Annotated in this window: 115 protein-coding genes, 1 tRNA gene and 1 pseudogene (2 of these 117 cut by a window edge); 48 read left to right on the top strand and 69 right to left on the bottom strand. The window is 70.5% G+C overall.

What is annotated here, in order from left to right; all coding sequences use genetic code 11:
• On the top strand, nt 1–158 hold the 3' portion of the coding sequence (locus tag AL2_RS02080; RefSeq protein WP_067628551.1) for a DUF6939 family protein. The gene continues 370 nt to the left of window position 1, outside the view; 158 of the gene's 528 nt are visible here — the last part of the coding sequence; its start codon lies beyond the left edge, outside the window; its stop codon occupies nt 156–158.
• 92 nt (nt 159–250) lie between these two features.
• On the opposite strand, the gene AL2_RS02075 is transcribed toward AL2_RS02080, so the two are convergent.
• The 3 genes from AL2_RS02075 to AL2_RS02065 all read right to left on the bottom strand — a co-directional run bounded on the left by AL2_RS02075 (nt 251) and on the right by AL2_RS02065 (nt 2,215).
• Nucleotides 251–811, bottom strand: a complete 561-nt coding sequence (locus AL2_RS02075) for a hypothetical protein (RefSeq protein ID WP_067628549.1) — start codon at nt 809–811, stop codon at nt 251–253.
• Between the two features lie 118 nt (nt 812–929).
• Nucleotides 930–1,202 (bottom strand): hypothetical protein, encoded by a 273-nt coding sequence (locus AL2_RS02070; RefSeq protein WP_157437966.1) that lies wholly within the window; start codon nt 1,200–1,202, stop codon nt 930–932.
• Entirely contained in the window at nt 1,199–2,215 is a 1,017-nt protein-coding gene (locus AL2_RS02065; protein ID WP_157437965.1) for a protein kinase domain-containing protein, read from the bottom strand. Before AL2_RS02065 ends, AL2_RS02070 begins: the two co-directional genes overlap by 4 nt.
• Nucleotides 2,216–2,411: 196 nt before the next feature.
• Between AL2_RS02065 and sepF the strand changes: the two genes are divergently transcribed.
• The 3 genes from sepF (at nt 2,412) to AL2_RS02055 (ending at nt 4,143) form a co-directional block, all read left to right on the top strand.
• Nucleotides 2,412–2,675 carry a cell division protein SepF gene (gene sepF, locus AL2_RS02060; protein WP_067628543.1) on the top strand — a complete coding sequence of 88 codons (264 nt, stop codon included), beginning with the start codon at nt 2,412–2,414 and terminating at the stop codon, nt 2,673–2,675.
• 141 nt (nt 2,676–2,816) lie between these two features.
• Complete coding sequence (locus AL2_RS37155) at nt 2,817–2,984, top strand: hypothetical protein (protein ID WP_157437963.1); 168 nt, start codon at nt 2,817–2,819, stop codon at nt 2,982–2,984.
• Nucleotides 2,985–3,066: 82 nt separating this feature from the next.
• Nucleotides 3,067–4,143, top strand: a complete 1,077-nt coding sequence (locus AL2_RS02055; protein WP_067628541.1) for a TauD/TfdA family dioxygenase — start codon at nt 3,067–3,069, stop codon at nt 4,141–4,143.
• A gap of 66 nt (nt 4,144–4,209) precedes the next feature.
• Here AL2_RS02055 and AL2_RS02050 read toward each other — a convergent pair whose 3' ends face one another.
• A complete protein-coding gene (locus tag AL2_RS02050; RefSeq protein WP_067628539.1) occupies nt 4,210–4,611 on the bottom strand; it encodes an ATP-binding protein in 402 nt (133 codons plus the stop codon).
• Between the two features lie 136 nt (nt 4,612–4,747).
• Here AL2_RS02050 and AL2_RS02045 point away from each other — a divergent pair, with 136 nt between their 5' ends.
• Together AL2_RS02045 and AL2_RS02040 are read left to right on the top strand one after the other, a co-directional pair.
• A complete protein-coding gene (locus AL2_RS02045; RefSeq protein WP_067628538.1) occupies nt 4,748–5,548 on the top strand; it encodes a helix-turn-helix domain-containing protein in 801 nt (266 codons plus the stop codon).
• Nucleotides 5,539–5,727 (top strand): DUF397 domain-containing protein, encoded by a 189-nt coding sequence (locus AL2_RS02040; protein WP_067628536.1) that lies wholly within the window; start codon nt 5,539–5,541, stop codon nt 5,725–5,727. Before AL2_RS02045 ends, AL2_RS02040 begins: the two co-directional genes overlap by 10 nt.
• A 46-nt stretch (nt 5,728–5,773) precedes the next feature.
• Here the strand turns inward: AL2_RS02040 and AL2_RS02035 are convergent, their stop codons facing one another.
• The 4 genes from AL2_RS02035 to AL2_RS02020 are packed head-to-tail and all read right to left on the bottom strand — an operon-like array spanning nt 5,774 to nt 10,038.
• Nucleotides 5,774–7,012: a M20/M25/M40 family metallo-hydrolase gene (locus AL2_RS02035; protein ID WP_067628534.1), complete on the bottom strand. Its 1,239-nt coding sequence runs from the start codon at nt 7,010–7,012 to the stop codon at nt 5,774–5,776.
• Nucleotides 6,976–8,154 carry a Dabb family protein gene (locus AL2_RS02030; RefSeq protein ID WP_067628532.1) on the bottom strand — a complete coding sequence of 393 codons (1,179 nt, stop codon included), beginning with the start codon at nt 8,152–8,154 and terminating at the stop codon, nt 6,976–6,978. The genes AL2_RS02035 and AL2_RS02030 overlap by 37 nt, the downstream gene beginning before the upstream one ends.
• A gap of 10 nt (nt 8,155–8,164) precedes the next feature.
• Nucleotides 8,165–8,683 carry an aromatic-ring-hydroxylating dioxygenase subunit beta gene (locus tag AL2_RS02025; RefSeq protein ID WP_067628531.1) on the bottom strand — a complete coding sequence of 173 codons (519 nt, stop codon included), beginning with the start codon at nt 8,681–8,683 and terminating at the stop codon, nt 8,165–8,167.
• Entirely contained in the window at nt 8,680–10,038 is a 1,359-nt protein-coding gene (locus AL2_RS02020; RefSeq protein ID WP_067628529.1) for an aromatic ring-hydroxylating oxygenase subunit alpha, read from the bottom strand. The genes AL2_RS02025 and AL2_RS02020 overlap by 4 nt, the downstream gene beginning before the upstream one ends.
• 368 nt (nt 10,039–10,406) lie before the next feature.
• Here AL2_RS02020 and AL2_RS02015 point away from each other — a divergent pair, with 368 nt between their 5' ends.
• A complete protein-coding gene (locus AL2_RS02015; protein ID WP_067628527.1) occupies nt 10,407–11,186 on the top strand; it encodes an IclR family transcriptional regulator in 780 nt (259 codons plus the stop codon).
• A 74-nt stretch (nt 11,187–11,260) separates the two neighbouring features.
• Here AL2_RS02015 and AL2_RS02010 read toward each other — a convergent pair whose 3' ends face one another.
• The 13 genes from AL2_RS02010 to AL2_RS01950 form a co-directional block, all read right to left on the bottom strand.
• Nucleotides 11,261–11,650 carry a cupin domain-containing protein gene (locus tag AL2_RS02010; RefSeq protein WP_067628525.1) on the bottom strand — a complete coding sequence of 130 codons (390 nt, stop codon included), beginning with the start codon at nt 11,648–11,650 and terminating at the stop codon, nt 11,261–11,263.
• Nucleotides 11,647–12,432: an HpcH/HpaI aldolase family protein gene (locus AL2_RS02005; RefSeq protein ID WP_157437962.1), complete on the bottom strand. Its 786-nt coding sequence runs from the start codon at nt 12,430–12,432 to the stop codon at nt 11,647–11,649. Before AL2_RS02005 ends, AL2_RS02010 begins: the two co-directional genes overlap by 4 nt.
• Nucleotides 12,429–13,583: an amidohydrolase family protein gene (locus AL2_RS02000; protein ID WP_067628521.1), complete on the bottom strand. Its 1,155-nt coding sequence runs from the start codon at nt 13,581–13,583 to the stop codon at nt 12,429–12,431. Before AL2_RS02000 ends, AL2_RS02005 begins: the two co-directional genes overlap by 4 nt.
• A gap of 40 nt (nt 13,584–13,623) precedes the next feature.
• The gene (locus AL2_RS01995; protein ID WP_157437961.1) at nt 13,624–14,445 is read right to left on the bottom strand and encodes a fumarylacetoacetate hydrolase family protein; all 822 of its coding nucleotides are present in this window, start codon (nt 14,443–14,445) and stop codon (nt 13,624–13,626) included.
• A 131-nt stretch (nt 14,446–14,576) separates the two neighbouring features.
• Entirely contained in the window at nt 14,577–15,044 is a 468-nt protein-coding gene (locus AL2_RS01990; RefSeq protein WP_245666257.1) for a nuclear transport factor 2 family protein, read from the bottom strand.
• Complete coding sequence (locus AL2_RS01985) at nt 15,026–15,478, bottom strand: VOC family protein (protein ID WP_218003625.1); 453 nt, start codon at nt 15,476–15,478, stop codon at nt 15,026–15,028. The genes AL2_RS01990 and AL2_RS01985 overlap by 19 nt, the downstream gene beginning before the upstream one ends.
• 58 nt (nt 15,479–15,536) lie before the next feature.
• Complete coding sequence (locus AL2_RS01980) at nt 15,537–16,451, bottom strand: ABC transporter permease (protein ID WP_067628516.1); 915 nt, start codon at nt 16,449–16,451, stop codon at nt 15,537–15,539.
• The gene (locus tag AL2_RS01975; RefSeq protein WP_210747745.1) at nt 16,448–17,614 is read right to left on the bottom strand and encodes an ABC transporter permease; all 1,167 of its coding nucleotides are present in this window, start codon (nt 17,612–17,614) and stop codon (nt 16,448–16,450) included. The genes AL2_RS01980 and AL2_RS01975 overlap by 4 nt, the downstream gene beginning before the upstream one ends.
• Nucleotides 17,611–19,176: an ABC transporter ATP-binding protein gene (locus AL2_RS01970; RefSeq protein WP_067628514.1), complete on the bottom strand. Its 1,566-nt coding sequence runs from the start codon at nt 19,174–19,176 to the stop codon at nt 17,611–17,613. Before AL2_RS01970 ends, AL2_RS01975 begins: the two co-directional genes overlap by 4 nt.
• Before the next feature lies 1 nt (nt 19,177).
• Nucleotides 19,178–20,260 (bottom strand): BMP family ABC transporter substrate-binding protein, encoded by a 1,083-nt coding sequence (locus tag AL2_RS01965; RefSeq protein ID WP_067628513.1) that lies wholly within the window; start codon nt 20,258–20,260, stop codon nt 19,178–19,180.
• Entirely contained in the window at nt 20,247–21,731 is a 1,485-nt protein-coding gene (locus AL2_RS01960; protein ID WP_067628512.1) for an amidohydrolase family protein, read from the bottom strand. Before AL2_RS01960 ends, AL2_RS01965 begins: the two co-directional genes overlap by 14 nt.
• Nucleotides 21,728–22,756 (bottom strand): zinc-binding dehydrogenase, encoded by a 1,029-nt coding sequence (locus AL2_RS01955; RefSeq protein ID WP_067628510.1) that lies wholly within the window; start codon nt 22,754–22,756, stop codon nt 21,728–21,730. The genes AL2_RS01960 and AL2_RS01955 overlap by 4 nt, the downstream gene beginning before the upstream one ends.
• Nucleotides 22,757–22,875: 119 nt before the next feature.
• Nucleotides 22,876–24,333, bottom strand: a complete 1,458-nt coding sequence (locus tag AL2_RS01950; protein WP_067628508.1) for an aldehyde dehydrogenase family protein — start codon at nt 24,331–24,333, stop codon at nt 22,876–22,878.
• A 76-nt stretch (nt 24,334–24,409) separates the two neighbouring features.
• On the opposite strand from AL2_RS01950, the gene AL2_RS01945 reads away from it, so the two are divergent.
• Complete coding sequence (locus tag AL2_RS01945; RefSeq protein WP_067628506.1) at nt 24,410–25,486, top strand: NAD(P)-dependent alcohol dehydrogenase; 1,077 nt, start codon at nt 24,410–24,412, stop codon at nt 25,484–25,486.
• A gap of 61 nt (nt 25,487–25,547) precedes the next feature.
• Complete coding sequence (locus tag AL2_RS01940; RefSeq protein WP_067628504.1) at nt 25,548–27,737, top strand: cytochrome P450/oxidoreductase; 2,190 nt, start codon at nt 25,548–25,550, stop codon at nt 27,735–27,737.
• A 28-nt stretch (nt 27,738–27,765) separates the two neighbouring features.
• On the opposite strand, the gene AL2_RS01935 is transcribed toward AL2_RS01940, so the two are convergent.
• The 3 genes from AL2_RS01935 to AL2_RS01925 all read right to left on the bottom strand — a co-directional run bounded on the left by AL2_RS01935 (nt 27,766) and on the right by AL2_RS01925 (nt 29,801).
• Nucleotides 27,766–28,005, bottom strand: coding sequence for a DUF8836 family protein (locus tag AL2_RS01935; RefSeq protein ID WP_067628502.1), 240 nt, complete (start codon nt 28,003–28,005; stop codon nt 27,766–27,768).
• Between the two features lie 143 nt (nt 28,006–28,148).
• Nucleotides 28,149–28,928 (bottom strand): sulfite exporter TauE/SafE family protein, encoded by a 780-nt coding sequence (locus AL2_RS01930; protein ID WP_067628500.1) that lies wholly within the window; start codon nt 28,926–28,928, stop codon nt 28,149–28,151.
• A gap of 84 nt (nt 28,929–29,012) precedes the next feature.
• A complete protein-coding gene (locus tag AL2_RS01925; protein ID WP_067628497.1) occupies nt 29,013–29,801 on the bottom strand; it encodes an ABC transporter ATP-binding protein in 789 nt (262 codons plus the stop codon).
• A 222-nt stretch (nt 29,802–30,023) separates the two neighbouring features.
• On the opposite strand from AL2_RS01925, the gene AL2_RS01920 reads away from it, so the two are divergent.
• Nucleotides 30,024–30,791: an Rv1486c family protein gene (locus AL2_RS01920; RefSeq protein ID WP_067628496.1), complete on the top strand. Its 768-nt coding sequence runs from the start codon at nt 30,024–30,026 to the stop codon at nt 30,789–30,791.
• A gap of 53 nt (nt 30,792–30,844) precedes the next feature.
• On the opposite strand, the gene AL2_RS01915 is transcribed toward AL2_RS01920, so the two are convergent.
• From AL2_RS01915 to AL2_RS01895, 5 genes are all read right to left on the bottom strand, one after another.
• Nucleotides 30,845–31,540 carry an RDD family protein gene (locus tag AL2_RS01915; protein WP_067628494.1) on the bottom strand — a complete coding sequence of 232 codons (696 nt, stop codon included), beginning with the start codon at nt 31,538–31,540 and terminating at the stop codon, nt 30,845–30,847.
• Between the two features lie 88 nt (nt 31,541–31,628).
• Nucleotides 31,629–32,033, bottom strand: coding sequence for a DUF2752 domain-containing protein (locus AL2_RS01910; protein ID WP_245666254.1), 405 nt, complete (start codon nt 32,031–32,033; stop codon nt 31,629–31,631).
• A 318-nt stretch (nt 32,034–32,351) separates the two neighbouring features.
• Nucleotides 32,352–33,137: a PP2C family protein-serine/threonine phosphatase gene (locus AL2_RS01905; protein ID WP_083945841.1), complete on the bottom strand. Its 786-nt coding sequence runs from the start codon at nt 33,135–33,137 to the stop codon at nt 32,352–32,354.
• Between the two features lie 36 nt (nt 33,138–33,173).
• Nucleotides 33,174–33,869, bottom strand: coding sequence for a response regulator (locus tag AL2_RS01900; protein WP_067628490.1), 696 nt, complete (start codon nt 33,867–33,869; stop codon nt 33,174–33,176).
• Complete coding sequence (locus AL2_RS01895; protein ID WP_067628488.1) at nt 33,866–35,005, bottom strand: GAF domain-containing sensor histidine kinase; 1,140 nt, start codon at nt 35,003–35,005, stop codon at nt 33,866–33,868. The genes AL2_RS01900 and AL2_RS01895 overlap by 4 nt, the downstream gene beginning before the upstream one ends.
• A gap of 201 nt (nt 35,006–35,206) precedes the next feature.
• Between AL2_RS01895 and AL2_RS01890 the strand changes: the two genes are divergently transcribed.
• From AL2_RS01890 to AL2_RS01870, 5 genes are all read left to right on the top strand, one after another.
• Nucleotides 35,207–35,875, top strand: coding sequence for an SDR family NAD(P)-dependent oxidoreductase (locus AL2_RS01890; RefSeq protein WP_067628486.1), 669 nt, complete (start codon nt 35,207–35,209; stop codon nt 35,873–35,875).
• Entirely contained in the window at nt 35,872–37,233 is a 1,362-nt protein-coding gene (locus AL2_RS01885) for an MFS transporter (RefSeq protein WP_067628484.1), read from the top strand. The genes AL2_RS01890 and AL2_RS01885 overlap by 4 nt, the downstream gene beginning before the upstream one ends.
• Nucleotides 37,230–38,267, top strand: coding sequence for an S-adenosylmethionine:tRNA ribosyltransferase-isomerase (locus AL2_RS01880; RefSeq protein WP_067628482.1), 1,038 nt, complete (start codon nt 37,230–37,232; stop codon nt 38,265–38,267). Before AL2_RS01885 ends, AL2_RS01880 begins: the two co-directional genes overlap by 4 nt.
• A gap of 64 nt (nt 38,268–38,331) precedes the next feature.
• Entirely contained in the window at nt 38,332–39,543 is a 1,212-nt protein-coding gene (serB, locus tag AL2_RS01875; RefSeq protein ID WP_067628480.1) for a phosphoserine phosphatase SerB, read from the top strand.
• A 118-nt stretch (nt 39,544–39,661) separates the two neighbouring features.
• Nucleotides 39,662–41,911 carry an FUSC family protein gene (locus AL2_RS01870; protein WP_067628478.1) on the top strand — a complete coding sequence of 750 codons (2,250 nt, stop codon included), beginning with the start codon at nt 39,662–39,664 and terminating at the stop codon, nt 41,909–41,911.
• Between the two features lie 7 nt (nt 41,912–41,918).
• Here AL2_RS01870 and AL2_RS01865 read toward each other — a convergent pair whose 3' ends face one another.
• The 4 genes from AL2_RS01865 to AL2_RS01850 form a co-directional block, all read right to left on the bottom strand.
• A complete protein-coding gene (locus tag AL2_RS01865) occupies nt 41,919–42,386 on the bottom strand; it encodes a SixA phosphatase family protein (RefSeq protein WP_067628476.1) in 468 nt (155 codons plus the stop codon).
• 365 nt (nt 42,387–42,751) lie between these two features.
• A complete protein-coding gene (locus AL2_RS01860; protein WP_067628474.1) occupies nt 42,752–45,190 on the bottom strand; it encodes a sodium-translocating pyrophosphatase in 2,439 nt (812 codons plus the stop codon).
• Nucleotides 45,191–45,777: 587 nt separating this feature from the next.
• Entirely contained in the window at nt 45,778–46,218 is a 441-nt protein-coding gene (locus AL2_RS01855) for an ATP-binding protein (RefSeq protein ID WP_067628472.1), read from the bottom strand.
• A 16-nt stretch (nt 46,219–46,234) separates the two neighbouring features.
• Complete coding sequence (locus AL2_RS01850; protein WP_067628471.1) at nt 46,235–46,588, bottom strand: STAS domain-containing protein; 354 nt, start codon at nt 46,586–46,588, stop codon at nt 46,235–46,237.
• Between the two features lie 247 nt (nt 46,589–46,835).
• Here AL2_RS01850 and AL2_RS01845 point away from each other — a divergent pair, with 247 nt between their 5' ends.
• A complete protein-coding gene (locus tag AL2_RS01845) occupies nt 46,836–49,145 on the top strand; it encodes a DEAD/DEAH box helicase (protein ID WP_067628467.1) in 2,310 nt (769 codons plus the stop codon).
• Nucleotides 49,146–49,424: 279 nt separating this feature from the next.
• On the opposite strand, the gene AL2_RS01840 is transcribed toward AL2_RS01845, so the two are convergent.
• A complete protein-coding gene (locus AL2_RS01840) occupies nt 49,425–50,003 on the bottom strand; it encodes a TetR/AcrR family transcriptional regulator (RefSeq protein WP_067628466.1) in 579 nt (192 codons plus the stop codon).
• 88 nt (nt 50,004–50,091) lie between these two features.
• On the opposite strand from AL2_RS01840, the gene AL2_RS01835 reads away from it, so the two are divergent.
• Nucleotides 50,092–50,538: an anthrone oxygenase family protein gene (locus AL2_RS01835; protein WP_067628464.1), complete on the top strand. Its 447-nt coding sequence runs from the start codon at nt 50,092–50,094 to the stop codon at nt 50,536–50,538.
• Between the two features lie 116 nt (nt 50,539–50,654).
• On the opposite strand, the gene AL2_RS01830 is transcribed toward AL2_RS01835, so the two are convergent.
• The 11 genes from AL2_RS01830 to AL2_RS01780 all read right to left on the bottom strand — a co-directional run bounded on the left by AL2_RS01830 (nt 50,655) and on the right by AL2_RS01780 (nt 60,264).
• Complete coding sequence (locus tag AL2_RS01830; RefSeq protein WP_067628463.1) at nt 50,655–51,026, bottom strand: hypothetical protein; 372 nt, start codon at nt 51,024–51,026, stop codon at nt 50,655–50,657.
• A gap of 334 nt (nt 51,027–51,360) precedes the next feature.
• Nucleotides 51,361–52,587, bottom strand: coding sequence for a hypothetical protein (locus tag AL2_RS01825; RefSeq protein WP_067628461.1), 1,227 nt, complete (start codon nt 52,585–52,587; stop codon nt 51,361–51,363).
• A 208-nt stretch (nt 52,588–52,795) separates the two neighbouring features.
• Entirely contained in the window at nt 52,796–53,197 is a 402-nt protein-coding gene (locus AL2_RS01820; RefSeq protein WP_281181558.1) for an Rv3654c family TadE-like protein, read from the bottom strand.
• 174 nt (nt 53,198–53,371) lie between these two features.
• Nucleotides 53,372–53,734 carry a TadE family type IV pilus minor pilin gene (locus tag AL2_RS01815; protein ID WP_067628458.1) on the bottom strand — a complete coding sequence of 121 codons (363 nt, stop codon included), beginning with the start codon at nt 53,732–53,734 and terminating at the stop codon, nt 53,372–53,374.
• Between the two features lie 11 nt (nt 53,735–53,745).
• Entirely contained in the window at nt 53,746–53,883 is a 138-nt protein-coding gene (locus AL2_RS01810; protein WP_312032854.1) for a DUF4244 domain-containing protein, read from the bottom strand.
• Nucleotides 53,884–54,028: 145 nt separating this feature from the next.
• Entirely contained in the window at nt 54,029–54,532 is a 504-nt protein-coding gene (locus tag AL2_RS38945; RefSeq protein ID WP_245666250.1) for a type II secretion system F family protein, read from the bottom strand.
• A 382-nt stretch (nt 54,533–54,914) separates the two neighbouring features.
• Complete coding sequence (locus AL2_RS01800) at nt 54,915–55,610, bottom strand: type II secretion system F family protein (protein WP_083945839.1); 696 nt, start codon at nt 55,608–55,610, stop codon at nt 54,915–54,917.
• A complete protein-coding gene (locus AL2_RS01795; protein ID WP_067628456.1) occupies nt 55,607–56,758 on the bottom strand; it encodes a TadA family conjugal transfer-associated ATPase in 1,152 nt (383 codons plus the stop codon). Before AL2_RS01795 ends, AL2_RS01800 begins: the two co-directional genes overlap by 4 nt.
• An 89-nt stretch (nt 56,759–56,847) precedes the next feature.
• Complete coding sequence (gene ssd, locus AL2_RS01790; RefSeq protein ID WP_067628454.1) at nt 56,848–57,921, bottom strand: septum site-determining protein Ssd; 1,074 nt, start codon at nt 57,919–57,921, stop codon at nt 56,848–56,850.
• Between the two features lie 902 nt (nt 57,922–58,823).
• A complete protein-coding gene (locus AL2_RS01785) occupies nt 58,824–59,441 on the bottom strand; it encodes a pentapeptide repeat-containing protein (protein ID WP_067628452.1) in 618 nt (205 codons plus the stop codon).
• Nucleotides 59,442–59,472: 31 nt separating this feature from the next.
• The gene (locus AL2_RS01780; RefSeq protein WP_067628450.1) at nt 59,473–60,264 is read right to left on the bottom strand and encodes a Fic family protein; all 792 of its coding nucleotides are present in this window, start codon (nt 60,262–60,264) and stop codon (nt 59,473–59,475) included.
• A gap of 283 nt (nt 60,265–60,547) precedes the next feature.
• Between AL2_RS01780 and acs the strand changes: the two genes are divergently transcribed.
• The 5 genes from acs to AL2_RS01760 all read left to right on the top strand — a co-directional run bounded on the left by acs (nt 60,548) and on the right by AL2_RS01760 (nt 64,679).
• Nucleotides 60,548–62,515 carry an acetate--CoA ligase gene (gene acs, locus AL2_RS01775; protein ID WP_067628449.1) on the top strand — a complete coding sequence of 656 codons (1,968 nt, stop codon included), beginning with the start codon at nt 60,548–60,550 and terminating at the stop codon, nt 62,513–62,515.
• A gap of 131 nt (nt 62,516–62,646) precedes the next feature.
• The gene (locus tag AL2_RS38940; protein ID WP_312032852.1) at nt 62,647–62,961 is read left to right on the top strand and encodes a Na+/H+ antiporter NhaA; all 315 of its coding nucleotides are present in this window, start codon (nt 62,647–62,649) and stop codon (nt 62,959–62,961) included.
• The gene (locus AL2_RS01770) at nt 62,865–63,275 is read left to right on the top strand and encodes a phage holin family protein (RefSeq protein WP_245666249.1); all 411 of its coding nucleotides are present in this window, start codon (nt 62,865–62,867) and stop codon (nt 63,273–63,275) included. Before AL2_RS38940 ends, AL2_RS01770 begins: the two co-directional genes overlap by 97 nt.
• A gap of 8 nt (nt 63,276–63,283) precedes the next feature.
• Nucleotides 63,284–64,207 (top strand): alpha/beta fold hydrolase, encoded by a 924-nt coding sequence (locus AL2_RS01765; RefSeq protein ID WP_067628445.1) that lies wholly within the window; start codon nt 63,284–63,286, stop codon nt 64,205–64,207.
• Between the two features lie 118 nt (nt 64,208–64,325).
• Nucleotides 64,326–64,679 (top strand): DUF309 domain-containing protein, encoded by a 354-nt coding sequence (locus AL2_RS01760; protein WP_245666248.1) that lies wholly within the window; start codon nt 64,326–64,328, stop codon nt 64,677–64,679.
• Between the two features lie 85 nt (nt 64,680–64,764).
• Here the strand turns inward: AL2_RS01760 and AL2_RS01755 are convergent, their stop codons facing one another.
• From AL2_RS01755 to nth, 3 genes are all read right to left on the bottom strand, one after another.
• Nucleotides 64,765–65,961: a MarP family serine protease gene (locus AL2_RS01755; RefSeq protein WP_174550802.1), complete on the bottom strand. Its 1,197-nt coding sequence runs from the start codon at nt 65,959–65,961 to the stop codon at nt 64,765–64,767.
• Between the two features lie 189 nt (nt 65,962–66,150).
• Nucleotides 66,151–66,801 (bottom strand): NUDIX hydrolase, encoded by a 651-nt coding sequence (locus tag AL2_RS01750; RefSeq protein WP_245666247.1) that lies wholly within the window; start codon nt 66,799–66,801, stop codon nt 66,151–66,153.
• Between the two features lie 67 nt (nt 66,802–66,868).
• A complete protein-coding gene (gene nth, locus AL2_RS01745) occupies nt 66,869–67,606 on the bottom strand; it encodes an endonuclease III (protein ID WP_083945838.1) in 738 nt (245 codons plus the stop codon).
• A 61-nt stretch (nt 67,607–67,667) separates the two neighbouring features.
• Here nth and AL2_RS01740 point away from each other — a divergent pair, with 61 nt between their 5' ends.
• The 3 genes from AL2_RS01740 to AL2_RS01730 all read left to right on the top strand — a co-directional run bounded on the left by AL2_RS01740 (nt 67,668) and on the right by AL2_RS01730 (nt 70,591).
• Nucleotides 67,668–68,549: an SDR family NAD(P)-dependent oxidoreductase gene (locus tag AL2_RS01740; protein ID WP_067628441.1), complete on the top strand. Its 882-nt coding sequence runs from the start codon at nt 67,668–67,670 to the stop codon at nt 68,547–68,549.
• Nucleotides 68,546–69,106, top strand: coding sequence for a carboxymuconolactone decarboxylase family protein (locus tag AL2_RS01735; protein WP_067628439.1), 561 nt, complete (start codon nt 68,546–68,548; stop codon nt 69,104–69,106). The genes AL2_RS01740 and AL2_RS01735 overlap by 4 nt, the downstream gene beginning before the upstream one ends.
• 117 nt (nt 69,107–69,223) lie before the next feature.
• Nucleotides 69,224–70,591, top strand: a complete 1,368-nt coding sequence (locus tag AL2_RS01730) for an alpha/beta hydrolase (RefSeq protein ID WP_067628437.1) — start codon at nt 69,224–69,226, stop codon at nt 70,589–70,591.
• Here the strand turns inward: AL2_RS01730 and AL2_RS01725 are convergent.
• On the bottom strand, nt 70,588–71,226 hold the full coding sequence (locus tag AL2_RS01725; protein WP_067628435.1) for a TetR/AcrR family transcriptional regulator: 639 nt from the start codon (nt 71,224–71,226) through the stop codon (nt 70,588–70,590). The genes AL2_RS01730 and AL2_RS01725 overlap by 4 nt on opposite strands.
• A 225-nt stretch (nt 71,227–71,451) precedes the next feature.
• On the opposite strand from AL2_RS01725, the gene AL2_RS01720 reads away from it, so the two are divergent.
• Nucleotides 71,452–72,138 (top strand): Crp/Fnr family transcriptional regulator, encoded by a 687-nt coding sequence (locus AL2_RS01720; protein ID WP_067628434.1) that lies wholly within the window; start codon nt 71,452–71,454, stop codon nt 72,136–72,138.
• Here AL2_RS01720 and AL2_RS01715 read toward each other — a convergent pair whose 3' ends face one another.
• The 5 genes from AL2_RS01715 to AL2_RS01700 form a co-directional block, all read right to left on the bottom strand.
• The gene (locus AL2_RS01715) at nt 72,139–73,071 is read right to left on the bottom strand and encodes an MBL fold metallo-hydrolase (protein WP_083945837.1); all 933 of its coding nucleotides are present in this window, start codon (nt 73,069–73,071) and stop codon (nt 72,139–72,141) included.
• Entirely contained in the window at nt 73,068–73,922 is an 855-nt protein-coding gene (locus AL2_RS01710) for an NUDIX hydrolase (protein WP_067630045.1), read from the bottom strand. The genes AL2_RS01715 and AL2_RS01710 overlap by 4 nt, the downstream gene beginning before the upstream one ends.
• 47 nt (nt 73,923–73,969) lie before the next feature.
• Nucleotides 73,970–74,431 carry a RidA family protein gene (locus tag AL2_RS01705; RefSeq protein ID WP_067628430.1) on the bottom strand — a complete coding sequence of 154 codons (462 nt, stop codon included), beginning with the start codon at nt 74,429–74,431 and terminating at the stop codon, nt 73,970–73,972.
• Entirely contained in the window at nt 74,428–74,586 is a 159-nt protein-coding gene (sp36, locus tag AL2_RS37150) for a Sp36 family protein (RefSeq protein WP_157437959.1), read from the bottom strand. Before sp36 ends, AL2_RS01705 begins: the two co-directional genes overlap by 4 nt.
• Nucleotides 74,587–74,658: 72 nt before the next feature.
• Nucleotides 74,659–74,847, bottom strand: coding sequence for a hypothetical protein (locus AL2_RS01700; protein WP_067628429.1), 189 nt, complete (start codon nt 74,845–74,847; stop codon nt 74,659–74,661).
• 26 nt (nt 74,848–74,873) lie between these two features.
• Between AL2_RS01700 and AL2_RS40000 the strand changes: the two genes are divergently transcribed.
• Nucleotides 74,874–75,014 carry a zinc-binding dehydrogenase gene (locus tag AL2_RS40000; RefSeq protein WP_083945836.1) on the top strand — a complete coding sequence of 47 codons (141 nt, stop codon included), beginning with the start codon at nt 74,874–74,876 and terminating at the stop codon, nt 75,012–75,014.
• A gap of 41 nt (nt 75,015–75,055) precedes the next feature.
• On the opposite strand, the gene AL2_RS01695 is transcribed toward AL2_RS40000, so the two are convergent.
• The gene (locus tag AL2_RS01695) at nt 75,056–76,087 is read right to left on the bottom strand and encodes a slipin family protein (protein ID WP_067628427.1); all 1,032 of its coding nucleotides are present in this window, start codon (nt 76,085–76,087) and stop codon (nt 75,056–75,058) included.
• A gap of 244 nt (nt 76,088–76,331) precedes the next feature.
• On the opposite strand from AL2_RS01695, the gene bagA reads away from it, so the two are divergent.
• Together bagA and bagB are read left to right on the top strand one after the other, a co-directional pair.
• On the top strand, nt 76,332–77,327 hold the full coding sequence (gene bagA / locus AL2_RS01690) for an ATPase BagA (RefSeq protein WP_083945981.1): 996 nt from the start codon (nt 76,332–76,334) through the stop codon (nt 77,325–77,327).
• A gap of 226 nt (nt 77,328–77,553) precedes the next feature.
• A complete protein-coding gene (gene bagB, locus AL2_RS01685) occupies nt 77,554–78,711 on the top strand; it encodes an ATPase BagB (protein WP_067628423.1) in 1,158 nt (385 codons plus the stop codon).
• A gap of 197 nt (nt 78,712–78,908) precedes the next feature.
• On the opposite strand, the gene AL2_RS01680 is transcribed toward bagB, so the two are convergent.
• The gene (locus AL2_RS01680) at nt 78,909–79,223 is read right to left on the bottom strand and encodes a WhiB family transcriptional regulator (RefSeq protein ID WP_067628422.1); all 315 of its coding nucleotides are present in this window, start codon (nt 79,221–79,223) and stop codon (nt 78,909–78,911) included.
• Nucleotides 79,224–79,561: 338 nt separating this feature from the next.
• Between AL2_RS01680 and AL2_RS01675 the strand changes: the two genes are divergently transcribed.
• A complete protein-coding gene (locus tag AL2_RS01675) occupies nt 79,562–80,398 on the top strand; it encodes a transglycosylase domain-containing protein (protein ID WP_157437958.1) in 837 nt (278 codons plus the stop codon).
• A complete protein-coding gene (locus tag AL2_RS01670) occupies nt 80,332–81,894 on the top strand; it encodes a transglycosylase domain-containing protein (protein ID WP_067628419.1) in 1,563 nt (520 codons plus the stop codon). The genes AL2_RS01675 and AL2_RS01670 overlap by 67 nt, the downstream gene beginning before the upstream one ends.
• 34 nt (nt 81,895–81,928) lie before the next feature.
• Here the strand turns inward: AL2_RS01670 and AL2_RS01665 are convergent, their stop codons facing one another.
• Complete coding sequence (locus AL2_RS01665) at nt 81,929–82,381, bottom strand: GatB/YqeY domain-containing protein (protein WP_067630042.1); 453 nt, start codon at nt 82,379–82,381, stop codon at nt 81,929–81,931.
• Between the two features lie 94 nt (nt 82,382–82,475).
• Here AL2_RS01665 and AL2_RS37145 point away from each other — a divergent pair, with 94 nt between their 5' ends.
• The 5 genes from AL2_RS37145 to AL2_RS35965 all read left to right on the top strand — a co-directional run bounded on the left by AL2_RS37145 (nt 82,476) and on the right by AL2_RS35965 (nt 87,339).
• Nucleotides 82,476–83,372 (top strand): metallophosphoesterase, encoded by an 897-nt coding sequence (locus tag AL2_RS37145; protein WP_067628417.1) that lies wholly within the window; start codon nt 82,476–82,478, stop codon nt 83,370–83,372.
• Nucleotides 83,369–83,953, top strand: coding sequence for a class I SAM-dependent methyltransferase (locus AL2_RS01655; protein WP_067628414.1), 585 nt, complete (start codon nt 83,369–83,371; stop codon nt 83,951–83,953). The genes AL2_RS37145 and AL2_RS01655 overlap by 4 nt, the downstream gene beginning before the upstream one ends.
• Nucleotides 83,954–84,029: 76 nt before the next feature.
• Nucleotides 84,030–84,103, top strand: a tRNA-Pro gene (locus tag AL2_RS01650).
• Nucleotides 84,104–84,915: 812 nt separating this feature from the next.
• Nucleotides 84,916–86,259, top strand: a complete 1,344-nt coding sequence (locus AL2_RS35970) for a DNA cytosine methyltransferase (protein ID WP_245666246.1) — start codon at nt 84,916–84,918, stop codon at nt 86,257–86,259.
• A 69-nt stretch (nt 86,260–86,328) separates the two neighbouring features.
• Complete coding sequence (locus AL2_RS35965) at nt 86,329–87,339, top strand: DUF4928 family protein (protein WP_083945832.1); 1,011 nt, start codon at nt 86,329–86,331, stop codon at nt 87,337–87,339.
• A gap of 507 nt (nt 87,340–87,846) precedes the next feature.
• On the opposite strand, the gene AL2_RS01645 is transcribed toward AL2_RS35965, so the two are convergent.
• Nucleotides 87,847–88,233 carry a very short patch repair endonuclease gene (locus AL2_RS01645; RefSeq protein ID WP_067628412.1) on the bottom strand — a complete coding sequence of 129 codons (387 nt, stop codon included), beginning with the start codon at nt 88,231–88,233 and terminating at the stop codon, nt 87,847–87,849.
• Here AL2_RS01645 and AL2_RS39995 point away from each other — a divergent pair.
• On the top strand, nt 88,136–88,819 hold the full coding sequence (locus AL2_RS39995; RefSeq protein WP_312032851.1) for a DNA cytosine methyltransferase: 684 nt from the start codon (nt 88,136–88,138) through the stop codon (nt 88,817–88,819). The genes AL2_RS01645 and AL2_RS39995 overlap by 98 nt on opposite strands.
• Before the next feature lie 105 nt (nt 88,820–88,924).
• On the opposite strand, the gene AL2_RS01640 is transcribed toward AL2_RS39995, so the two are convergent.
• From AL2_RS01640 to AL2_RS01625, 4 genes are all read right to left on the bottom strand, one after another.
• A complete protein-coding gene (locus tag AL2_RS01640; RefSeq protein ID WP_067628410.1) occupies nt 88,925–89,863 on the bottom strand; it encodes a protein NO VEIN domain-containing protein in 939 nt (312 codons plus the stop codon).
• A gap of 10 nt (nt 89,864–89,873) precedes the next feature.
• Nucleotides 89,874–91,757 carry a DEAD/DEAH box helicase gene (locus tag AL2_RS01635; protein ID WP_067628409.1) on the bottom strand — a complete coding sequence of 628 codons (1,884 nt, stop codon included), beginning with the start codon at nt 91,755–91,757 and terminating at the stop codon, nt 89,874–89,876.
• On the bottom strand, nt 91,754–92,971 hold the full coding sequence (locus tag AL2_RS01630; protein ID WP_168444547.1) for a ParB N-terminal domain-containing protein: 1,218 nt from the start codon (nt 92,969–92,971) through the stop codon (nt 91,754–91,756). Before AL2_RS01630 ends, AL2_RS01635 begins: the two co-directional genes overlap by 4 nt.
• 123 nt (nt 92,972–93,094) lie before the next feature.
• On the bottom strand, nt 93,095–93,940 hold the full coding sequence (locus AL2_RS01625; protein WP_157437956.1) for a hypothetical protein: 846 nt from the start codon (nt 93,938–93,940) through the stop codon (nt 93,095–93,097).
• An 815-nt stretch (nt 93,941–94,755) separates the two neighbouring features.
• Here AL2_RS01625 and AL2_RS01620 point away from each other — a divergent pair.
• The 4 genes from AL2_RS01620 (at nt 94,756) to AL2_RS01605 (ending at nt 98,178) form a co-directional block, all read left to right on the top strand.
• Nucleotides 94,756–95,070, top strand: coding sequence for a transposase (locus AL2_RS01620; protein WP_067628403.1), 315 nt, complete (start codon nt 94,756–94,758; stop codon nt 95,068–95,070).
• Nucleotides 95,067–95,549, top strand: coding sequence for an IS3 family transposase (locus tag AL2_RS01615; protein WP_067628401.1), 483 nt, complete (start codon nt 95,067–95,069; stop codon nt 95,547–95,549). The genes AL2_RS01620 and AL2_RS01615 overlap by 4 nt, the downstream gene beginning before the upstream one ends.
• A gap of 406 nt (nt 95,550–95,955) precedes the next feature.
• Nucleotides 95,956–97,569 (top strand): group II intron reverse transcriptase/maturase, encoded by a 1,614-nt coding sequence (gene ltrA, locus AL2_RS01610; protein WP_218003624.1) that lies wholly within the window; start codon nt 95,956–95,958, stop codon nt 97,567–97,569.
• Nucleotides 97,570–97,599: 30 nt separating this feature from the next.
• Nucleotides 97,600–98,178 (top strand): DDE-type integrase/transposase/recombinase, encoded by a 579-nt coding sequence (locus AL2_RS01605; RefSeq protein ID WP_083945830.1) that lies wholly within the window; start codon nt 97,600–97,602, stop codon nt 98,176–98,178.
• Between the two features lie 275 nt (nt 98,179–98,453).
• Here AL2_RS01605 and AL2_RS01595 read toward each other — a convergent pair whose 3' ends face one another.
• From AL2_RS01595 to AL2_RS35955, 5 genes are all read right to left on the bottom strand, one after another.
• Nucleotides 98,454–99,026 (bottom strand): hypothetical protein, encoded by a 573-nt coding sequence (locus tag AL2_RS01595; protein ID WP_067628397.1) that lies wholly within the window; start codon nt 99,024–99,026, stop codon nt 98,454–98,456.
• A gap of 227 nt (nt 99,027–99,253) precedes the next feature.
• Nucleotides 99,254–100,798 (bottom strand): relaxase/mobilization nuclease domain-containing protein, encoded by a 1,545-nt coding sequence (locus AL2_RS37135; RefSeq protein WP_157437955.1) that lies wholly within the window; start codon nt 100,796–100,798, stop codon nt 99,254–99,256.
• Nucleotides 100,795–101,208: a plasmid mobilization protein gene (locus AL2_RS35960; RefSeq protein ID WP_168444546.1), complete on the bottom strand. Its 414-nt coding sequence runs from the start codon at nt 101,206–101,208 to the stop codon at nt 100,795–100,797. Before AL2_RS35960 ends, AL2_RS37135 begins: the two co-directional genes overlap by 4 nt.
• Before the next feature lie 479 nt (nt 101,209–101,687).
• A complete protein-coding gene (locus tag AL2_RS37130) occupies nt 101,688–102,164 on the bottom strand; it encodes a hypothetical protein (protein ID WP_157437954.1) in 477 nt (158 codons plus the stop codon).
• Between the two features lie 174 nt (nt 102,165–102,338).
• Nucleotides 102,339–102,809 carry an ATP-binding protein gene (locus AL2_RS35955; RefSeq protein WP_168444545.1) on the bottom strand — a complete coding sequence of 157 codons (471 nt, stop codon included), beginning with the start codon at nt 102,807–102,809 and terminating at the stop codon, nt 102,339–102,341.
• 332 nt (nt 102,810–103,141) lie between these two features.
• Between AL2_RS35955 and AL2_RS01580 the strand changes: the two genes are divergently transcribed.
• Both AL2_RS01580 and AL2_RS35950 read left to right on the top strand, forming a co-directional pair.
• Complete coding sequence (locus tag AL2_RS01580; protein ID WP_157437953.1) at nt 103,142–103,999, top strand: helix-turn-helix domain-containing protein; 858 nt, start codon at nt 103,142–103,144, stop codon at nt 103,997–103,999.
• Between the two features lie 10 nt (nt 104,000–104,009).
• A complete protein-coding gene (locus AL2_RS35950; protein ID WP_083945827.1) occupies nt 104,010–104,216 on the top strand; it encodes a DUF397 domain-containing protein in 207 nt (68 codons plus the stop codon).
• Nucleotides 104,217–104,297: 81 nt separating this feature from the next.
• On the opposite strand, the gene AL2_RS01575 is transcribed toward AL2_RS35950, so the two are convergent.
• Nucleotides 104,298–104,507 (bottom strand): hypothetical protein, encoded by a 210-nt coding sequence (locus AL2_RS01575; RefSeq protein ID WP_157437952.1) that lies wholly within the window; start codon nt 104,505–104,507, stop codon nt 104,298–104,300.
• 75 nt (nt 104,508–104,582) lie between these two features.
• Here AL2_RS01575 and AL2_RS01570 point away from each other — a divergent pair, with 75 nt between their 5' ends.
• Both AL2_RS01570 and AL2_RS01565 read left to right on the top strand, forming a co-directional pair.
• Nucleotides 104,583–105,788 (top strand): hypothetical protein, encoded by a 1,206-nt coding sequence (locus tag AL2_RS01570; RefSeq protein ID WP_067628388.1) that lies wholly within the window; start codon nt 104,583–104,585, stop codon nt 105,786–105,788.
• The gene (locus AL2_RS01565) at nt 105,760–108,081 is read left to right on the top strand and encodes an aminoglycoside phosphotransferase family protein (RefSeq protein ID WP_157437951.1); all 2,322 of its coding nucleotides are present in this window, start codon (nt 105,760–105,762) and stop codon (nt 108,079–108,081) included. The genes AL2_RS01570 and AL2_RS01565 overlap by 29 nt, the downstream gene beginning before the upstream one ends.
• Here the strand turns inward: AL2_RS01565 and AL2_RS01560 are convergent.
• A complete protein-coding gene (locus AL2_RS01560; protein ID WP_067628385.1) occupies nt 108,078–108,836 on the bottom strand; it encodes an FkbM family methyltransferase in 759 nt (252 codons plus the stop codon). The genes AL2_RS01565 and AL2_RS01560 overlap by 4 nt on opposite strands.
• A 183-nt stretch (nt 108,837–109,019) precedes the next feature.
• Between AL2_RS01560 and AL2_RS01555 the strand changes: the two are divergent.
• The 3 genes and pseudogenes from AL2_RS01555 to AL2_RS01545 all read left to right on the top strand — a co-directional run.
• Nucleotides 109,020–110,416, top strand: a pseudogene (locus AL2_RS01555) (IS1380 family transposase).
• 443 nt (nt 110,417–110,859) lie between these two features.
• Nucleotides 110,860–111,249, top strand: a complete 390-nt coding sequence (locus AL2_RS01550) for a hypothetical protein (protein WP_157437950.1) — start codon at nt 110,860–110,862, stop codon at nt 111,247–111,249.
• A gap of 102 nt (nt 111,250–111,351) precedes the next feature.
• A protein-coding gene (locus AL2_RS01545) for an IS1380 family transposase (protein ID WP_067628383.1) crosses the window boundary here: on the top strand, nt 111,352–112,202 show its 5' portion. Its footprint extends 550 nt past the window's final position; only the first 851 of its 1,401 coding nucleotides appear in the window; it begins with the start codon at nt 111,352–111,354; the stop codon falls past the right edge of the window.

The following is a 112,202-nucleotide window of genomic DNA, read 5'->3' as shown; positions in this document are numbered from 1 at the left end:
TCGACCACCGAGCCCCCGCTCTCGTCGCCGAACTCCGGGAACTCAGCACGAAGCACACGGTCGTGCTGCTCGACTACACCGTCAACGGAGATGTGGCGGACCTCTCGAAGCCGCTGTCGCACGCCGCGCTCGTCGTCCAACACGTCCAAGACCTCTGAGGTCGGACGCGTCTACGGCCAAGCGTTCGGCCCTTGCCAATGTGAGGCCGTGTGGACCGCCGGGGTCTGGTCGGCGGTCCACACGGTCTCGACTAGATGGACGATCTGGTCAGCCGCTTGCGGGAGCCGCCGCTTTCCAAGATCTCCTCGCGAGCGTCGATGTCACCGCTGAACTGCGGGAGGTAGGGCGCGGTGCCGCGGTCGGCGATCTGCGCCGAGGTGATGGTCAGGTCGTAGTGGGCCCACGCCATGGCGGCGTCGGCCAGCCGGCGAGCCGTGGCGCGGATGAGATGGACGTCGGGTGAACCGGTGACGATCAGCAGGACGGGCTCCCCGCGGTCCAGGTCGATCGCGGTGGGGCTGTCCGGCCATATCGCCACGCGCAGGCAGCGATCCTCGATGACGCGCAGCTCCCCCGCGTCCGGGACGCAGGCCCAGGGCCTGCCGTCCGCGGCACACGTGATCATGACGACGGGACGCTCCCGCGCCTGGGAACTCCTGATCACGTCGAAGGAGGTCGAAAGGACGTCGGGCGAGGCGGTCAGCGGCACGGCCGCCTCGCGCCGGGGGTTCGGTCGGCCCGGATCGCCCTCCAAGCCGATCAGTGAATAGATCCGTTCGGGTGAGAACCAGCCGTGAACCGACTTGAACATATGTTCGATTCTATCGCACGCAGATGACCTTGACCCCACGCGCGCCCGTTAACATCTCGACCGGCTGGTGGTGCCCGGACGCGCCCGCCGACGTGAAGCGGCGCGGGGTCCGGCGGAGTCAGCCCAGCATGAAGAGCAGCATGAAGAACAGGAGCCCGGCCACCGCCGACGCCGCCGCCTGGCGGGACCGGAAGGACGCCGCGAACAGCAGCACCGCAACGGCCAGGACGCAGACGGCGGTGACGAGCACGGCGAGACGGGCGGGCGGCATGCCGAAGGCGATGAAGGGCATGCTGACGATGGCCAGGGGAGCCAGCAGGCCCAGGGTGAACCGGACGGGGCTCATGGTCAGGCCACCGCCGACCGCGATCACGCCCCCGGTCACGCTCACGGCCAGGCCGCACAGGAATGACAAGGCCAGCCGTACCCCGATGCCGTCGTCGAGCGCCTCCCCCAGCAGCATGTACACCCATCCGGGTGTCGTCCCGAAAACGGCCGCCGCCGCGGGGAGGCGGGTCCGCCGGCTGAGGGTGGCGGCGGCGCATCCCACCATCGCCAGGTAGAAGAGGTTCTCGACCGGCGGGCCAAGGCCGCGGGAAGGCCCATCGACACCGTCCCCGCCGAGGACGAGACGGTGCGGGGCGGCCCGTCGTCCGCCGCGACTCGCTGCGCGGGGATCATGGCCCGCTGGGGGACCCCGCCCCAGGCTGCGCCCGCCTGTCCCAGTGCGTCCAGCAGGGCGGCGCGCATGTCGGCCGCGCTGGTGTAGCGCTCCTGCGGGTCTTTGGCCAACGCCTTCAGGACCACCTGGTCCCATGAGACCGGCAGGCCGGGACGTAGCGCGGACGGCGCCTCGGGTGTCCGCAGGAGATGTCCCATGAGCACCCCGGAGGGGGTTCCGCCGGTGAACGGCGGCCGTCCGGTCAGCAGCTCGAACAGGACGCAGCCGAGCGAGTACAGGTCCGACGCCGGCCCGACGGGCTTGCCGTCGGCCTGTTCGGGCGACAGGTAGGCGGGGGTGCCGATCAGCATGCCCGTGGCGGTCAGCCGGGTGGCCTCTTCGGACATGAGCCGGGCGATCCCGAAGTCCATCACCTTCACCACGGGACGCGACCCGGACTCGTCCAGCATGATGTTGGCGGGCTTGATGTCGCGGTGCACGACGCCTTTGGCGTGGCAGTGTTCCAGTGCGCGCTGGAAGCGGGCCAGGAACCCGGGCTGGCGCGCCAGTTGCTCCGGCAGCACCTTGACGGCCACCGGACGGTCCAGATCGCGGTCCACGGACCGGTAGACCGCGCCCATGCCGCCCGATCCGAGTTCCCGCCCCAGCTCGTACCGACCGGCCAGAACCCGCACCCACGCCTCCACGCACCAGGACGCCGCGACCGGGCGGGCAGCACTCACCCCTGGCCCCTGCGCCACACCGCCGACAGACAGACAATCTCGTACCTTAGAGACCCGCGCTCCCGTCCACCACCGCCCACTACGTTGACCTGCGGCGTGTTGTTGTCATGGAGGGCCGGATAACAACAACTCGCCGCAGGTCAACGATCCGCACCGGGGGGCTTGCGCTGTGAGGGGGTGTGGGCAGACTTGGGTTGTGATTAGAACGCTGCGCCCCAAGGACTACAACGAGGTGCTCCACGTCGGGCACTTCTTCCGTAAGGGTGACCCCGTGCTCATGGACCTCACCGAACTGTCCGACGGGGCCGCCAGGCAGCTGGTGGACTTCTGCGCCGGGCTGATCTGCGGGCGAGGCGGGCAGATGGAGCGGCTGGACAAGAAGCTCTTTCTCCTCCAGCCGCCGGCCAGTCCGCGGATCGCCGCCGCGCACATCCCCGACTTGGCCCACGTCGTCGACTGATTCGCACCCGGGCGGGTGGGCAGGCCGCCAAGCGCGGGAGGCGCGGCGGCGTTTCGTTAATGCGAGATGGCGTCTCGGTTGACGAGATCGGGGAGGGTGGCCTACGGTTTGCGGACGATCCCTCACCGCTGGGAGCACACCATGATCCGAGCCGCCTCACCAGGGCTTGGACCGGTGCTGCGCGCCGAGCGGCTACAGGCGAAGCGGCTGGTCTCGCCGCCGCCGTACTCGGAGACGTCGCGGGTCCGCCCGCCGCGTGAGGGCATGCGCCCCGGCACGGCCGCGGGCATCCCGCAGACGCCCTTCTAGGACCTGACGACCGCAGCCCTTTCCCTGGCCGCGGCCCGTCCGCGTCCGCGGCCGTCTTCTCCTCCCGAAGTTGCGAGGCACCATGAGCACCACCGTCGACCTGTCCCCGATCTCCGGCCCGTCCGCCTGGCGCGGCGACGAGCTGGCCGGTTCCACCGAGTGGATCTACCACCTGTCCGACGCCGAGCGGGACGAGCTGGAGGCCGCCGGCCGCCGGTTCGCCGCCGAGGACCCCGACCTGCGCACCGTCACGTCCGCCGACTACCCCCTCGACGCCTGCGCCGGGCTCATGGAGGAGTGCGCACGGCAGATGGACGCCGGGCGCGGCTTCATCCTCGTCCGCGGGCTCCGCACCGAGGATTACGGGGACGCGGTCGCGGGCGCGATCTTCTACCTGATGGGCCTGCATCTCGGCACGCCGATGTCGCAGAACCAGTTCGGGGACGTCCTCGACCACGTCATCGCCACCTCGAACAAGACCCTGGACGATCCGACCGCGCTGCCGTCCCGGGTCCGCGACCGGCTGCCGTTCCACTCCGACAGCTCCGACGTCGTCGCCCTGATGTGCCTGCGCGGCGCCCGCGCCGGCGGAGCCAGCAGCCTGGTCAGCGGCACCACGATCTACAACGAGATCCTGCACCGCCGCCCGGACCTCGCGCCGCTGCTGTTCGAGCCGTGGCACTGGGACTGGCGCAAGCAGGACCCCGACGCCCCGGCCGACACCTACGAGTCCCCGATCTGCGGCTATGTCGACGGGATCTTCAGCACCTACGCGGGCAGCTCGATGATCTTCTCGGCGCAGGACTACCCGGAGGTGCCCCGGCTGACGGAGGCGCAGATCGAGGTCCTGAACCTGTTCGACGAGATCGCGCAGGAGCCCGGCCTCCCCCTGGACATGGACTTCCAGCCCGGCGACGTCCAATGGCTGCTGAACTACGCCGCCCTGCACTCGCGCACCGGCTACGTCGACCACCCGGAGCCGGAGCGCCGCCGCCACCTGCTGCGGCTGTGGCTGCGCCGGGATGTCGGACGACCGCTGGTGCCCGGCTTCGGCAAGAGCGTCATCAAGGCGCGCGGCGACGAGGAGGTCGAGCCCATGCCCGGCGGCCGCTTCCAGATCACCGACGCCGTCGTCCCCAACGAGACCTGGGGACTGTAGGCCCTGAGCTCGGCCGTCCGCGCCTCACCGGGGAGGGCGCGGACGGCCGTTTCGTCCGCTTGGTCTTCATGTGCGGTCGATGACCGCGAAGACGACCTTGCCGACGTTGTCTGCCATCGCGCGGACGCCCCAGCAGCGGGCGTACTGGTCGACGATGAACAGGCCCCGTCCCGTCTCGCTGGACGTGTCGGCCGCCAGCATGTGCGGCAGGCCGCAGGCGGCGTCCTGGACCTCCATCCACAGCGCGTCGTCCTCGGTACGGCTCAACCGCAAGATCACGTCATCGTCGCCCGTCTCGGACGTCGCGTGCTGGAGGGCGTTGGTGACCAGCTCGCTGGCCACCAGGCACGGCACGAAATCGTCCATCCCGAACTCGCCGGTGACCAGCCGCACGAACGCCCGCACCTCCGCGACCACCTTCAGGTCCCGCTTCACCACCATCTCGTTCTGCGTCGCCGCCCCGCCCATGACCTCTCCTCACTGTGTGTGGCATCTCCACCACATTCAGCCACCTCTGTGGCTAGCATGGGCTTGCAGTCCTTAGGTGGATCGCATCAGCAAGGGAAGAGACGTGTGTGCAAGTTGCCGAGAGAGGTAAGTCGCCATGGCCGCACGGCGCCAGCGTCCCGACAGCTCCCCCGCCCTTGTGGCCTTCGGTCGCCAGATGCGGCGGCTGCGGGAGGCCAAAGACATCAAACAGGAGACGATCGCTCACCTGACCAAAGTCAGCCCCGCACAGGTGAGCCGGATCGAGAGCGGCAAGAAGCGCGCCTCGCGCACCTTCGTTGAACTGGTGGACGACTACCTGGAGGCGGGCGGCTCGCTCATCAGCCTCTGGGAGGACCTCAACAAGGACGGCCACCCCGTCCCGATCTGGTTCGACTGGCCCCAGCAAGAGTCCGAAGCCGTAGAGCTGGTCACCTGGGAACACACCATCGTCCCCGGTCTGCTGCAGACTCCGGCCTACGCCCGCGCGTTCCTCAGCTCGGACGAAGCCGTGGAGGCCCGCATGGCGCGCCAGTCCATCCTCACCCGGACGGACGCGTCCCCCACGATGCTGACCGCGCTCCTGAGCGAAGGAGTACTCAACCATCTGGTGGGGTCGCCTGAGGTGATACGGGAGCAGATCGAGCACCTTATAGCCCTCAGCGAACTGCCCAATGTCACCATCCAGATCGTCCGCAACAATGGGCGTCCGGCGGGCACAGGAGGCGCCTTCGTGGTGGCTACCATGGATGACCGGAGCGAGGTCGCCTACATGGAGACGACGGTACGAGGCATCACGACCGACGACCCCTCGGACCTCGCCAGACTCTCCGAAACGCTCCGGGAGTTGCGAGCGAGGGCCCTCCCCGAAGACATGTCCCGGGACATGATGAGAGAGGCACTGGAGAAATGGACCTGAGCAACGCCACCTGGCGCAAGGCAAGCCGCAGCGGCGAGAACGGCGGCAACTGCGTCGAACTGGCGGACATGGCCGGTTCGATCGTGGCGGTGCGGGACAGCAAGGACCCGCACGGCCCCGTCCTCCTGCTGACCCGCGCGACCCTGCGCTCGGCCGTCCAGTCCACCCTGATTCGCTGAGTCGCGGCGAGGCGCCCCGTCCCCCCTGACCCCCACCCCGGCTGTGTTAGGCGAGGCGAGCGTAGAGGCGGGAGTAGGCCGCCAGGGAGGCTAGGTCAAGTGCGTCCCGGCGCGGGTCGGCCGGGGACATGGTGGAGGCCGGGCCCAGGCGGACGGTGTCTATGCCATGGGCGCGTAGGACGACGCCGTCTGTGGAGCCCGTCCAGCCGGTGATCGGCGGCGGGTCGGCGCCGAACTCCTCGCGCCACGCGCTGCGGGCCGTGCGGACGATCGGCGCGTCGGGCGGGGTCGCGGCGGCTGGGTGGACCTCGTCCACGTCGACCTCGATCGCACAACCGGCGAGGGGGCCGTCCGTGCAGGCGGCCTCGACCTCCTGCCGCAGCGCGGCGGCGATGGCGTGCGGGGCCGCGCCCGGCACGGTCACCACGTAGATTCCGGCCTCCAGCAAGCCAGGGAGAAGGTCGGGTTTGTCGGGACGGCCGGCGGTGAGCGAGCCGATGCCGGCGGCGGGGCCGACTTGGGTTCCGGGTGCCGTGGTGGAGCCGACGTAGGCCGCGCGCCAGCGTTCGACGGCTTCGACGACCTGGCCCGCGTGGGCGATGACCCCGCCGGGCGGCGTGGCCGATTCGCGGGCCAGGACGGCGCCGTGACGCCCCCGGACGCGTACCCGCAGGTAGAGGGCGCCGGGCTCCTCCCACAGCAGCGTGGGCGGGCCGCACTTGGCGACGACGGCGGCGGACGGCGGGGGCGCGTCCTCCAGGTAATGGTCCAGGCCGGTGGAGCGGGCCCCCCGGACGGAGCCGTCCAGGGTGCTGCGGTGCGTTCCGGAACCGGCTAGCAGGAGACCGGCGGGTGCTCCGCGGGACGCGGCGGAGACGAAGGCGATCAGGGCCGCGGCCGCGGGGGCCCGTGCCACGCCCAGGCCGAAGCCCTCGACCTGGGAGGACGTGACCGTCAGCGGGGCCGGGGCGTCGGCGCGGCCGGTGATGGCGCGGTCCTCGTCGGGGTCGCCGCTGAGCGACGTGTCGAGGTGCGAGTACAGCAGGACGCCCGCCGGGTCGCCCGCGCACAGGTTGGCGCCGTTCGGGCCGTACCGCTGGACCGTCCACTCGATCCACGGCCACCGCGCCGTGCACCAGGAGGCGAGGTACACGGCGGCGGCGGACTCGTGCCCGTACGGCGCGGGGACGCCGTCCAGGAACCGCAGGACGCGGACGATCTCCTCGCCCGCGTCGGCGGACGGCGCGCTCAGAAGCGTCCCCAGTCGTCGGCCGCCGGGCGCCACACGTCGATGTTGCGCGGGTCCGGCGGCATCCGGCGGGGGCGGTGGGTCTCGTGCTCCTCCGGCGTGAAGACGCGGTGCCGGTCGCACAGCTCGAACCGGGGGCCGTAGGCCGGGTCGTGCATGTAGAACGCGATGGACGTCGACGCCGAGTGGTTGACCAGGTCGGACGCGATCGGCTCGCCCTTGTAGAGGGCGCGGGCGCGGGCCCGCATGACGTGGTCGAAGCTCTTCATCGCGAAGCACAGGTGCGCGACGTAGTGCTCCTTGTTGTTCTGCAGGGCGAGGCTGTGGTGGTAGCGGTCCTCGCAGCGCATGAACGTGGTGGAGCCGACGATCTCGTCCGACGACAGGAAGCCCAGCACGTTCGTGTAGAAGTCGAGCGACTCCTCGTACTTCGGCGTCGCGATGAACGGGTGGACGAGGTCGACCGGGCGCAGCTCGGCCAGCGGCGGCTCGGCGTACTCCAGGAAGCCGGTGAACAGCTCCACGACGAGGCCGTTGGGGTCGCGGACCCCGAAGCCGTCCGAGCAGAGGCCCTGCTGCCGGTCCTGGAGCTCCAGGATCTCGTGCCCGGCGTCGGCGACGCGCTTGCGCAGGTCGGCGAGGACCTCGTCGCTCTCCACGCTGTAGCCGACGGCGGAGGTGTGCCCGGCCGTCCGGTCCGGCGCGCTGATCAGCTCGATCGAGTGGTGCTCGATGTCGGCGCGCAGGTAGGCGTACTCGTCGGTGCGCTGTTCGAGCTGGAGGCCCACGTGGTACTGGAGGAACTCGATCGTGCGCGCCATGTCGGGCACCTCGATGCGGGCGTACTCCATCCCGTACGGGCCGCGGGGCCGTCCCGCCCTGCCGCCGGTCTCGTAGCTGACGATGTGGTGCTGCTCGACGACCGGCCGCCAGCGCTCGCGGACGAACCGCTCGTGCGAGTCGCTCTGCAGGTACGCGTGCAGGTCGGCGGCGGTCTCGAAGCGCACCGAGAAGGCGTGCGTGAACGTGCTGTCGCGGGTGCTGACGTTGGGGCCGAGCGCGAAGTCCCGCATCTGCGGGTAGCGGCCGGGGAAGGCGCGCAGCTCCGCCAGGACGGCCTCGACCGCCTCGGCCGGCGCGTCCGGGCGGAACCGGAACACCACGGTGTGATTGATCATCGGGATTCCCTCAGAGGATGAAGCTCAGCCGGCTGCCCGCGGGCAGGTGCTCGTGGCCCAGGATCGCGCGGCGCCGCCGGAAGCGCAGGGCGTCGCCGCCGGTCACCAGCAGGTGGTCGTAGCGCCCGACGTAGGCGTCGAACTCGCCGTCCCGGGCCCGGTGGACGATGAACGCGGCCGTCACCCGCAGCAGACCGGGCTCGTCGTGCTCGTGCAGCCGGACGTTGGAGATCATCCGGTGCGTGCGGGACGGCGGGTTCTCCGCGTGCGCCTTGCGCGACTTGAGCCGCTTGACGCGCGCGCGCAGCAGGTCCCAGTCGTCGGTGACGAACGACCCGGACGCGTGCAGCGAGGTGCCGGTCCAGTCGGTGGCCGGGACCTCGAACCGGGCGCCCGGCTCGAACAGGGCGAGCCAGTCGTCGTACTTCCAGGCGTCCAGGATGTCGGCCTCGGCGTAGAGGAAGTCCTCCACGTCGGCGCGGGTGATCTCGCGCCCGCCGACGAGCCCGGTGGTGGCCGGGGCGGTCATCGGACGTTCCTCCCCTCAAGGAAGCGTTCGGGGCGCGGCCCGCTGACGTCCAGGCCGCCGTCGACGCCCAGCGCGTCCACCCAGTGCCGCCAGAAGCCGCGCATCGCGCCCTCGTCGATGGACCGGCCCTGGACGCCCTTGACCTCGTCGATCATGCCGCGCGACATGTCGCTGAAGTCGTACTCGGGGCGGGCCTCGGCGGCGGTCGCCTCGATGCCGCGCTGCACCGCCTCGTACGCCTCGATGTCGTCGGGGGTGGCGAGGCCGCCCGGCCCGACGAAGCTGACCATGGTCTTCATCCGCAGCGCGCGGGTGTCGGCGTCCTCGCCGCGCGGCGCGAACTGCCAGGCGCGCACGTCGGTCCGGTCGGCCGCGACCGGTTCGAGTTGCCGGATCGACAGCCCTTCGAGGTCGAAGAGCAGGAGGTTCGGCCAGACGAACAGGATGTGGCTCTCGTCGGCGACGTAGCGGGCCCGGTCGGGGCCGAGCCGGCGGTCCATCTCGGCGCGGTGCTCGGCGGTGCGGACCTTCTCGTCCGCGCCGAAGCGCGGCTCCCACAGCATGCTGATCCGGCCGCCGTGCCCGGTGAGGACGAGGAGGCCGTGCCCGTTGCCGAGGTTGTAGGCGTACTGGTCGTCGTCGGTGACGGCGAAGCCCGTCTCCCGCAGGTAGCCGACGAACGTGTTGTGCGTGGGCGAGAAGTGGTAGCCGTCCATGGCGTTCTCGACGCCGAGCTTCCAGTTGCCGCGCACGCCGTAGTACTGGGTGCCGGGCAGCACTTCCATGCCGCCGGAGTGCTGCTCGGAGATCATCGTCATGTAGTCGGCGGCGTCGCCGAGGAAGTCGAGGAGCGGCGGGACGCCGGGGTCGAACGCGACGAACACGAACCCCTCGTGGATCTCCAGCCGGGGGACGGCGCGGAGCCGCATCGAGTCGAGGAAGCCCTCGCCGGCGGCCTCGTAGGCCTCCTTGCCGGGGATGGCCGCGACGTCGCCGTTATTGCGGAACGTCCAGGCGTGGTAGAAGCACTGGAAGAGCTTGCTGGAGCCCTCGCGCTCCCGGCACAGGATCGTGCCGCGGTGCGGGCAGGCGTTGAGGAACGCGTGCACCGTGCCGCCGGAGTCGCGGCAGAAGATGAGCGGCCGGCCGCCGAGCGTCCGGGTCTTGAAGGCGTTGGGCTCCGCGACCTCGGTCTCGTGGCCGAGGTAGAGCCAGCTCCGCGCCCAGATCCGGTCGCGTTCCGCCTGGAAGACCTCCGCCGAGCGGTAGGCCGTCCGGTTGACGCGGAAAGTCAGCGCGTCCCAGTCCTCGACGACCAGCCGCCCCGGAAGCCCCCCGCCGTTCGGCTCTGGCATCGGGCGCCACCCCCTCCACGCAGGTTCATTCGAATATACGAGATGCTGTCTCGCATCGTGAGTACAACGTTGGCTCAGTCCGGAGCACCGTGTCAAGGGTCACGAGACCGGAATCCGCTCGGGGATTGACGTGCCACATCCCAGTTAGCATGATTGCGTCTCGCAATAAGAGATGGCGCGGAGTACAGTCTCCGCCATCGCGCACCCGCCGCGGCCACCGCGCAAGGCGGACGAACCGGTCTCCCGGATGGCCTGCCGCCGCGGTCCGGCTCATGATGAGATGGCGTGTCATTCGGCCCGCGGCCCGCCGTCCCGGACGGTGCGCGGGCGGCGGCCGAGGCGGAAGCGAGAGACGGATGGCAACGACGATGAGGACCGCACGAGACACGGCCGAGGGTTCCCCGTCCATCCAGACGGTGCAGCGCGCGGCGCTGATCCTGGACTCCTTCACGGTGAGCCGGCCGCATCTGAGCCTGAACGAGATCACCGCCCGGCTCGGCGCCAGCAAGGCGACCGCGCACCGCTACACCAAGGCGCTCCGGGCGGCCAACCTGCTGCGCTACGACGACCGCACGGCGCTGTACTCGCTCGGCCCGCAGGTGCTCACGCTCGCCGCCGCCGCGCGCGCCGCGCTGCCGATCGTGACCGCCGCCGAGCCGTACATGGACCGGCTCGTCCAGACCGCCGGGCAGACCGTCGTGCTGAGCATCTGGGACGGCGAGTCCCCGACCGTCGTGCGGTCGGCCGACAACACCGACCACCTGATCCGGATCAGCGTCCGGGTCGGGTCGCGGCTCGACCTCGCCACCTCCGCGCAGGGCCGGGTGTTCTGCGCCTACCTGCCGCCCGAGCAGGTGCCGGCGCTCGCCAAGCTGCTGCGGCGCACGCCGGAGCTGCGCGAGGACGTCGACTGGATCCGCCGGCACGGGCTGTCGGTGAACTCCCCGTCCGAGAACGGCCTGCACACCATCGCCGCGCCCGTCTTCGAGGGCGACGCCATCATCGCCACGATGGCGATCGTCGGCACCTCCGTCGACGTCCCGCGCCAGGCGGACTCGCCGATGGCCGAGGCGCTGCTGGAGATCACCCGGGACCTGTCGCAGCGGCTCGGCAACAACGGCGCCCCGCCGGCCGAGGCGACCGGCTGAGCCGCCGCCCCCGGCCGGGCGGGTCCCGGCCCGGGTGCGCGCGGCCCGGGTGCGCTCGGTCTGGGCGCGCGCGGTCAGGGCAGCTCGTCCAGGTAGGCCAGGGACGCGGCGAAGTCGGCGCGCGGCGGCACGAAGATGTCGATGTTGACGCACGGCTCTTCCAGCGGCTCGATGTAGTGCTCGGCGCCCCTCGGCACCAGCAGGAACGTCCCGGCCGTCATCTCGTGCGGGACGCCCTCCACGTAGTAGTTGCAGCGCCCTGAGGCGATGTAGACGAGCTGGTCGAAGTCGTCGTGGCTGTGCGGGTTGAGGTCCATGCCCACGTCCAGGGTGTGGTGGGCGACCATCACCTCGTCGGTGGAGTAGACCCGGCGCCGCACCCCCTTGCGCAGCTCGCTCTCCGGCATGTCGGCCCAGCCGATCACCCGGTTGTAGAGCTTGGCGTTGCGGCCATTCTCGGTCATCCGTTGCCTCCCTCGCCGGCCGCCGCGTCCAGTCCGGCGGCCAGTATCTGCAGGTCAGAGCCCGTCACCAGGTAGCGCGCGGCGGCCAGCCCGTGCGCCGGCGCGGCGGCCGGGGACGGGGCCCAGCCGCCGAACGCGATCCCGTGCCGCCGGGCGGCGTCCTCGATCTCGGCGACGGCCGCGCGCAGCTCCGCGCCGCCCGGCTCGGCGCCCAGGCTCACCGCCAGGTCGGTGCCGCCGACGAAGACCACGTCGAGGTCGCCGACCACCTCGTCCCAGGCCGTGCCGCCGTCCCGCCACCAGGGCGTCTCGATCTGCCCGGCGAGCAGCGGCGGATCGGCCCGCTCGGCGGCCAGGAGCGCCGCCAGGCCGCCGGCCCCGGGCCGCCCGAACCCGGCGGCCCGGTTGGCCAGGCTGACCGACCGGTCGCCGTCCGGCGCGAACCGGGTCGCCTGGACCAGCGCCCAGGCCTGCTCGGGCCCGCTGAGCATCGACAGCTGGAACCCGGCGGCGCCGTTCTCCAGCAGGCGGCAGATCAGCGGCCCGTCCACCTCGGGGATCCGGACGAGCGCCGGCAGCCCGCAGCGCTCCGCGTGCCGGACGAGGCCGATCGCGTCGGCCTCCGTCAGCGCGGAGTGCTCCAGGTCGACGACCACGAAATCGAAGCCCGCGAGCGCGCACAGCTCCACCACGTCCGGCGCGGGCAGCTTGACGAACGTCCCGTGCACACGGGTTCCGCCCGCCAGCGCCGCCCGCAGCCGAGCCCTGAGCGCAGTGGTCATCGGCCGCGCCACGGGACGGTCTCGACGGGCTTCCCGCCGTGCAGGACGAGGACCGGCTCCAGCCGGGGCGCGGTCATCGTGTTGCCCGCCGCGTCCGGGAGCACGACCTCCTCGGTCTCCTCGACCACGGTCACGTGCGCGGGGCCGCCGGGTTCCAGCCGCCCGTAGCCCTCGGCGTCCAGCCCGAGGACCCGCGCGGGGCGCACGGTCGCGCGGGCGACGGCCTCGGTCAGCGGGACGCCCAGCCCGACCAGCTTCGACATGCTGGTCAGCAGGTCGAAGACCGGGCCGCGCCAGTTGCGGGCGCTCGTGTCGGAGCTGAGGACGTCGGGGTAGAAGCCCTTGGCGATCGCGCGGCGGGCCACCTCGAAGCTGAGGTTGCTCTTGCCGTGCGCCGAGTCGAACAGCACGCCGCGCTCCCGGGCCTCCGCCACCGCGGGCTGCACCTCGTCGCCGTCCAGGATGCCGTGCGGCTTGCCGGTGTAGCAGTGCGCGACGATGTCGCCGGGGCGCAGATGGTCGAGGACGGCCGGCAGCGGCTCGGCCGTCTCGCCGATGTGCACCATGAGCGGCAGCCCGGCCTGCTCGGCGACGTCGAGCGACTTCTTCAGCAGCATCTGCCAGTTGTCGCCGACGACGTCCTCCGACAGGCGGATCTTGAAGCCGCGCACCACGTCGGGGTTCTCGGCGGCGGTCGCGAGCGCGTCGTCCGGGACGAGCGTGTCCGGGTTCATCAGCTCGCCGAACCGGAAGTCGATGAGGCCGAGCACCGACACGTTCAGGAAGTTCACGATCCGCATCGGCGTCGGCTCGACGACGAGCTTGCGGAACGCCGCGAACGTGGACGCCCCGGCGGTGCCGGCGTCGGCGGCGGCGACGACGCCGCGCCGCAGGTGCGCCTCCTCGGCGGGCGCGCCGACCATGGAGACGTGCTGGAAGATGTGGGTGTGCCCCTCGACCAGGCCGGGCAGCACCCACCGGCCGGTGCAGTCGGTGACCTCGGCGGCGTCGGCGGCCAGCCCGTCGCCGATCGCCGCGATGGCGCCGCCGGCGATCGCGACGTCCGTGCGCGCGTTGAGGTCCGAGGCGGGGTCGATGACCGTCCCGCCGGTGAGCACGCGGTCGTAGACGGGTTTCTGCTGTTCGGTCATCGAGGTACTCCCGATCGGGTGAGGGTGCGGGTGGAGGGGGTCACGCCTGGATCCGGGTGGTCAGCGGCAGGACGCCGTCGACCTCGACCCGGACGGTGTCGCCGGGGCGCAGGAAGTCGCCGCGGTCCTGGCCCGTCCCGGCCGGGGTGCCGGTCAGCACGACGTCGCCGGGGCGCAGCGCGGCGTACCGGGAGATCCGGGCCAGCAGCTCGGGGATCGCGAAGATCATGTCGGCGCTGGAGGAGTCCTGGCGCAGCTCGCCGCCCACGTGGCCGCGGACGCCGATCGACTCCGGGTCGGCGATCGCGTCGCGGCCGAGCAGCGAGGCGCCGAGCGGGGTGAAGCCGGGGAAGCTCTTGGCCAGGACGGGCGCTCCGGTGCGCTTCATGACGTCGCGGGCGGTCATGTCGTTGGCCGCGGTGATCGCGGCGACCGCCGACCACGCCCGGTCTTCGGAGGCGCGGTCCAGTGTCCGGCCGATGACGAGGGCGATCTCGGCCTCGTAGTCCATCTGGGCGGTCTCCTCGGCCGGCAGCCGGACCGCCGCGCCGGGCGCGCCCACCGACGCGGGGGCGGCGAGGTAGAGGACGGGCTCGGCCGGCACCGGGCGCCCGGTCAGCTCGGCCTTGGAGTGGTAGTTCAGGCCGACGCCCCACAGGGCGCGGGGGCGGGCGAGCGGGGCGCGCAGCCCGAGTCCGCCGCCGTCCAGCGGGATCCGCCGGACGACCTTCGCGGCGGCGAGCGCGTCCAGGGAGCCGATCGCCTCGATCACGGCGCCCGGGTCGGGGTACGGCGCGTCCAGGACGGCCACGGCGCCGTTCTCGATACGGCCGAGGCCCGCCGTCGTCATCACAACATGCACGACGCCATCTTTCGATGCGAGATGGATTTCTGTCAAGCAATGAGAGATGGCATCTCACAATGCAACATGGAGCACATAAGGGCAGCCCGGCCGGCCGCCCGTCGCGGGGACGAGCGGCACGGCGGAGCGGGTCAGACCTGGGATCTTGCGGCGTCGAGCCGGCGGGTCACCTCGGACCCGTCCCAGTAGTCGATCCGGCGGGCCAGCAGGCCGTCGGCGTCCACCCACAGCCGGAGCACGCCGCGCACCCTGACCGGCGCGTTCCCGGCCGGGACGAGCCGGAACGACATCCGGTACGCCACCACCGCCCGCACGTCCCGGACGACCAGGTCCTCCAGCTCGTAGCGGAGGTCGGCGAAGTCGGCCAGGAAACCGTCCAGCCGCCGCCGGTACGCGGCGCGCCCGGTGACGCCGCGGCCCATCGTGGAGGTGTGCTCGTTGACGAAGTCCTCCGCCACGCAGCCCGCGACGGCGTCGGCGTCGTGCCGGTTGAGCGCGCCGAGATAGCGCAGCGCCGCCGCGCGGGTGCGCTCCTCGACCCGCGCGGCGGCCCCCTCCTCGGCCGGGCGGGGAACGCCGGTCAGGACCCGCCTCCCCACTTCTCCCGCACCGTGTCGAACACCCGCTGGTCGTGCGAGATCTCGACGACGTTGCCGTCCGGGTCCTTCAGCGCGCAGATGTAGCCGACCGGGTCCGGCATCTGCCGCGGCTCCCAGTGCAGGCAGCCCAGCTCGCGGGCGCGGTCGGCCAGGGCGTCCACGTCGCCGCGCTCGGGCACCTCGACGCCGATGTGCGCGAACGGGTGCAGCAGCCCCAGCTGCCCGCCCCTGTCCTTGTTGAACGAGACCAGCACCAGCACGAACGGCGTCTCCACCTGGCCGTCGTTGGACAGCCAGGCGCTCTCCCCGTCGGCGTCCTTGAACCGCTCGACCACCACCAGCGGGGTGAGCGAGGTGTAGAAGTCGATCGCCTTGTCCAGGTCTCCGGTCGGCAGCGCCACATGCGTCCACCGCGCGGCGGTCAGTCCGGTCACGTGCTCCTCCTCGAAATCGGCCGGGCCGCGAATCCCCGGGCCCGGGTTCTCCTACAGGTCATGCGAGGCCCCGCTGGAACGGCTTGCCCAGGGCGCGCGGCTCGCGGTCCTTGGCCGCGAACACCAGCATCGCGACCAGTGCCAGCAGGTAGGGGGCCACGATCAGCAGCTGCGAGTTCAGCGTGAAGCCCAGTGCGGGCAGCGCCAGCCGCATCGCGTCGGCCAGCCCGAACAGCACGCAGCCGAGCAGCGTCCGGCCGAGCCGCCACGCCCCGAAGATCACCGCGGCGATCACGATGAACCCGCGGCCCGCGGTCATGTTCTGGCTGAACGAGCCGACCTCGCCGACGGCCAGGTAGGCGCCGCCGAGCCCGGCGAGCAGGCCGCACCACAGCAGCGCCTGCCGGCGCCGCGCGTTCACGTCGATGCCGGTCACGTCCGCCGCCTGCGGGTCCTCGCCGACCGCCCGCAGCTCCAGCCCCCACCGGCTGCGCTCCACCAGCCACCACGTCAGCGGGACGACCGCGATCAGCAGGTAGACCGGCCACCGCTCGACGAACAGCACCTGCCCGACGATCGGGATGTCGCGCAGCACCGGCACGCTCACCTGCCACACCTGGTGCCCGGTGAACGACCCCGTGACGATCAGGTAGCTGGTCAGCCCCAGCACCAGCGTGTTGAGGACGAGGCCGACCACGAACGTGTTGACGGCCGCCCGGTGCGACAGGTTGCCGTGCACGAACCCGATCAGCAGGCCGACCAGCATCCCGGCCGCGAGCCCCGTCGTGGCGCTGCCCGTGACGGACGCGCCGGCGACCGCGCCGAACGCGCCGCCGAGCATCATCGCCTCGACCGAGATGTTCACCGTCCCGGCCCGCTCCGCGAGGTACTCCCCGCAGGCCGCGAACGCGAGCGGCACCGTCAGCCGGGCCCCGCTGGCGAGGATCGTGGAAATGTTGTCCGCGGCGCTCATGAGGGGACCGCCTCCTTCGCTCTGGACGCAGGGACGTCCGCGCCGGCCCTGGTTCCGCGACTCTCGCGCCGGCGGCGCAGCGCCTCCGTCACGACCGGCGGGACCACGAACGCCAGCACCAGCAGCGACTTGACCACGTCCACCAGGAAGTGCGGGACGCCGGTCGACGCCAGGAACCCTCCCCCGGAGCGCAGCACGCCGAACAGCAGCGCGACGGGGACCGCCGCGAGCGGCCGGTTGCGGGCGACCAGCGCGACCAGCAGGCCGTCCCAGCCGATGTTGTTGGAGATGCCGCCCTGCAGCCGGTTCGTGCCGACCGGGCTGGCGAGCAGCACGGCTCCGGCCACGCCCGCGAACGCGCCCGACACGGCGAGCGCCGTCCCGCTGAGCGCCGCGACCCGCACCCCGGCGTGCCGCGCGGCCCGCGGGTTCAGGCCGAGCATCGTCAGCCGGAAACCCCACCGGCTGCGCGCGATCAGCACGGCGATCACCACGGCCGCGACGAGCGCGACCAGCAGCCCGGCGTTGACCTGCAGGCCCGGATACTCGCCGAACGAGCCGAGCAGCCCGTTCGCCGGCAGCCGGTTGGACTGCGGCGAGACCGTCGCGTTCCCGAGCCGCGTCTCCTGCAGCAGCCACGGGGTGTTCACCGCGAACGAGACGAGCTGCTGCGCCAGGAACGTCATCAGCAGCGTGCTCACCACGATGTTGACGCCGCGGAACCGGTGCATCAGCGAGCTGACCCCGGCCCACGCCCCGCCCGCCAGCGCCGCCGCGACCAGCGCGACCACCAGCAGCGCCGGGCCCGGCAGGGCCAGCCGCAGCCCGACCGCCGCGCCGGCCAGCGCGCCGATGAGCACCTGGCCCTCCTGGCCCAGGTTGAACACGCCGGCCCGGACGCACACGCACGTCCCCACCGCCACCAGCAGCAGCGGCGCCGTGTACAGCAGCGTGGAGCTGATCGCCGCCGGACTCGCCAGGCTCCCGTCGTACAGCGCGGTCACGGCCCCGGTCGGGGACCCGCCGGTCGCCGCCACCAGCACCGACGACACCGCCAGCGCCAGCGCGACCGCGACCGCGGTGGCCGCGGCCACCCGCACCCCGCCGGACGCCGGGTTCAGCGCGGCGGCGAGCCGCCGCGCCGAACGGTCCGTCTCCGTCACGCCGCGACACCTCCCAGGAGCATGCCGAGGCGCTCGGAGCTGGCCTCGGCGGTCGGCACGACGCCCGCGACGCGGCCCCGGGAGATGACCGCGATCCGCGACGCCAGCGCCATGACCTCCTCCAGCTCGGTGGTGATCAGCAGCACCGCCACCCCGCCGGACGCGGCCTTGCGCAGCCGCAGGTACATGTCCTCGATGGCGCCGACGTCCAGGCCGTGGGTGGGCTGCGCGGCGACCAGGACCGACGGGTCCGCCGACATCTCCCGGGCGAGCACCACCCGCTGCTGGTTGCCGCCCGACAGGCTGCGGACCGGCACGTCCAGCGACGAGGTGATGATGTTGAACTCGGCCGCCAGCCGCCGCGCCAGCTCCTGCTTGCGGCGCCGGTCGACGAACAGCCGGCCGCTGACGCCGCCCAGCGACTTCATCACCAGGTTGTCGGCGACGCTCATGTCCAGGACGACGCCGGACGCGTGCCGGTCCTCCGGGATGATGCCGAGCCCCGCCCGGTGCAGCGCCCCGGGCCGGGCCGGATCGACGAGGGCGCCGTTGACCTCGACCGACCCGGCGGCCGGTTCGACCAGGCCGGCGAGCAGGTCGCCCAGCACGGCCTGGCCGTTGCCCTCCACCCCGTACAGCCCGACGATCTCGCCGGGCGCGACCTCGATGCCGAAGTCGTCCAGCAGCGTGACCCCCTCGGACCGGACGGTGACGCCCGACAGCCGCAGCGCCGGCGTCTCCGCCGGTTCCGGCTCGGCCGGCTCCGGTTTGTTCCGGCGCTCGACCGGGAGCATGCCGAGGGCGGCGGCCTCGGCGCGCAGCGACACGTCCCGGCCGACCATCTGCCGGGCCAGTTCCTGCGCGGACGTTTCCGCGGTCGCGCTGTGGAACGCGACCCGGCCCCTGCGCAGCACCGTCACCCGGTCGGTGGCCGTGCTGATCTCCGCCAGCTTGTGGCTGATCAGGACCACCGCGCGGTCCTCCCCGGCGACGACCTCGCGCAGCACGCCGAACAGCTCCGCCGACTCGGCCTGGGTGAGCACCGAGGTGGGCTCGTCCAGCACGAGGACGGACGGGTCCCGGCGCAGGCACTTGATCAGCTCGACCCGCTGCCGCTCCCCGGCCGACAGCCGCGACACCGGGGCGAGCGGGTCGATCGGCAGCCCGTACCGCTCGCCGACCTCCGCGACCTGGGCGCACGCCCGCCCGCGGTCGACCCTGCCGGTGTCGCCGAGCGTGATGTTCTCCCAGACGGTCAGCGGCTCGACGAGGCTGAAGTGCTGGTGCACCATGCCGATGCCGAGCGCGATGGCCTCCTGCGGCCCGGCGACGTCCACCGGGCGGCCGTCGTGGTGGATCGTCCCGGTGTCCCGCCGGACGAGCCCGAGCAGGATCTTCATCAGGGTGGACTTGCCCGCGCCGTTCTCGCCGAGCAGGCCGTGGATCTCGCCGCGGTGGACGGTCAGGTCCACCGCGTCGCACGCCACGACCCGCCCGTAGGACTTGCCGATCCCGCGCAGCGCCAGCGCGGGCGCTCTGGCCCCGTCACGATGATCGGTCATGTCAGCCGCCGAGCCTCTCCACTTCCGCGGCGGCGTCGATCTTCCCGCTCGCGATGTCCCGCATGAACGCCTCGATCTTCTGCTTGGCCTCGGCGTCGTCGCCGCAGAGCTTGACGGTGGGGTACGGGTCCTTGCCGATCGTCCACACCTTCTGCACGCCCATTTCGAGCTTCCCGGCCTCGAACAGCTTCAGCGCCTCGGTGAAGTAGTCGCCGGGGCTGAACAGCACCGAGAGGTCGAACTTCGGGTCGGTGGAGGCGCACCGGTCGGTGCCCGGGGTCAGCGTGATGAGCTTCTTGGTGTTGGCGAGCTTCGTGGCGGCGTCGGTGGAGCCGCCGAGGTACGGGTAGACGGCCCCGACGCCCTGGTCGATCTGCGCCTGCACGGCCTCCTTGGCCTTGGCGGCGTCGTCCTGGTCGCCGGCGTAGGTGGTGGTGACGGTCGCGTCCGGGATCACCGAGCGGATGCCCGCCTTGAACGCCTTGGAGGCGTTGATGTTGAAGTCGAGCTCCATGCCGGCCACGAACGCGGCCTTCTTGGTGCCGCGCGCCTGCATCAGGACGCCGGTCGCGTACCCGGCCGACAGGATGCTCTGCGCCGGGTCGTCGGTGGACAGCATGATCTTGGGGGTCTGCTGGACGTTGCCGGAGCTCGGGACGTACCAGGTGGTCTTCTGGCACACCGCCTCCTCCGAGGCGGGGATCGCGTCCTTCAGCTCGGACGCGCCGAGCGCGACCATGTCCACCTTCTGCTGGCAGAGGGCGCGGGCCGCGCTGAGCGCCTCGCTCTCGGGGACGCTGCCGCGCTTGATGACCGTCCAGCCCTTCGCCTTGGCGAAGCTCTCGGCACCGGTCACGAAGCTCTCGTAGTAGCCGTTGTCGTTGATGTCGCCGGGGCTGAGCACGCCGATGACGACCTTGCCGTCGCCGTTGACGTCGGGCTCGCCGGGCAGCACGCCGCCCGCCCCGCCGCTACCGGTGCTCTGGTTGGCGGTGGCGTCGGTCTCGGCGCAGCCGGCCAGCGCGAACAGGGTGGCGCACGCGAACGCAGCGCCCGCGATCCGTACCGGTTTACGGTTCTTCACCACAGGGTCCTTTCGATCGGACGGTCGAACGTGGGAGGGGGCGGGAGCCGTGGTCGCCGGGTCCCCGCGGAGCGTCCGCGGGGATCACCGGCCAGCGGCGGGGGACGTCCAGGCCGGCCGCGCGCAGCAGCGCGGCCGACCGTTCCGCCGCTTCCCGGCGCAGTGCGCCGGTGTCGAGGGTGGTGAGCCGGCGGTCCCGCACCACGGTCCGCCCGGCGACGACGACGTCGCGGACGGTGTGGCTCGGGGCGCCCCACACCAGGTGCGCCGCGAGGTCGCCGGGCGGTGCCCAGGCGAGGTCGCGGGCGTCGAGGACGACCAGGTCGGCGGCCTTGCCGACCTCGATCGAGCCGGTCAGGCCGCCGAGGCCGGCCGCCTCGGCGCCGCCGCGGGTGGCCAGCGCGAACGCCTCGTCGGCGCGCAGCGGCCAGCCGCCGCGGTCGTTCTCCAGGCCGGCCAGCAGCCCGGCGGCGCGCAGCACGTCGGGCGCGTCGCCGGCGTTGTGGGCGTCGCAGCCGAGCGCGACCCGGCCGCCGCGGCGGACCAGCTCGCCGTGCCGCCCGGCCCGCGTGTAGCCCTGGCCGAGCCGCAGGTAGGCGCCGGGACAGGACGCCACGGCGGTGCGGGTCTCCAGGACGGCGGCGACCTCGTCGTCGTCGAGCCACACCGCGTGCCCGAGCAGCAGCCGCGGCCCGAGCACGCCGAGCCGGCGCAGGTGCACGAGCGGGCGGGCGCCGGTGCGCCGCAGGTAGGACTCGGCGTCGCCCGGACCGGGGGACATGTGCCAGGTCATCGCCGTGCCGAGCCGTTCGGCCAGGTCCGCCGCGCCGGCGAACAGCTCGTCGCTGACGAGGTCGTGGCCGACCAGGGTGATCCAGCCGGTGACGAGGCCGTCGCGGGGCAGGCTCCGCACCGTCTCCTCCTGCCGGGCCAGCGCCTCGGCGGCGGGCAGGGAGTACGGGACGTCCGGGGCGTCCCAGCCCCAGCCGCCGACGCGTCCCCGGATCCCGGCCGCGGCCAGCCCGGCGGCGACCCGGCCGGGATGGGCGACGGTGCCCGGCTCCAGGACGGTGGTGACCCCGCGCAGCAGCGACTCGGCGGCGGTGAGGGCCGCGGACAGCTCGTCGTCGTCGCCGGTGACCAGGGCGTGCAGCGGCACCGCCCAGCCGAAGATCGCCTCCTGGGCGTCGATGTCGTCCGGGATGACGCTGCGGATCAGCGGGTCCACGGTGCAGTGCTGGTGCGCGTTGATCAGGCCGGGGATGACGACGCAGCCGGCCGCGTCCAGCTCGGCGGCGCCGGGGTGCCCGGCGCGGAGCGTCCGGTACGGGCCGATCGCCGTGATGCGGTCGCCCGTGACCGCGACGGTGGCGCCGGTGACGACCGCGCGGTCCGGCGCCATCGTCACGACCGTGCCGCCGGTGACCAGGAGGGATGCTTCGGGGGAGGGTGCGAGGGAGGCTTCGGTCATGGGCGGACCAGGACCTTGCCGATGGCCGTGCGCGACTCGGCGGCGGCGAACGCGGCGGGCAGCTCGTCCAGCCCGTACTCGGCCATCCGGACGACCCGCAGGCCGCCGCCGTAGTAGGCGGCGAGCATCGCGGCGAACTCGGCCTCGGTGTAGGCGCCCGACCCGAGCAGCCGGAGCCCGCGGTGGTAGACGCCCGCGAGGGAGATCGTGACCTCGTCGCCGGTGGTGTTGCCGAACGTCACCAGCCGGCCGCCGGCGCGCAGGGAGTCCATCGACGCCTGCCAGGTCGCCGCGCCCACGTGGTCGAGCGCGACGTCGGCGCCCTCGCCGCCGGTGTAGCGGCGCACCGCCGCCGGCACGTCGGCGTCGCCGTGGACCAGCAGGTCGGCGCCGAGGTCCCCGGCGAGCGCGAGCTTGGCGTCGCTGCCGGCGACCGCGACCACCCGGGCCCCGGCGCGCTTGGCGAGCTGGACGGCGGCGATGCTCACCCCGCTCGCGGCGGCCTGCACCAGCACGGTCTCCCCGGCGGTCACCGCGCCGACGGTCAGCGTGGCGTGCCAGGCGGTGCTCCACGCCGAGGGCAGCGCGGCGGCCTCGGCGAGCCCGACGTGGTCGGGGACGCGGTGGACGAGCCGCGCGGGCACCGCGACGTACTCGGCGAACCCGCCGGCGATGTTGCCGCCGACGACGCGGACCGAGGTGCAGTGCCCGGGTTCGCCGGCGCCGCACCGGCGGCACGTCCCGCAGCCGAGCGTCGGGTCGATGACGACGCGGTCGCCGGCCGCGACGCCGGGCACCTCGCCGCCGGCCGCCTCGACGTGCCCGGCGACGTCCATCCCGGCGATGTGCGGGAGGCGGAAGCCGGGCAGCACGGCCGGGCCGCGCCGCTGCAGGACGTCCAGCCGGTTCAGCGCGCAGGCCCCGACGCGCACGAGCACGTCCCGCGGCCCGGGGACCGGGTCGGGGACGCGTCGCAGCGACACCACCTCCGGGCCGCCGAACGCAGTCTGGACCAGTGCTCTCACCAGGACCTCCGGCCGATTCCGCCGTCGAACTCATCTCGCATTGCGAACCAGCGACTCGCAATGTGACGCACACTCTGAACCTCGCCGCGTGGGCGTGTCAACACCCCGGAGCAAAACCCTCAGCGGTCCAGCAGCCGGACCGCCACCGCCTTCTCCCGCGTGTACTCGCGCAGGGCCGCGTAACCGCCGCCCGCGCTGAACCCGCTGTCCTTCTGCATGTTGAACGGGAAACCGATCACGCCCGCGTCGTGGAACTGGTTCACCGCGACCTGCCCGGACCGCACGTCCCCGGCCACGCGCAGCGCCCGCGACACGTCATCGGTCCACACGCACGCCAGCAGCCCGAAGTCGGTGCCGTTCATCAGCTCGACCGCCTGGCCGGTGCCGGTGAAGCCCTGGATGGTCAGGACCGGCCCGAAGACCTCCTCGCGGACGACCCGCATGCCGGGGTCCACGTCGTCCAGGACGGTCGGCGCGACGAACCAGCCGCCGTCCGGCACCTCGCCCTTCACGCCGCCGGTCAGCACGCGGGCGCCCGCGCGAGGCGCCTCCTCCAGAAAGCCGAGGACCCGCTCGTACTGGGCCCGGCTGACCAGCGGCCCCATGTCGAGGTCCTGGTCCCAGGTGCCGAGCCGGACGGCGCGCATGCCCGCCACCACGCGCTCGGTCACCTCGGCGCGGACCGGCTCCTCGACGAGCAGCCGCGAGCCCGCGTAGCAGTTCTGGCCGGCGTTCTCGGTGATGGACCCGACGATCGCCGGGATCGCCGCGTCGAGGTCGGCGTCCGCGAACACCACGTTCGGCGACTTGCCGCCCAGCTCCAGCTTGACCGGCACCAGGTTGGCCGCCGCGGCGCGCATCACCGCGCGGCCGGTGACGGTCGAGCCGACGAAGCTGATGTGGTCGACGCCGGGGTGCGCGGTGAGCGCGACGCCCGCCTCCGTGCCGAGCCCGGTGACCACGTTGAGGACGCCGGGCGGGAACCCGGCTCCGCGCGCCAGCTCGGCCAGCGCCATCGGCCCGAGCGGGGCGATCTCGGACGGCTTGAGCACGACCGTGTTGCCGGCCGCGAGCGCGGGCGCGACGTTGGCGGCGGCCAGCAGCATCGGAACGTTCCAGGGGATGGCGACCGCGCACACACCGTACGGCTCGGGGATCGTGAAGCCCAGGTAGTCCGGGGTGCGGGTGGGCAGCGTGACGCCGGTGAGCTTGTCGGCCGCGCCGGCGAAGTACTCGACGATGCCGTGCGCGATGAACGTGTTCAGCCGGCCGCCGGACAGCGGCTTGCCCACGTCCCGCGCCTCGACCCGGGCCAGCTCCTCGACCCGCTCCATGATCAGCGCCGCCCAGCGGCCCAGCAGCGCGCCGCGCTCGGACGCCGAGGTCGCGGCCCAGCCGGGGAACGCGCGCCGGGCCGCGGCGACCGCCGCGTCGACGTCCGCCGCGCCCCCGCGGGCGATCTCCTGGAGGGGACGGCCGTTCGCCGGATCGAGGACGGGAAGGCCCGCGCCGTTCCCGGCTGGGGTCCACGCACCGTCGATGAGCTGCTGGGAGACCGGGATTTCAAGTGGGGACATGCCGGAATCCTTGACCGCACCTATCCCGCATGTCAAGATGCCGTATCTTTCTGTGAAATGTGCTGGGGGAATTCTCATGCGCGTCACCGCCGCCGTGCTGGACCGGCCTGGTGAGCCCTTCGTCCTCCGGGACGTCGAACTCGGGCCGCCCCGCCCGGACGAGGTCCTCGTCCGGCTGAGCGCGGTCGGCGTCTGCGCCACCGACCTGGAGTTCGCGACGTTCTCCGCCGCCCCCGCCGTGTTCGGGCACGAGGGCGCCGGGACCGTCGAGCGGGCCGGCGACCAGGTCACCGGGATCGCGCCCGGCGACCACGTGGCGCTGTCGTTCGCCTCGTGCGGCCGCTGCCGGCCCTGCCTGACCGGTTCCCCTGGCTACTGCACGCGGTTCGACGCGCTCAATTTCAGCGGACGGAGACCCGACGGTACCTCCGCCGTCTCGATGGACGGTACGGAGATCAACGCCCACTTCCTCGGCCAGTCGTCGTTCGCCGACCACGTCATCGCCCCCGCGCGCGCCGTGGTGCCCATCGGCAAGGACGCCGACCTCACGCTCGCCGGGCCGTTCGGCTGCGGCTTCCAGACCGGGGCGGGCGGCGTGCTGAACGTGCTGCGCCCCTCGCCCGGCTCGTCCATCGCGGTCTTCGGGGCGGGCGCGGTCGGCGTCGCGTCGGTCCTCGCGGCCGTCCTCAGCGGGTGCACGACCATCGCCGTCGTCGACCTCAACACCGAGCGGCTCGCCACCGCCCGCTCACTCGGCGCGACCCACGGCGTGACCGGCGGCGGCGGCGCCGCGGACGAGCTGCGCTCCATCGCGCCGGACGGCTTCGACTTCGCCGTCGACACCACCGGCCGCGCGGACGTCCTGCGCACCGCCGTCGAGGCGCTCGGCCCGCTCGGCACCTGCGGCGTCATCGGCGTCGGCCCCAGCGAGGAGATGACCTTCGACTGGCGCAGCGTGCTGAACGGCCGCACGATCACCGGCATCATCGGCGGCGCCGTCCCGCAGGTCTTCGTGCCCGAACTGCTCGCCCTGCACGCGGCGGGCCGCTTCCCGGTGGACCGGATCGTCGCGCACTTCCCGTTCGAGCGGATCGGCGAGGCCGTCGACGCCGCCCGGCACGGCACGGCCGGCAAGGCCGTCCTCACCTTCTGAGACCCCCAGTGGCGCGGCTGGGCAACACCGCGCGGAACCCCGCGCATCAGGAGTCGCGCACATGACACCCTTCGATCACCACTCGGCCGAATGCACCGCCGACCCGGTCGGCTACTACGCCGCGTACAGGGAGTCCTGTCCGGTGGGCCGCACCCCCGCGCACGGCGGTTTCGTCTACACCACGCGGTACGCCGACGTGTCGCGGATCGCCCGCGACGACGGCGCCTTCTCCTCCTCGCGCGCCGCGACCGGCGTGGACGGCGTCGCCATCGTCATCCCGAGCGGGCCGGGGCTGGAGCAGTACCCGATCGAGCTGGACCCGCCCCGCTCCACCGGCTACCGCGACCTCATCAACCCGCTGCTCACCCCGGCCGCGGTCGACCGGCTGCGGCCGATGATCGCCCGGCACGCCGCCCGCGCGGTGGACGCGTTCATCGAGCACGGCTCCGCCGACCTCGTCCGCGACCTGACCAACCCGGTGCCCGCCGCCGTCACCCTCGACTGGCTGGGCTTCCCCGAGCAGGACTGGGCGCGGCTGGCCGGACCGATCCACGACATCTTCGCCGCCACCGCGGGCAGCGAGCGCGCGATGCGCGGCGCGCGGGGCCTCGCCTACATGGAGCGGCGCATCCGCGAGCTGATCCGCGACCGGCGCGCCGAGCCCGCGCGGGACGCGGTGAGCGCGCTGGCGACCGCCCGCGACGACGCCGGCGAGCCGTTCGCCGAGGACGGCCTCGTCTCGGTCATCGGGCTGCTCATCGCGGGCGGCGTCGACACCACGACCTCCCTGACCGGGTCGGTGCTCGTCCACCTGAGCCGCGACCCCGCCCAGCGGCGGCGCCTCATCGAGTCGCCCGACCTGCTGGAGCGGGCCACCGAGGAGTTCCTGCGCGCGTTCGCGCCGTCCCAGTCGATGGCCCGGACCGCGCTCGCCGACACCGAGGTCGGCGGCTGCCCCGTCCGGGCGGGCGAGCGCGTCCTCATCCCGTGGGTGGCCGCCAACCACGACCCGGCCGTGTTCCCCGAGCCCGCCGAGGTCCGGCTCGACCGCGACGCGTCCCGGCACCTCAGCTTCGGCATCGGCTCGCACCGCTGCGCCGGCGCCCACCTCGCCCGCGCCATGTTCCAAGAGATGATCACGCAGGTGCTGACCCGGCTGCCGGACTTCCGGGTGCTGGAGGACGGCCTCGTCGGCTACCCGACCAGCGGCAACCAGAAGGGCTGGGACGCGATCCCGGCCGTCTTCACCCCCGGCCCGCGCGCCGCCGGCGCCCCGGTGCCGGCCGCCGCGACCGGCGCCCCGTACGAGCTGACCGTGACGCACGTCGAGCGGCCCGCCGACGACGTGCTCGCCCTCACGCTGGCGCCCGCCGACGGCGAGCTTCCCGCGTGGGAGCCGGGCGCTCACCTCGAGCTGCGGCTGCCGTCCGGACGCGTCCGGCAGTACTCGCTGTGCGGCGACCCGGCGGACGCCGCGCGCTACCGGGTGGCGGTGCTGCGGGAGGCCGGCGGCCGGGGCGGCTCGGCGGAGGTGCACGCGCTCGCCCGGGCGGGCGCCTCGTTCGGCGTCCACGGCCCGCGCAACCACTTCCCGCTGGTGGACGCGGAGTCCTACCTGTTCCTGGCGGGCGGGATCGGCGTCACGCCCATCCTGGCGATGGTGCGCGAGGTCGCCCGGCGCGGCGCCGGCTACCGGGTCGTCTACGGCGGCCGGACCCGCGCCACGATGGCCTTCCGGGACGAACTCGCCGCGCTCGCCGGCGACCGGCTGCGGCTGCTGCCCCAGGACGAGACCGGCATCCCGGACCTGGCGGCCGTCCTCGCGGAGGCCGGGCCCGCCACCGCGATCTACTGCTGCGGGCCGGCCCCGATGATCGCGGCGGCCGAGCGCGCCTGCGACGAGCTGGGCCTCCGGCCCCGCCTGCACGTGGAGCGCTTCACGGGCGACGACTCGCTGGAGGTGGCGTTCGACCCGGCGCTCAACACCGAGTTCGACGTCCACCTCGCCCGGACGGGCCGGACGCTGCGGGTCCCCGCCGACCGGCGGCTCATCGAGGTGGTCCAGGAGGCGGTCCCGGGGCTGTCGTACGACTGCGAGAAGGGCTACTGCGGCGCGTGCGAGACGCGCGTGCTGGCCGGCGAGCCCGAGCACCGCGACTCGCTGCTCACCGACGAGGAGCGGGCCGAGGGCCGGACGATGATGATCTGCGTGGGCCGCTGCACCTCCGGCCGCCTCGTCCTCGACCTGTAGCGCGGCGGCCCGCTGTCCCGGCCACCCGCTATCCCGGCCGCTCGCCCCGCTCGTCGGACACCGGATGCTCCACGAGCGCCAGGACGCGGTTGGACATGAAGCGGGCCGTGCGGACCGCGGTGCCCGTGCGGGTCACCTCGCTGACCTCGATCACCCCGCGCCGGTTGCCGATCTCCACCCGGCGGCCGGCGCGGGTCGCGGTCACCTCGTAGGTCCTGGTGGCCGTGCCGCCGACGTCGACCACGATCTCGACCCAGTCGCCCTTCATCCGCACTGCCTCCGCATGTTCGAACCTATGTTCGAGTTATACCCCGAACGCGGGTCCGGCAATCCCCGGAAGGCGCAGCTCAGTCGGTCAGCGGCTCGGTCGGCCGGCGGCTCAGTCGGCCGGCGGCTCGGTCGGCCGGCGGCTCAGTTGGTCAGCAGCTCGACGATCGCGATTACGCCGACGGCCACGATCACGCCGCGCAGCACCAGCGGCGGGATGCGCCGGCCGAGCCGCGCGCCGAGCAGCCCGCCGACCGTGGAGCCGATCGCGATCAGCAGCACCGCCCACCAGCTGATCTCCGTCCGGCCGAGCAGCCACATCAGCGTGAACAGCAGTGCGGCCGTGCCGTTGACGATGGCCGCCATCCCGTTCTTGACGCCGTTCAGCACCTGCAGGTCGTCGTCCAGCGCGATGCCCAGCAGCGCGATGAGCACGATGCCCTGCGCCGCCCCGAAGTACCCGCCGTACACGCCGGTGGCCAGCACGCCCAGCCACAGCAGCGGGCCGCCGTCCGGGCGGTGCGCGGCGCCCTCCTCCCGGCGCCCCTTGAGCCACGCCTGGAGCCGGGGCTGGACGACCACGAGCACCAGCGCGATCGCGATCAGCCCGGGCACGATGACGTCGAACGCCTCGGGCGGCAGCGCCAGCAGCAGCAGCCCGCCCGCGATCGCGCCGAGCAGCGAGGCGCTGCCGAGCCGCAGAATCCGGCGGCGCTGCCCGCCGAGCTCCCGGCGGTACCCGTACGCGCCGCTGACGTTGCCCGACACCAGGCCCACGTTGTTGGAGACGTTCGCCATGACCGGCGGGTACCCGAGCGCCACCAGCGTCGGGAAGGTGATCAGGGAGCCGGAGCCGACGATGGCGTTGATCCCGCCGGCGGCGACCCCGGCGGCGAACACCGCGGTCGCGTCAAGGACGTCCAAGGCGCACCCACTCCGGTCCCACGAATTCGCAACGGCCCCACGATGGTAGGTAAGGCCGCAGTTCACCCCGCACGCGGGGTGCGTTCAGCGCAGGGAGCGGGCGTACCAGCGGCCGTTCCGGCGGTCGATCGTCAGCGGCAGCCCGAACGTGTCCGAGAGGTGCTCGGGGGTGAAGACCTCGTCCACCTTGCCCTGCGCGACGATCTGTCCGGCGCGCAGGAGCAGCGCGTGCGTGAAGCCGTCGGGGACCTCCTCCACATGGTGCGTGACCATCGCCATCGTGGGGGCGGCCGGATCGCCGGCCAGCTCGGCGAGGCGGGCGACGAGGGCCTCCCGGCCGCCGAGGTCGAGGCCGGCGGCGGGCTCGTCCAGCAGCAGGAGCTCGGGGTCCGGCATGAGGGCGCGGGCGATCTGGACGCGCTTGCGCTCGCCCTCCGACAGCGTGTCGAACGTCCGCCGGATCAGGTCGGCGCAGCCGAGCGCCTCCAGCAGCGCCACGGCGCGGCCCACGTCGGTCGAGTCGTACTCCTCCCGCCAGCGGCCGATGATCGCGTACGAGGCGGTCAGCACCAGGTCGACGACCGTCTCGCCGGCCGGGACCTTCTCCGCGACGGACGAGCTGGCGATGCCGATGCGGGGACGCAGCTCGAACACGTCGGTGCGGCCGATCTCCTCCTCCAGGATCTCGGCCGTGCCCTCGGTGGGATGCATCATCGCGGCGGCGATCTGGAGCAGCGTCGTCTTCCCGGCTCCGTTCGGGCCGAGGATGACCCATCGGTCGCCCTCGTCCACCGTCCATGTGACATCGCGCAGCAGGGTCGCCCCGCCGCGCCTCACCCCGACTCCGCGGAGCTGAAGTACCTCGCCGGCCATCGCGTGCCTTCGTCCCCAATCCGGGTCGTCCGTGATCTCGCTCTCAGGAAAGAACCTATGTGATCCGGCCCGTCCGCGGCCCCCCGGATCCCCGGTGGAAACGGCGGTCCCACGGTGCTCCCCCGCCGCGATAGGTCCCTTACGTCCGGCGGAACCGGGGATCCGAGCGCTTATCGTGGTTCGCATGCCCGTTGCGGAGAGGCCGAGAATGAGCACGACAGGATGAGCGGGGCCGTAGCGACGTCGCTGGTCGCCTGGGGCAATGCCTGGCTGACCGGGCACGTCGGCCTGGACGAGGCGGTCGACGCGGTCGAGAAGGGCGCCGGTCCGCAGATCCTCGGCGGCGAGCCCGCCGAGGTGACGCTGCGCCGCGGCCTCGGCGACCTGCGCGTCGGCGGGCTGTCGGCGCTGCGGCTGGCGCTGCCCGAACCCGGCGACCCGCTGGGGCTGACCGGGCCGCCCGCGTTCAACGCCGCGGCGATCGAGGCGGGCGCCGCCGTCGTCGCCGTCCTGGACGGGCGGGCGATGGGCCTCGTCCCCGCCGAGGACCGGCGCGGCTCCTCCTACGTCGGCGTCCGCTGGACGCCGCACGAGGCGTCGGCGGGGCCGCCGGACGTCCCGTCCCTCGCCGAGGCCGACCGGCGGCTCACCCTCGCCATGCGGGACGCCACCGAGGCGCTGCTGACCGTGGACGACTTCACCGGCGTGCCGCCCGAGATCGCGGACGCGCTCGTCGACCTGCGCGACCCGGACCGCGGCGACCACCCGCTCGCCCCCGGCTACCCGCAGCGCGCCCACCGCGTCGCCGCGCTCGCCGGCCGGCTGTCCCTCGTCGTGGACCTGGCGCGGCAGCTGGACGACCGCGGCCTCAGCGCCGACCAGATGCACCGCCGCGGCGAGGCCCTGCGCCTCCTGGACTCCGCCGTCCGCCGCGCCCTGGTCGCCTCCTGCAACAGCGCCTTCGACCCGGTCCCCGAAACGGAGCGCTAGCCGCGCATGCGAAACGGGGCGCCCCGCAGGACGCCCCGCTCGTGTGCCGTCGGTCAGGCGCGGACGACGATGGTGTTGCAGATCTTGTCGGCGAAGGTCTGCTTGCGGTCGTCCCACAGCGGCCAGAGGAAGCCGATGTAGCACAGGAAGCTGTCCGCGATGTGGGCGAGCTTGCGGACGAACGCCATGCCGAAGCCGATGGGCTGGCCGGTCTGCGCGCTGATGAGGCGGATGCCCATCTGCCGCTTGCCGATGGACTGGCCGGTCGTGCCCTCCTGGTAGCAGATCCAGAGGCCGCCGGCGATGGACAGGGCGAAACCGACCAGCATGAACAGCAGGCCGAGCATCGCCGCGCCGCCGCTGCCGGAGCTCGTCAGCATGATGCTGAGCAGGTAGAGGACGAAGACCGGACCGGCGAAGATCAGGTAGTCGATGATGTAGCCGCCCGCACGCGAGCCCCACTCGGCCAGCTGGCCGGTCGAGCCGTAGTGGTGGTGGTGCACCTCCTGGCCGTAGCCGGGCTGGGCGGGGGGCTGCTGGCCGTAGCCCGGCTGCGCCGGGGGCTGCTGACCGTACCCGGGCTGCGCCGCGGGCTGGCCGTAGCCCGGCTGCGCCGGGGGCTGGCCGTAGCCGGGCTGGGCCGGGGGCTGCTGACCGTAGCCCGGCTGCGCCGGGGGCTGCTGGCCGTACCCGGGCTGCTGCTGCCCGTAGCCCGGCTGCTGACCGTACGGGTCGTAGGGGTTACCCACACTTGCTCCTTATTGATTGACCCTTTGGTTATGTGACGCCCGCCGGACCCGGTGGGCTCCGCAAGTCTGGCCGAGGATTCACCTCGGCTCAAACCCGGAGGACTCCCAACCGGACGAGCTGCCACAGCTCCGACCCCACGAGGGCGGTGCCGAGCATCCAGGCACGGGTCTTCGGCTGGAGTGCCCACCACCGTCGTCCCAGGCCCAGCGGTGCGGCGGCGACGGCGATCGCGCCGGTCAGGGCGACCGGGTTCGCGAGGACGGCCTGGACCGGACGGCCCGCGCCGAGCTCGATGAACACGGTCGTGCCCCCGCACATGGGACACGGGACTCCGGTGAGCGCCCTTAGGGGACAGAGCACGCCGGGGTCGTTGACACGGTGGATCCATGACGCGCCGATGGCCGCGACGGCCATCGCCGCAACGCGCAGCACCGTGCCCATGGGGCCGTGCCGCGCTGCGGTGAGGGTCCGGCTGACGATCTCCCCGAGCACACCGCCTGGTGCACCGGTGGCCGCCGCCCCGGGCGCTCCCCCCAACGAATCCTCCGCCTCGATGACAGACTGGTGAGTGACCCGTATACCGGGTGCACCCGGAGCCGGGTCAAGTCCGCGCAACGATCCGCCACGGGACCGTTACCGAGTGCGCACTGACACCACTCCAGGGCAAGAGTAAGACAAAACGCCAGGTACGTGGGCACTCTTTCCCGCTAAGAGTTCCATGAAATCGGCCGGACACGGCCGCGATCACGATCGCGGCCGTCGGCCGGCCCCTCCTGGCGGCGTTCGTCCAGGGGGTGGACGAACGACGGTTCAGGACTGCGCCGCCGCTCCGACGACCACGGGGCTCTCGCCGCCGTGGAAGTGCTCGGCCTCGACGACGTCGGCGATGACCGCGGTGATGTTGTCGGGGCCGCCGTTGTCGCGGGCCAGCTCGATCAGCCGGTCCACGGCGCGCTGCGGGTCGGCCTCCGCCGACACGACCTCGTAGATCTGCTGCGCGTCGACCGGGCCGCTCAGGCCGTCCGAGCACAGCAGGTACCGGTCGCCGAGCCTGGCCTCGCGCAGGCGCAGGTCGGGCTCGCGGTCCTCCCGGCCGTCCAGCACCCGGTAGAGGACGTGCGACAGCCGCGACGTCTCGGCGGGGTCGGCGGTCTGGCCCGCCGCCTCCGCCTCCGCCTTGAGCAACTCGTCCATGGTGTGGTCCTGCGTCATCTGGAACAGCTCGCCGTCGCGCAGCAGATAGCCGCGCGAGTCGCCGACGTGCGCCAGTGCCACGGACTCGCCGGACCAGAGCATCGCGGTGAGCGTGGTGCCCATCCGGCTGAGGTCGGGACGTTCCTCGCGGACGATGCGGAGCTTCTCGTTGGCCTCGGCCACGGCGCGGCCCAGCTTCTCAACAAGATCGTCCTTGGGGGCAGCGGTGTCCAGTGAGCGCAGGGAGCCGATGACGGTCGAGCTGGCGACCTCGCCGCCCGCATAGCCGCCCATGCCGTCCGCGACCGCGATCAACCGCACACCGGCGTAACCGGAGTCCTCGTTGTTCTCCCGGTTGCACCCGATGTCGCTGCCTGCTGCGTACCTGATTGCTACGTTCATACCAATTTCGATGACGATCCTGTCAGAGGAGTTGTATCAGTAGCGGACGGTGGATTCCCCGGTTTCCCCGGCCGCGCCGGACGTTCCGACTCCGTGCCGGACCGCGTAGAGCGCCGCCTGCGTCCGATCCTGGACTCCCAGTTTCATGAGCAGATTACTGACGTGCGTTTTGACCGTCTTCTCCGACACCACGAGGGCGCGCGCGATCTCCCGGTTGGACCTGCCCCGCGCGATGTGCACGAGCACCTCCCGTTCCCGTTCGGTCAGCGCGGCCAGGCCGCGGTCGTCGTCGCGTCCGGCCGGCCCGTCCCGCAGCATCGCCTCGGCCGCGTCCGGCGCGAACAGGACGTGCCCGTCGTTGACCGCCCTGATCGCCTGGACGAGCGCCTGCGGGTCGACGTCCTTGTACAGGTACCCGGCCGCACCCGCCTGCACGGCCGGCAGCACGTGGCCACGCTCCGTGACGCTGGTGAGGACCAGGACCCGTGCCTTCACCCCACGAGCCCGCAGCTCCGTCAGCGCGGCCAGACCGTCGGCGCCCGGCATCTTGAGGTCCATGAGCACGATATCGGGCTCCAGGGATTCGGCCAGTGTCACGGCCGACGCGCCGTCCTCGGCCTCGCCGACGACCTGGATGTCGTCCTGGATGCCGAGGAACGTCCGCAGCCCCTGCCGGACGACCGGGTGGTCGTCGGCGATGAGGACCCTGATGGCGCCCGGCTTCGAGGTCACAGCGGCACCTCCAGCCGGACGGTCGTGCCCTTCCCCGGCGCGGCGTCGATCGTGAGCTCACCGCCGATGGAGTACGCCCTGTCGCGCATGGAGGCGAGCCCGAGCCCGCCCTGGTGCTCGGTGTCGGACGCGTCGAAACCGGAGCCGTCGTCGGCGACCTCCAGCACGGCCAGTGCGTCCTGTGCGGCGAGACGGACCTCGACGGTCTCCGCGCGGGCGTGTCGCAGCGCGTTGTAGAGCGCCTCCTGGGTGATGCGGAACGCGACGGCCTCGTGCTCCTCCGGCAGGACGACGGTCTCGTCCGCCGCGAGCCGGACCGTCGCCTCGTGCGCCCGGTCGAGGACCTCGACGTGCTTGCGCAGCGACGCGACCAGCCCGTCCGCGAGGTCGGCGGGACGCAGCTCGAAGATCACGGCGCGCAGCTCGGCGAGCGCCTCGGCGGCGAGCCGCTCGACCTGCGCCAGCTCCCGGACGGTCCGCGCCGGGTCGCGCTCGGCCAGCGCGGCCGCGGTGCGCGCGGTGAGCCGCAGCGAGAACAGCTTCTGCGCGACCGCGTCGTGCAGCTCGCGGGCCATCCGGTTGCGCTCCGCGACGACGGTCAGCTCGCGGTTGTGCTCGTGGAGGCGGGCGTTCGCCATCGCGATCGCGGCGTGCGCGGCGAACAGGGTGAGCACGTCCTCGTCGTCCTGGGTGAAGCCGCCCGGGGCCTGCTTGTTGGCCAGGAAGATGATGCCGAGCACGTCGCCGCCGTCGCGGATCGGGACGCCGAGGAAGTCCTTCAGGACGGGATGCGCGACCGGCCAGCCCTCGAACTCCGGCTCCCGGCGGATGTCGCCGAGCCGCTTCGGCGCGTCGCCCTTCAGCATCGCGGCGAGCATGCCGTGCTGGCGGGGCAGCGGGCCGATCCGCTCCCACTGCTCTTCGGAGATGCCGGCGACGACGAACTCGGCGAACGAGCCCTCGTCGTCGGGGACGCCGAGGGCGGCGTACCGGGCGTCCAGCAGCTGCGCGGCCGCCCGGACGATCACCTGCAGCACCTCGTGCACGGACAGGTGCCGGGTCACCGCGAGCACGGCGGAGCTGACGGCGTGCAGGGTCGCGCCCTGGCTGCCGCGGCACCCGTCGTCGGTCTGCATCCCGGCTTCTCGCTCCCCCCTGCGGGCGCTCGGCGGCGCCCGCTTGTGAAGACCGTACTCTCTGGGCGCGTCTTCCCGAATCAGCCTGGACGACTATCGGTATCCGTCCTTGCGGGACCCGGGTCCTAGGACCAACTGACCAGCGGCCCGGGAACGGCCGGCCGATGCCCCGGGACGGCGCCGCTTCCTACCGTCGAGGGCATGAGAACGGCACTGATCACAGGCGGTTCGCGCGGCCTCGGGCGGGCGCTGGCCCGGGAACTGGCCCGGGACGGCTGGAACCTCGTCATCGACGCCCGCGATCCCGCGGCGCTGTCCCCGGCCGCGGCCGAGACCGGCGCGACCGGCATCGCCGGGGACGTCACCGACCCCGCGCACCGGGCCGAGCTGATCCGGGCGGTGTCCGGCGGACTCGACCTGCTCGTCAACAACGCGAGCACCCTCGGGCCGACGCCGATGCCCCGGCTCGGCTCGCTGCCCGCCGGCGACCTCGCGGACACGTTCGCGACCAACGTGCTGGCGCCGCTCGCGCTGATCCAGGCGGTCCTGCCGAGCCTGCGGGGGCGGCGCGGCGCGATCCTCAACATCACCTCGGACGCGGCCGTCGAGAACTACGAGACGTGGGGCGGCTACGGGGCCTCCAAGGCGGCGCTGGAGCAGCTGTCGAACGTCCTGGCCGCGGAGGAGCCGGAGGTGGCCGTGTGGTGGGCGGATCCGGGCGAGATGAACACCGGGATGCTGCGCGCCGCCGGGGAGGACGCCGACGCCGCGCCGCCGCCGTCCGAGGCCGCCGCCGCGTTCCGCCGGCTGATCGACGACCGGCCGCCGAGCGGCCGGTACCGGGCGTCCGACCTGGCGGACCGGCGATGACCGCCGTCCTGGACCATGAGCGGATGTCCGTTCCCGAGCGGGGCGTCCTCACCGCGGGGTTCCGGGGTCCGACGTTCGGGATCGTGCTGGTCGTCACCCTGCTGGCGTTCGAGAGCATGGCCGTCGGCACCGTCATGCCGGTGGTCGCGGGCGACCTGGACGGCCTGGCGCTGTACGCGTGGGGCTTCAGCGCCACGCTGATCACGAGCCTGCTGTCGACGGTGCTGGCGGGCGGGTGGGTCGACCGGTCCGGGCCGTCCCGTCCGCTCCTGATCGGGCTCGGCACGTTCGTCGCCGGGCTCGTGATCGCGGGCGCGGCGCCGTCCATGTGGCTGTTCGTCGCCGGACGCGCGGTGCAGGGCCTCGGCACCGGCGTCTCGCTGGTCGCGATGTACGTCGTGATCGCCCGCGTGTACCCGGAGGAGCTGCGGTCGCGGGTGTTCGCGGCGCTGTCGGCGGCGTGGGTGCTGCCGTCGCTGATCGGCCCGGCGGTCGGCGGGGCCGTGGCCGAGCACATCGGCTGGCGGTGGGTGTTCCTCGGGCTGATCCCGCTGGTCGTCCCGCCGACGCTGCTGCTGGTTCCGGTGTTGCGCGGCATCGAGCCCGCGGACGCCGGCCCGGGGCCCGGCAGGTCGCGCCATGTCGCCGCCGTCGCCGTGGCGGCGGGCGCCGGAGTCCTCCTCTACGGCCTCGGCGGCGCGGGCTGGGCGACGCTGCCCGCCGCCCTGGCGGGGCTCGCGGGCCTGGCCTACGGGCTGCCGCGGCTCGTGCCCGCCGGGACGCTCCGGCTGCGCCGCGGGCTGCCGAGCGTCATCCTCGTCCGCGGGCTCCTCTCGGGCGCGTTCTTCGGGGCCGAGGTGTTCATCCCGCTGGCGCTGACGCGGCTGCACGGCTTCAGCGCGACACAGGCCGGCATCGTCCTCACGGTCGGCGCGCTCGGCTGGTCGGCGGCGTCGCAGATCCAGGGCCGGTCCAAGCGCCCCCGCGAGTCCTACGCGCTGCTCGGCGCCGTGCTCGTCACCGCCGGGATCGTCCTCGCCGCCGTCGCGCTCCAGCTCTCCGGCTGGCTCACCGCGCCCGCGTGGATCATCGGCGGCGCCGGGATGGGCTTCGCCATCGGGAGCCTCTCCGTCCTGCTCCTCGACCTCTCGGCGGAGGACGAGCAGGGCGTCAACTCGTCCGCGCTCCAGATCAGCGACACCCTCGGCTCGTCCCTCGTGGTCGGCGTCGCGGGCGCGCTCGTCACCGGGTTCGGAGCCGCCCGGCTCGGCACCGGCCTCGCCGTCGCCGGGGCGCTGTTCGGCGCGATCGCCCTCCTCGGGGTGATCGCCGCTCTCCGGCTGGAGGTCCCGGAATGACCGTCGAATTCACCCTGCCCGCCGCTCTCGAAGCCCACGAGCCGCCGGAAGAGCGGGGCTCGGGAACAGGCGGCCGCACCCGCGACGGCGTCCGCCTCCTGGTCTCCCGGCGCGCGACCGGCGCGGTCGCCCACCACCCGTTCCGCGACCTGCCGGCGCTGCTCGACCCGGGCGACCTGCTGGTCGTCAACACCTCGTCCACGCTGCCGGCCGCCGTCCGGCTCGACCGGATCAGCGTGCACTTCTCCACCCCGGTGCCCGGCGCCGACGACCGGCTGTGGCTCGTCGAACTGCGCCGCCTGACCGGGAAGGCCGGACGCCCCTACCAGGGCGGCTCCCCCGGCGAGTGGATCCCGCTGCCCGGCGGCGCGACCCTGACCCTCGTCGGACGGCGCACCGGCCGCCTGTGGGAGGCCCGGCTGAGCACCGACGTCGTCCCCTACCTGCGGCGCCACGGCGTGCCGATCAGGTACGGGTACGTGCGCCGCGACTGGCCGGCCGCCGCCTACCAGACCGCCTTCGCGTACGACCGCTCCACGGGCGGCGCGGAGATGCCGAGCGCCGCCCGCCCGTTCACCCCCGAACTCGTCACCCGGCTCGTCTCGCGCGGCGTCCTGATCGCCCCGATCACGCTGCACACCGGCGTCGCGTCCCCGGAGGCCCACGAACCCCCGTACGCGGAGCGGTACAGCATCCCGGAGCCGACGGCGGCGCTGGTCGGACACGTCCGGTCCGAGGGCCGCCGGGTGATCGCCGTGGGGACGACCGCCGTCCGCGCCCTTGAAACGGCCGTGGACGCCTCCGGGCGCGTCGTCCCGTCCTCCGGCTGGACGGAGCACATCGTCACCCCGGAGAACGGCGTTCGGGCCGTGGACGGCCTCCTCACCGGCCTGCACGAGCCCAAGTCGTCCCATCTGATGATGCTCACCGCCATAGCGGGCCACGACCTGCTCACCGCCACCTACGAGGCGGCCCTGGCGGAGCGCTACCTCTGGCACGAGTTCGGCGACCTCAACCTGATCCTGGACCGGTAGCCGTCTCGCATGCCGGACCTCGCGCACGACCCGCACGTCACGCCCGGTACCGTGGAAAACAGTTATGGACGGGTCAGCACAGCGCACGCTGCTCATCACACTCACCGGACGCGATCGCCCCGGCGTGACATCGCGTCTCTTCCGGACACTCTCGGAGTTCCCGCTCACGGTCGCCGACGTGGAGCAGGTCGTGATCCGCGGCCGGCTCGTCCTCGGCGTCCTGCTCGCCTACAGCGAGGGCGCCGACATCGGACGCGTCTGGAACGCCGCCGAACACGTCGCGAACGACCTCGACATGGAGATCGAGCTCTCCACGGGCCGCAACCGGCGGATGCCGAAACGCACCGGGCGCCTCCACGTCACCGTCCTCGGCGCGCCCCTGAAGCCCGCCGCCATGGCCGGGATCGCCGGACGCATCTCCGCGCACGGCGCCAACATCGACCGCATCGAGCGGCTCGCGCAGAACCCCGTCACCTGCATCGAGATGGACGTCTCCGGAGCCGACCCCGACGCGCTCCGCGCCGCCCTCACCGCCGAGGCCGCCGAGCAGCAGGTCGACGTCGCCGTCCAGCAGAGCGGCCTCAGCCGGCGCGCCAAGCGCCTCATCGTCATGGACGTCGACTCCACCCTCATCCAGGGCGAGGTCATCGAGTTGCTCGCCGAGCACGCCGGCTGCCTCGACGAGGTCGCCAAGGTCACCGAGGCCGCCATGCGCGGCGAACTCGACTTCGAAGGCTCCCTCCGAGAACGCGTCGCGCTCCTGGCGGGCCTCGACGCGTCGGCCATCGACGACGTCCGCGACAAGCTCCGCCTCGCCGCCGGCGCCCGCACGATGGTCCGCACCCTCAAGCGCCTCGACTACAAGTTCGCGATCGTCTCCGGCGGCTTCACCCAGGTCACCGACGCGCTCGTCGACGACCTCGGCATCGACTACTCCGCCGCCAACACCCTGGAGATCGTCGGCGGCAAGCTCACCGGCCGCGTCACCGGCCGCGTCATCGACCGCGCCGGCAAGGCCACCGCCCTGGAGCGCTTCGCCCGCGAGGCCCGCATCCCCATCAGCCAGACCGTCGCCATCGGCGACGGCGCCAACGACCTCGACATGCTCCAGGCCGCCGGCCTCGGCATCGCCTACAACGCCAAGCCGGTCGTCCGGCAGGCCGCCGACACCGCCGTGAACGTCCCCTACCTGGACACGATCGTCTTCCTCCTCGGCATCTCCCGCGAAGAGGTCGAGGCCGCCGACGCTCTCGACGCCCAGCGGGACTCCCGGTAACCCTCCGCCCGCGCGGCGCCCCCCTTCCACCGGCCTTAGCCGGTGATCATCGGGGTACGGGTGAGGCGCGGGGTGAGTGATCTTCGCGCGGTGGAAGCGACGGCGGAGGAACGGCGGGGTGCTGCGGCGGGTGCGGGACGCGTTTGCCCAGGCGCACGGGCACGCGTCACCCATGTACGGGACGGCCGCGGCCGTCGCGGTGGCCGTGCCGCTGCTCGCGGGGGCGCTGACCGGGCACGCGGCGCAGGGCTCGATGATCGCGCTCGGCGCGTACCTGGTGGCGCTCCGCGCGCCCGAAGGGCCGTACGGGGCGCAGGCGCGGAGCCTCGCGGTCGGCGTCGCGGTCGTCGCGATCGGGGCGGCGGTCGGCGGGCTGCTCAGCGGGCACCTGTGGCCCACCGTGATCGTCGTGCCGCCGCTGATCGCGCTCGGCGTCGCGGTGCCCCGGATCGGGTCCACGGCGGGGCTCGCGGTGCTGCTGAGCGCCGTCCGGCCGCCGTCCGCGGACGTGCTGGCCATCGGGCTGCTGGAGCTGATCGGCGGGCTGCTCACCACCGGGCTGCTGCTCGCGCCGTGGCCCGCGCGGCGGCTGCGCCCGCTGCGGGAGTCGCTGACCGAGTGCGCCGACGCCGTCGCCGAGGCGCTCGACGCGGTCGCGGAGGACGTCGGCGCGCACGACCCGGAGCCGCTGGAGGCCGTCGAGCTCACCGACCCCGATCTGCTGGCCGTCGCCCGGGTGCCGGACTGGGAGAAGAAGCGGCGGGCCGCGTCGGAGTCGCTGACGGCGGCGCGCGCCACCTACCGGCTGTACCGGACGGGACGCGGCAAGAGCGACCCCACGCGGCCCGAGCGGCTCATCGACGGGCTGGCGCGCGTCCTGCACGAGACGGTGACGCTGCAGGCCGTCCTGGAGGCGGCGAAGAACTATCCGCCGGACCGCGAGTGGCGGCTGGAGACGCAGACCGCGATCTCCGCGCTCGCCGCGCGGCTGCGGCTGCTCGCCGGCGGGATCGCGACGGCCGGCGAGGCGCCGCTCGGCCGGGAGGAGTCCGCGGCCGTCCGGCGGATGGGGCGGGCCGCCGAGCACATCCGCCGCGCCGGGCTCGCCGGCGACGAGGACCTCATCGCGGTCGCGCTGATCAGCCAGGTCCGCCGCTCCATCGACCGCATCGCCGGCGAGGTCGCCGCCAACCGCCGCATCGTCGCGGGCGGCCTGCGGATCGGGTTCGGGCCGCCGCGGATGCCCGGCACCCTCGACCCCATGCCGGTGTGGGAGCGGGTGCGGCGCGCCGTCCGCACCCGGTCGCCGGCGTTCCGGCAGGTGTCCCGGGTCTTCGTGACGGCGGTGGTGTCGATGGCGGTGGCCGCCGCGCTCGGCCTCTCGCACGGGCACTGGGCGACGATCACCGCGATGCTGAGCCTGCGCGCCACCTACGGCGAGACCGTCGACCGGCTCGTCCAGCGCGTCGGCGGCACCGCGGCCGGGTCCGCCGCCGCCGCCGTCATCCTCACGCTCGCGCCGGGGCAGCTCACCGTCGCCGTGATCGCCTTCGTCTTCGCGATGGCCGGGTTCGCGATGCGGTCGGTGAACTTCGCCTACTGGGCACTGTTCGGGACGCCGCTCGCGATGATGCTGCTCGACTTCTCCACCCCGGCCGACTGGCGCACCGCCGGGGAGCGGATCGCGCTGACCCTCGCCGGGACGATCATGGCCTACCTCGCCGTCCGGCTGCTGTGGCCCGCCGGGCACGTCGAACGGCTGCCCGTCCAGCTCGGGCGGCTCCTCGGCACGCACGCCGACCTCGTCCGGGCCACCGCGGACGTCCTCGCGGGCGAGCGGACCCGGCTGACGCACGACACGATCGTCGCGGCCGAGCGGGCGGCGGAGGCCGTCGCCGAGACCGCGCTCCGGCTCGGCCACGAACGGGTGCCCGACACCGACCTGATCAACGAGCTGCGGACCACCGTGGACGCCGCGCACCGCACCCGCGACCACCTCATCGCGGTCGCGCGGCTGTCCCGCGCGGAGGCCGTCGACACCGGGCCCATCCCCGAGATCCTCGACCGGCTCGCCGACCGGTTCGAGGAGGCGGCCGCGCTGCTGGAGGTACCCGACGAACTCGACCTGGAGGGCAGTACGCCCGTCGAGGAGCTGGACGAGGAGCTCGCCGACCTCGACCGCCACCTGTCCACGATCACCCGGCGGCGCCGCGCCGAGATCAAGGCGGGCGTCGACCGGGAGGAGGTCACCCCGCTGCGGCAGGCGCTGCTGCAGGTGTCCAGCACCCGCTACACGATCAGGTCGCTGCGCCGGGACGCCGGGACGGTCGTCGAGTCGTCCCTCGCCGCCGCGGCGCCCCGCCCCTGAGCGCCGGTCAGCCCTTCGGGGTGCGGACCGTGCGGAGCGTCCCGACGCCGGGGCGGACGCCGCTCCACGGGCCCGGGAGGTCGACCACGGCGAGCGCGCAGGTGGGGAAGTCGTCCGGGGCCCGACCGGTCAGGTCGTGGACCAGCTGGTGCACGGACGGGTTGTGCCCGACCAGCAGCAGCGTCCCGGCGTCGTCCGGCGCCTCGGTGACGAGGGTCAGCAGCCCGTCGGGGTCGTTGGCGTAGATGCCCGGCTCGTAGCTCACGCTCGCGCCGACGTCCAGCAGGTCGAGCGTCTCGCGGGTGCGGGCGGCCGGGGAGCACAGCGTGTGCTCGGGGACGAGGTCGTTCGCGCGCAGCCACTCCCCGGCCGCCGCGGCGTCGCGGCGCCCGCGGTCGTTGAGGACGCGGTCGATGTCGGCCGTGCCGAAACCGGCGACGGCTTTGGCGTGACGGAGCACGATGAGCGTGGACATGACCGCCAGACTAGGCCGCGGCGAACTCCGCGGCGCCTTGGCATGGAGTACTAGGGCGCGACGAGTGCCGCGAGCACCCACAGCAGGAGGATGATGCCGAGCATCCCGCCGAGCATGATGGCGAAGCCCTTGGCCCCCGACATCGCCGGCCTGTCGCCGCCGCTTGCCACAGCGCCTCCTGATTTCCCGTGTCGGGGCCGGGAACGTCCGGCCCTCACCTCAAGCGTACGGCGGGCGTCCCATGGTCGGGACACGACCCCGGACACCTGGTCGGGACACGACCCCGGGCACCTTGCCGGGACACGGCCCCGGACATGCGAAAGGGCCGGCGGTGGCTGCGCCGCCGGCCCTCTCAGCGTGATCCGTCAGCCGTTCTTGGCGGACTCCTCCTCGGTGGCCGCGGCGCCGTTGGAGTCGGCGCCGACGGGCGCCTCCTCGACGGGCTCGGCCGCCGCGCCGTCCACAGCCGCCTTCTCCGGCTCGCCGCCCTTGACCGCCGGGTCGGCGGCCGGCTCGGCGATCGGGTCGGCGCGCCGCTTGGAGATCACGATCGCCGCGACGATGACCCCGACGGACAGCACGGTCACGACGACGCGCACCGCGGTGTTGGCCGCGTAGGTCACCACCGCGTCCGCGATCAGCAGCGCGACCAGGTTCATCACCTTGATCAGCGGGTTGATCGAGGGACCGGCGGTGTCCTTGAACGGGTCGCCGACCGTGTCACCGATGATCGTCGCCTCGTGCGCGTCGCTGCCCTTGCCGCCGAGGTGGCCCTCCTCGACGAGCTTCTTGGCGTTGTCCCAGGCGCCGCCGGAGTTGGCGAGGAACACCGCCATCAGCACGCCCGCCGCAATGGCGCCGCCCAGGTAGGCGCCCAGCGGCGCGTACCCGAGCGCGAAGCCGACCGCGATCGGAGCCATGATCGCCAGCAGTCCGGGGGTGGCGAGCTCGCGCTGCGCGTCCCGGGTGCAGATGTCCACGACCCGGTCGTAGTCGGGCTTCTCCGTGTAGTCCATGATCCCGGGCTTGGTGCGGAACTGCTCGCGCACCTCCACCACGACCCGTCCGGCCGCCCGTCCCACGGCCATGATCGCCAGGCCGGAGAACAGGAACACGACCGCGGCACCGATGATCAGCCCGATCAGCACGTTCGGGTGGTCGATCGAGAGGCTGAACTGGCTGAAGTCGCCGAGCGCGTCCCTGGCCTCGCCGGACGCCCCGTTGATCGCCGCGATGACCGTCGTCCGGAACGAGCCGAACAGCGCGGTCGCGGCGAGCACCGCCGTCGCGATCGCGATGCCCTTGGTGATCGCCTTGGTGGTGTTGCCGACCGCGTCCAGCCGCTCCAGGACGGCCGCGGCCTCGCCCGTCACGTCCCCGGACATCTCGGCGATGCCCTGGGCGTTGTCGGACACCGGGCCGAAGGTGTCCATCGAGACGATCACGCCGACCGTGGTCAGCAGCCCGGTACCGGCCATCGCCACCGCGAACAGCGCGACGGTGGTGTTGCCGAAGCCGAGCAGGAACGCCCCGTACACGGCGCCCGCGATCACGAGGGCGGTGTAGACGGCCGACTCCAGGCCGAGCGAGATGCCGGCCAGGATGACGGTCGCCGGGCCCGTCCGGGCGCTGTCGGTGACCTCCTTGACCGGCTTGCGGTTCGTCTCGGTGAAGTAGCCGGTGAGCAGCTGGATGACGCTCGCCAGCACGATGCCGATGATCACGGAGCCGAGCGCGACCCAGCGCGGGTCGGCGTCCAGGCCGCGGATCGCCGGGTCGGTGACGCCCTTCAGGTCGGCGAACGACGAGGGCAGGTACACGAACGCGGCGATCGCGACGAGGACCGCCGAGATGCCCGCCGAGATGAAGAAGCCGCGGTTGATCGCCGTCATGCCGGACCGGTCCCCGGAGCGGGGCGCCACCGCGAAGATGCCGATCACCGCGGTGATCACACCGATCATCGGGACGATCAGCGGGAACACCAGGCCCTCGGTGCCGAACGCCGCCGTCCCCAGGATCAGGGCCGCGACCAGCATGACCGCGTACGACTCGAACAGGTCGGCGGCCATGCCGGCGCAGTCACCGACGTTGTCGCCCACGTTGTCGGCGATCGTCGCCGCGTTGCGCGGGTCGTCCTCCGGGATGCCCTGCTCGACCTTGCCGACGAGGTCGGCGCCGACGTCCGCGGCCTTGGTGAAGATGCCGCCGCCGACACGCATGAACATGGCGAGCAGCGCGGCGCCGAAGCCGAAGCCCTCCAGCACCTTCGGCGCGTCGCCCTGGTAGGCGAGGACGACGATTGCGGCGCCGAACAGGCCGAGGCCCACGGTGAACATGCCGGCGACGCCGCCGGTGCGGAACGCGATCCGCATCGCGGTCCGCTCGCCGTCCTGCTCGCGGGCGGCGGCGGCGACCCGGACGTTGCCGCGGACCGCGAGCCACATGCCGGTGAACCCGGTGACGGCGGAGAACAGCGCGCCGATGACGAAGAAGACCGACCGTCCGATCCGCTCACTCGTCGAGTCGGCGGGGAGCAGCAGCAGGACGAGCGGGATCAGTACGACGAAGACCGCGACCGTTCGGAACTGGCGTTTCAGATAGGCGCTCGCGCCCACCTGCACGGCGCGCGCGATCTCTTGCATCTTGGCGGTGCCCTGGCCCGCGGCCAGGACATCGCGGACGAGACCCGCGGCGACGGCCAGTGCCAACAGTGCGATCACAGCGACGACGACGACCAGGGAGAGGTCGCCGCCGCCGAGATCCACTTCTGCGCTGGCCGGGCTTGACAGGGAAAACCCGGACATCCGTCCTCCTCGACAGGGGTATTGCGATCTCGACCGTCACAAAAGACGATCTTTACCGCGTACCCCGCGAGTCATGATTTCGAACGCCTCGCACGGCAACGCGGGTGCCGGGAGTCTACGCACGCGCAAGTCGAATGTTAAGGCCGCCCGGCCCTTGGCGGAGATGTCGCCGAAATGCAACAAGCGATACGCCGGAAATTGACCTATACGCCGGGACAGCCGCCATCACCCCAGGTCAGCCTGGGTTAGACAACCCTTACCTCACCGCCACCTTGACACGCGCACGCGACAATCGGCGCCTCGCCCGGGCGGTCGGCGTCCCATTAAAGCTAGGCTTTAACACACAATATGTCCAGACCCAAATCGTCTCGAACCGAGATCGACTAGAAGAGAATCTCATAACACCAGCAACACCAGCCCCAAACCCGGGCCGAGACGCGGCTCGGGCGGGGTCACAGTTGAGGCCCGGCCCGGCCCGGCGCGACGGCGCGGGCTCCGGGCCGGGATTGAGGCAGGGCCGGGCGCGGGGATGACTAAGGCCCCGCTGGTGTGGCGGGGCCTCTGGTCGTGGGTGGGGCGGTGCGCGGCTAGATGGTCGCCTCGGCCTCGGCCGGCCAGCTCATCCGTATCTGGACCCCCTTGGGCGTGGCGGCGATCTCCACGTCGTCGGCGAGCCCAGCGATGACCGCCAGCCCCAGCTCCGCGGCGCCCTCGCCCCAGCCGTGCTCGAACTCGTCCGCGTCCACGGCCGCCTGGAGGTCGCCCGGCGTGTCGTCGCCGGGGACGGTGTCGCTGACGGTCACCTCGAAGCGGCGGTCGGCGCCGCTCAGTTCGAGGCGGACGGGCTCGTCCGGGCAGTGCCGGCGATGCGCCTCCACGGCACGCGAGCACGCCTCGCCGACTGCGAGCCTGACCTCGTCCAGCAGCGGCTCGGCGACGCCGCTGCGGCGGGCCACGGCGGTCACGATCAGGCGGGCGGTCCGTACGTGGACGGGCAGCGCGCTGAAGGACAGTTCAACGGTCGACATCTCGGTTACAAGCCGCCTACTTCGCGTCCTTGCGCTTTGCCTCGGCGTCGGCGATCGAGTCGTGGATGCCGAAGACCTTGGTCAACCCCGTGATCCGGAAGATCTTGAGGATGCGCTCCTGGGTGCACACCAGTTCCAGGGAGCCGTCGTGGGCGCGCACCCGCTTGAGCCCGCCGACGAGGACGCCGAGGCCGGTGGAGTCGAGGAACTCCACCTTCTCCATGTCCACGAGCAGGTGGAACTTGCCCTTGTTGACCAGGTCGATGAGCTTCTCGCGAAGCTTCGGCGCCGTGTAGACGTCGATCTCGCCCTCCACGTTGATGACGGTGAGGCCATCGTCGGTGGTGTAGTCGTTCACCTTCAGGTCCACAGATCCTCCACGCGCCGTGCAGCTCTATCCGATCCCGATGCCCGCGCCGCCGAACGGTGGCCGACCATCGAGACTTCGCCGTGATTCAACCACGCTCCGGCGTCGTACACGCACGTAATCGCCCACTCGGGCGAAAGTTCGCGCCATACGTCTGACCTGCTTATCTACCGGCCAGGGCAGGGGGGACGGGCACATCGGCGCCGGGGCGTTCCCGTAGTTTTGCCCAGGCTGGCAAACTGAAAACCTGATGGGCGTCCAAAGATCTTCAACTCCCCTCGACCGGCTCCTCGCCGACCCGTCGCGGCGCGACCGCATCACCCATGTGGAGCGCGTTCCCGCACGTCAGGGCCGCCGGGCCGGGTGGCCGGCGTGGGCGCCCCCGCTGCTGGTCGAGCGGCTCGCCGCGGCGGGCATCGAGGCGCCCTGGGAACACCAGGCCGCCGCCGCCGAACACGCCCGCGCGGGACGGTCTGTGATCATCGCCACAGGGACCGCGTCCGGAAAATCCCTCGCCTACCTGCTGCCCTGCATCGAGGCGATCTATGCCGGGGAGGAGAATCCCCGGCAAGAGGGGACGATCCTCTACCTGTCGCCGACCAAGGCGCTGGCCGCCGACCAGCTCCGCGCGCTCCGCTCCCTGCATCTGACGCGCGTCCGTGCGGCGACCTACGACGGCGACACGCCGCAGGACGAGCGGACGTGGGTCCGGCAGCACGCCAACTATGTGCTGACCAATCCGGACATGCTGCACCGCTCGATCCTGCCCGGGCATGCCCGATGGTCCTCCTTCCTGCGCCGCCTCCGCTACGTGATCATCGACGAGGCCCATGGCTACCGGGGCGTGTTCGGGTCCCACGTCGCGCAGGTGCTGCGCCGCCTGCGCCGGCTGTGCAAGCGGTACCACGCGTCCCCGACGTTCATCCTCGCTTCGGCGACGACGTCCTCGCCCGCGTCCGCCGCGTCCCGCCTCACCGGGCTGGACGTCGTCGCGATCGACGACGACGCCTCGCCGCGCGGGCCCGCGACCTTCGCGCTGTGGGAGCCGCCGCTGACCGAGTTGCGCGGTGAGCGGGGCGCCCCCGTTCGCCGCACCGCCACGGCCGAGGCGGGCGACCTGCTGGCCGACCTCGTCGTCGAAGGTGTCCAGACGCTCGCGTTCGTCCGGTCCAGGCGCGGGGCAGAGTCGGTGGCACTCAGCGCCAAGCGCGCGCTGCACGACGTCGCTCCGGCCCTGGCCGACCAGATCGCCGCCTACCGCGCGGGTTATCTGCCCGAAGAACGGCGCGCACTGGAAGCGGCCCTGCGCTCCCGCTCCATCGTCGGCTTGGCGAGCACCAACGCACTGGAACTCGGCGTTGACGTCTCCGGTCTCGACGCCGTCCTCGTCTGCGGCTGGCCCGGCACCCGCGCGTCCCTCTGGCAGCAGGCCGGACGCGCCGGACGTTCCGGGCAGTCCGCCCTCGCCATCCTCGTCGCGCGGGACGACCCGCTGGACACGTTCCTCGTCCACCACCCCGAGGCGATCTTCGGGACGCCCGTCGAGGCGACCGTGCTCGACCCGGACAACCCGTACGTCCTGGAACCACACCTCTGCTCCGCCGCGTCCGAGATGCCGCTCACCGAGGAGGATCTCCCGCTGTTCGGCCCGGCGACCGCCGACCTGCTGCCCGACCTCGTCCGCCGGGGGTTCCTCCGCCGGCGCCCGGCGGGCTGGTACTGGACGCGCCGCGACAAGGCCGCCGACCTGGCCGACATCCGCGGAGCGGGCGGCGCCCCCATCCAGGTGGTGGAACTGTCGACGGGCCGCCTCCTCGGCACCGTGGACGAGGCGTCGGCGCACACGACCGTCCACGAGGGCGCCGTGTACATCCACCAGGGCGAGTCCTACATCGTCCAGACACTCGACCTGGACGATTCCGTCGCGCTCGTAGAAGCAGCCGACCCCGACTATTCGACGACCGCTCGCGATGTGACCGACATCAGCGTCGTCGAGCGCCTCCGCTCGATCTCCTGGGGCGAGGCAACCCTCTGCTTCGGAACCGTCGAAGTCACCCGTCAGGTCGTCGCCTACCAGATGCGCCGCCTGCAGACAGGCGAGATGCTCGGCGAGAAACCCCTGGACCTACCGCCCCGCACCCTCCGCACCCGCGCCGTATGGTGGACGCTTTCCGAAGCGCAGGTCTCGTCCTTGGACGACCTCGACCTGGCGGGCGCCGCCCACGCCGCCGAACACGCCTCGATCGGCCTTCTCCCCCTGTTCGCCACCTGCGACCGCTGGGACATCGGCGGCGTGTCCACGGCCGTCCACCCCGACACGGGTCTCCTCACCGTCTTCGTCTACGACGGCCACGAAGGCGGCGCCGGCTTCGCCGAACGCGGCTACGCGGACGCCTCTACCTGGCTGCACGCAACCCGCGACGCCATCGCGTCGTGCGAGTGCGACTCAGGCTGCCCGTCCTGCATCCAGTCGCCCAAGTGCGGCAACGGCAACGACCCGTTGGACAAACACGGCGCCCTTTCCCTCCTGGCCGTCCTACTGGCCCACGCCCCCAAGTGACGGCCCGCCCCTCCCGGGACTGACACGAGTTCACCTCCCCACCGAAGCGGGGCAGAGCGCCCACTAAGGACCGGTCGTAGGCCGGGTTGGGCGCTCGGTGTCGTCAGAGCGCACCCAGCGGTGCCCGCACTCGGGTGCGTATCAGGTCGTGATCAATGAGCACCACGGCTTCCGGGGCAAGTGCCGGTCGGGGTACGGGGCCCGGCGATCTGCGGCTGCGCCGTGTGGGCGCGGTGACCAGAAGCGGGGCCCGGCTACATGCCCGGCAGGGACGGTGAATCAGAGCTTGATGAGCCGGTCCATCAGCAGCTCCAGCCTCGGCTCGGTGTGCTCCGGCGGCAGGCGTCCCGCCCGGGTCAGGGTCGCCAGCCCGTGCAGGGCCGCCCAGAACACCTCGGTGAACAGCCCCGGGTGGACGCCGTCGCCGGCAACCTCTCCGAGACCCTCCAGCAGGGCGGCGAAGGCGTCCTTCAGGGGCTCTGGGGTGTCCTCGTTCGCGAACGCCAGGCCGCCGTCGAGTTCGAACATGGCGTCGTAGACCGCCGGGTTGCGTGTGGCGAAGTCGAGGTAGGCGCGGGCGAGGGCGGTGACCCGGGCGCGCGGGCCGTCCGCGGCGGAGGCCGCGGCCCGCAGCGCCGCGGCCATCTCGGTGGCGCCTTCGAGGGCGACGGCGCCGATGATCTCGCGCTTGCCGCGGAAGTGGCTGTAGAGGACGGGCTGGCTGTACTCGATGCGCTCGGCGAGCCGGCGGGTGGTGACCGCGTCCCAGCCCTGCTGCTCGGCGAGTTCGCGTGCCGTCGCCACGATGAGGCGCTCGCGGTCCGCGCGTTCGCGCTGCTTGCGTTCCTGTACCGACATACTGCGATCCTAGCATCGCTAGACAAGCGAGCGGCAGCAGTACTAGCGTTGACTCACCAGCTAGCAACACTAGATTCCTGAGGTCATCATGTTCCACACACTCGAGGTCTTCACCATTGTGGTCGTCGGCGTGATGGTGGGGGTGGAGTTCTCCGTCGCCTTCGTCATCAACCCGATCCTCAACGCACTCCCCGACGACAGTGGCCAACTCGGCCGCGCGCACGGGGGCCGGATGCTCGGCGCCGTGATGCCGGTCTGGTACATCACCTCGCTCGTCCTCGTCGCGGTCTTGGCCATCGCCGGATGGCACCACCCCGGCACCGGCCTCACCATCACCGCCGGCGCACTGCTGATCGTCAGCGTGATCATGTCGATCCTGCTGCTCGTCCCCATCAACAACCGGGGCAAGACGTGGACCCCCGAGAACCGGCCCGCCGACTGGAAGCAGCAGATGAACCGCTGGGACCGCTTCCACTACGTCCGCGTCGCCGTCATCATCGCCGCGTTCGCCTTCCTGGCCGCCGCCCTCACCTGAGCCTCGCGCACCGGCACCGCGCTGATAACGCTCACTCCCCAAGCCCCTGGGCGGCAGCGAGCCACCGAAAACCCGGCGGCCCGCACCTCACCAACCCGTCCAACGGGCAACTGTCATCAGTTCGGTGCGACGCGTTGGGCCGGCACCGACGGCTGGTCGTCAACCCCACGGCGCGCCTGGGCGAGCGCCTGCTGCAGCTTCCGCCGCTCCATCTCCAGCGTCTGCAGGGACTCCTCGTGCTCGTCCCGCAGGTCTCGCAGTTCACGGCGCATGTTCATCGCCCGCCTGAAGCCCAGCGTCGCGACCATCAGACCAGCCATGAGCACGATCGCGACCACGGTGCCGGCCATGAAGACGTGCCACTGCTGCGTGATCCCTGGAATCTCGTCGCCGAACACGGACATCTGGGCGCTTCCCGCGTTGTCCAGCACCACGGCGACGCCCACCACGACGGCGGCGAGCGCGACGATCAGCCCCAGGAAGATCATGCGGAGGGTCTCCTCTCCATCAGGCCCGAAGGGACGGGGCCGAGGTCTCGGACGACAGTGACGCATTGCCGGACGATCCGGGCGATCCGATCTGGCAAGGCAGCCTAGACCCTGCCCAACCGCCTCGCCAGCCCCTCCTGATCAACACCTTCCTCCACGTCCCCAACTCCCCAAGAACACCACCCCACCCAAGCCCAGCGGCCGCTCCCACACGTCATGGCGTTGCCGATCGGGGGATGGCGCGGCTACAGCGGGAGTCCGGGCGTCCTAGCGGGATGCGCGCGCCGATCGGCAGCGGGTGTTGGAACCGCTCCTGGGAGGTGTTCCGGGGCGGCTACTTGCGGCGGTGGGTGCGCTTGGGCTTCTTGGTGGAGGTTGACTCGGCAAGCCGGACGTTCACACCGCTGGAGCCCTTGCCAAGGGTCGCCGGGCGACGGGAGGGCTTGGCCTTGCCGGACTTGGACGCCTTGAGGCCGGCGGACAGCACCGGGGCCGTCTTGGCGATGGCCTCGGCGCGTGCGATCTGCTCGCGCGACTTGCTGACCCGCTTGCGGCCGGTGCCGCCGCGCGCTACCCGGGCGGCCATGCCCTTGCTGCTCGTACCCGCCTGGACGACGCGCAGGCGGCGCGTCCACGTTCCGAGGTGGGCGGCGACGATCAGCAGGATCAGCGCGATGCCCACGCTCTTGCCCCACTGGAGACGGTCGGTGGCCGCGACGTTCTGGGCCTTCGGCGAGTCCGTGGCGATCTGCGGAGCGGGGTAGGCGAAGCCGGGCGTCGCGCCGTCGGGCTGGACGGACGGCAGCGTGACCGGCGACTCGTTGTTGAACGGCGTCAGCGGCGTACTGGCGCTCGGCACGCTCGAGTTCGAGGGGAGAGACGGAGCGGTGCCACCGGGAAGCGACCCGGATCCGCCGCCCACCGTGGCGGTCGCCGAGGAGGTGCTCGAGTACAGCGAGCCGCCCGTCCCGGTGGAGCGCCGGGCGCGGACGCCGACGGAGACGGCGCCGCTCGACCGGCTCAGCGAGAGGGTCGTGGAGCAGCTCGTCCCCTGGCAGAGGGAGCCGAGTGAGCCCGACTTGCCCTTCACGCCGGAGCCGGAGAGCGCGTAGCCGGTGAGGTCGTCCTCAAGGCCGCGGTTCCACTTCACGACGAGCTTGCCGCCGGACACGCTCGCGGACACTCCGGTGGGAGCGGCCGGGGCGATCCGCACGGTGAAGCTGTTGGAGTCGTAGATGTGCCCGGTCTGCTGGCCCTTCAGGTAGACCTTGTAGCGGCCGTTCCGGGTGATCGGGAAAGTGCCGGTCATGTCCCCGGAGAGGCCGTGTTCGGCGAGGAACCTGTCACCGATCCCAGGGCCCTCCACCCGCAGCTGCATGGTGATCGCGAAGTCGAAGTGGGCCTTGGCCGTCAGCTGGGACCCGCTGGTGATGACCGCCCCGTTCGCCGGGGTGATGACACTCGTCGTGGCGGCCTGCGCCGGCAGGACGCCGAGCACCGGGAAGCTCATCGCAAGGGGCGCCGCGAGCGCGACCGCACCGATCCTGCGAATGATGGTCACGCCTCAATCCCTTCGACAGCGTCCTGCTCGTCTCATCCCGCCGAGAACCTCGCGGGGGGCACACGCGTCCGGTGGTAACTGTGGGCTTACAGCAGCGTAACGTACCACCGGGTAGCAGAAGTCACAGGACGATGACAATGAGAAGTGCCTTGGCATCGTCCGCGACTCCTCCCACCTATTGACATTCAGTGCAACGAGTCGTGTCGCGTCAGGGTACGCCGTCTCGTCCCACAGGGCCAGCCCTGGCCCGAGAAACGACTTGCAGGTGTCCGATGCCCAGCGGCACCTTCAGGCGGACGGTGACCGAGACGTCGACGACCTCTCCGCTCACCCGGCACCGCGACAGCCGGGCCCCGGACTCGGCCGCGATGTCCCCGGCCCGAAGGCACGCGGACGCACCGCCTCCCGCGACCCGCGCCGCCGCAGCCAACGCCGCCATGTCAGCCGCCGCGTCGCCCCGGTGGCGCGCGGCCCGTACCCCGCCCACCGCGATCGCCGCCACCCCGGTCACCCACACGACGGCCGCGAACGCCACCACCCAGACCGTCCCCGACCCCCGATCCGTCCCGCCCGACGACGTCCTTGCCGCCCATCGTGACCATCCAGGCACCACGCCCTCCTCTCCATTCATCCGACAGGCTGCGACCGGCTCCAGCCCGCGAACCAGCGATGGGCAACTCGGCCAGCGCCGTCGCGTGGGCGGTGCCCTGGGCGGCGTGCGTACAGGCTGAGCTGTACCGAACAGACTGGACTTTCACCTCCTCACTCTCACTCCTGGTCGGGCTCACTCCTGGTCGGGCCGGTTCCCAAGGTCGGCGCGTACGCCGGGTTCTGCTTCGGCGGCCACGTGGGCTTGGACGGTCAAGGGCGGAAGGCCGACCGCCGCAGGAGGCGCGACGGGGGCGGAGACGTCCACGCGCACGGTGGTCTCGTCGCGCCGGACCTGCACCGTCGCGCCTTTCGGAACCGCTCTCACCACAAGCTCGCGGACCGCGGTGAGGGACTCGCCGCGCGCGGCCGCGCGAGCGCCGGTCCGGGCGGCGTCCGTGCAGGTGAGCTGGACGGACGCGGCTGACAGGCCCCACAGCGCGACGGCGGTGATCAGCACGAGGGCGGGGAGTGCCACGGCGATCTCCGCCGTGGCCATCCCGCGATCCCTCAGCCCGCGAGATTGAGGGCCTTCTCGATGATCTGTAGGAGCAGGGACTTCACCTGCGAGCTCGTCACGATCTTGAACAGCAGGCCGGCGAAAGCCGCCGCGGCGATGGTGCCGACCGCGTACTCCGCGGTGGACATCCCTCGATCCCCGCACAGACTGGACCATCGCCGCACCACCATCTTCATCGCCCGCATGGGGTTCCTTTCGCTCGTGGTTCTCTTCAAGGCTGCAGTGCGGAGGCTCCGCGCGGCACCCGAACGCAGTTCTGTGGAAAACCCCTTCTCACCAGGGCAGGAGGATCGTGGCGGCGATGCCCGCGATGGCCGGGACGACGCCGAGGAGGACGAAGGCGGGCAGGAAGCACAGCCCGAGCGGGGCCAGCGCTCGGATGCCCGCCGCGCGGGCCCTGGCAGCGGCCGCCGTCCGGGCCACACGGCGTTGGTCGCGGGCGAGACGGCTGAGGGACGGCGCCAGGGCCGCGCCCGTCGACTCCGCGCGGACAGCGGTCCGCGCGAGCGGCGCGAGCATCGGCTCACTCGTGAGTGCCAGCCAGGCTTCCGCCGGGTCGGCGCCGAGCCGGATCTGGACGGAAACGGCCCGGAGTTCGTCCCCGAGCGGCCCTCCCACCGCCTCCGCGACAGCGGCGACGGCGTCGTGCCACGGAGCACCGCCGCGTAGGCACGCGGCGAGGAGATCCACCGCGACGGGAAGGTCCGCGATGAGGCGCCCCCGCCTGCGCCGCCGCTCCGCGCTCCCGACGCGGCCGAACGAGAACCAGACGGCCACCGCAGCGAGAATCCCCACCACGCCGCCTGTCAGACCGCCCAGGGTCACCAGGCACAACACCCCGGTCGCGCCCGCGGCCGCACGTCGGAGAAGGACCTCTTTCCGGCGCTCCGCCCGCCGACCGCCCTCCTTCGCGCCGCCTGCCGACCCGGCGTAAGCCGACCGACCTTGGCGCACCAGGGCCCTGCCACCCGGGGCCACCTGTCTCAGCGGGGCCCCTCCGAACTGTTCCGCCAACCTCTTCACAGCGACGTCCGTCCCGCGAGGCAGCAGAAACGCCGCCGCTGCCGCACAAAGCACAGCCGCGAATGCCGTCATCGCTCACCTGTCTCCTGTATTAGCCGGGGTCGGGTGCGGATCGTCTGGGTGTTCCGTGCGGCGGTCAGTGGATGGATTCGGCGGATCTGGCCAGGTGGCGGGTCCAGTGGAGGCCGAGGAGGTCGAGAGTCGTGCCTGTGATCAGGCACGCCAGGCCGGGGAGGGTGCCGCAGAGGAAGGGGACGGGGTGGGCGCCCAGGGCCGCGGCCATGGCCAGGCCGAGGAGGGGGAGGGCGCCGAGCAGGCGGGCCGTGGCGCGAGGGCCGGAGAGCTGGACGGACACGTCCTGACGCTGGGCCTCTTCATCGCGGAGGGCGGCCGCCAGGCCGTCCAGGACGGTGGCGAGAGTGCCGCCGCGTTCCGCGCCGATGCGCCAGCAGGCCGCCAGCAGGCGCAGCCCCTCGGCGCCCGGCCTGGCCGCCAGCTCGTCCAGGTGGTCGGGCGGCGGGCGCGGGATGCGGAGGAGTTCCCGGGAGACATGCGGGTCCAGGACGGCGGCGGCCGCTGTGAACGCCTCGTCGGGGGTTCGGCCGGCGGACAGTTCGGCCGCCATGGCGTCGCAAAGCTCGATGACGGACGTCCGCCAGCGGTGCTGCCGGGTTCTGCGCTCGCGTAGCGCTTCGGTCGTGGCTTTCAGAACGCGTAGTGGGTCGTCTGGAGGAGGAGTCACGAGGCGGTCCAGACGGTGGAGGGCGGGACCGGGGCTCAGGAGGAGCCAGACGGCGGTGGCCGAGCAGAGGGCTGCCAGGGCGGTGATCATCGGTCTCCTCGCAGGCGTGCGCGCAGGGCCTCGGCGCCGCGAGCGGGCACGACCTCGCCGGCCGGGGTGAACGAGACGGCGGGGACGACGCCGACCAGACCGTCCGGCGCCCGGCGCAGGAGGCAGATCTCCGCGACGCGGCGGCGGCCTCCGCCCGGGTCGCGGACGAGGTGGACGACGATGTCCAGCGCGGCGGCCAACTGGCTGTGGACGGCCTCCCGGCTCAGGCCGGCCGCGCAGGCCAGCGCTTCGAGCCGGGCCGGGACGTCCGCGGCGGTGTTGGCGTGGAGCGTGCCGCAGCCGCCTTCGTGGCCGGTGTTCAACGCCTGCAGGAGGACCACTACCTCCGCTCCCCTGACTTCGCCGACGACGAGGCGGTCGGGGCGCATGCGGAGTGCCTGGCGGACGAGGTCGTTCAGGGTCACGCCTCCGGCGCCCTCCATGTTGGGAGGACGGGCCTCCAGCCGCACCACGTGCGGATGGTCCGGTTTCAGTTCGGCGGAGTCCTCGACGAGGAGCAGCCGTTCGGTCGGGTCCGCCAGTGACAGCAGGCCGCTCAGGAGTGTGGTCTTGCCCGTTCCGGTGCCGCCGGTGATCAGGAAGGCCGCGCGGGACTCGATGAGCGCGGCGAGCAGATCGGCGCCCTCGGGCGGGACGGTCCGGGCCGTGACCAGTTCGTCCAGGGTGAAGGCGCGGCGCCGGGGCAGCCGGAGGGACAGGCAGGTGCCGCCCGCGGCCACCGGCGGGAGGACGGCGTGGAGCCGGACACCGCCCGGCAGCCGGGCGTCGGCGTACGGGGCCGCATCGTCGAGCCTCCGTCCCGCGGCGGCGGTGAGGCGCTGGGCCAGGCGGCGCAGCGTCGCCTCGTCGGTGAAACGCACCGTGGTGCGGACGAGGCCGGAACCCGTGTCGGCCCAGACCTCGTCCGGGCCGTTCACCAAAACGTCGGTGACATCGGGCGAACGTAGCAGCGGCTCCAGCGGCCCGGCACCGACGAACTCCGCGCACAACTCGTCCGCCAGCGCCAGGACCTCGCGGTCGCCGAGCAGCCGCTCCTCCGCGCGCAGCGCCGCCGCGACCCGGCCGGTCGTCGCGTCCCCGCCGGTGCCGGCCAGCCGATCCCGCACCGCGTCGGACAACCTCGTCATACCGTCCTCCCTGGCCGACAACTCCGCTCGGCGACCCGGCGCCGTCCCCGTCCCCGTACCGTCCCGCCGCGCCCCGTTGCGTGCGGGGGTCATGCTGCTTCTCGGTAGGCGTAGGGCTGGAGGGCCAGGTCGGCCAGGGTCTTGGCGCAGAAGTCGGTGAGGGGGCCGCGGCGGCAGGCCCGTTCGAGGTCGCCCTCGTCGGTGGCGGTGGGGAGTCGGCGGTCGCGGTCGAAGGCGCCGGCGGACGGGAGGTCCAGGGCCTGGGCGACCGCGTCCGGGGTGAGGCCGCCGGGCGCCGGGCCCTGGACGACGAGGCGGAGGTCGGCGGTGTCGCGGCGGAGGGCGGCGGCCAGGCCGTCGGCGGCGACGGTGGCGCGGACCTCGGCGGGGACGAGCAGGAAGGTGACGTCGGCCGAGCGCAGCGCGGCGCGGCCGACGTCGCCCGGGTAGCGGGGGACGTCCGCGATGACCAGGTCGAAGCCGCGGGCGGCGGCGTCGAGGAGGGCGCGGACGGCCTCGTCGGAGACGGGGACGGGTTCGCCGCGCCGCCAGGAGAGGACGGACAGGTCGCCCGAGCGGGGCAGCGTTTCGCGGAGTGTCGCGGTGTTCAGGCGGCCGCGGCGTTCGGCGAGGTCGTGCCAGCGGACGCCCTCGTGTTCCTCAAGGCCGAGCATGAGGTCGATGCCACCGCCGAACGGGTCGGCGTCCAGGAGGAGCGTGCGCAGGCCCTGGCCCGCGGCGGCCAGGCCGAGCGCGGTGGCGAGGACGCTGGCGCCGGCGCCGCCCCGGGCGCCGACGACGCAGAGCGTGGTGGCCCAGCCGCCCTCGGGTTCGCAGGCCGCCGCGAAGGCGTTGATCAGCCAGTCCTCGTGGTCGGGCAGCGCGGCGACGTCCTGCGCGCCTGCCTCGACCGCGAGTCGGTACGCCTCGGAGGTCGCGGAGTCGGTGACGAGGACGACGCCGGGACGGCGCTGCAGGCCGGCGGACGCCACGTCGGCGGCCATGTCGGCGCCCACGAGGATCAGGGCCGGCCACGTCCAGGCGGGCCGGGCCTCGTCGGCCCCGTAGGCGACCTCGGCGTGGGCGTCGGCTGCGGCGGCGAGCCGGAGCAGGCCGTCGGCGAGGGCGGGGTCACCAGTGACGATCAGTGCCGCGAGGTTCATCGGATGCTCCTTCGACGTTCGGAGACATCCACCTTGCGGGGCGGTGCGGAGCGGGCGACGAGATTCGGCGAACTGTGGATAACTTCGCCGGTGCAGAAGCCGGAGCGGGCGGTGACGCGAGAGCGCCACCGCCCGCTCGACGACTGGGCGACCCCCGCCGGGGGGGGGAGAGCGAGGGTCGCCTTACGGTCCGGCTCCGGGGGGGTAGAGCCGGTCCGTTTCCAGGAAAGTCTCAGTGGGAGTTCAGTCTGAGCCGTGCGCAAGTCCGCCCTATGGGAGAGACAAACTCACTGACCCAGTCTAGGCGGATACAACATATGCTGCCCGATCGCCGAGAGTTCCGTCGAGACGCAAACTCGTCCGCCGGATGACGATTTTTCTCATCTGGCCGCGACGATGCGCACCACACGGCGCCATCCCCTCCACGGCAGGGCGTCCCGCCCCCACGTACGAGGACGGAAGTGGGAGCGTACAGCAGAACTAAAGATTCTTCCGGCCGCGTGACTGATCGGCCGCCAAATGAAAACGATCACGCTGAGTGATCAATTTTGGGACCCTGACGGGAGTTACGGATAGCCCGGAATATCCCCCGCCTGCCTCACCGGCCTCCGATGCCCCCTCCGGCGCCGTCCGCGACAGCGCGCCGGCCTTTCCGAACAAGGGCTTGTCAACTGGGCAGATGAGGCGTAGACAGATGCTACGGACCACGTGTCCGAGCACGGCAGCCGGGCACCCACGCGCGACCAGCCGCGGGAGGCGCGTCGAGACGGGCTTGACCCGATCCGACGGATTTGAGGTGCACGCTTGGTAACCCGGTGTGACGTGACTGGCGGCGGCGTCCCCGCGCGGGGCGCCGTTCGCTTTGCGCCGCCGGACTCCTACTCGCGGACGTCCAGTCACTCCTACTCTCGGACTTCCAGTCCCAGGGCCGTCGCCAGGACGACCGCCTGATACGGGTCGATCACCGCGCGCTTCAGCTGGGTGGCCAACGGGTCCATCGCGGAGATTTCGCTGCCGCGCAGATCACAGCCGGAGAAGTCCGCCTGGTGCAGGGAGGCGCCCGACAGGTCGACCCTGCGGATCTCCGCGCCCGCACAGCGCGCGCCCGTGAGGTCGGCCTCGCGCATGCGCACGTCCGCGAAGGACGCGCGGCGCAGGTCGGCGCCCGGCAGGCCCGTGAACGACCAGTCGCCGCCCTCCACCTTCAACAGGTCGTACGTACAGCCGTCGAACATGCTCCCCACGAGCTTGCAGCCCGAGAAGGTGGCGTCGAAGAAACCGCAGCGGACGAACGTGCAGTTGAGGAACGCGGCATCGGTATGGGTGGACGCGTTGAAACGCACCCCGCGGAACGTGCAGTCGGTGAAGACGGCACCGACACCGCCGGCCTCGGTCATGTCGACGTCCACGAACAGGACGCTTTCGTGGTTCTCACCAGTCAGGTCACGCGAATCCCAGTTCGCTGACGAGATCGTGGTCTCGGTGGGAGGCGCGGGACGTCCGTGCATGCGTTCGGCCATACGCCCAGCATGGCGGCATCTACCGACAGGATCAGCCCCGCATGAACGCTTCGCAGATCGCCTGCGAGTCCCGTGCGGCTGCGGCCACGGCCGACGAGCAGTGCACGATCCACCGCGCGACGCCCTCGGGCGTGCCGGACGCGTAGTCCCGCAAGGCGGGGCCGTACTCGTCCTCCAGTTCCAGGTGCCCGACCTCAGGTGCGACCAGCGATTTGGGGTCGAGCCCACGCGCTACGAGGGTGAGGCGCTGAGCGGCACGGGCGACCAGCCCGTCCCCCTGGCCGAACGGACGCAGCGTCAGCAACTCGCCGTGCACGATGGCCGCGACGACCAGCGCCGGCGCCTTGGTCGGGGAGGTCAGCATCCCGCTGAGCGCGTCCAGGCGCGCCGCCACCTCGGACGGCGAAGGCGGCTCGCCAAGGCCAAGAACGTCCTTCACCTCAGTGTCGGCTGAGCGTGGACGTCCCAGATCGGCACTGTCGACCGCGTCCGCGGCGGCGAGGACGTGGAGCCGGGCGAGCGCCTGCCGCGGCGCCTGCCGCCAGGTCTCCGTCAGCGTCCCCAGCTCCGCCGACACGCGCAGCGAGCCCTGCACGACGGGGTCGGACGGGCTGTCGGTGGTGCGGAGCTCGTCCAGTGTGACCGGCGCGCCCTCCAGGACGGCCGAGGCACGGGCGCCGCGCAGCGCGGACTCGGTGGACACCTCGGCGCTGCGCCGCCGCAGGATGCGATGGCCGAGCAGCCGGTCCACGGCCTTACGCGCGTCGTCGACGGCGCCGGCCACGCCGGGCAGTTCCGCTACATCAGCAAGGGCATCGGTCACGGCCCGACCCTATGCCGTCCCCGCGGACGCTCGCGAAGCAGCCCGGTACTCGCAGAACGCACGTGGCACTCGCGAAACGCCCCGCGGAGGCGTAGAACGGAGACGGTTCCCGGATAGCGGACCTGGGAAGGCCAGTTGTGTCGGGGATCACAACACCATCCGGATTCGTGGAGGCCGGTCGAGTTCGTCTTCCACATCAGGGAACCGGCCTTGTGGAGACAAGGACCTACCTGGTGAAGTGGGGATACCGGGCGACCCCGCATCACCTAGCAAGGAGTTCGCGTTGAGCCAGAGCCAAGAGACACTGTCGAACCTTCTGCAGGAGACGCGCCGCTTCGCCCCGCCCGCCGATCTCGCCGCCTCCGCGAACGTCAAGGCCGACGTCTACGAGCAGGCGTCCGAGGACACCCTGGCCTTCTGGGCGGAGCAGGCGGACAGGCTCACCTGGACCAAGCGGTGGGACGAGGTCCTCGACTGGAGCAACCCGCCCTTCGCCAAGTGGTACGTGGGCGGCGAGTTGAACGTCGCCTACAACTGCATCGACCGGCACGTGGAGGCCGGACGCGGAGCCAAGGTCGCGTTCCACTGGGAGGGCGAGCCCGGCGACACCCGTACGCTCACCTACGCCGACCTGCAGCGCGAGGTCAACAAGGCCGCCAACGCCCTGCTCGAACTGGGCGTACGCAAGGGCGACCGGGTCGCGATCTACCTGCCGATGATTCCGGAGCTGCCGATCTCGATGCTCGCGTGCGCGCGCATCGGCGCGACCCACTCGGTGGTGTTCGGCGGCTTCTCGGCGGAAGCCCTGCGGACCCGGATCGACGACGCGCAGGCCAAACTCGTCATCACGGCGGACGGCGGCTTCCGGCGCGGCAAGCCGTCCGACCTCAAGGGGATCGTGGACGAGGCCGTCGCGCAGACGCCGACGATCGAGAACGTCCTCGTGGTGCGCCGCACCGGCGAGGAGGTCGCCGAACACGACCGCGACCTCTGGTGGCACGACGTCGTCGACCGGCAGAGCGAGGAGCACACCGCCGAGCCCATGGACTCGGAGCACCCGCTCTACATCCTGTACACGTCCGGGACGACGGGTAAGCCGAAGGGCATCCTGCACACGACCGGCGGCTACCTGACCCAGTGCGCCTACACCCACTGGTCCGTGTTCGACTTGAAGCCCGAGACGGACGTCTACTGGTGCTCGGCCGACATCGGCTGGGTGACCGGGCACTCCTACATCGTGTACGGGCCCCTCGCCAACGGGTCGACCAGCGTCATCTACGAGGGCACCCCTGACACGCCCAGCAGGGGACGCTGGTGGGACATCATCCAGAAGTACAAGGTGTCCATCTTCTACACCGCGCCCACGGCGATCCGCACGTTCATGAAGTGGGGCGACGACATCCCCGCGCAGTACGACCTGTCGTCCCTGCGCGTCCTCGGGTCGGTCGGCGAGCCGATCAACCCGGAGGCCTACATCTGGTACCGCAAGGTCATCGGCGGCGACCGGACGCCGGTGGTCGACACGTGGTGGCAGACGGAGACCGGCGCCATCATGATCAGCCCGCTGCCGGGCGTCACGGAGACCAAGCCGGGCGCGGCGATGCGTCCGCTGCCGGGCATCGCCGCGGACGTCGTGGACGACCAGGGCCGGTCGGTGCCGAACGGCGGCGGCGGGTTCATGGTGCTCCGGGAGCCGTGGCCGGCGATGCTCCGCACGATCTGGGGCGACGACGAGCGGTACATCAAGACGTACTGGTCGCGCTTCGAGGGCCTGTACTTCGCGGGCGACGGCGCGAAGAGGGACGAGGACGGCGACATGTGGCTGCTCGGCCGCGTGGACGACGTCATGCTCGTGTCCGGGCACAACATCTCCACGACGGAGGTGGAGTCGGCGCTGGTGTCGCACCCGAAGGTCGCCGAGTCGGCGGTCGTCGGCGCGACCGACCCGGTGACCGGGCAGGCCATCGTCGCGTTCGTCATCCCGCGCGGCAGCGCCGGCGAGGAGGTCGAGGGCCCGGAGTTCGCCAAGGAGCTGCGCGACCACGTCTCCAAGGCGCTCGGCCCGATCGCCAAGCCCCGGCAGATCATGATGGTTCCGGAGCTGCCGAAGACCCGGTCCGGCAAGATCATGCGCCGCCTGCTGCGGGACGTCGCCGAGAACCGCAGCATCGGTGACATCACGACGCTGGCCGACAGCACGGTCATGGACCTGATCGCGGAGAAGCTGCCCGCCACCAAGTCCGAAGACTGACCCGGTCCCGGCCCCGGAACGGCCCGCGCCCGCCCCAGGGCGCGGGCCGTTCCCATGCCCGGCGCGTACCTCGTTCACCGGCCGGGTGGCCCTGGACGTCATCGCCGGACTGGTGATCGGTAGGTTCTTGGGTGGCGCCCCTCGCCGGGGTGGGTTTCACCGTTTCGCTGCTGATCGGCGGTTTGGCCTATACCGACCCGTCACAATTCGAGAGAGTGACGACTGCGGTCCTGATCGCGAGCGTTCTCGCCTCGGCGGCCGCGGCCGTCGTCTTCCGGAGAAGGGTGCGTGTGCGCGCGCCGGGACTAAGGAGTAATGCGATATGTCCGAGGCACTACCGGGCGAGCGCGTGGAGGACAAGTCCGTCGGCGAGTTGGTCGCGCTGGCGTCCGGCAACATCTCCGATCTGGTCAGGGCGGAGATGTCCCTGGCCAAGATGGAGCTGAAGGCCGACGCCAAGAAGGCCGCGCTCAGCAGCGTGATGCTCACCATCGCCGTGGTGATGGGCGGGCTCATCGTCATCCTGGTGGCCGTCGCGTTCGCGCTGTTCCTCGCCGACCTGGGCATCTGGCTGTGGGCCGCGTTTCTGATCGTCGCGGGCGTCTGCGCGGTGCTCGCGGTCCTCCTGATGTGGCTCGCCAAGAAGATCGTCCAGCGGATCGAGGGCGCGAAGCGGACCCGGAAGACGCTGAAGGACGACTTCACCGCGCTGCGGAACCGCGGCAAGGACGACTCCGGCAAGCGCGAACTGACGGACTGACCCACGCCATGTCCGGGCACGACGCGTCGCTGATCGAGGTCGACGGGCCGTGGACCCACCGGCAGGTCAGCGCCGGGGGGACGCGGTTCCACGTCGTCGAGGCCGGCGAGGGGCCGCTCGTCCTGCTGCTGCACGGTTTCCCGGAGTTCTGGTGGTCGTGGCACAACCAGCTGGTGTCGCTGCCCGCGGCCGGCTACCGGGCGGCGGCCGTCGACCTGCGCGGATACGGCGGCAGCGACAAGCCGCCGCGCGGCTACGACCTGGTCACGCTGGCCGGGGACGCCGCCGGGCTCGTCCGCGCGCTGGGCGAGGCGAACGCGGTCGTCGTCGGGCACGACTGGGGCGGGCTGCTCGCCTGGACGACGGCCGTCTACCATCCGAAGATCGTCCAGCGGCTGGCGGTGGTGAGCGCGCCGCACCCGCTGCGGCTGCGGCAGGCCGTCGCCGGCGACCCGCGCGGCCAGGGGTGGGCGTCGCGGCACACGTTCGGCTTCCAGGTGCCGCTGTGGCCTGAACGGCGCCTGGTCCGCGACGACGCGGCACTGGTGGGCAGGATCCTGCACGACTGGTCGGGGCCGGGCTGGCCGGACGAGCAGACGGAACGGCTCGTGCGGAAGGCAGTGCAGATCCCTGGGGCGGCCCACAGCGCGCTGGAGTACCACCGCTGGCTGATCCGGTCGCAGGCCCGTCCGGACGGCATCCGCTACGCGCACCGTATGCGCGCCCCCATCCAGGCACCCACACTCCAGCTGCACGGAGCCCTCGACACGTGCACCCTCCCGGCGAGTGCCCAAGGCTCGGGCCGCTACGTGTCGGCCCCTTACCGCTGGAAGCTCATCGAGGGCGCGGGCCACTTCCCCCATCAGGAGCGTCCCCGCGCGTTCGACGCGCAACTCCTCGGCTGGCTCGCCGACCCGGAGCCCGATCGCTGATCTCTGGGCGTACGGTGGAGCCATGCGGGATCGGGACGAGTCTGGACGCCCACGCAACGCACGCCCACGGGACGCTTACGGACGTCCACTGCCACATGGCGCCACCGGCATCCCCACCATGCCGGACGAACTCGACATGCCCCCGGACGAGGCGCTGCAAGAGGCGCAACAACTCTTGGACGCCGACCGCCCGTTCCATGCGCACGAGGTCCTGGAGGCGGTCTGGAAAGCCGCTCCGGAACCCGAACGTGAGCTGTGGCGGGGCCTGGCACAGATCGCCGTAGGGATAACCCATCTCCGCCGGGGAAACGCACGCGGTGCTGAGGCGCTCCTCAGCCGCGCCGCCGAACGTCTCGTCCCGTACGAGGCCGGCGCTCCCCACGGCATCGACGTACGGGGGGTCGTCCAGCGGGCACGGGATTTGGCCGCAAGCCCCGAGAACGGCCCCGTGACCCTCCGGCTCACGCTCTAGCCGGCCGCTCTGGCCGACCGGTCGAGCAAACAAACCGGCGAGCATGCTGCTCGGCCCTCAATCGTCAGACCGTCCAGCCCATCCGCTAGTCGGAGCAGCTCTGCGTGGACACCGGGTTGGTGGCCGTCGCGCCCACGCGCGCGTCAGGGGCGACCTCCTCCGCGGTGAGCGCGTAGCCCGTGGACGGCGTGTCGAGCGCCGCCGCGAAGATGACGCCGTAGACGCGCCCGTCCGTGGACAGCAGCGGCCCGCCCGAGTTGCCCGGCTCGACCTTGCCGCGCAGGGCGTAGATCTCACGGCTGACCTGCCCGGAGTGGTAGATGTCCGGGCCGCGCGCCGTCTGCCGGGCGCGGATCCGGGCGGCCCCCGCGGTGAACGGCTGGTTCTTCGGGAACCCGGCGATGATCGCGTCGTCCCGGACGCGGGCCTCCTTGGCGAACTCCAGCGCCGGTGCCCGCAGCCCCGGCACGTACAGCACGGCGACGTCGCGCTTGGGGTCGTAGAGGACGACCCGTCCCCGGTTGCTGCCGCCGTTCATCGCCGTCACCTTGGACGAGCCGCGGGCCCCGGCGACGACGTGCGCGTTGGTCATGATGTGCTGCGGCGCGAACACGAACCCGGTGCCCTCGATGCGGCGCTGGCACTGCGGCGCCGTGCTGACCACCTTCACGATGCTGTTCTTGGCGGCCTTCAGGCCCCGGGTGGTCAGCACGGACTCGTCCGGCGGCGGCACCTGCACCACCGACTCGCCGCCGAGGCCGTTGAACACCTGCGGGAACTCGCTGCTCTTCACGAAGCCCTGGAACGAGGTGAACCAGGTCTGCGCCTGCTGCGGCATCACGTCGTTGATGCCGTTGATGATCGAGGAGCTCTTGACCTGCGTCCGGACGGGCTTGAACTCGGAGTTGGCGACCAGGCTGCCGAAGAACCAGGCGACGATCAGCAGCGACAGCGCGCTGACGAACGTGCCGCCGACCGCGTCCGCGGTGCGGGCGTTCATGCCGGTCACCCGGTTGCGCAGCACGGCGCCGACGGACGAGGCGACCAGCTGCCCGAGGGTGGCGGCCAGGAACGCGATCACGATGGCGAGCAGCGCCTGCTGCGCGGCGCCGTCCACCGCCGCCTCGGCGATCGGCGGCGCGATCAGCACGCCGACGACGCCGCCGCCGACGAAGCCGCCGAAGCTCAGCAGGCTCACGATGAAGCCCTGCCGGTAGCCCGAGACCCCGAACAGCACGACGAGCACGAGCAGGATGAGATCGAGTATGTGGTCGTGCAGCACCGCTTCACCGTATAGGGCCGGGCCGCTGGTTCACGTCCCCTCGATGTACCAGATTGGGGTGCGGCGGGTAGCCGTCAGGTGTGACACGCGCCCGTGACCAGGTGGGCACCCTCCGGAAAGGGCGCTCTGACCTGCGGATCATTCCCGGTGCGATGGAACGTACCAGTTCGATCGCACTACGGGAGATTCTCAGCCGCGGGCGGCGAGGTCCAGCACCTCGCGCGGCAGGTTCTCGACATGGGACATGTCCCACGGCCGGTTCCAGCCGCCGGCGTCCAGGACCTGGGTGAGCAGCCCGGCCGTGAACCCCCACACGAGCATGTCGCGGACGCGGAACGCCGGCCCGAGCCTGATCCCGGACGGATGCCGGACCATCAGCCGGTTCGCCGGGTCGACCAGTTCGTCGAGCGGGACGCGCGCGACCGTCGCGACCTCCCCGGGATGGCCGGGCGCGATCTCCGACGGCTCCCGCCACCAGCCGGCGATCGGCGTGACGCGGTGCTCGCTGTGCGGCAGGTACTGCTCGGGCAGCGTGCAGAGGACGTCCACGCCGGCCGGTTCGACACCGGCCTCCTCCCACGCCTCGCGCAGCGCCGCCGCGACCGGGCCATCGTCCCCGGGGTCGATGCGGCCGCCGGGGAACGCGGGCTGCCCGGCGTGCTTGTTCAGCGTGGCGGCGCGCTCGGTGAGCAGGACGTCCGGGCCTTCCGGGCCCTCGCCGAACAGGATGAGGACGGCGGCGGCGCGGGCGGCCGGCGAGGGCCGGAGCATCGGCGGCACCGGCATCCTGGGGCCTTCCTGGCGGAAGCGTTCAAGCCAGCTGGGGGCGGTCTCGGTCACGTTCGTCCCAACCGCGGAACGCTCGCGTTCCTTCCCGGCGGGCCCGTCATGAGACTTCCCGGCGGGGTCATGAGAACGGTCCCGGCTTGACGAGCTTGCGCGCGGTCTCCTCGTCGGTCGGCCCTTCACCGAAGGACGGGCACAGCCGTGCGAGCGGACATGCCCCGCAGGCGGGACGGCGCGCATGGCAGATCCGGCGGCCGTGCCAGATGAGCCTGTGCGACAGCATCGTCCAGTCCTTGCGCGGGATGAGTGTGCCGATCTCCTGTTCGACCTTCACAGGGTCGTCTTCGGTCGTCCAGGCGAAGCGCCGTGCCAGACGGCCGAAATGGGTGTCGACGGTGATTCCCGGGACGTCGAACGCGTTCCCCAGGACGACATTGGCCGTCTTACGCCCGACACCGGGCAGCTTGACCAGGTCCTCCAGCCGTCCTGGAACCTCTCCATCGAACTGGTCGCGCAGTGCCGCGGACAGCCCCATCACCGACTTGGTCTTGGCGCGGAAGAACCCGGTGGGCTTCAGGATCGCCTCGACGTCCTCCGGGTCGGCGGCGGCCAGGTCCTCCGGGGTGGGGTACTTGGCGAACAGTCCCGGCGTCGTCAGGTTCACCCGCACGTCGGTCGTCTGCGCCGACAGGACGGTCGCGACGAGAAGCTGGAACGGGGTGCCGAAGTCCAGCTCGCAGTGCGCGTCCGGGTAGGTCTCGGCCAGGATCCGGTTCATCTTGCGCGCCCGCCGCACGAGCGCCAGCCGGGACTCGGGCTCGCGCCCGCGTCGGGGCGCCGGGGCCGATGTGGTCGCCATCCCGCCAGAGTAGAGGCTCCCATAAAAAGACAGGCATGTTCTTTTATGTTAGGGTCGGCCCATGATCCTTGACTCCTCCCGGTGGGCGGCGACCCTCGCCGGACGGCGCGTGCTGATCACCGGCGCGGCGCGGGGCATCGGCGCGGCCCTCGCCGCCCGGCTGCACGAGCGCGGCGCACGCGTGGCGCTCGCCGGACTGGAACCCGGCCTGCTCGCCGCCGTCGCCGCGGACTGCGGGTCCGCGCCCTGGTGGACGTGCGACGTCACCGACCGGTCCCGGGTCGAGGAGGTCGTGAACCTCGCCGTGCAGGAACTGGGCGGGCTGGACGTGGTCGTGGCCAACGCGGGCGTGGCCGCGCAGATGCCCATCATCGGAGGCGACCCGTCCGTCCTGGAGCAGAGTCTGCGCGTAAACGTGCTGGGCGTCTACAACACGCTCCGGGCGGCCGGGCCACATATCAGTCATGAGCGCGGCTACGCGCTGGCCGTCGCGTCCCTCGCCGCAGCCGTCCATGCGCCTTTGCTGGGCGCCTACAGCGCGTCCAAGGCCGCGGTGGAGGCGATGGGCAACACGCTGAGGGCCGAGCTGAGGCCGTGGGGTGCGAAGGCAGGCGTCGCGTACTTCGCCGAACTCGACACTGACATGACACGGCGCGGGTTCAGCACTGATGCGGCATCCGCGATGACGAACTCTGGGCGTGCGAGCAGCCTCATCTCAGCAGTCACGCCACTGAAGGTGGGGATCGACGCCCTGGAACATGGGATCGCCCGTCGATCCAAGCGCGTGGTCGCTCCCTGGTGGGTCGCGGGTGTGCTGCCGGTGCGGATGCTCGCGCAACCCATCGTCGACAGCACCGTCCAGCGCGGGCTGCGCCACATCCTCGACATCGCCCGGGAGGAACAGGTCGAACTGACCACGCCGCAACCGGACTCTCCCCAGTGACGGCACCCCGCGTCGGGCCCGGCGGCATCCGCGACGTCGGCGTGGTGAACTGGCTGGCCTGCCGGGTCGCGGGCCGGGCCGCCGGAACCGGCCCGCCCCACCTGTTCCTGACGCTGGCGCGCCGCCGCGGGCTGTTCCGCGGCTGGCTGTGGTTCGCCGGACGGCTCATGCCCGGCGGCACCCTGCCGCGCCGCGAGACCGAACTCGTCATCCTCCGCGTCGCGCACCTGCGCGACTGCCGCTACGAATTCGACCACCACGTGCGCATCGCGGGCCGTTCGGGCGTCCGGAAGCAGGACGTCGCGCGCGTCCAAGAGGGGCCGTCCGCCGGCGGCTGGACGCCGCGCGAGCAGGCGATCCTCGCCGCGACCGACCGCCTCCACGCCGACCAGGACCTGGACGACGACACCTGGACGGAGCTCCGCACCCACCTCACCGAAGGCGAATGCGTCGAGTTGACCGTCCTCGTGGGCCACTACGAAATGCTCGCCACCGTCATCACCGCCCTCCGCGTCCAACCCGACCACCCCCGGAAAGCCCGCCCGCACCACCACTGACCGCCCCGACCAGATCACCGCCATGCGCAGGACCGCATCGTCGCGCCGGCAGCGCCGACGAGGCCACGGCCATGCGCAGAACTCGCATCCCCTGATCGAGCTGACGAGGTCACTGTCATGCGCCTAGCCCGGATCACCGCGGTCCTACTGACACTCGCAACAGCCTCCACCGGGCTCATCGCGCCCGCCCGCGCCGATGAACGCGGCGTTCGGTTCGCCGATGGCGGCGGCATCCACGTCGTGACCGTGCGGCGTATCGATGATCGGCAGTACGCGGTCCGGGTGAGCACGGCCGCGCTGGGGCGCGCCGTCGACGTCCGCATCCTGCTGCCGACCGGTTACGAGCGGAGGGCGAGCGCGCGTTACCCCGTCCTCTACCTGTTCCACGGGACGTCCGGACGGGCCTCCGACTGGGTCGAGGCCGGCGACGCCGAGAAGACGACCGCCGGCCGGCCGCTGATCACCGTCATGCCGGACGCGGGCTTCGACGGCAACGGCGGCGGCTGGTTCACCGACTGGGCCGATCCGGGCACCAGCCTGGGGCCGTCCAAGTGGGAGACCTTCCACGTCGGCCAGCTGATCCCCTGGATCGACCACAACCTGCGCACCGTCGCCCGGCGCGAGGGCAGGGCGATCGCCGGGCTGTCCCAGGGCGGGTTCGGGGCGATGAGCTACGCGTCCCGGCATCCCGCGCTGTTCGTGTCGGCCGCGTCGTTCTCCGGCGCGCCCGACATCGCCTACAACCCGGTGGTCTCGCTGGGCGCGACCGCCGTCGTCTCCTACATCGCGCTCGCCCTCGACGGGGTGAGCCCGGACGCGATCTTCGGCTCCCGGCTCACCGACGGGATCAACTGGCGCGGCCACGACCCCGCCGGCCTGGCGCCCAACCTGCGCGGCATGCGGCTCGCGCTCTACACCGCGACCGGCATCCCCGGGCCGCTCGATCCGCCCGTGCCCGATCCGTCCGCGATCGGCATCGAGGCCCTCACGCACGCCTCCACGATCAGCTTCCACCACCGGCTGGACGAGCTGAAGATCCCCAGCCGGTACACCGACTACGTGCTCGGCACCCACATCTTCCCGTACTGGGCGCGTGACCTGCGGCAGCACATCGGCCCGCTGATGCGGACGTTCGCCGACCCGCCACGTCCGCCGGCGAAGATCTCCTACCGGTCGATCGACCGGCACTGGTCGCAGTGGGGCTGGACGGTCTCGCTCAGGCGGCCCAGGGCCCAGGAGTTCAGCACCCTCTCCGGGGCGTCCAAGACGGGCTTCACGCTGCGCGCCGCCGGGACCGCCACGGTCACGACGCCCGCGTCCTACCGTCCTGGCGCGGCCGTGGTCGTTCGCGCCGGGCACCGGGTCATCAGGACGACCGCGGGGCTGGACGGACGACTCACCATCACGCTCCCGCGCGCACACGGCGTCACCACCACGCGGGTGAGCATCACTACAGCGCGGGGGAGCGTCACCACGCCTCGTTAGGCGTCCAACGCCCCCGATCGGAGAAGGAGACGCACATGGTCGACGATCGGGGGCCCGACCGCCCGCAACGCCTCCATGTCGCCCGCCGCGACCGCGGGCGTCACCATGGAGCTCACCGCCGCCACGACGACCTGGCACGCGAATTCGGCCGCCCGACCGGACACGCCCATGAGGCCCACCAGAGCATCGGCCAGATCCTGCTGTATCTCCGACCGCCGCCGGATGGCCTCCGGACCGGCCGCGTACACCTCCACCAGGAACAGCCGCGCGTAACCCGGTTCGGACGCCAGCGCCTCCAGGTACGCGGTGACCACCCGCTCGAACCGGGCCGCCGGGTCGCCCTCACCCGCCACCGCGCCCTCCAGCCGCAGGATGAGGAGTTCGCTCGCCTTGTCGAACGCGGCCATGAAGCAGTCGAGCTTGGACGAGAACAGCCCGTAGAAGCTCTGCCGGGACACCCGGGCCCGTTTAAGGACGTCCTCAACCGACGTTCCGACGTACCCTTTCTCCGCCATCGCCGCGGCCATGGCCGCGCAGAGGCGGTCATGATGCACCCGCTCGACCTCCGCGCGGGACAGCGCGTGCCGCCCCCGCGGCAACCGCCGCGGGGCGGGGCCGGACCCGGAGCTCTGCATGCGCTCAGGCTAGGGCACCGGCACTACCCGTCCGGGTCGTCCGTAAATAGGCGGTGAGACCGGTGTGATGGCATTCACCCGGTGGTCCGTACACTGGGCGAACGGGACCGTGACCCGCCGCGGGACGATCCCCGGTCCCGCGTTTCGGCGCGCCGTGACCCTGCCTTCACGTACGCGGTGGGACGTACGTCACACTAGGCATGTAGGTGTTCGAGGAGGAGAAGCGTGACCGATCGCGACGTGGACGTTCTGAGTAGAGCCCCGCTCTTCGAGGCCCTCGACGAGCAGGGCGCCAAGGCGCTGCGAGCCAACGTGACCGAGGCGCGGCTCGCGCGCGGTCAGACGCTGTTCAACGAGGGGGAGACCGGGGACCGGCTGTACGTCGTCCTCGAAGGCAAGATCAAGCTGACCCGGACGTCGCCGGACGGCCGGGAGAACCTGCTGAGCGTGCTCGGCCCGAGCGAGATGTTCGGCGAGCTGTCGCTGTTCGACCCGCGTCCCCGCACCGCGAGCGCCATCGCGGTCACCGAGTGCCGCCTCGCCGGGCTCGGCCACGACGACCTGCGGCCCTGGCTGACCGGGCACCCGGAGGTCGCCGTCCAGCTGCTCCGCGCCCTGGCGCAGCGGCTCCGCAAGACCAACGACGTGATGGCCGACCTCGTCTTCACCGACGTGCCCGGACGCGTCGCCAAGGCGCTGCTGGACCTCGCCGAGCGGTTCGGGCAGCCGTCCGAGACGGGTCTCCACGTCCACCACGACCTGACCCAGGAGGAACTGGCGCAGCTCGTCGGCGCGTCCCGCGAGACCGTCAACAAGGCCCTCGCCGACTTCGCCCAGCGCAACTGGCTGCGCATAGAGGCGCGCGCGGTCGTCATCCTCGACATCGAACGCCTCCGCAAGCGCTCGAAGTAGCTATCCGCGCTCGTTGAGATAGTCCAGCTGCGACTGGACGGACCACTCGGCCGCGGGCCAGAGGGACCTGTCGACGTCGGCGTAGACCCGCTCGACGACCTCGCGCGCCGTGCGCGCGCCCGCGGCCACGGCCGCCTCGACCTGCGCGAGGCGCTCGCGGCGGTGGTCGATGTAGTAATCGAGGACGGCGATCGGGTCGTCCAGCTTGGGGCCGTGCCCGGGGAGGACGGTGGCGGCCTCGACATCGGCGGCGAACCTGCGGAGCCGGTCCAGCGAGCCCATGTAGTCGCCGAGACTCCCCTCCAGCACGGTCGTCCCGTACCCGAGGACGGTGTCGCCGGTGAGGACGGCGCCGTCCGCCGGCAGCCAGAACGTGAGCGAGTCGTGGCTGTGGCCCGGCGTCTCCATGATCCGCAGCTCCAGGCCGCCCGTGCCGACGACGTCCCCTTCCACGAGCCCCTCGTCGCCGAGCCGGTGCTTCGGGTCGAGCGCCCGCACCTTGACGGGGCCGCCGGCGAGCTTCGCCAGCTTCCCGGCGCCCGCCGAATGGTCGGGATGGCCGTGGGTGAGCAGAACGAGCCCCACGCGCCGGCCCTGCGCCTCGACGACGTCCAGGACGCGCCTGAGATGCGCGCCGTCCTTGGGCCCCGGATCGACGATGACCGCCTCGTCCGACCCCGGTTCGGCGATGATCCACGTGTTCGTGCCGTCCAGGGTCATGGCGGACGGGTTCGGAGCGAGCACGCAGGTCGCCCGTTCGGTACCCATCCCGTCGATCTCCGTCATATCTCCCATCCTGCCCGAGGCTCGATCCGGGTGGCGGGCCGGGTTCCAGCCGAGACGATCGAGATGCCGCGGCACCGACGTGCCGGCCAGCCGCCACAGGACGGCCTGCCGCCACCGGACGGCCCGCGCCGGCGGTACGCGCCTCATCCCTGCGGGTAGTGCCGCTCGACGCCGTCCGGCAGGACGAGGTACGCCTCGCCGTCGATGATCTCGGCCGTGGGCTCGTGGACGGCGATCTCGCGCCGCGCGGCCAGCACGTCCGCCACCGTGCCGAACTCGGCCAGCTCGGCCAGCGTCGCGATCGTCGGCGGCAGCATCATCCACTCGCCCTTCTCCGCGCGCTCGGCCGCCTCCGCCGGGCGCACCCAGGCGACCTGGTCGGCCTCGGTGCTGACGTCCCTCGCCCGCTGCCCCTGCGGCATCGCGGCGACGAAGAAACGGGTGTCGTAGCGCTTCGGCTCGATCGCCGGGGTGATCCAGTGCGCCCACGGGCGCAGCAGGTCCGCGCGCAGGACGAGGCCGCGCCGGTCGAGGAAGCCGCCGAACGACTGGGAGCGGTCCAGCAGCGCCTGCCGGTCGGCCTCCCAGTCGTCGCCGCGCGTGTCGTCCACGACGGTCTCGCCCGTCGGCCCGGCCAGCAGGACGAGCGTCTCCTCGAACGTCTCCCGGACCGCCGCGCACACCAGCTCGCGGGCCAGCGTCTCGTCCGCCTTGAACGCACTGCCCCATTCGGCGGGCGCAGGCCCGGACCAGGCCAGTTCCGCCTCGCCGTCGCGCGGGTCGACGGACCCGCCCGGGAACACGTACGCGCCCGGCGCGAACGCCATCGACCGGACACGGCGCAGCATGAACGCCTGCAGGCCGTGCCGGTCGTGGTCGCGGAGGACGACGACCGTGGCGGCGTGCCGGGCGGGAGCGGGTACGGCCCGGCCCGCCCGGATGTCCTCAATGCGATCCCGGAAACTCGCCGGCAGCTTCAGCCCGTGCACAGTGCTCATGGCGGCCCATTCGGACATACCGAATGACGTTCCGTCAAGCCTCCGTCCTACTGGACCTCGGCGATGAGCTCCACCTCGACGGGCACGTCGCGGGGCAGCACGGCGACGCCCACCGCGCTGCGCGCGTGCTTGCCCGCGTCCCCGAACACCTCGGCCAGCAGGTCGCTCGCCCCGTTGACCACCTGCGGCTGCCCGGTGAAGTCCGGGGCGCTGGCGACGAACCCGACGACCTTCACGATCCGGACGACCCGCGACAGGTCGCCGACCTCCGCCTTGAGCGCCGCGATCGCGTTCAGCGCGCAGATCCGCGCCTGCGCGGCGGCCTCCTCGGCGCTGACCTCGGCGCCCACCTTCCCGGTGGCGCCCAGCTCGCCCTTCACCAGCGGGATCTGGCCGGCCGTGTAGACGAGCGAACCCGTCCGCGCGGTCGGGACGTACGACGCGACCGGCGGGACGACGGCCGGCAGCTCGATCCCCAGCTCCCGCAGCCGCTCTTCGGGCGTGCTCATGGCTGGACTTCGCGCTTGAAGTAGGCCACGAGGTTCTCCGGGTTCGGCCCCGGCATGACGGTGACGAGCTCCCACCCGTCCTGGCCCCAGTTGTCAAGGATCTGCTTGGTCGCGTGCACCAGCAGCGGAACGGTCGCGTACTCCCACTTCTTCATGGCGTTCACCCTAGCGATGGCCCCGCCGCAACCCCGTCCGAACCCGCCGTTCGCCCTTCGCCGCACGCCCCGTCAGGCCGAGGACGCGTCGTAGCGCACGCGGGCTTCGCGGACGTCGTCCATCTGGAGGAGGCCGACGTCCCGGTGCCCGTCCCCGGCCCGGGGCAGGTGCGGATCCGGGTCGCGGCGGCAGCCGTCAGGGCTGCGCGTGGTCGCCGCCGCCTCCGCCTCCGACGAGGCACTGGTGCGCGGGCTGGGCACGGAGATGTTCGTCGGACGCGGCCCAGCTGGCCCACCTGGCCGACCTCGTGGACAAAGGCCGTCTGACCCTCCGCGTGGCCGGCACCCTGCCTCTCTCGGAAGCCCGCGAGGCCCACGCGCGCCTGCACGCAGGCGGCCTCCGGGGCCGCCTGGTCCTGGTCCCCTGACCTCACTCGGAGACGGACGCGCGTCCGTCTCCGAGGGCCGGTCAGCGGCGCGGGCGCCGTTCCTGCGAACCGCGGTCGGACGTGCCGTCGCCGCTCGTGATGCCGCGGTCCCCGCTGGACGACGAGGATGCGCGCTTCGGCTCGTCGAGGCCGATGACCGGTGGGACCTCCTCGGCCGGCTCCAGGGTCGAGGGCTGCTCCGCCGCCCTGGCGAGTTCCGCCTCGGCCCTGGCGAGGCGCTCGCCGAGGCCGAGCTTGGTGTCCTTGTCCTCCCCGCCGCGTCCGGGACCGCCAGCGACCTTGTCGAAGAACCGCAGGATCTCCACCGGCAGCGGCATGACCAGCGTGCTGTTCTTCTCGGCGGAGACCTCCACGACCGTCTGCAGAAGGCGCAGCTGGAGGGCCGCAGGGTCCTGCGACATGATCTCCCCGGCGGCGGCGAGGCGCTTGGACGCCTGGAACTCGCCGTCCGCGGTGATGATGCGGGCGCGGCGTTCCCGCTCCGCCTCCGCCTCCCTGGCCATGGACCGCTTCATGCCCTCGGGCAGCGAGACGTCCTTGATCTCGACGAGCTCGATCAGGATGCCCCACGGGTCCTCGGTGATCTTGTCGATGATCACCCGCAGCCGCGCGTTGATCTTCTCGCGCTCGCCGAGCAGCTCCTGCATGTCGGCCTGGCCGATGACCGACCGCAGCGACGTCTGCGCCACCTGCGAGACCGCGTAGCCGTAGTTGTGGACGTTCACGATCGCCTTCACCGGGTCGACCACCCGGAAGTAGACGACCGCGTCGACGCGGACGCTGACGTTGTCCTGGGTGATGCCGTCCTGGCCGGGCACCCCCATGGTGATCGTCTGCTGGCTGACCTTCTGCATGCGCTCGACGATCGGCACGATCGCGGTGAGGCCGGGCGGGCGCACCGCGCCGGGGCGCAACTGCCCGCCCCGCTGGACCTGGCCGAACCGGAACACGATCCCGTTCTCGTACTGCTGCACAACGCGCACCGACGACGCCAGGACGATCAGTCCGCCGACGACGACGATGAGCAGGATGATGAGTGCCACCGCTTCCATCACGGGCACCTTTCTCACGTGGACGGCCGGGCCCGGGGAGCGCCCGGGCGCCGGCAGAACTCTGAACCCGTGAAGATTCAGACGGAACCGCCTGTGGACGGCTCACGTTTCCCAGCTAACCCCGCGGGCAGGCCCGTTTACAACGTCCGCACGGATGATCTTGCACGGAACCGTGTCAGGGATCACTTGCATACGGGCGGGCGCCCTCTGAAGTGTTTGCCGAGTGAACGATATGGTCGATCGGGTGAGCGCGAGAGACACCGACTGGGACGGCGTACGCCTCCATGTGGTCACCGGTAAGGGCGGCACGGGAAAGACGACCGTCGCCGCCGCACTCGCCCTTGCCCTGGCCGCCGGAGGGCGCAAGGTCCTGCTCGTCGAGGTCGAGGGACGGCAGGGCATCGCCCAGCTCTTCGACTGCCCGCCCCTCCCGTACGAGGAGCGCCGCGTCGCGGTCGCCCCCGACGGCGGGGACGTGTACGCGCTCGCCATCGACACCGAAGAGGCGCTCATCGAGTACCTCGAGATGTTCTACAACCTCAAGCGCGCCGGGAAGGCGATGACCAAGCTCGGCATCGTCGACTTCGTCACCACCATCGCCCCCGGCCTGCGCGACGTCATCCTCACCGGCAAGACCTCCGAATCGGTGCGCCGCAAGCGGAAGGACGGCACCTTCATCTACGACGCCGTCGTCATGGACGCCCCGCCCACCGGCCGCATCACGAAGTTCCTGAACGTGAACGATGAAGTGTCCGGTCTCGCCAAGGTCGGCCCCGTCCGCAACCACGCCGACACCGTGATGAAGGTCGTCCGCAGCCCCGAAACCGCCGTGCATTTCGTCACCCTCCTCGAGGAGATGCCCGTCCAGGAGACGATGGACGGCATCCACGACCTCGCCGAGGCCGGGCTCCCGATCGGCGGCGTCATCGTGAACATGGAGCACGAGCCCGTCCTGAGCGAGGACGACCTCGCCGCGGCCGCCGCCGGCGCCCTCGACACCGACGAGATCGTCCGCGGCGTGAAGGCGGCCGGCCTGGAGCACGACGCCGAGTCGATCGCCGCCGTCCTCGCCGCCGAAGCCGGCGACCACGCCCGCCGCACCGCCCTCCAGCGGCGCGAGAAGGAGCGCCTCGACTCGGTCGACCGCCCCCGCTACACCCTCCCGATGCTCTCGGACGGCATGGACCTCGCCGGCCTCTACGACCTGGCCGCCGCCCTCCGCGCCCAAGGCGCCGCATGACCGGCCAGAACAACGGCATCCGCAGGCCGCACCTCCCGCCCAGCGCGGAATTCCGCTCAGGCGTCTCCTGGGTCGCCCTGGCAGCGCCCCGCGCCACCGAGCGGCAGGTCGCGGCGAACGGGGGATCCGCCCGCCCCGGGCGCACCGCCCGCCGCGATCCAGCGGACGCCGACATCAGCGAGCAGGGCACACGGGTCGCCGGGAGGCGAACGGCAGAGGTGAGACGATGAGCCCGACCGGTAAGACCCCTCCCGTCCTGGACGTCGACGCGCTGCTCGACGACCCGCGCACGAAGATCATCGTGTGCTGCGGGTCCGGCGGGGTCGGGAAGACGACCACCGCCGCCGCGCTCGGAGTGCGCGCCGCCGAGCGGGGACGCGACGTCGTCGTCCTCACCGTGGACCCGGCGCGGCGGCTCGCCCAGTCGATGGGGCTGTCGGAGCTCGACAACAACCCGCGCAAGATCGAGGTCGAGGGCGACGGCGAGCTGCACGCCATGATGCTCGACATGAAGCGCACCTTCGACGAGATCGTCGAGGCGCACGCCGACCCGGACCGGGCGAAGCAGATCCTCGCCAACCCCTTCTACCAGTCGCTCTCCTCGTCGCTGTCGGGCACGCAGGAGTACATGGCGATGGAGAAGCTCGGGCAGCTGCACCGCTCCGGCGCCTGGGACCTCATCATCGTCGACACGCCGCCGTCCCGGAACGCCCTGGACTTCCTGGACGCCCCCGAGCGCATGGGCCGCTTCCTCGACGGCCGCTTCATGAAGATTCTCGCCGCGCCGGCCAAGACCGGCGGCCGCTTCGGCGTCAAGGTGATCAGCGCCGGGTTCGGCATGTTCACCGGGGCCATCAACAAGGTCCTCGGCGTCCAGCTGCTCCGGGACGTGCAGACGTTCGTCGCCGCGTTCGACACCATGTTCGGCGGATTCCGGGAGCGGGCCGAGAAGACGTTCAAGCTCCTGCAGACCCCCGGCACCGCGTTCCTCGTCGTCGCCGCCCCCGAGCCGGACGCGCTCCGCGAGGCGTCCTACTTCGTCGAGCGTCTCGCCGAAGAGCGCATGCCACTCGCTGGACTCGTGGTCAACCGCGTCCACGAGTCCGCGGGCGACGTGCTGTCCGCCGCGCGCAGCCAGGCCGCCGCCGAAACGCTGGAGGAGCGCGGCGAGCACACGCTGACCGCGGCCCTGCTCCGCCTCCACACCGACCGGATGCAGCTCGCCGCCCGCGAGGAACGCCTCCGCGACCACTTCGCGTCCACGCACCCGACCGTCCCGGCCACGGCGGTCCCGGCCCAGGCCGAGGACGTCCACGACCTGGACGGCCTGCGCCAGGTGGGCGAAGACCTGTCCGCCCCCACCTCGGCCCCCTCCGCCGCCTGACCGCCCCCGAGGGGCGCACGGCCGGGAGCACAGAGCACAGCGGGCCGGAGAACAGCGGGCCGGAGAACAGCACGTGGCCGCGGGCCCGCACCGGACTTTCCCGGTGCGGGCCCGCGGCCACGCTTTATTTGGACCGTGCCGGTCCTCGAACCTCTGCCGGACGCCTTGGACGGACCGTTCACGGCCCGCCCCCTCGGTCAGCTGGCGACGAGCTCCTGCTCGTCCTCCACCTCGACCGACCGCTCGTACTCTTCCTTCGCGGTCTCCAGCAGGTCGCGCCACGACCGCACATCCGGCCGCCGCCGTAGCAGAGCCCGGCGCTCGCGCTCGGTCATGCCGCCCCAGACGCCGAACTCGATCCTGTTGTCGAGGGCGTCGGCGAGACACTCCGTGCGCACCGGGCAGCCGCGGCAGATGAGCTTGGCCCGGTTCTGTGCCGCTCCCTGCACGAACAGGGCGTCCGGATCCGCGTTACGGCAGGCGGCGCGGGCGGTCCAATCCGTGATCCACATCTTGGCCCCACTCCCCTAGGGTCTGTGTCGATTTGCGCTCCTTGGCCGGACGGGCGCGGACGTCAGGCCGCCAAACGAAAGCCGTGGGGAAGAACTTACGGAAGCGAGGGACGTTTCAACAGCCCCCGATGGGCCCATTCTCGATATAGCCCACCGGGGCCATACCGCCGGAACGGACTAGTTACCTGTCGTTGACGCGCCAGACACGACGCAGGTTGTCATGATGAGGGCATACCGGACGAACGTCCCGCCCAGAGCAGCCGGATCGCAGGGCCGCGGGCAGGACGTCGGGGAGACGTGTCCCTAATGCACCTCTCGTCCCGCGTACCCTAGACCCCGTGCGCGTTGCGAATACGGATCGGGTCAAGGCCGCCTCCACGCTGTTCAGGTTGCTCGGAGCCGGGGTGGTGGCGGGTCTCATCGTCGCCCTCATCGCGCTGCCGGCCGTCGGCAGCGCGGGCCTGACCGCCCGCGACGCCGCGAACAACTTCGAGGACATGGAAGGCCAGCTCAAGACGACACCGCCGTCGGAGAAGACGGTGATGTACTCCGCGGACGGCAAGCAGGTCGCCACGTTCTTCGACAAGTACCGCGAGTCCGTCCGCCTCGACCAGGTCAAGCCCATCATGCGCAAGGCCATGATCGACATCGAGGACTCGCGGTTCTACGAGCACGGCGCGCTCGACCTGAAGGGCACCATCCGCGCGATGGCGTCCAACGTCGAGTCCGAGCAGACCCAGGGCGGGTCCACGCTCACGCAGCAGTACGTCAAGAACCTGCTGGTCGACAGTGCCCGGACGGACGAGGAGTACCGCGAGGCGACCGCGCCCACGGTCGGACGCAAGCTCCGCGAGCTCCGCTTCGCGCTCGACATCGAGCAGCGCATGACGAAGGACCAGATCCTTGAGGGCTACCTCAACATCGCCTACTTCGGCGCAGGCGCGTACGGGGTGCAGGCCGCCGCGAAGCGCTACTTCAGCGTCCCCGCGTCCAAACTGAGCCTCGGCCAGGCGGCGCTACTGGCCGGCATCACGCAGAACCCCACCGCGTACGACCCCATCCGCAACCGAAGGACGCACGCCACCGGCGCGACATCGTCCTCTACCGGATGGCCCAGCTCGGCCACATCACCAAGGCGCAGGCCGACGAGGAAGCCGCCAAGCCGATCCAGCTGAACCGCACCGACCCGATCGGCGGCTGCCAGTCCAGCAAGGCTCCGTACTTCTGCGAGTACGTCAAGTACGACATGCTCAACATCCTGTCGGACGGCAAGTACTGGTCGATGAAGCCGAAGCAGCAGCAGAACATCGTCAACGAGCTGAACCGGGGCGGCTACACGATCCGCACCACGATCGACATGCAGGACCAGCGCGCCGTGGACAAGACGCTCCGCAGCCAGGTCCCTCCCGGCGGCAACCGCGTCGCCGCCCAGGCGATGGTTGAGCCCGGCACGGGCAAGATCAAGGCGATCGGCGTGAGCAAGCGGTTCGGCCCCGGCAAGGGCCGGACGACCATCAACCTCCCCGCCGACTTCCACCACGGCGGCGGCAACGGCGTGTCGGCGGGCTCGACGTTCAAGGTCTTCACCCTCGCCGCCGCCATCGACCAGGGCATCCCGGTCAGCACGACCATCCACTCGCCGCAGACCACGACGGTCGGCGGCTACCAGCCGTGCCGCTACACCGGGACATGGCAGGGCAAGAAGTACAAGAACGACATGGTCGGCGGCGGCGCCCCCTGGACGGTGTCCAACGCCGGCGACAGCGAGCAGGGCAACTTCAACCTCAAGACCGGCACCTGGCACTCGGTCAACACGTTCTACGCCTACCTGGAGAAGCGCGTCGGCGTCTGCAACGCGGTGAAGATGGCCGAGAAGTTCGGGATGAAGATGGGCAACGGCAACGCGCTGCTGCCGATCCCGTCCCAGGTCCTCGGCGTCAACGACGTCGACATGGTGCACCTCGCCGCCGCCTACGCCGGCTTCGCCGCCCGCGGCAAGTACTGCGCCCCCCTCTCGGTGACGGAGGTCGTCGACCCGCAGGGCAAGAAGCTGAAGCTGCCCAAGCAGGACTGCCACCAGGCCCTGGACGAGGACGTCGCCGACAAGGTGAACTCGATCCTGCAGGGCGTCCTCACCAAGGGCACCGCCGCCGGGCTCGGCATCGGCCGTCCCGCCGCCGGCAAGACCGGAACGTGTGAAGAGTTCACCTGCGCCGTGTTCGCCGGCTTCACCCCGAACCTCGCCTCCGCCGTCGCCTACTGGGACTACCGCGGCCCGTGGCAGTACAAGGTGTACGGCGTCTACGGCGCGACGATCCCCGGCCCCCTCTGGCGCACCTCGATGCAGAGGGCGCTGGCCGGCGAGCCCGCCCCCGGCTTCCGCACCCCGTCCCGCGACTTCGGCGACACCACCCGCGTCCCGAAGGTGAAGGGCGAAACCGTCGCCTCCGCCAAGGCCAAGCTCGCGGCGGCCGACCTGCAGGCCAGGGTCGCGTCCGGGTCCGTCGACTCGGACCAGCCGCGCGGGACGGTCGTGTCCACCTCACCGGACGCGGGCAGCGAAGTCCCGCCGGGCACCACCGTGATCCTCTACGTGAGCAGCGGCAAGAAGCCCGACAGAGGCCACGGCGACCAGCCCGACAGCGGCTGGCCCCCCTGGGGCGGCAACTGACCGTGAGGGCCCGGCGGCGACGCCGGGCCCTTCGTCATTCCGCGAGCTGCCGCTTGACCTCGGCGGCCACCCGTCCGCCCTCGGCCCGCCCGGCGACCTTCGGGTTCACGGCCTTCATGACCTGCCCCATCGCCCGCGGCCCGGCCGCACCCGTCTGCGCGATGGCGTCCGCCACCAGCGCGGTCAGCTCCTCATCGGCGAGCTGCGCCGGCAGGTACTCCTCCAGCACCGCGCCCTCGTCCCGCTCCGCCTGCGCCTGCGCGTCGCGTCCCGCGTCACCGAACGCCGTCGCCGCCTCCCGGCGCTTCTTCGCCTCCCGCGTGAGCACCTTGACGACGTCGTCGTCCGACAGCTCGCGCGACCGCTTGCCGGCGACCTCCTCGTTCTTCACCGCGGTGAGGGCCATCCGCAACGTACGCGTGCGCACCTCGTCGCGGGCCTTCATCGCGGACGAGAGGTCGGTCTCCAGCTTCTCCTTCAAGGTCATGCCGAACATCATGCCCGTCCCGCACCTTCTGCCTCATCAGGATTACCGCGCGGTGCCCATGTCTGAAAGCATGGAGTCCTGAGAAGGGAGAGTCGTGCGAAAGATCTACGCCGTGCCCCTGGGCCTCCTGGGCGCGGGAGCCGCGACCTTCGGTTACGCCTCGGTGATCGAGCGGAACTGGTTCCGCCTCCGCCGCGTCGACGTGCCGGTGCTGCCGCCCGGCCGTCCCTCGGTGAAGATCCTGCACATCTCCGACGCGCACCTCACCCCCGGACGCTCCCGCCTCATCCACTGGGTCCGCTCCCTGGACGCCCTGGAGCCCGACCTCGTCGTCAACACCGGCGACACCCTCTCCCACCGCGACGCGATCGGCCCCTTCCTCGAAGCCCTCGGCCCCCTCCTGGACCGTCCCGGCGTCTTCGTCTACGGCTCCAACGACCTGTTCTCGCCGGTCCTCAAGAACCCCCTGCGCTACGTCTGGCGGACGAGCAAGTCCGACTACGAGAAGCGCCGCCGCGAACCCGACCTCCCGTACCGCGAGCTCGGCTCGTCCCTCCAGGCCGCCGGCTGGCTCGACCTGAACAACCGCATAGGCCGCCTCAAAGTAGGCGAGCTGGACGTCGAGTTCGGCGGCATCGACGACTCCCACGTCGACCGCGCCCGCTACGACAAGATCGCCGGCCCCGTCGACCCCCAGGCCGACGTCCACCTCGGCGTCATGCACTCCCCTGAGCCGCGCAACCTCGACCGCTTCGCGGCCGACGGCTACGACCTCCTCCTCGCCGGCCACACCCACGGCGGCCAGGTCTGCGTCCCCTTCTACGGCGCCCTGGCCACCAACTGCGGCCTCGACCGCCCCCGCGTGAAGGGCCTGCACAAGCACCAGGGCTCCTGGCTCCACGTTTCCGCGGGCCTGGGCACGTCCCCGAAGGCCCCCATCCGCTTCTGCTGCCCCCCGGAGGCCACCCTCCTCACCCTCGTCCCCCGGTGAACTGGCAGACCGCCACCCTCCTCTCAACCCTCTACGACTACGCGGTCCAGAACCGCGCGATCTCCTCCTTGGGCGCCCGAGCCCTCTGGAACTACGACATAGAGAATCTCCGGGACACGATCGCCGCCCAGGACCCCAACGCCTTGACCCTCGACATCCCCTGCGGCGGCGGCATAGCCGTCCACGGCGACCGCCACGTGGCAGCCGACCTCTCCAGAACGATGCTCCGCCGCGCCCGCCGCAGAACAACGTCCCTCCTCCAGACCGACATCTACGCCCTCCCCTTCCACCCCGCCACCTTCGACGCCTGCGTCACCTACAACGGCCTGCACTGCCTGGACGACCCCGCCGCCGCCCTACGCGAACTGGCCCGAGTCCTACGCCCAGGCGGCACCCTGACCGGCACAACCCTCGTCCGCGGCGCAGGCCGCCACGGCCTGATCACCCTCATGCGACGCATCGGCATCTTCGGCAACCCGGGCACCGCGGCCGACCTCCGAACCTGGCTGACAGACGCCGGCCTCACCGACATAGAACTCACCCCACTCGGCACCGTGACCACGTTCACAGCCCGTAAATAGGGACGCAGCACCCCTCACCATCCGCTAGAGTGGTCTAGGCGCCGGGAGCACGTACGACCTCCCGGGCAGCCACCACCGGGGTGTAGCGCAGCTTGGCAGCGCGCTTCGTTCGGGACGAAGAGGTCGTGGGTTCAAATCCCGCCACCCCGACAGAAACCGCCAGGTCAGAGGCCGGATCTCCACCACGGAGACCGGCCTCAAGATCTTTTGACCCCCATCTGACCCCGCCCTCGGCCGTGACCCGGCGACATCCAGGGTCACGCACCATCACCAGTCGGCCACATCTAAGCGCCCTCCAGCCACCATCTGAACCGCGGCCATCCGGCGCACCCGATCCCGCCAGACTCACCGCTCACCTCCGCCGCGTCCGCCCTCCGACGGTAACTGGCCATCAGTGCACGGCGCGAACCCACACAATCCGAGGACAAGGCGACCCAGAGCCCCGGGCCGTCAGCGCCTGAGCACCGGAAGCGACACCTCAGCCGATCACCCCGGCCCCTAACGGAGTTCAATCACGCAGGCGATCGTCGGGCCTGAATCGGCATCTCACCCGTGGGTCTGTGCCTCAGACCCGTGCTCTACGCTTGCCTCCAGGCAATGCCGGGGCTCTCCTAGCTTGAACGAGGACCTGGATCTCGGCGGCGGTTCCTGCAGGTCCTCTTACTCCCAGACCCTCACCGGCTACCAGCCTGGCCTCTTCAAGCCGCCGGCCGGTGTCGACGTCTTCGACCCGCCTTGCATGAAGACTGCCGCCTGGCCTCGGTGAAGACGAGGTCAGCAGTGCGGCGCGGTTCCGGCAGCGGGCGGATGGCAAGCCGGTAACGGGGTCCACACGCGTGCACGGCACGGCGTAGGCCGAGTTCTGGTTCGGTGTCCCGTGGCTACGTGCGTGAGCTGATCGACAAGCGGAACGCTTACCGCGCTCGGTGACGTGGAGGGCGGCTGTGGCCTAGTATTTGGCTGTGTCTGATGAGTCGACAGTTACCAGGGCCAGCACCGATGTACTTGTGAGGACGGGGTCGAAGAAGACGACACCATACGCGGTCGCAGAATTCTTCGCGGGCATAGGCTTGGCCCGTATAGGGCTGGAGAGTGCCGATAACACGAGCTTTCGGGTCGTGTGGGCTAATGACTTTGATGAGGGAAAGGCCCGCACCTACAAAGATCATTTTCAGTCGGATTCGTCAGCACACTACCAGCTAGCCGATATCCGCGATGTAGCCAAAGACATCGACCGATTCTCAGTGCCAAGAGATATCGCTCTTGCTTGGGCTTCCTTTCCTTGCACTGATCTCTCTCTCGCTGGGGGGCGTGAAGGGCTGCGCGGCAAGAGCTCCGTCACCTTTTGGCACTTTACCGATGTCCTCGATTCCCTCGGGACGCACAAGCCTCCTGTTGTGACCTTGGAAAATGTCAACGGCTTCGCTACAAGCCACGGCGGCAGAGACATCAAGGTCGCAATTCGCAAGCTCAATAAGCTTGGTTACTGCGTTGATGTCCTCACTCTGGACGCGAGAAGGTTCGTTCCACAGTCCCGTCCTCGGCTATTTTTGGTGGCAAGTGACCACGAGGTCGCCGAGAAAGATGATCGACGAGACACAGAAATTCGCCCTGCCTGGCTGGATAATGTGCTTGATGATCCGGACTTGTACACTCAACGAGCATTGCTTCCGAGCCCCCCGGCGCTTCTAAGTGGCGGTTGGAGCGACATCGTCGACAACGATGCGGCTCCCGGCGTCGAGTGGTGGGATGAAGCGCGCACAGAAAAGTTCAAGTCAGAGCTTTCAAATGTTCAGCGTGAGCGGGTCGAGAAACTGCGCCAGAAGGAACGGGTCGAATATAGGACTGCCTATCGGCGGACGCGCAACGGCAAGCCGGCTTGGGAAATCCGGGCCGATGATATAGCCGGTTGCCTGCGTACTGCACGCGGAGGGTCCTCAAAACAGGCGGTCGTCCGCATTCAAAAGGGCGTACCGCTTCGCGTCCGATGGATGACGGCAAGCGAGTACGCAAAGCTTATGGGCGCGGGCGACTATAAGCTGCCCGCGAATCGCAACCAGGCGATTATGGGCTTCGGCGATGCCGTATGCGTTGACGCGGTGAAGTGGCTGACCGAGAACTACCTTGGCCCCTTGATTTCGAGGCGATCGAAGCAGATAGAGGTTGCTCAGAACGCTCTTCCTGCAGCGACCAACGAAAGCCTGGGCGTCCCCGCAGCCAAGGAGGAACGTGCTGCCGGACTTCCACTGCAATCCGCCCCGGACGACGAAACCCGCAGGCGTATACTTGTCGCGCAGAGAGTCTGAGCAGGATGATCCAACTTTCGCTGGAAGCGATAGACACTTCAACGTAGACCGCCTGATGCAAGGAACATCATGGTTGCGCTCGATACAAGTAAGCCCCTCGCGGAAATCGACAGCATAGCAAATGCGATACTGACGCCCGTTGCGCACTGGTACGAAGGCCAACGGAAGAAGACGGGGTCTATCGATTCCAACGTAATGTGCGCAGGGATGTATGTTACCGAATTTCTCGCCTCCGCATTCCCGTTGACTCGAGAGGTGTATGCGGCGAAGTCTCAAGTTAAGGGGGCAAGCGGCGCCAAGGCGAGAGCTTTGCTGAAGGATCATGGCGAGCATCGTCAATTTACAAAAGAGGGTGGAAGAACATCGCGTGCCACGATACGCCACGCGGAGACGCTTGCGGACCTCATCAACTCGATCGGCGGGAAACACGGTGTAGCGTCCTTGACGCAGCTCGAAAGAAGATTGCTCGCAGCACTCCTGCAGAGATGGTTTGTAATTCGAGTACAGGAAGACTACTTCGAAAAGCAGAATATCAGTGCGGAGATAGATCCGAATAACTCCATCCACGCCACGGTCGCACGTATTTTGGAGGCCGGGCGCCAGCGTGGTGGGACTGCCGCCGGAGCCATCGCACAGCATTTGGTCGGAGCAAAGCTGCAACTCCGGTTCCCAGCCGAGGAGATCAACTCAGAAAGTTACACCACTGCGGATGTTCAGACTGGCAGAGCCGGGGACTTTCAGGTCAGGGATACCGCCATACATGTGACCATGTCTCCGACCGAGAGTCTATTTAGAGAGCGATGCAAGCACAACATTGATCAAGGCTTTCGATCTCGCGTCCTCATTCCAGAGGATAAGCGTGCGGCAGCGGTGCAGCTGGCGGGACTGGCATCTCTCGAAGAGCGCGTGGCAATTCAGTCCATCGAAGATTTTGTGGGCACGAACATCGAAGAAATTGCAATTTTCTCCAAAAGAGATCTAGGCAGTCAACTCCGAAAGCTGCTCGAAAGCTATAATATGCGGATCCAAAAGGCGGAGGCTGACCAGTCCCTCAAGATCGACATTCCCGAGAACCTCTGAACTTTCAGCGAGTCGGACGGACGGTGGCAGGGCTGGACGCGACAGGCCGTATGCCCGGCGCACCGAGATGGGTGGCCAGCGTCCGCGTAGCGAGCACCCCCGGCGAGATCGGCGTCGCTACCACCCCGGACCGCCACCTTTGGACGCCAGCTACCGACGGAGCGCCGAGGCAAGCGGCAAGCGACGAGCCCTGGTCGCCGCCGGTAACTCCGCGCCCACCATCACCTGGCACCTGCTGTCCGGCCCCTGGCGTCGGTGCCGACGGCGTACCGGGAAACTGTGCAAGCGCGACCAGGCTTGGGAATGACGCGCCCCAGGCCCGCTACCAGGCTCGTACCAGCTCCTGGTGGCGTATTTACGAGTTCCCTACTCCAGGGAGCCCGCGCCGCGCGCAACCACGCTAACAACACGATGCATGGCAAGGACGGGGGATTCCGCTGTACAGCGGCGTCGGAGCAGACGGGGCCCGAACGCGGTGACGAGCTGACCATCAGGGCGCCTTGAAGGTCAGAGTGGGCGAGCTCGGCGCTCACGTATCGCCTGCTGGACGACCAGTGCAGCCGCCGCAAGGTCCTCATGCTCCCAGAAGCGCAGCACGAGCCATCCTTCTTCGGTCAGGCGCTCCGTGGTCTCCAGGTCGCGCTCACGATTGCGGCGGACCTTCGTCTGCCAGTAATCGGAGTTCCTGGCAGCCTTCGTGTGATGTTCGGGACAGCCGTGCCAGAAGCAGCCGTCGAGGAATACGGCAACCTTCTGCCGGGGGAAGACCAGGTCGGCGGTGCGCCGCAGAGTCGGGATGGGGCGGGTGGCGACCCGGTACCGGAGTCCCAGAGCGTGCACGGCCCGGCGCAAGGCGAGCTCCGGCTGGGTGTCCCGGCTCCGGTTCGCCTGCATGCTAGCCCTCGTGCCGGGGGTCGACGCCCACGATTCACGCGATTCACTCACACAGACAAGTATGGCGCTTCTCCCGCGCTGTCCCTTTGGGGCGCTCAGCATGTTCGCGTGGGGGGAAGGAGCTACTTCAGCGGGGATCGTTGTCGGTGGCCCGAGCATGCAGAGCGACATTAAGGTCCTCGTCGAGGCCGGAGACACGCCCGAACCGCCCCGGGACGTCGCTCTCACTTGGGTGTCCTTCCCCTGCACGGATCTATCCCTCGTCGGCGGACGGAAGGGGCTCCCGGGCGAACACTCGAGCACGTTCTATGACCTCATGAAGATCCGCACCGACCTCGGCCAACACCAGCCCCCAGTGGTCGCCCTGGAGAACGTCAACGGCTTCGCAACCAGCCACGACAGCAAGGATCGCGAGGCAGCAGTGCAGGTGCTCAACGGTCTCAGTTGTCCGGTGAACATTCTGTCGCTCGATGCGCGTAGCGTAGCTCCGCAGTTGCGGCGCCCCGGAACTTCCCGAGCAAACAAACCGTGCTCTCACGGGCATTGGCGACGCCGTCTGTGTGAACGCGATGGCCTGGCTGGGTGAGCACTACCTAGAGCCGCTCATCGAGCGGAACGTCGAAACGTCGCCCAGGCAGTTGATCGGACCATGGGACCGCGACTCCCCTCGCGAGTCCAGCTCCCCACACTTTCAGGAGCGGTCACCAACAGCCGCGAAGCCTGGCCGGACGAAGAATGGATCCGGCTCCAGCATGCTCGGCCGCCACGCGTCTGGCGGTGGAGTGATGAGCGCTGAGCCCTCCCACCGGAACTCGGGGGAATCCCCGGGCACGAGGTCCCGCAGCACCGAGGCGGGCAACTCGCGTATGCAGCTGACGTCCGCAGCCGTGATCGGGTCGGCGACGAAGGCACTCGCCTCGAAAACCACCTGGACCAGGCACCAAACGTCACCCTGCCGCATGCTCGTGTCGAACTCGTGGCGGGAGAGGTGGAAACGCGACAGGGTCCTCGGCCCGGCCGACTTCACCTCTAGGAACCGGATGGGTCCCTCGGACACTTCCACGTCGTACCCGTAGCGATCAGAGATGCGGGAGACATGCAGAGGTTCCTTCCCCGCCGCACGCAGCGCCGCGACGACGATCTCCTCCGCGGCGTCGCCGATCTCCTTGGACAGATCCGCGCCGTAAGGATCGCCGATGAGCCGGCGGGCCTCTACGAGGACATCGTCGAGAGCCTCCTCCAACCAGCTCAGGGCATCGAGATCCGGCTGAGGGACGTATGCGCGTTCGACGCCCCCCGTGTTGACCGCGACTCGCAGCCACACCGGAGGCTGGGAGACCAGCAGCGCGACCGCCACATGGCGCATCGCGTGCTGAGCTCCTCCTTTCGAGGCCGCCACTGCGGCGAGCGAACGCGCCACCCTGATGTCGCCCTCCTCGCCAATCGATGCGAGCCCAGCCCGGACGAGCGCCCGTGCCGGCGATCGGAGGTCGGTCGCAGCTGTCATGTAGGACCCGTGCCTCAGCGCGGCGCTCACCCAGTCGTCGACGCTTCTGCGCGGTGCGAGTCCGGCCACGCGGGCCAGGTGGAGTACGGCGAAGGCGACGCCATGCCGAGGGAGCAGGTCCACAGCCCTCCCCTCAGCTGCGCAGCATGGCCGCGACAACCTGCATGTCATCGTCCGCGGCCGCCGCCCCTCCGGCATGTTCGTCGGGCTCGGGAAGCGACACGCGGACCAGGCTCGGGTCGTTCATCAGCTTGGCCATGGCTTCGATCTTGTCCCGCAGCCGTCCCTCCACGGTCTCGTCGATCGTGCCCTGGCTTACTAGCAGCGTGAACCGCGTGAGGGTGCCCTCGGCGAGGCCGATGCGATGAATGCGGTCCTGACTTTGCAGATAATGGCCGGCATTGAACGTCCGGTCCAGGTAGACCGCGTGGTGGCACCAATGCTGAAGGCTGACGCCCTCACCGCAGGCGGCCGGGTTGGCGAGCAGGACCTTGCATGATGGGTCATTGCGGAATCGGTCGAACTCGGCTTCCCTGGTCACCGCACCCGTCGGCGGATTCCCGTCCACGGACGGGACGCCGCCGTGCACCACCGCGGGCTCGTACTCCTTCAAGAAGGTGCGCAAGATTCTAAGGTTGCGGACGAAGGTCGACCAGACGAGAACCTTCTGGCCGCACACCGCCTCCTCCCCGACGATCGCCCGAACCCGGTCGTACTTCCACGGCACCTCATGCGCCCGGTACTGCTGGAGCAACCGCATTAATGGCGCGTCTCCCTTCACCGGCAAAGGCGGATGAAGGAAGCCGTCCTCGTCATCCTTGTCGGAGCCGGCAACGAGCAGCGCCGGGTTGGTGGCTGCCTCCAGCAGATACATCACGATCCGGCCGAGCCGGTCGAAGTCCCGCCGCTCCTTGACGGCCAGTGCGAACTCCCCCCGGTATCGCCCGATGAGTGCCTCGTAGATCGACCGCTGGATCGGCCGCATCTCCTTCGGCTCAAGAATGATCTCTGTTTCCGGCAGGCCCAGCCGGACCTTCGGCGTCCGAACGAAATACTTCGAGATGGCGTTGCCGGTGTCGCGAACCACATCCTCATCACGGCCGTTGCGCTCGTTATAGGCGCTTTCCGGCAAGATCTTGCGGTCCTGCCCCGGGTAGAGGAAGCGCACCGGGGCGACGAGATCGTGCGCACCCTGTGGAGCGGGCGTCCCAGTGAGCACGTCGCGGCGGCGCGCCGCATACGCCAGATCCAGCACAGCGCGCCCGTGGACGCCGGCGGAACCCCGCTTGATCCGGTGCGCCTCGTCCAGGATGACCTGGGTGGGACAGCGCACCACGAAGTCCCTAATTCGGTCGTAGTCGCTCGCCACCCGGTTGTAATTCGTCAGCAGGATCTGCGTGCTCTTCGGAATCGGAGACGTGGCCCCTTGGTGAACGACCAGCTTCGGCACTGGATCAAGGCAGGCCTCGACCTCCTCCTTCCAGGCAGCGAAGGCCGCGATGGGCGCGATGACCAACAGCTGCTCAACGTGCCCCCGAGCACGCGAGACAGAATGGTTGGCCAGCGCCACCGTCGTCTTGCCGGCCCCGGGCACCGAGAAGTCCGCGGCGTGCGGCAGCCGCACGATCCGCGCCAGATTCGCCAGCTGGAATGGCTTCAGCGTCCGGATAAAGCCGGCGTCCACCAATTGACGCTCCAGGCCGGACAGGGAGACAGAGGACACGGGCGCGTCCAGGGCGGCCTGTCGCTGCTTCTGGTCCGCCGCCAGCGCCTGAATCTGCTCCCGCAGCGCAGGACCGAGATCAATCTTCTGATTGAAGCGCCTGCGGACAGCCCCAATCACGTTGAGCTCGGCGAGGAATACTTCGACCCGCACCTCCGTCCGGTCGCTGGAGCCACCGACGATGCCTCGGGAAAGCACCTCCTGCACGCTCGCCCATGCGCCGAGACTGGCCCCAGAACGTTTCTCGAGAGCGACCACCGGCCTCGGCTCCTGGTACAGCTCGGCGTAGATCAAGACGCTCCCTTGAGCGTCCGGAGGAGTTCATCGAGCTTCTCGATCGTCGCGGAGAACTCCGCCTCGTCCCACTCGTCGTAACGACGGGCCCTCGGCAGGGCGTCGATCGCGCGCTTCAGCTCCAAGGTGGCCTTCTCCGCGCGCTCGACCGGCGCGGTGATCTCCCTGCGATCCTGCGTGTCCTCTGCCGCCTCCTGAGCGGCCCTCTTGACGACATCGCGCAGGCTCGTCAAGAGGTCGCCCATCTCGATCGGCCCTTTATCCGCGATTTGAACAGTGTCCTCCGGCCCCTTCTTAGCGACCAGGGTCAGGAGGTCCTCCAGCGGTTCGGACACAGCCGGTCCGTCGTCGAGGAACGAGTCCAGGAGGTCGTCGTCCTCCGAGGACGGGGCCGACTCGGAGGCCTGCGGCAGGGCGTCGAGCAGGGGGGCCAGGGTGGTGTTGGAGCGCAGTTCGTCGACGACCAGATCCGCTGCGTCCGGGCGGCGCAGGTGACGCAGGTTCCGGTACTCCACGCCGGCCAGCGTGCCCAGGAAGTACACGTCCTTGACCGCCTTCGCCTCGGTCTCGGGTTTGTTCCTGACATGCTTCGCGAGCTCCGCGAACGCCGACTCGTTGGGGATGAAGTCGACGTAATCCCGCGTTCCGTTGGATAGCGCCACCAGTTGGTGAACCTGCTGGATCTTCTCGTAGTAGTCCCGCACCTCCTCCGGCTTGCGGTGTACGCGCTCGGCGACGCGCTTGAAGTTCTTGTTCTCGCGCTCGTAGAGTTTCTCGATAAGCAGGGCCTCATTGATCCACGAGTAGTCCTGCTTGAAGTCTCTCGCGACCTGGAGCTCCGTCTCGAGGTCGACGAGCTCGGCAGCGCTCGCATCCGCCGGAAGCACCAGGCACTTGACATAGCGAGCCGTGCGCACATCGTCGTCGAGGAACAATGAACGCATCGCCGCCGAACGGCGGTTGCCGTTGATCAGGACTCCGTCGGCGGTGACGATCGCGGGCTCCTGCTGGCTCCGGGCCTTCAAGTCGCTCTTGAGGTCGTCGAAGCCCTCCTGCTCGCACAGAATCCGGTACTGAGCGTCCTGCGCCTCCTTGCCGAGAGGATCCCGGCTGAAGAGGTCGTCACGGCCTGCCTTGCGCTGCTCGCGGATCTGCTCGGCCTGGGTGCGGTGGTTGATGACCGAGAACCGCACCCACGTGACCTCGAGCTCCACAACTGGCAGCTCCTTATCGGGGCGCGGCCAGGCGGGTACCGGCATGGTCCTCTGCCTCCCGCTCAGACGCGCCGCGAGGAACTGGTGCCGGTCCGGGTCGAGAGCAGAAAAGTACATGCGGGATCAGCTCCTGTGCGAGGTCGTGCGGGCGAGGCCGTAACGCGAAACGATGTTGATTTTGCGCTTTCCGCCGGTGAAGCGGTAGCCGATGTCACCGATGAAGAACGGCGCCTGCTCCTCCGGGATGCCGAAGGCCTTCATCAGCACGGCGGGGAACTTGCGCTGCTGGCCGCCGTTCCAGTTCCACTCGTTCGCGGCTGGGTCCCGGTCGGGCATCACGTAGACGCAGGGCGGTGGCGTCTCGCGTCCGTCGATCACGACGGCGTGCTCCATCTTCGGGCACAGGCGCCGTGATCCGCCGCACAGCTCGTTGTGAAAGATCACCCCAGCGAGCTGGTCGGGCCGCTCGTCGCGGAAGCGCTGGAAGAGCCTCCCGACCCCCTTGTGAACGTGGGTACCTGGCTCGGACGCCATGCTGTCGCACACCCACCACAGGTACGCTTCACCGGCCCAGTCGGGCACTGACCACCTGATGCTGCTGTGCGCCCCGTCAGGGCACCCCTTCTGGATGATGGCCACGTCCTCGGTCATCCCGGGAACCGACAGGCGATAGACGGTGTCGTCGCCGTACTGAGGTTCCTCGAAGCGGGTGACCAGATCGCTGGACACCAGGTGGTTCAGCATTCCGCGAATGAACTGCCGTCGGTCGCCGACGCCGGCACTCGAGCTTCCGCGCATCTTCTGGATTGTCGGCCACAACGCCTCGCGGAACTCCTCCGACGTGATGCCGTGACGGGTGAGCAGGGCTTCCTCATCCCCGAGACTCCGGATCAGCTGGGAGACCCGTTCGACGACATCAGCTGGAGGCGCTCCCGCATGACGGCATGGAGCGGCTTCTTCAGCCCCCATACTTCATTCCCCATTCCCCTCGCGCACTGGAGCCCATGCCCTGCATTCTGCGCGCACTCAGGCCAACACGCACATCCGTCCCCCAGAGTGCAGGAATCTTAGCAACGGGGGCCGACAGCGGCCCGGGGACGAGGGTGCCGGCGCCTCGACCGCAGTGAGCCCATTTCAGCATGATGCGGGTTCGCGAAGTCGCAGGCTTCGGCATGACTTGAGCTGCACGTTTACGCATTCGCCCGGTCGACGAGCCTGACGCGTGAACGGTTAGCCTGCCTCTGTAGCTCGGGTCTGTTGCGTCCCTTAGGGGCGTAGGGACGTGCCCTCCGGAGCCCTTGTATGCCCTTGTCAGCCAGCACGAGCAGTCCGGTTGCGGCCACGCTCGGATGACGCCCCGGATCCAAGCTGCCGCCAGATCGTGTACCACGCCTGCTGGACGCCGCGCCCGCCCCCGACCGGGGGTCACTTCCGTGAGTGGACGCGGTCCACGGCGATCTGCGGCGACGCCCGGGGTTGAGGTAGCCCCGCACAACGCGAGCCAGCCATGTGCGAGCTGTCAACGACGGTCGAATTATTCACGCGTCGTCGACAACAGAGCCATGATGGAGTCGTTCGGGGCTCGCTGCAGCTCGATCTCCTCGGCAAACAAAAGCCGAACTTGCGCCACGATTTCTGAATGGATCGAGTGCTGGTAGGACTCAGCCAGAAGGCATTCCAGCCTCGGAGTGCTGAGTCCGGTGGATAACGAGGAACGACACCGAAACTCGAACTTGTGCTTCCCCTCGTAGCGTGGAGACCTGAACCAGAGAGATGGTTGGGTCGTGGGAGACAAGAGACGCCGGTTCGATCCGGAGTTCCGTGAGGGAGCGGTGCGGATCGTCAAGGAGACCGGCAAGCCCGTCGCGCAGGTCGCGCGGGATCTGGGGATCAATCCCTACACGCTGCACAACTGGATGAAGGCCGACCGTGAGCGCCAGGCCGCGGGCGAGGCGTTGAGCGAGTCCGAGCGTGAGGAACTGGCTCGGCTGCGCCGGCAGAAGGCCGAGTGGGCCAGGGAACGCGCTGAGCTTGAGATGGAGCGTGAGGTGCTCAAGCGATCTGTGGTCCTGTGGGTGAAGGACTCGATGAACCGATGATCGTCGCGGAGTTCATCGCGTCCTGCAGGACCGAGCACGGCATCCCGCACGCGATCGCCTGCCGGGCACTGGAGGTCTCGCAGTCCTGGTTCTACAAGCACATCAACCGCGCCCCGACCGCCCGCGAGCAGCGGCGGGCCCGGCTGGACGAGGCGATCAGGCGGCTGTTCACCGCCTCGGGCGGCACCTACGGCAGCCCGCGGATCACCGATGATCTGCGGGAAGAGAGCTGGACGGTCTCGGTCAACACCGTCGCCGCGCGAATGGCCGAGCTCGGCCTGGCCGGACGGCCGCCGGGGCGGCGACGGTCGCTGACCCGGCCAGGACGGCGGCCGGCCGCGCCCGACCTGGTGCGCCGTGCTTTCACCGCCGTGGCGCCGGACGTGCTGTGGTGCGGGGACGTCGAGCGCCACGAGGCGCCATGTAACCGAGTGGAGGTGGAAGGACTCCACCGCCAGGCCGTCGCAGTGGTCTGGTGAAGCTGGGGGCAGCCTGACCCGGGAGACGCCGGGGAGGGTGGTGAGCAGCCCCGACAACGACGGGACGGCCCGGGACTTCCGGACGGGCCGGGTCCGGCAAGCCAGACGGGAAGGTGGACGCGAGGAACCAGCGCTCTCACGCCCCTCAAGATGCACCGCCAGCTCAAACCCGGTGGATATGGGCTGGATGGCGGCGCGCACCCGCTCCCTCATCACGGAGCCGGGGAACTCCTGGGCCGGTTCGATGTCGCCGGTCGGGAGGCCACGGTGAAGGTCTGCGGCGTAACCGTGGCGAGGCCGCAGGGGTATAGCTGGCCACCTCACCCGACGATCGGTTCATGGTGAACGTGGGAACCACCCCGAGGTTCCCGTCCTCGTCCAGCTGCCCAAGCCGGACGTGGGCGGGTTGGCGCGTCGTCCGCCGACGGTCGCGGGGTGGGGCGGAGGACTCGTAGTAGTCGCAGGAGTCACGACCTGCCGTGGAGGGCGGGAAAGCCGTCCGCAGGGCGAAGGGGTCCAGCGGGTTCACGCACGCGAAGTACTGCAAGGGACGGAGACGCTGGTGAATACCGGTGAGCCGTGGCCCGACCCGTTCTGGGCCGAGCGACGGGTACGACGGATGCAGACCAAGCTGCACCGATGGGCGGCCGAAGATCCCGGCCGCAGGTTCGATGATCTGTTCAACCTCGTCCATCACCCGGACTTCCTCACGGTCGCCTGGGAAAGGGTGCGCAGAAACAAGGGAGGAAGGACGCCGGGGGTGGACCGGGTCATCCCGGTCTTCATCTCCGACGACGCCGACGTCCAGGCGTTCTTGAACAACGCGCGCGAGCAGCTCAAGGCGCGCACGTTCACCCCGATTCCGGTGCGGGAGCGCATGATCCCCAAGCCGGGCAAGCGGGGCGAGTTCAGGCGTCTGGGCATTCCATCTGCGATGGATCGGCTCGTTCAAGCCTCCCTGGTCCTGGTACTGGAGCCCATCTTCGAGGCGGAGTTCAAACCGGTCAGTTACGGTTTCCGTCCTCGCCGGCGGGCGCAGGACGCCATCGCCGAGATCCACTACCTCGGCTCCCGGGGCTATACCTGGGTGTTCGAGGCGGACATCAAGGCGTGCTTCGACGAACTCGCGCACTCGGCGATTCTCGACCGGGTCCGCAGGCGCGTCGGAGACAAACGCGTCCTGGCGCTGATCAAGGCTTTCCTGAAGTCGGGCATCATGTCGGCGGAAGGCCAGGTCAGCGACACCGTCACCGGGACACCGCAAGGGGGCATCGCCTCTCCGCTGCTGGCCAACATCGCCTTGTCGGTGCTGGACGAGCACTTCTGCGCCAAGTGGGACGCCCACGGCGGCGCGGATGCCCGCTATCGGCACCGCAAGCGGGGTGGGGCCACGTTCCGGATCGTCCGCTACGCGGACGACTTCGTGATCATGGTTCATGGCGGCAGAGCGGACGCGGACGCTCTCTGGGAGGAGGTCGCGCAGGTCTTGGCCCCGCTGGGTCTGCGCCTGTCGGAGACCAAGTCCCGGGTCTGTCACCTGGAGGAGGGGTTCGACTTTCTGGGGTTCCGCATCCAGCGGCGCACCAAGAGGGGGACCAGCAAGAAGTACGTCTACACCTATCCGTCGAAGAAGGCGCTGCTTTCGATCATGGCGAAGGTGCGGGCATTGACGAACAGAGCACGACACCGAACGCTCGCCGACCTGCTGCGCCGACTCAACCCGGTGCTGCGGGGATGGTGCAACTACTTCCGGCACGGAGTGTCAGCAGCCACCTTCCGCTACCTGGACCAGTTCGTCTGGCGGCGGGTGACCCGATGGCTGCTCAAACGACACCCCGGGATCAACTGGAAGGAGCTCTACCGGCGTTTCCTGACCGGCAGGCCAGGACGGCGACCGGCCGAGCGGGGACTCATCCTGTTCAACCCCCAGTCGGTGGAGATCACCCGCTACCGCTGGCGCGCGGACCGGATCCCCACACCATGGACGAGCGACACGACGGCGACCATCACCGCCACGTGACCCGACGGGAACCCGTGGAGCGCCGGATGCGTGGAGACGCGCACGTCCGGTGCGGAGGGCGGGCCGGGGAAACGGACCTGGAGAGATCCCGGAACCGCGCCCCGGTCCGACCCCTACACCCAGATCGACACCGATGAGGGGCCGCTGTATCTGGCGACGGTGGAGGACCTGTTCTCGCGCCGGATGCTCGGCCACGCCATGAGCGAGCACCACGATGCGGCCCTGGCGGTGGCGTCGCTGCAGATGGCGGCCACGACCAGAGGCGGTGACGTGGACGGGGTGATCTTCCATACCGACCGCGGATCGGAGTACACCGCGGCGGCCTGCCGCGCCCTGGGCGTGGTGCAGTCGATGGGCCGGGTCGGCTGCGCCCTGGACAACGCCGCCGCCGAGGCGTTCAACTCCACGCTGAAGGTCGAGTTCGTCCACCGGCACCGCTTCGCCACCCGAGCCGAGGCGCGCATCAAGGTCGCGACCTGGATCGCCGACTTCTACAACACCAGCCGCAGGCACAGCGCCAACGACGGGCTCGCCCCGATCACGTTCGAGCGTCAGATGGCAGAAGCGCGGAGGGCATCAACGGCCCAGCTCAGGGCCGAAGTGGCATAACACCGTCTCCACGCTTTGAGGGGATTGACAAACTCGACCACCTGACCCATCTCACTCCACGTGTCCTTGCTACGGGCGAGCCGCAAGCAAGCGGTGGAGGTCGGCAGTGACTACTCGGTAGGTGGTCCCTACGCGGATGACCTTGCAGGGGAAGCGGTTCTCCCGGGCCAGTTGGTAGGCGCGGGTTCGACCGAGGCCGAGGGCGCGGGCAGCGGTCTCGATGGTGGTTGTGGTGGGGAGGGCGGCGAGTTCCTCGTGGGTCATAGGTTCCATGCTCAGGCCTCCGGGAGGTTCGTGCGGCGGGGGAAGTGGACGGGGCTGTGTCGTTCGCCGTCCAGAGGCGGTGCGAGGAGCGTTGGGTCGGTGATTGGTCTGGGAAAGTCGTTCGCCGCTGCTGCTACGCCGGCGTCGTCGTCCTTGTGTGTCTCGCCTCTGGTCGCCGGGCACGCCTCGCGTCCGCGGGCGGGCCGCGAGTGGACAGCGTTGATGGCGGATTGGGCTTCGCTGAGGGTCGCGCAGAGGGCTTGAGTGTGGCGCCTCGCGTCGGCCAAGGCTTGGCCGTGGCGGCTCAGGACGTCGGTGAGGTCTTCGCCGTCGTCGTGGCCGAGGCGGTCGGCTTGTATTTCGCGCAGGAATAAGCGGTTGATCTGGTCGAGGAGCTGATCGAGACCGTAGGTGGCTGCGCTTAGGTTGCCGAGGATGGTGTACGCGGTGGAGGGGAGGGTGAGGCTCGGCGGGCCAGCCGTAGCGTAGTTGAGCTGGCGGACGTGTTCATACAGGTTGGCCGCTAGCTGAGCGGTCTCGGCGTCGTTACCTGCGTTACCAAGAGCCGGCGTGTAGTCGGTCATGTAGGTATGTCCTTGTGGGTGCGGGTCTCGCGTGGGGACTGTGGTCGGTCATGGCTTTGCCTCTCTTGTGTGGTGGGGACGAGGTAGCGCAGGTTCGTCCGTCCGAACACTGCACTGGTGCATGGGTTGCGCACCGTTAGCGTTGTTTACGCTCCGTTAGCGTGCGCTCGCTCTGATCATTACGCCACGACCTCGCGCGGCGTGGCGTGGGAGGCTCGCTGGTCGAGCTACCACGATGGGCCACGGCGGCGGTGCGGGCCGGGTTGCGCAGGTGCGGCTCTGGTGGTTTGGTACGGGCTCTCTGCCAGATGGCGGCTGAGGGGGACGGGGAACGCGGCGGCCGCGATTCGCGCAGCGTTGCGCTCCGCCGTGAGGTGTGCTGGCATCCGAGGCAACGTCGGGGACGGCAGTCGTGGAGCCGGCCGGCCGAGTCCGGTGAGTTGCGCAGCAGCTTTGCGTGCGGCTGCTGCTTGTGCGGCACGGTACTGGAGCTGCCTGGACTCTGCGATCGCCTCGATCAGGGCGGCGAGTTGCAGGATGAGATGGGAGAGGACGCTCACAAGGTCCGGACGGTGACCACGTCGTCCTCGCATTTCGGAGTAAGCCAGGGCTCGGGCAACCGTGCGAAGGTTCGCGCCGTAGGGCGTCGGTGGTGGCTGGTATCCGTAGGGTTCGCGAGCTGCGCGGTCGTAGAAGTCCGCAGTGCGCGCGAGTTCTCTGTTGCCGGTGATTGCTGCGGTCACGTGTAGGACGTCGGAGGTCGCGGCGGCCACGTCAGCCCAGACGGCCGGGTCCTGGATGTGGCGCATCTGCCAGGTGGCCGTGGCGGCGGCTCGGGCGGCCTGCTGGTAGGCCGCAGATCGCTCCTGGTGAGTCAACTCGATGCTGCGGCTAAAGGCGCGCCGGTCAAAGGGGATACTTCCGCGTGAAGCTGACCAACGGTGGCGGAGCTTGGAGAGGGTGAGGTTGGCGGCAAGCCTTCCTCCGGAGAACCAGACCGGTTGGCCTTCTTGGTTGGTGTGGTGCGGGAGCGCGACCGCGTAACCGGTGATCTCTCCAGGACTGCGGGCGCTCTCACGGGTCTTGACCAGCACTCCAGCATCCTCGAGGGCGGCGAAGAAGTCGTCCTCGGTTACGGCTCCCGCGGCTGCGGTGGCTACGTGCCGGCGAAGGGTGGTGCGAGGAGGCTCCGGCCAGTTCTTGCGATGGGCAAGTTCTGTCTCGGCTCGGGTCGGTCGAGGTGCGGCTGTGCGGTCGGCGGGCGCGGTTCGGGTGAGGCCGTAACGTTCCTCGACGATGTGGCAGGCGTTGGCGACCTTGTAGTAGTCGCGGTGGACGTTGGGGTTGCGTCCGTCCTCACGGGCCAGGACGACAGCGAGGTGGATGTGGTCGTCGGCGTGCCGCACTGCGATCCAGCGGCATGCCTGGTCGTCACCTCGGGGGGCGAATCCGGTTTGGTGCATCACCTCTTCGGCGATGTCGGCCCATTCATCGTCCGACAAGGTTCGGTCTTCTGGGGCCGCTCGGATCGAGCACTGCCAGACCGGCAACGCCAGGGGCGTGTGTCGGAGGGTGTCGAGCGGGGATGTCAGGACACCGACCAGGTGGCGGAAGTCCCAGTCGCCTCTGGCGTCGGTGCCGGGTTCCAGGGCCAGGGGGAGTCGGAAACCCGCGACGATGTGGGGATCAATGTGCTCGTTGCGGCGACCAGGGCCGTAGAGGTAGGACAGCAGCCTTGCGACACCCTGGCCGCGGGTCACCTTGCCGATCAACGTAGGAGCCGACCGATCTCGACCGATGATGCGTCCACTCTGTGTAGGATGCTCTCCAGATACAACAATGCAGCAGTCAGTTCGCGAGGCGCCTGTCCTGTCGCGTTCGCGATGCGCGTCAGCTGATTAAGGTTCACTCCGATTCGGTTCAATTGCCGCGCGATGCCGCGTAGTTCTTCACACAATTCTTCGGTCGGCTGCTGCCCCAATCTGTTCTGCCGGGTGGCAGCCTGTAGGGTGTGGACGATGAAGGTTCCGTAGGCGGATCCCGCTCGTTGGGCTGCTGCACGGATTTCCGTGTACTCCTGGTCGCTAACTCGGAACCTCATCTCCCGGTCTCGTCGACGCCCTCCGCCAAGCTGCGAACGTCGCTGCAGCTTGCGAGGCTGGTTGAGCTGCTCGTCGCTCATCGCTCCACCTCCGATCGACTCGTTCGGGACCGCGCTCGGTCCCGCACCACTTGAGTGTGCGCGGTGGATTTCCATTAATCCACAACGTGTCGCGACACGGTCCTACCTTGCAGCCCCTAATCACTGCAGCGGTCAAATGTGCCAGCGCGTGACTCTCGATCCCTTATGCTGTTGCGGCGGGCCGGGGCGTGTCGCAGAGTTATGGAGAATTCAGGCCTCCGAGATGCCGCCAACAGGCTAACTCTCCTCGAATTCAAAAGCGACGTTCAACGAGCGGAGTTGGAGGGTGTCACCTGCGACGCTCTCAACCTCAAGCCCGGAGGCGATCGAGTCACGCAAGACCTTGAGGAGGCCGGGTTGCCGTTAGCCGTCATGGCCGTTCCTCATGGTCACGGCCCTCTACTTCACCCACAGCGGGTCAGCCGTAGGTCTGGTCACGGCTCCGAGGGGAGAAGAAGGCTCCGCCTCGTGGCGGCGCTTCAAGAGGGGTGCGGCACCACTTTCGACTGTCCTGTCAGGATGCGATGGCAACTGACCAGGACGCGACGGAGGCTGCTACGCCGGCGGCGCGATGCCGAGACGATGCGTCGGGGCTGACCTGCTGTGGAAGGCGCCTTCCTTTCCGGCATGGCCCAGGTCCCGTCCGCTGACCGAGAGGCCGGTCTCTCGCGCTGGACATGGCGGTCTCCGACACTCCAGGTATTGGAGCGCTCAAGGATCGCATCGAGGCGTCTGGCGAGGTCGAAGGCGGTCTTCGCCTCGACCAGCTGATCAGGCAGCAAGGCCCAAAGGGAGCCGGTGTACTCGCCCCAATAGATGCACAGGTCGGGGTAGCGCCGCCGTAGGAGCTCCACAGCCTGGTCGAGATCGGTTTCTTCTGCCAGAGTGCGGTTCCACGCAGCGGCAGGCGCCACAGAGAAGCCGCTGGGACGGAGGGCGTGCCCACGGAAGGTCATGACGTCACCTCCAGAGCGAACGCGGGCAAGCGCGCTCGTCAGGTGATGGATGGCTCATGGGTGTCGTGCGGCCGGTGAATTCCGGGGGGAATCAGCCACCGACCGCACGACGAGCCGGCCGGGGGACGGCCGGCAAAGGACGCGCACCATGGGGGTGCGGCGCGCGTCCCGGTCTCAGCGGTTGATCAAGGCCCAGGCGGCGTGGCCGTCGGCGCAGTCGTACTGGCCGGTCTCGTCGGCGTAGGCATCCGCCAGGATCAGTCCGCGTCCGTGCTCGGCGGGGTCGCCTTCCTCATCGGTCCGAGCGGGGACAGGGCCGTCGTCCAACACCGTGAGGCGCGTCTGTCGGCGGCTGATGCAGAGTTCGGCCCCGATCCGACCGCCGGGCACTCCACTGGCCGAGTGCCACAGCGCGTTGGTGCCGTACTCGCTGACGATCAGTTCGAACGCCTCGGCAAGTTCCGCGTCGTCGGCCAGGAGCAGGCGAACCCAACGACGCAGCACGGGCACCGCATCGGTCACGCCCGGGACGTCAACGCGCCAGAAGTGACCGTCCCTGTCAGCTTCGCTGGTCGCTCCGTCGTCGGTGGCTTGGCGCTGTGTTGGTGCCCTTGAGGCGACCAATGCGCCGTCCAGGTCCGGCATGACGGAAAGGGTGTCGCCACCCGTAGTTCCGAGTGTCTTGGAAGATCTCTCGGGACTCTGGAGATGGGGCGCTGCCAGCGCCCTCGAAGCTATCCTCATCCATACCTCCCTTGGGAGTGAGGCCGCGCGGCCGGGCGAGGGCTCCAATCCATAGCCCGGCCGCGCGGCGGTCTCTGATCAGCGACGACAGCCTCTGCGTCGACAAGATCAACGTCTGCTGAAGCAACTTCCGCCACATGCTGTGACTCGCCGCACACCGTCAGTGTGCTGGGTGGCATACTCGTGTGCAACTGCTCTCGTGAAATTTCTCTTGAGATGGAAGAGGTGGCGCGGTGACCTCTCCGACGGTCCGACGCCGACAACTCGGCATGGAACTCCGTCAGTTGCGTGAGGCGGTAGGGCTCACGGGTGACCAGGTCACCGAGCGGCTGGGCTGGTATGGAGCGAAGGTCTCTCGGATCGAGAAGGGGCGGATTTCCGTCCCTTGGTCGGACGTCATGGACCTCCTTGATCTCTACGAGGTTCACGATCCCGCCACCCGTGAAGCACTCGTCCAGCTGGCCAAGGCGGCGCGGCAGAAGGAGTGGTGGCAGCCCTACAGCGACATGCTGAGCAAGAACGCCCGGACCTACATCGGTCTGGAGTCAGCGGCCGAGTCGCTACGGACGTACCAGCCATCCTCCGTCCCGGGTCTCCTGCAGACCCCCGACTACGCGCGAGCAATCATCACCCGGGCCGGCCCGCTGACGCTGGGAGAGGACGAGATCGGACGCCGCCTCAGCCTCCGGCTGAAGAGACAAGCCGTCATCACCGAGGCAGGCGGCCTTCGGCTCTGGGCAGTGCTGGACGAGGCCGCGCTCTACCGCGAGATCGGAGGACTCGACGTCATGCACGAGCAGCTCATGCACCTCGTAGGGATGGCGCACCACCCGGGGGTCGACATCCAGGTCATGCCGTTCAGCGCCGGTCCACACGCCTCACTGAGCGGCATGATCGGAGTGTTCACCTTCCCCGGCCCGGATCCCGACGTCGCCTATGTCGACAGCGTCTCGGGCACCCTCTTTCTGGAACGTGCCGCCGATGTCCAAGCCACAGCCACTGCATTCCAGCACCTCAGCGCGACCGCCCTCAGCCCTGCGGCATCTGTCGACCTGATCAAAGCCGTCGCCCGTCGCCACCAGACCGGGTAGACAAGTAGGCATGATTCCGGATTTCAGCCAAGCTTCTTGGATCAAGAGCACCCGCAGCCAGCAGACGACGGATCAGTGCGTCGAACTGGCAGGTGTCAGCGGCTACGCGGCCGTGCGGGACTCCAAGGATCCGGAAGGTCCCAAGCTTGTCCTCGAAGGCCGAGCCTGGCGGAATCTTGGGCATCAGATCAAGGCTGGCACTTTCGACCGGCGGTGAGTCGGCGCAGAAGGCCGCTTCCGCGCTCCCGCAAGCACTTGGGGTCGCTCCGCTGCGGCAGCGGCGGGACCATGCGGACGGTTAATCGCCCAGGTAGAAATCGGCGGTGATGGTCTTCTTGCAGATGTCGCACTGCATGGGCGCTTCCTCGGATGCGAGGTCACGCTCAACGGTGGTCACGCGGTCGATGACGCCAGATGCCGCCTCGGTGCCCCATGCATCGCCCACCTGCTGGGTGTTGGCGGCGAAATCGTCAACGTAGCGCGCAGTCGTCGCATTGAGGGCCCTCAAGGGTGAGGAGACTGCCAAACCAGACGTACTGCAGGCGGCGTTGTCATCGGTGGTGGCATGTGATCGGGTGTTCCGGTGAGCATCGATCAGTTTTTCGGCTACGGGCCTGAGGCGCCGTTCGCCGCCAATGAGGTGTTCACCAACCGGGAAGAGCAGATCGGTCGATGTCATCGCTGGTTGATCGAGCACTCCGCACGTGAGTGGCCTGTCCCGGCGCTAATGGACTTCCAGCGGCCCGCGGTCAACATCCTCGCGGTGGCTGGAGAGGGCGGCATCGGCAAGTCCACGCTGACGCGTCACGTCGCCGACCTCGCGGTTCAGGGAAAGCTGGACGGGCTTCCGAAGAACCGGGCGTGCACCGTCCTGGACTTCGCAGACCCCGACACCTCCAGCTTCGAGTCTCTGCTGTTGCGCGTCCGGGCCGGGTTGGGGCCGCTGGCGCGTAGCTGGCCGACGTTCGACGTCGCGTTGGCCCTCTACTGGGAGCGCAAGCATCCAGGTGAGTCGCTCGCCGCCTTCCTCGGCAAGGGGTCGGTGGACGGAAGGCGGGCAGCGGATCAGGTGAGCGGGACCCTCGATCAGCTCCTCGGTGGGTTCGGCGCGATCAGCGTCACCTATCAGGTCTTGGACAAGCTCGGACGCACCGTTGCGCAGAAGGCCAAGCTGAAGTCACTGCGTAACGAGCTGCCCGCGCTCGACCCGATCCTTGATGAGCCCGACCCCGACCGGATGCTCGGCTACATGCCCGTTCTGCTGTCGGCCGACCTGGAACGCGCCCGCACCAAGAGGCCCGTACTCGCGGTGTGCGTTCTCGACACCCTGGAGATCGTCCAAGGGCTGCCGTCCGAGCGCGGCGGACTGGAGGACCTGGTGTCGCGGTTGGTCTACCTGATGCCGAACGTGGCGTTTCTGGCGGCCAGCCGGTTGCCGCTGGGCTGGCACGACCCGGTTCGTGCCCTTGGACTGACCTACGGCGGCGCGCACCGTTGGCCCGATCTCGCCGGACCGGTCCAGCTCAGACTGGACGGCTTCGATCCGGTGTCCGCGAATGAATATCTGACGACCCGGCTGACCGTGGACGACCGCCCCGCGATCGACGAGGCGGTGCGGAACCAGATGATCGCCGGATCCGGCGGGTCACCGTTGTATCTGGACCTGTCGGCGAGCCTGTACGGGCAGTACCTCGCGCGCGGTCAGACGCCACCCCCGGAGGTGTTCGGACTCGGGTTTCCCCGAGCTGGTGCTGCGGACGATGAGGGACCTGTCGGAGACCGACCGTGACCTCCTGCGTGCCGCCGCGCTGCTCGAAGCGTTCGATGCCGACCTGCTGCAGGCGATGCTCCCGGGCATACGCCGCCGGCGCATCGAGGCCTTCACCTCCCGCCCGTTCGTGCGGCGCGAGGAGTCGGTGTGGCCTGCCTATCGGCTGCACGACAACCTGCGCCGCAGTGTCCTGGACTGCGACGCCCACACCCCCGATGGATGGACGCTCGGCGAGCGCCGTGAACATCTGCAGCGCGCCATCAGCCACCTCGCGAAGGTCGCGCTGTCGATCTGGGACGAGGAAGAGTCGGCCTCGCTGGCTGAGCGGAGCCGCCGGACCGTCGCCGCGTTCTTACTGCTGTTGCGTGCTGCGATCGAGCACGACGTACTGCCGCCAGTGCTGGCCGACCTCGCCTACAGCCTGAGCGTCGCCGGCCACTGGCAGGTCCTGGCGTCCCTACCCGCGCCGGAAGCGATACCCGAGCTCACGCGCCTGTCCGCCGTCGCCCGGCTGACCACCCGCGGCGACCTCAACGCCGAGGACCGCTACCAGGCGATGCAGAGGCTGGTCGGTGAGCACGCAACGCCCGAGTCCACCGACCCATTCGCCGACTACTACCGCTGGGAGCTGGGCACCCGCGCCCACGTCGCCGGACACCTGAACGAAGCGATCGGTCACCTGTCGGCGATCACGCCCGACGGCTCGCTAATCGGCGCGAGCGCTCTATTCGGCCTGGCCGACAACGCCCTTCGCCGCGGTGACTACCGGCAGGTCGCCGAACTGATGGACAAGGCCACCGACGAAGGCCTCGACCGCATCCGTGTCGCCGACATGCTCGGCCACATTTACATCCACAACGCCCGCTTCGCCGACGCCGCCCGCCTCTTCGAGACCACGCTGGAAGCCGCCCAAGCTGCGGGAACGCCTCTGTGGGAAGCCCGCGCCCTACGCCACCTGGCCCTCGCACTGATGTGGTACGACCCCAATCGCACCCTCGCCCTCGTCCCCCGCGCCCGCGACCTCAACTCCGCCGTCGGGGAACTGATCGGTGTGGCCCAGTGCGACCTGGCCGCCTCCATGGCCCACGCCCTACGCGGCGAGCACACGCAAGGCGCAAACCTCTTGGAAAGCGCAGCCCGCCAGTACGAAGAGCTCGGCGCCACGGGGGAACTCACCCCCGCGGAAGCCATCCGGGTACTGCAGTACGCCGCCGACGGACGCATCGACCAAGCCACGGCCATCGCCACGCGGCTCGCCGCCTCCGCCCAAGGTCCGCAACCCGAGTGCCTACCCGTCTGGGTCCAAGTGACCAGTTGGTGGGCCAGCATTCCCGCCCCCCGGGATGCGGCCTTGCAATGGCTGGACAGCACCGACACAGCCCTACAGCGTTGGAAGGAGCCCCTAGACCGGCTCCGGCGCCAGCACCGTAGTGTGTGCGCACCGCTCGACGTGGCTGACCGAGAGGCGTTCATCCCCACCAACCGGCTACCCGGCGATGTCCTCGATCGCACTGTGCGGTCGGCGTCCGCCTCTCCGGCATTCGATGGGCCGCCCGTCCAGCAAGCCGACGACGGGATCATCAACGGGGAACGCACTGTTATCAAGCTCCAGCGCCGCGCCCACGAGCGTCTGGAGACCGCCCTGCACCTGGAGCAACTCCGCACCGCGACCGGCATCCCGGCCCCGCAGCTCCTCGACTACGGCACCGCCCCTGGCGGCACCTGGTGGGCTGTCCTCGAACGGCTACCCGGAACACACAACGACCACCCGACCTTCGAGCAGCAGCGCGCACTGGGAAGCATGCTGCGCTCGTGGCACTCGCACAGCCCGGCCGCCGGCCTGCGGCTGGACGACCCCGGAGTGCTCGGCGTCTTGCTCGGCTGGACACGTCGCGCCGTCCCCCACGCCTACCCCGCTATCGCCCAACGTCTCAGCGACGCCTGCGAAGCGATGCCAATGACGCCGATCCACGGGGACGTTGCCGTCGGCCATAACGCGCTGTTCGATGGTGAAACCCTCACCGGCGTCCTGGACCCCGGCGCCGTCGAACAGGGCCCGCCGATGCTCGACCTGGCCTGGGCGCTTGCCGTAGACCTTCCACACGGCGGGTCGGCCGAACCACTCCTGGAGGGTTATGGCGAAGCCGATCGCGCTGCCCTGAACGCTTTGCTTCCGCTCATGCTGTTGCGCCGCCTCATCGATACCGTCGCACTGGGACTATCCGACACAGACGGCCAGTGGATAGCCCGTCATCTGCGCGACAACGATCCAGACCTCCTGGCGCTAGTGGAAGACGAGCTGAGCCTCTAAACCGCCAGGCCCAGCCGCACCGCCCATCGATACGGGATGTAGTTGTCCAGCACGTTGGCCGGCACCGACAACTGCTCACGGAGCTCAGGCTCGTCGTCACGCGCGTAGAACCGGTTCAGCCCGTCGAACAGCGCCAACTCATACCCCGCCGCCAGCACGCCCGGCTCCCACTCGTGATGGCTGGGACGCGAGGTCAAGGGCACCGTCGCCTCGATCACGATCGCCCGCGGCCGCCACGCCGCCAGATCCGCTGAGGCCAACACGGACGCCTCAGCCCCCTCGACATCCACCTTCAAAAGATCAAACCCCGGCCGCGCGTACTCCGACAGCACCGTTTCCAGCCGCGTCACCTCGACGCGCAGCTCCTCACACCGCCATCCATCGGCCAAGTGCAACGCCAGCACGTCCCGCTCCAGCGTGCTCAGGCCGCCGCCACCGGTCTTCCCCGGCCCTGGAACGATCCGGAAGAAGCTCGCCAGACCGGGCCGCTCCCCGATCGCCACGTCCAGCGTCACATCACCCGGCCGAGCAGCCCGCAAGCTCTCGAACCGCTCGGGCAGCGGCTCAATGTTGACCCCCCGCCATCCAAGCCGATCCACCAAGTTCTTGGTCAGCGACCCTTGAACCGGGTTTCCGGCCCCAACATCCACGAAGAATCCCCCGGGCCGGTCGCCGAAAGCACGCACCAACACAACGTCCTCGGCGTTCCCGCCATACGCGACCAGATCGCACCCAGCGGGCAGGTTCGACCCCATACCGCCAACCGTACGACGTGCTTGCTCCACACGACACCGCGGAGGTATACAAGAGGCTCTGAGCCTGAATCCACCGCTTGGCATTCGGTGGTGAAGATGCCCTGGACGTGACGATGCCCTCCGACCTGGGAGGATGGGAGTTCCTACGCTTCCATGCACCCGGATCGAGAGGGCACGTCGTAAGTGCAATTGTCTCACACTGTCGGCAAGACGCATGTGGTGTTCGATGACGAGCGGTTGATCTCATGTGCGGGGCTGGTCCCGGTGATGCGGCTGGCCGAGCGATGCGGCCTGCCGGGCCTGGTGACCGAGCATGTCCGAGTCGGGCACCGGTGCGGAGCCGGTGCCGCGGCGAAGGTTTCCTCGATCGTGGCGGGGATGGCCGCCGGCGCCGACTCCATCGATGACCTGGACGTGCTGCGCCACGGCGGCATGACCCGCGTCTTCGACGGGATCCGGGCGCCGTCCACGCTGGGCTCCTTCCTGCGCTGCCTGCGCTGGAGGAACGTCCGGCAACTGGAGAAGGCAGGACGGGAACTGCTGGTACGGCTGGCAGCGCACACCCCGCTGCTGCCAGGCGCCGATCAGCTGGCCTTCCTGGACGTGGACTCGATGCAGCGCCGGGTGTTCTCGGCCCGCAAGCAGGGCGCCGGGTTCGGCCACACCAAGATCCAAGGCAAGAGTGTGCTGGTCCGCGGCCTGAACACCCTGGCCGCGACTTTGTGCACGCCGCTGGCCGCCCCGGTCGTGGTCGCGACCAGGCTGCGGGGCGGGATCGCCTCCAGCTCACGCGGCGCCGACGCCCTGGCCGCCGAGGCACTCGGCGCCGGCCGGGCGTGCGGGGCCACCGGCCTGCTGGTGATGCGCGGCGACTCGGCGTTCTACTCCGCCAAGGTCATCGCGGCGTGCCGCCGCGCCGACGCATGCTTCTCGGTCACGCGAAAATGGACCCCAAGATCAAGGCCGCGATCCCGGCGGACGCATGGACGGCGATCAAGTACCCCAACGCGATCTTCGACGAGGAGTCCGGGCAGTGGATCTCCGACGCCCAGGTCGCCGAGATCACCTACACCGCGTTCGCCTCCAAGAAGGGCCAAGCCGTCACCGCCCGCCTGATCGTCCGGCGGGTCAAACGGCTGAACCCCGAGGCCGCCGCCGGGCAGGACGAGCTGTTCCGGCTCTGGCGCCACCACGCGGTCTTCACAGACTCCCCGTTCCAGACACTGCAGGCCGAGGCCCAGCACCGCGACCACGCCGGCGCCATCGAGCAGACCTTCGCCGATCTGACCAACGGCCCCCTGGCGCACCTGCCGTCCGGGACGTTCGCGGCCAACGCAGCATGGCTGACCTGCGCGGCCATCACCCACAACCTGCTGCGCGCCGCCGGGACCCTGGCCAGCGCGTTCCACGCTCGGGCCCGCGGCGCCACGCTACGCCGCCACCTGGTCGACGCCCCAGCCCGCCTGACCCGGCACGGACACGGTCACCTCACCCTGCACCTGCCCGAGCACTGGCCCTGGGCACCCGCCTGGCAGGCGGTCTTCGACGCCGTCCGCCCACCACCGGCAGCAACGGCCTGACCAACCCCAATCCGGTCACCGCGCACTCGACGACCATCACGGTCACCCCGCCTCATCCACCGACTCCGAACCTGTGGACAAGCCGCCGACCAGCGGGCGGCAGCCACGCCACGCCCTGAAACAGCCCAACCCGACGAGAACGGCTACCGGAATTCACGCGGTGGATTCAGGCTGAGTAAGAGCACCAGCCGCTTGACGACCATACCGATCCAAGCTCTTAAGCCGCTTCCCGCCATCACGACCGGAGATGACGCTATCCTCAAGATGCCCTAATAGGATCCGCATGCTCAAAGGGTTAGAGGCATTCTGGCGCCTATGCGGCAAGGCGGCTGAGCATCTCAAGCCACTGAGAAGGCCCACGCCCCCTGTGATCCGGGTGGCCGTCTCAGGCCACATCCCCGCCGTCCAGGCGCTGCGTACGCTGATGCTTCTACAGTCCGGACATGCCAGCTAACGGACGAGCTCTCGTCACCTACCTTCGCGAGCAGGTGCCTGGGATCACCAACACCCAGATCGCCGAATGGGCCGGCGTCACCTACCAGCGCGTCACCGACTGGGACAAGGGGCGCGCCCAGGGCCAGCCCAGACACCACGAAGTCGTCACCCTCGGTCTTGCAGCCGAGAAGGAACATCTCAACCTAGACCCATGGACCCTGCTCCACGTCGCCGGCTTCGAGTACATCGAATCCCCGATGGTCGCGAAGCGCGACCATTGGATTAAAGAGTGGGTGAAGCTCACCCTTGAACTCCAAGACGCTGACATCACCGACCTAGCTCGGACTGTCGAAGCCGCGAAAAGGGCGTTTCGGGCTAATCCTCGATCCACCGGCTGACCGTTGTTCGGATCGCGGAAAGGACAAATGGGATGCCCCGTGACCTGCGATGATGGGCTTGTCGAAGGCTTCATCACGCACGATCAGCGAGGCATCCCGTAAGTGCAATCATCTCATGCCGCCGCGGCGGTCTCTTCGGTGTTCGACGAGGACAACCTAATCGCCGATGCGGGCCTGGTACCGGTGGTCCGGCTCGCGGAGCGGGCCGGTCTGCCCGACCTGGTCGATACCGCGGTGCGGATCACCGGTTCGGGCAATGGCGGCGGCGCCAATCCGGCGGCGAAGGTGATGTCGCTGGTCGCGGCGATGTGCGCCGGGGCCGACAGCATCGATGACGCCGACAGGCTGCGGCACGCGGCGATGCCGGTCGCGTTCGAGCAGCTCCGTGCTCCTTCTACGCTGGGTATGTTCCTGCGGTCGTTCACCCACGGCCACGTCCTGCAGCTGCACGCGGTGCACCGCCGGTTTCTGAGCGAACTGAGTAGGCGGGCGCCGCTGCTGCCCGGCGCCGATCAGGTCGCCTTCATCGACGTCGACTCCACCCACAAGCAGGTGTTCGGCCGGGCCAAGCAGGGCACGCAGATCGGGCGATTCAAGGGTGTGCGCACTCTGCATCCGCTGCTGGCCACGATCTGCACCCCGATCGCCCGCCCGGTCATCGCCGGGGTGCGGCTGCGCCGGGGCAAGGCCGCCGACGCCCGCGGCGCCGAACGCTTCGTCGCCGAGACACTGGCCACCGCGACCCAGGCCGCCGCCACCGGGCTTCGGGTGCTGCGCACCGATTCGCAGTTCTACAACGCCGATGTGGTGGCCGCCTGCCGCCGCACCGACACCTGCTTCTCGATCACCACCGGCATGAACCCGTCCATCAAGCGGGCCATCGCCGCCATCGACGAGGATGCGGGGCGGCAGATCCGCTACCCCACCGGTGTGCTCGATCCCGACACCGGCGA

This window comes from Actinomadura latina NBRC 106108 (assembly GCF_001552195.1).
GTDB classification, from domain to species: Bacteria; Actinomycetota; Actinomycetes; order Streptosporangiales; family Streptosporangiaceae; genus Spirillospora; species Spirillospora latina.
This window is presented reverse-complemented; position numbering and strand designations above follow the sequence as displayed.

Excerpts from the sequence above, each read along its gene's own strand:
- AL2_RS02075 (WP_067628549.1), bottom strand. The coding sequence starts at position 811 with ATGTTCAAGTCGGTTCACGGCTGGTTCTCACCCGAACGGATCTATTCA.
- AL2_RS37155 (WP_157437963.1), top strand. The coding sequence starts at position 2,817 with ATGATCCGAGCCGCCTCACCAGGGCTTGGACCGGTGCTGCGCGCCGAG.
- AL2_RS02055 (WP_067628541.1), top strand. The coding sequence starts at position 3,067 with ATGAGCACCACCGTCGACCTGTCCCCGATCTCCGGCCCGTCCGCCTGG.
- AL2_RS02050 (WP_067628539.1), bottom strand. The coding sequence starts at position 4,611 with ATGGGCGGGGCGGCGACGCAGAACGAGATGGTGGTGAAGCGGGACCTG.
- AL2_RS02045 (WP_067628538.1), top strand. The coding sequence starts at position 4,748 with ATGGCCGCACGGCGCCAGCGTCCCGACAGCTCCCCCGCCCTTGTGGCC.
- AL2_RS02040 (WP_067628536.1), top strand. The coding sequence starts at position 5,539 with ATGGACCTGAGCAACGCCACCTGGCGCAAGGCAAGCCGCAGCGGCGAG.
- AL2_RS02030 (WP_067628532.1), bottom strand. The coding sequence starts at position 8,154 with ATGATCAATCACACCGTGGTGTTCCGGTTCCGCCCGGACGCGCCGGCC.
- AL2_RS02025 (WP_067628531.1), bottom strand. The coding sequence starts at position 8,683 with ATGACCGCCCCGGCCACCACCGGGCTCGTCGGCGGGCGCGAGATCACC.
- AL2_RS02020 (WP_067628529.1), bottom strand. The coding sequence starts at position 10,038 with ATGCCAGAGCCGAACGGCGGGGGGCTTCCGGGGCGGCTGGTCGTCGAG.
- AL2_RS02015 (WP_067628527.1), top strand. The coding sequence starts at position 10,407 with ATGAGGACCGCACGAGACACGGCCGAGGGTTCCCCGTCCATCCAGACG.
- AL2_RS02010 (WP_067628525.1), bottom strand. The coding sequence starts at position 11,650 with ATGACCGAGAATGGCCGCAACGCCAAGCTCTACAACCGGGTGATCGGC.
- AL2_RS02005 (WP_157437962.1), bottom strand. The coding sequence starts at position 12,432 with ATGACCACTGCGCTCAGGGCTCGGCTGCGGGCGGCGCTGGCGGGCGGA.
- AL2_RS02000 (WP_067628521.1), bottom strand. The coding sequence starts at position 13,583 with ATGACCGAACAGCAGAAACCCGTCTACGACCGCGTGCTCACCGGCGGG.
- AL2_RS01980 (WP_067628516.1), bottom strand. The coding sequence starts at position 16,451 with ATGAGCGCCGCGGACAACATTTCCACGATCCTCGCCAGCGGGGCCCGG.
- AL2_RS01970 (WP_067628514.1), bottom strand. The coding sequence starts at position 19,176 with ATGACCGATCATCGTGACGGGGCCAGAGCGCCCGCGCTGGCGCTGCGC.
- AL2_RS01960 (WP_067628512.1), bottom strand. The coding sequence starts at position 21,731 with ATGACCGAAGCCTCCCTCGCACCCTCCCCCGAAGCATCCCTCCTGGTC.
- AL2_RS01950 (WP_067628508.1), bottom strand. The coding sequence starts at position 24,333 with ATGTCCCCACTTGAAATCCCGGTCTCCCAGCAGCTCATCGACGGTGCG.
- AL2_RS01945 (WP_067628506.1), top strand. The coding sequence starts at position 24,410 with ATGCGCGTCACCGCCGCCGTGCTGGACCGGCCTGGTGAGCCCTTCGTC.
- AL2_RS01940 (WP_067628504.1), top strand. The coding sequence starts at position 25,548 with ATGACACCCTTCGATCACCACTCGGCCGAATGCACCGCCGACCCGGTC.
- AL2_RS01935 (WP_067628502.1), bottom strand. The coding sequence starts at position 28,005 with ATGAAGGGCGACTGGGTCGAGATCGTGGTCGACGTCGGCGGCACGGCC.
- AL2_RS01925 (WP_067628497.1), bottom strand. The coding sequence starts at position 29,801 with ATGGCCGGCGAGGTACTTCAGCTCCGCGGAGTCGGGGTGAGGCGCGGC.
- AL2_RS01920 (WP_067628496.1), top strand. The coding sequence starts at position 30,024 with ATGAGCGGGGCCGTAGCGACGTCGCTGGTCGCCTGGGGCAATGCCTGG.
- AL2_RS01905 (WP_083945841.1), bottom strand. The coding sequence starts at position 33,137 with ATGAACGTAGCAATCAGGTACGCAGCAGGCAGCGACATCGGGTGCAAC.
- AL2_RS01895 (WP_067628488.1), bottom strand. The coding sequence starts at position 35,005 with ATGCAGACCGACGACGGGTGCCGCGGCAGCCAGGGCGCGACCCTGCAC.
- AL2_RS01890 (WP_067628486.1), top strand. The coding sequence starts at position 35,207 with ATGAGAACGGCACTGATCACAGGCGGTTCGCGCGGCCTCGGGCGGGCG.
- AL2_RS01885 (WP_067628484.1), top strand. The coding sequence starts at position 35,872 with ATGACCGCCGTCCTGGACCATGAGCGGATGTCCGTTCCCGAGCGGGGC.
- AL2_RS01880 (WP_067628482.1), top strand. The coding sequence starts at position 37,230 with ATGACCGTCGAATTCACCCTGCCCGCCGCTCTCGAAGCCCACGAGCCG.
- serB (WP_067628480.1), top strand. The coding sequence starts at position 38,332 with ATGGACGGGTCAGCACAGCGCACGCTGCTCATCACACTCACCGGACGC.
- AL2_RS01865 (WP_067628476.1), bottom strand. The coding sequence starts at position 42,386 with ATGTCCACGCTCATCGTGCTCCGTCACGCCAAAGCCGTCGCCGGTTTC.
- AL2_RS01860 (WP_067628474.1), bottom strand. The coding sequence starts at position 45,190 with ATGTCCGGGTTTTCCCTGTCAAGCCCGGCCAGCGCAGAAGTGGATCTC.
- AL2_RS01855 (WP_067628472.1), bottom strand. The coding sequence starts at position 46,218 with ATGTCGACCGTTGAACTGTCCTTCAGCGCGCTGCCCGTCCACGTACGG.
- AL2_RS01845 (WP_067628467.1), top strand. The coding sequence starts at position 46,836 with ATGGGCGTCCAAAGATCTTCAACTCCCCTCGACCGGCTCCTCGCCGAC.
- AL2_RS01840 (WP_067628466.1), bottom strand. The coding sequence starts at position 50,003 with ATGTCGGTACAGGAACGCAAGCAGCGCGAACGCGCGGACCGCGAGCGC.
- AL2_RS01835 (WP_067628464.1), top strand. The coding sequence starts at position 50,092 with ATGTTCCACACACTCGAGGTCTTCACCATTGTGGTCGTCGGCGTGATG.
- AL2_RS01830 (WP_067628463.1), bottom strand. The coding sequence starts at position 51,026 with ATGATCTTCCTGGGGCTGATCGTCGCGCTCGCCGCCGTCGTGGTGGGC.
- AL2_RS01815 (WP_067628458.1), bottom strand. The coding sequence starts at position 53,734 with ATGGCCACGGCGGAGATCGCCGTGGCACTCCCCGCCCTCGTGCTGATC.
- AL2_RS01810 (WP_312032854.1), bottom strand. The coding sequence starts at position 53,883 with ATGTCCACCGCGGAGTACGCGGTCGGCACCATCGCCGCGGCGGCTTTC.
- AL2_RS01800 (WP_083945839.1), bottom strand. The coding sequence starts at position 55,610 with ATGATCACCGCCCTGGCAGCCCTCTGCTCGGCCACCGCCGTCTGGCTC.
- AL2_RS01795 (WP_067628456.1), bottom strand. The coding sequence starts at position 56,758 with ATGACGAGGTTGTCCGACGCGGTGCGGGATCGGCTGGCCGGCACCGGC.
- ssd (WP_067628454.1), bottom strand. The coding sequence starts at position 57,921 with ATGAACCTCGCGGCACTGATCGTCACTGGTGACCCCGCCCTCGCCGAC.
- AL2_RS01785 (WP_067628452.1), bottom strand. The coding sequence starts at position 59,441 with ATGGCCGAACGCATGCACGGACGTCCCGCGCCTCCCACCGAGACCACG.
- AL2_RS01765 (WP_067628445.1), top strand. The coding sequence starts at position 63,284 with ATGTCCGGGCACGACGCGTCGCTGATCGAGGTCGACGGGCCGTGGACC.
- AL2_RS01760 (WP_245666248.1), top strand. The coding sequence starts at position 64,326 with ATGCCGGACGAACTCGACATGCCCCCGGACGAGGCGCTGCAAGAGGCG.
- nth (WP_083945838.1), bottom strand. The coding sequence starts at position 67,606 with ATGGCGACCACATCGGCCCCGGCGCCCCGACGCGGGCGCGAGCCCGAG.
- AL2_RS01740 (WP_067628441.1), top strand. The coding sequence starts at position 67,668 with ATGATCCTTGACTCCTCCCGGTGGGCGGCGACCCTCGCCGGACGGCGC.
- AL2_RS01730 (WP_067628437.1), top strand. The coding sequence starts at position 69,224 with ATGCGCCTAGCCCGGATCACCGCGGTCCTACTGACACTCGCAACAGCC.
- AL2_RS01725 (WP_067628435.1), bottom strand. The coding sequence starts at position 71,226 with ATGCAGAGCTCCGGGTCCGGCCCCGCCCCGCGGCGGTTGCCGCGGGGG.
- AL2_RS01715 (WP_083945837.1), bottom strand. The coding sequence starts at position 73,071 with ATGAGGCGCGTACCGCCGGCGCGGGCCGTCCGGTGGCGGCAGGCCGTC.
- AL2_RS01710 (WP_067630045.1), bottom strand. The coding sequence starts at position 73,922 with ATGAGCACTGTGCACGGGCTGAAGCTGCCGGCGAGTTTCCGGGATCGC.
- AL2_RS01705 (WP_067628430.1), bottom strand. The coding sequence starts at position 74,431 with ATGAGCACGCCCGAAGAGCGGCTGCGGGAGCTGGGGATCGAGCTGCCG.
- sp36 (WP_157437959.1), bottom strand. The coding sequence starts at position 74,586 with ATGAAGAAGTGGGAGTACGCGACCGTTCCGCTGCTGGTGCACGCGACC.
- AL2_RS01695 (WP_067628427.1), bottom strand. The coding sequence starts at position 76,087 with ATGGAAGCGGTGGCACTCATCATCCTGCTCATCGTCGTCGTCGGCGGA.
- bagB (WP_067628423.1), top strand. The coding sequence starts at position 77,554 with ATGAGCCCGACCGGTAAGACCCCTCCCGTCCTGGACGTCGACGCGCTG.
- AL2_RS01680 (WP_067628422.1), bottom strand. The coding sequence starts at position 79,223 with ATGTGGATCACGGATTGGACCGCCCGCGCCGCCTGCCGTAACGCGGAT.
- AL2_RS01670 (WP_067628419.1), top strand. The coding sequence starts at position 80,332 with ATGGCCCAGCTCGGCCACATCACCAAGGCGCAGGCCGACGAGGAAGCC.
- AL2_RS01665 (WP_067630042.1), bottom strand. The coding sequence starts at position 82,381 with ATGACCTTGAAGGAGAAGCTGGAGACCGACCTCTCGTCCGCGATGAAG.
- AL2_RS35965 (WP_083945832.1), top strand. The coding sequence starts at position 86,329 with ATGGTTGCGCTCGATACAAGTAAGCCCCTCGCGGAAATCGACAGCATA.
- AL2_RS39995 (WP_312032851.1), top strand. The coding sequence starts at position 88,136 with ATGGGGCGGGTGGCGACCCGGTACCGGAGTCCCAGAGCGTGCACGGCC.
- AL2_RS01645 (WP_067628412.1), bottom strand. The coding sequence starts at position 88,233 with ATGCAGGCGAACCGGAGCCGGGACACCCAGCCGGAGCTCGCCTTGCGC.
- AL2_RS01625 (WP_157437956.1), bottom strand. The coding sequence starts at position 93,940 with ATGGGGGCTGAAGAAGCCGCTCCATGCCGTCATGCGGGAGCGCCTCCA.
- AL2_RS01615 (WP_067628401.1), top strand. The coding sequence starts at position 95,067 with ATGATCGTCGCGGAGTTCATCGCGTCCTGCAGGACCGAGCACGGCATC.
- AL2_RS01595 (WP_067628397.1), bottom strand. The coding sequence starts at position 99,026 with ATGACCGACTACACGCCGGCTCTTGGTAACGCAGGTAACGACGCCGAG.
- AL2_RS35960 (WP_168444546.1), bottom strand. The coding sequence starts at position 101,208 with ATGAGCGACGAGCAGCTCAACCAGCCTCGCAAGCTGCAGCGACGTTCG.
- AL2_RS37130 (WP_157437954.1), bottom strand. The coding sequence starts at position 102,164 with ATGACCTTCCGTGGGCACGCCCTCCGTCCCAGCGGCTTCTCTGTGGCG.
- AL2_RS35955 (WP_168444545.1), bottom strand. The coding sequence starts at position 102,809 with ATGCCGGACCTGGACGGCGCATTGGTCGCCTCAAGGGCACCAACACAG.
- AL2_RS35950 (WP_083945827.1), top strand. The coding sequence starts at position 104,010 with ATGATTCCGGATTTCAGCCAAGCTTCTTGGATCAAGAGCACCCGCAGC.
- AL2_RS01565 (WP_157437951.1), top strand. The coding sequence starts at position 105,760 with ATGAGGGACCTGTCGGAGACCGACCGTGACCTCCTGCGTGCCGCCGCG.
- AL2_RS01560 (WP_067628385.1), bottom strand. The coding sequence starts at position 108,836 with ATGGGGTCGAACCTGCCCGCTGGGTGCGATCTGGTCGCGTATGGCGGG.
- AL2_RS01550 (WP_157437950.1), top strand. The coding sequence starts at position 110,860 with ATGCCAGCTAACGGACGAGCTCTCGTCACCTACCTTCGCGAGCAGGTG.